This is a genomic window from Arthrobacter gyeryongensis (assembly GCF_039543785.1).
Classification (GTDB): domain Bacteria; phylum Actinomycetota; class Actinomycetes; order Actinomycetales; family Micrococcaceae; genus Arthrobacter; species Arthrobacter gyeryongensis.
Genome location: NZ_BAABKK010000010.1, coordinates 287,402 through 402,744 on the forward strand (window position 1 = coordinate 287,402; position 115,343 = coordinate 402,744).

Sequence of the window (115,343 nt, forward strand, 5' to 3'; positions counted from 1 at the left end):
GAGCCGCCGGCAGGACGATCTGCAAGGCCATCTGCAGTCGCGAGGCCCCAAGGACCTTGCCGACGCTCCGGTATTGCGGCGGAATCTGGTCGACGCCGGAAATCAGCCCGTTGATGATGGACGGGATGGCACCCATGAGGACGACGAAGTAAACAGTGCCGTCCGAGAGCCCGAACCAGATGATCGCCGCCGGAACCCAGGCCACCGACGGCAGCACCTGGAGCCCGGAGATGAGCGGGCCGAAGGCACGGCGCAGCGGCTGCACCTGTGCGAGGAGCAGGCCCACCGGAGTAGCGACGGCGACGCTGATGAGGAAGCCGATCACGCCGCGCTGAAGTGAGGTCCAGACGGCTTCCTGGGCCTTGCCCTCGGCCCAAAGGGCACCGAATTGGCCCAGGACGTCAAGCGGTCCGGGAACCTGGTCCCGACGCTTGAAACCGAGGGAGACGTAGAACTGCCACGCCAGGACGAGGACCAGGAGCGCCGCAATAGGGAGGATGACCCGGGTCCAGTCGATGCGCGCCTTGCGGTGGGCGTCGGACTGCAATTTGTCCAGGCCGGCCTCGAGGTCACGGAGTTCGTCCGGGTTTCCCTTCAGGGATGGCGAGGTGATGTGGCGGGACTGCGGAGCTTGCTCGGCAGTTTCCCCTTCGGTAAGCCGGGTCTCTTGTTCAATTGGCATGGCGGCGGATCTCCTCGCGCAGGCGGCGGGTTATGGTTCCGGTCAGCTCCCCGGCACGGCCGGCGTCGGTCCGGTGTTCCTCGGTGACGTTCCACTCGGCCACGACCCGTCCCGGACGGGAGGACAGCAGCAGGACCCGCTGGCCGAGCCTGACGGCTTCGCGCACGTTGTGCGTCACGAACACGATGGTGCGGCCCGTTTCCTTCCAGATCCGCTCGAGCTCGTCGTGCAGAAGGTCACGGGTGATGGCGTCGAGGGCAGCGAACGGTTCGTCCATGAGCAACAGCTGCCGGTCCTGGGCCAAAGCGCGGGCCAGGGCGACGCGTTGCCGCATGCCGCCGGAGAGCTCGTGCGGGCGCTTGTCCCCCGCGCCACCCAAATGGACGAGGTCCAACAGCTCGCCCGCACGCGCAGCACGCGACGCTTTGCTCTGGCTGCCGGACTTGTCGGCGAGTTTCAGCGCGAGTTCGATGTTGCCGCGGGCAGTTAGCCACGGGAACAGCGCTGAATCCTGGAACATGAAGGCTGCGCCGTCGCTGGGCACCTCCAGGGCGCCCGACGTCGGCTGGTCCAGCCCCGCGAGGATGTTCAGCAGGGTGGATTTGCCGCAGCCGGACGCACCGAGCAGGGCGACGAACTCGCCTTGCTGGATGGTGGCGTTGACGTCGTCCAGCACCGGGGCGCCGTCGCCGAAGCGTTTACCCAGGTGTTCCAGTACGACTGGCATGGTCCCGTCCTTCGTTTGTTGCTTCGTTGTTGAATTCCCAACTGACTCGCATTAGTTGTCGTTATGAGGCTTCAAAACGACAATTACTGCGAGTCAGTTGGGCCTTGGCGGTTCAGTCTTGGCCCAGTCCTGCGGCCGAGGTCTTCTGCCCGGTCACGCTATTGAGGGCGCGGAGGTCGAAGATGCCGTTGATGTCGGCCGGTTTGGTGATGCCGGCGTCGACGCCGTCCTGCAGCAGCTTCTTGTAGGTTCCCGCGAGCGGGTCCACGGTGAAGGTGATGTTCTTCAGGGAGCGGTCGATGACGTCGGCCGGGAGCGTGCTTCCCGCGGTCGCTTTCAGTGCGGCGTTGATGGCGGTGGCCTTGTCGGCGGCCGACGCCGTGTTGAGCCAGTTGACCGAGGCTTCGTGGCCCTGGAGCAGTGCCGTCACGGTCTGCGGGTGTTCGGCGGCGAACTTCTTGCTCACGATCAGGATCGTGGTGGGGAACGCACCCTTGTCCCACAGGTCCTTCTCATCCACGAGGACCTTGCCTCCGGCCTGGAGCACCAAACGCGAGGCCCAGGGCTCGGGCAGCCACGCGCCGTCGAGCTTTCCGTCCTGGAAGAGCTTGAGGGTCTGGGCGTTGTCGGTGGGGTTGATGGCGACGTCGCCTCCGCCGTTCGGGTTGGTCTTCAGGCCCTGCTTGCCCAGCCAGGCGCGCAGTGCCACGTCCTGGGTACCGCCGAGCTGCGGCGAGGCGAGGGTCTTGCCCTTGAGGTCCGCGGCGCTGTTGATGCCGGGCTTGACCACCAACTGGGCTCCACCGGAAGCCGCGCCGGCAATGATGCTGATCGAGGCGCCCTTGCTCTGGACGAAGGAGTTGATGGCCGGGTTGGGGCCAAGGTACGCGGCGTCGATCGCGCCGGCGTTCAGGGCCTCGACCGCGGCCGGTCCGGCGTTGAAGATCTGGGTGGTGAGCTTGGTGCTGCCCAGCTTGCTGGCGATGATGCCCTTGCTGACGCCTACCAGCGCGGGGGCGTGGGTGACGTTGCCGAAGTAGCCGAGCCGGAGTTCGGCGGCGGGCGTGGTTGCCGCCGAGGCTTGGGTTTCGTTGTTCTTCGCCACAACCGATGCGACGGCGGCGCCGGCGCCGATCAGCAGGACGAGTCCGACGGCGATGCCGATCTCGAGCGTGCGGCGGCGCTTGGGCTTGCTGGTTTCGCCGGCGACGATGCGCACGGTTCCCGGGTTCGAGGCGGGCGGCGTGGGTTCTGGGGTCTTTGACATGTTGATCCTTGGGGTGCGTGAAGGGGCAGGGCGTTTATCAGGCCCAGCGACATCGCCCCGGGAGGGCAGGCAAGGACCAATCCGATGAGGTCATGGATTCACCATAGGGACTGACATATTTGCCGTTCAATGACCCGGAAACCCGGGGTCACGCACGTTCATGCGGCGTCACAATTCGGCTAGCCCCAACGCAAAAAACCGCAGCTTGTTTCCCATCCCGGACCTTGAAGGCGGGGTTCGGGAAACAAGCTGCGGTTCCAGTCATCGAGAACGTCAGATGACGTAACGTTCGTCCTCGTGGTCGCCCGGGTGGTCCTTCACCAAGCCGGCGGCCAAGGTGTTGCCGTCCACGGGGTCGATCACCAGGAACGCGCCCGTGCGGCGGTGGTGCAGGTAGTTCTCCAACGGAAGCGGCGCGGCCAGTCGAAGCTGGGCGTTGCCGATGTCGTTCAGCTCAAGGCTGGAGGCGGCCTCGACGTTGAACGTGGCCAGGTCCAGCTTGCCCGTCACATTGCGGACCAGCGCCTGGACGGTACGGGTCCCGTGCTTCACGAGCACCTTGGCACCTTCGCGCAGCGGTTTCGGCGAAAGCCAGCACAGCGCCGCGTAAAGGTCAGCCGAGCTCTCGCGCACCGTCCCTGCCGCGGCAATGGTGTCACCGCGGGCGATGTCGATTTCATCGGCCAGGCGGATCGCCACGGATTGCGGAGCAGTAGCCTCGGCGAGCTCGCTGCCGGCGAAGTCGATCCCTGTCACGGTGGTGATCCGTGGCTCGTGGCCCGGGCTCAGGACGGTGACCTTGTCGCCGAGCTTCACGGTTCCTTCCGTGATCTGGCCGGCGTAGGCGCGGTAGTCGCGGTACGCTCCGACGTCGAGCCCTGCGGCGACGGCGTCGGGAGCAAGCGCGCCCTGCGGCCGGATGACCAGCTGGACCGGGAAGCGGAAGCTCTCCAGGTGGCTTTCGAGCTCGTCGGCGGCCGGAAGGGTTTCAAGGACCTCGAGAAGGGCCGGGCCGCTGTACCAGGGAGTGCGGTCCGAGCGGTCCACCACGTTGTCGCCGTCGAGCGCTGACACCGGGATAACCGCGACGTCGGCAATCCCATCGCTGCCCAAGCCAAGCTCGCGGGCAACCTTCTGAACGTCTGTCTCAATCTCGCGGAAGACGGACTCGCTGAAGTCCACGAGGTCGATCTTGTTCACGGCGACGATCACGTGCGCCACGCGGAGCAACTGCAGCACCGACAGGTGGCGGCGGGTCTGCTCCAGGACTCCCTTTCGGGCGTCAATGAGTACGACGACGGCATCCGCAGTGGACGCGCCCGTCACCGTGTTCTTGGTGTACTGCACGTGGCCGGGGCAGTCCGCAAGGATGAAGCTCCGGCGATCGGTGGCGAAGTAACGGTAGGCGACATCGATCGTGATGCCCTGTTCCCGCTCGGCACGAAGGCCGTCGGTCAGAAGGGCGAGGTCGATCGCCTGGCTGCCGGTGGCGCCGGCTCCGCCGAAGCCACGGTCCGCTGAGGTGCGGGCGACGGCGTCGAGCTGGTCCGCGAGGATCGCCTTGGAATCATGCAGCAGGCGGCCCACCAAGGTGGACTTGCCGTCGTCGACGGATCCAGCCGTGGCGAAGCGGAACAGCGTTGATTCGCGCAGGCCGGTCTCCAGGAGTGAAGTCTCAGTGCTCATTAGAAGTAGCCGTCCTTCTTGCGGTCTTCCATGGCTGCCTCGGAGATGCGGTCATCTGCACGGGTGGCGCCACGTTCGGTGAGTGTGGATGCGGCAACTTCGACGACGACGTCGGCAACCGTGCGGGCATCGGAAAGGACGGCCCCGGTGCAGGACATGTCGCCCACCGTGCGGTAGCGGACGAGCTTCGTAGTGACTTCCTCGTGGGGTTTCGGCATGGAAACCTCGCCGACCGCACGCCACATGCCATCGCGTTCGTAAACCTCGCGTTCGTGGGCGTAGTACAGGACTGGCAGCTCAATGCCTTCGCGTTCGATGTAACGCCAGACGTCCAGCTCGGTCCAGTTGCTGATGGGGAACGCGCGGACGTGCTGGCCCACGGTGTGGCGGCCGTTGTACAGGTTCCACAATTCGGGGCGCTGGTTGCGGGGATCCCACTGGCCGAATTCGTCGCGCAGGCTCAGGATGCGTTCCTTGGCACGGGCCTTGTCCTCGTCGCGGCGGCCGCCGCCGAAGACGGCGTCGAACTTGTTGCGCTGGATTGCATCGAGCAGCGGCACGGTCTGCAGCGGGTTGCGGGTACCGTCAGCACGCTCGGCAAGTTCGCCACGGTCGATGAACTCCTGGACGGAGCCAACCACGAGCTTGAGGCCCAGGCGTTCCACCGTGCGGTCACGGAAATCGATGACCTCGGGGAAGTTGTGGCCGGTGTCCACGTGCAGCACCGGGAACGGAACCTTGCCCGGCCAGAACGCCTTGGTGGCCAGGTGCAGCATCACCACGGAGTCCTTGCCACCGGAGAACAGCAGCGCAGGCTTCTCGAACTCGGCAACAACCTCACGGATGATATGGATGGCCTCGGATTCGAGGGTGTCGAGGCTGGACAGGCGTGCGCGGGGTTCGACGCCGACTGCCGCCCCCGCCCCTTCGCCGCGCGGCTGATCTTCGATCAGCCCAGCGCGCGGCTCCGACAGGCCCGATGCCACTCCCTGGGCGGCAGTCGGCGTCTCAGCAGCGTCGGTTTCCAGCACAGACAACTCCAGGTCCTCGTTGGTGATTTGGGTACTCATACGTGTAGTCCGCATTCTGTCTTGTCGGTTCCTGCCCAGCGGCCGGAGCGGGGGTCCGCTCCCGGGGCCACTTTGCGGGTGCAGGGCTGGCATCCGATGGACGGGTAGCCCTGGCTCAGGAGGGGGTTGACGGGAAGGATGTTGTCTTCGGAGTACTGGACCAGCTGGTCAAAGCTCCAGTCGGCCATCGGGTTGACCTTGACCAGGCCGTTGGTCTCGTCCCACGTGATCAGCGGGGTGTTGGTCCGGGTGGGGGCCTCGTCGCGGCGGACTCCGGTGAACCAGACTTCGTAGCCGGCGAGGGTCCGGCGCAGAGGCTGGACCTTGCGGAGCGCGCAGCACTGGGCAGCGTCGCGGGCAAACAGGTCCTTGCCGAGAAGCCGGTCCTGCTGCTCCACGGTATTTTCCGGGAGCACGTCCACGATATTCACCCGCAGGTTCGCGGCGACTTCGTCCCGCGTGGCGTGGGTTTCCGGGAAGTGGTAGCCGGTCTCCAGGAAGAGAACGTCGACGCCGGGGAACTGGTCCGCGACGAGCGCCGGGAGCACGGCGTCGGCCATGGAGCACGCCACTGCGACGGCGGGCAGGTCGAAGTTGCGGGCCACCCAGGCGATGACGTCGCGGGCGGGCGCGTTCCAGCCGAGCTCTGCGGCACCGGCTTCGGCGAGAGCCTTGAGTTCGTCGTGGGAACGGAGGGAGGTGCTGGTGGTCACTGGAGATCTCCTTCATCTGCGGAGTGTGCCCATTCGGCGAAGGTCTGGCCTTCGGCACGGTCGGCCACGAACTTCCGGACTACCCGCTCTACGTAATCGGGCAAGTCCTCGACGTAAACCTTGAGGCCGCGCACGGTGCGTCCGAGGCCTGCTTCTTCGCGGTTGGAGGAAGCCAGCCCGCCGCCCAGGTGAACCTGGAAACCCGGGGTGGGGTCGCCGTCGGGCGTTGGCAGCATCATGCCCTTGAGCCCGATGTCCGCGGTCTGGATACGGGCGCAGGAGTTGGGGCAGCCGTTGATGTGCAGGGACAGTGCCTGCGGCAATTGCCCGCTGTCCGCGAGGTCGGCCAGGCGGCGTTCCAGTTCAGCGACGGCGGTGGCTGCCGTGACCTTGGTTTCCACGATGGCGAGCTTGCAGAACTCGATGCCGGTGCAGGCGATGGTGCCGCGGCGGAAGACGGACGGGCGGGCGGAGAGGCCCAAGGTGTCCAGTTCGGCGACAAGCGGCTCCACCTGCTCCTTGGCGACGTCGAGCACAACGATCTTCTGGTGCGGCGTGGTTCGCAGGCGGAAGGAGCCGCGGGCCTCGAGGGTGTCCGCGAGCTTCACGAGCTGGCTGCCGGAGAGGCGTCCGGCCAGGGGTGTGGCGCCGATGAAGAACTTGCCGTCCTTCTGCTCGTGGATGCCCACGTGGTCGCCGGGTGTCGAGGGCTTGGGCGCTGCGGGGCCGTCGGCGAGCTTGAAGCCGAGGTATTCGTCTTCGAGGATCTGGCGGAACTTCTCGGGACCCCAGTCGGCCAGGAGGAACTTCAGGCGTGCCTTGGTGCGCATGCGGCGGTAGCCGTAGTCGCGGAAGATGCTGGTGACGCCGAGCCACACTTCGGCGGCTTCCTCGGGCTTTACGAACGCGCCGAGCCGCTTGGCGAGCATCGGGTTGGTGGAAAGCGCGCCGCCCACCCAGAGGTCATAGCCGACGCCGAGTTCGGGGTGGACCATGCCGACCAGGCCGAAGTCGTTGATCTCGTGGACAACGTCCTGCGAGGGGTGGCCCGTGATGGCGGTCTTGTATTTGCGCGGCAGGTTGGCGAGCTCGGGGTCGCCGATGAAGCGCTCCGCGAGTTCGTGGATCAGCGGCGTGGGGTCGATGATCTCGTCCTTGGCGATGCCGGCAACCGGGGAGCCCAGGATGACACGCGGGACGTCGCCGCAAGCCTCGGTGGTGGACAGGCCGACGGATTCGAGGCGGCGCCAGATTTCCGGCACGTCCTCCACACGGATCCAGTGCAGCTGGATGTTCTGGCGGTCGGTCAGGTCGGCGCTGCCGCGGGCGAAGTCCACGGAGATCTGGCCGATGACGCGCAACTGCTCGGTGGTGAGCGCACCGCCGTCGATCCTCACGCGGAGCATGAAGTACTTGTCCTCGAGCTCGTGCGGCTCAAGCGTGGCGGTCTTGCCGCCGTCGATCCCGGGCTTGCGCTGGGTGTAGAGCCCCCACCAGCGGAAACGGCCGTGCAGGTCCGTGCCGTCGATCGAGTCGAAGCCGTGCTTGGAGTAGACAGACTCGATACGCTCACGGACGTTCAGCCCGCTGTCTTCCTGCTTCCAGGTTTCATTGGCGTTGAGCGGCGCGGTGCCGTCAACCTTCCACTGGCCATGGGGTTTAGCGGCAGGACGGGCGGTGCGGGCCGGGCGCTTGGGGGCAGCCTCGTCCGCAAACGCTCCGGCTAGAGCTGTATCAGTCATGCATCGACTGTAGGGCTGGCCAGATTTCTCCAACAACGACGCAGAAACGAAGAGTCACCTAGGGAAACATTTCGTCACGAACCGCCGTCGGGCCTTGTTCACCTTGCCGCGCTGTGCATTCGAAAATCCCGCTCAGGAGCTAGCGGCAACCACCGCGTCGTAGCGTTCCAGGGCGATCTCCGCGAGCACCGGAGAGGGCAGCAGCGGTGCCGTCACGACGTCGGCCCCAGCCTTGGACAGCTGGTCGTGGAAGTAGCCTGTGGCCAGCAGATACGAGGACACAACGACCCGGCCGCCGTCTTCGGTGACTTCGGCGCGCAAGGCCGCGACGCCGTCGGGCACGTTGGGCTCGGCACTGGCGCCATAGGCGACGCGCACCTTGTTGGGCAGCAACTCGGCGAGCTGGCGCGCTTGCTCTTCCGAATCGACGGAACCGTCCGGCAGCGATGAGCCCGCGGCGGCCAGGAGGACGCCGTCGTCGTCGCCCAAGCCCGAATCGCGCAACCGCGCGGCGAGCAGCTCTGCGAGCCGCGGATCCGGCCCCAACGGCGGCGCCGCCGACACCTCCGGGCGGGACTTGATCGCCTTGGGGATGTCCACCTTGACGTGGTAGCCGGTACTGAGCAGCAGGGGAACGACGACGGCGTGCGTGCCTTCCGGGAGGCCGGCCACCACGCCGCTCAACTCGGGCTCCTGGACATCCACGTAGGCCTCGACAACGGTCAGGCCGGGCCGGAGCGCCTCGATTTCGGCCATGACCTGGCGGATCGCGGCCTGCCCTTCGACGTTCCGGGTTCCGTGGGCGCACGCGATCAAGACGGGGCTGTTCATGCGTGCAAGCGTAACGTTGGGCGAGCATGATCGCCCGTCTGTGAACGAAGAATGGAGCTGCATTTGTTCACTTTTGACCTTGCGCTGGTATGGCTGGATCTGGCCGGCGTCTTCTTTTTCGCCGTGTCCGGATCCTTGCTCGCGGCAAAGAAGCAGTTCGACATCATCGGCTCTCTTCTTTTGGCTTCGCTGGTTTCCCTGGGCGGCGGCGTCATCCGCGACATCGTCATCAACGCCGGCCCGCCCGCGGCCTTCACCAACCCGGTGTACCTGGTGCCGCCACTGTTGGCCGCGGTACTGGTGTACTTCCTGTTTTCGAGCATCCAGCGCTTCACGTCCCTCTTGACCCTGTTCGACGCCGGCGGGCTGGCTTTGTTCTGCATCACGGGGACGCTCAAGGCACTGGCCGCCGGGTTGAATCCGGTGGCTGCAATTTTGTTGGGCGTCACCACGGCCGTGGGCGGCGGTTTGCTCCGCGACATTACGGCCAACGAAATTCCCACCCTCTTCAATGCCCGGGACCTCTACGCCCTGCCGGCCTTCACGGGAGCCGCACTGACAGCCCTGCTCTGGAACATCGGAGTCTTCAACGGCGTGACGGCCGGGGTCATTGCCGCCTGGGTTTTCGCCTTCCGGGTGGTGGCTTGGCGTTGGGGTTGGCGGGTGCCTTTGGCGGTCCGGGGATGGCACCGCGCCGGGGTCTCCCCGGGCGCCGATTCACGTGGCCGCGATTAGCTAGGATGGGAGCATGACTGACATGTTCCTCGAGAAGTTCCGCGCGCTTGTACCGAAGTATCTCGAGGACGAATGGCAGGCAGAAGATGGGCTGTCCGCCGCAGAGCTGGACGAGGCCCTGTCCGCCCACACGTTCACCATTCCCATGGTGCTGCGCGAGTTCTACCTGGCTCTCGGTGGCTGCGAGGACCTCATGGAGGCCTACCACTACTTCTGGGACCCCGAAGAGCTCGAAGTGGACGACGAAGGCTTCCTCATGTTCCTCGAGGACGAAGAAGAGCAGTTCACCTGGGGCTTCCGGGTAGGCGACCTCGGTGTCCCGGATCCCATCGTGTGGCGCCGCAACAACGCCCGCGGCCAGTGGAAATCCGAAGAAGGCACGTTCTCCGAGTTCGTGTTCGACATGTTCGACTGGGCTTTCAGCGACGAAGAAGACTGAGTTGTTAGTGGAGGCCGCGCCTTCCTGACCCTGTTTGAATTTCGGACGGCCGCGACACGCCTTAAAAAGGGTGTGTTGCGGCTTTTTTCGTGCCAAAGAAGGTCAGGACGGCGCGCTGTTTGCTGGATTACGACGGCGGCACCCACCCGGGCGCGTATCTTGCGGGGGCGAAGTGGCCCACTTCCCGGTGCCGCAACACGGTCAAGACCTCGTTGACCATCTCTTCAGGACGGTAAACCACATCCTTGTAGAAGTAGTGCAACGACAAGAGCCCACCCTTCACACTGGCGTTGTCGCGGTACCGGTCCTTCTTGACCTGCCGCGGCTCCAGATGCGTATGGCCGTCGAGTTCCACTACAAGGCACTCGTTGATCAAGCAGTCCACCTCCCCCACCCCCGCCAGTTCCACATGCATCCGGACCCGGAGGCCCGCCCGGACAAAGTGCGTGTGTGCGAGCACCTCCAGCAAGGAATCAGCCCTGGGCAGCACAAGATCCAGCGCAGCCCTCGCTGCTCCGTTGCGGTTGCCTTGCAGTTTCGTCTTAAGGAAGTCTGTGGTGATCAACCCGCGGCTAACTGCGGACTGGACAATTACCAAGGATTCCAGTTCGGGTCGGCATCTCAGGGCGTGGATAAGGACATCAGCTAGGCCGGCCACAGGAAGGTACGGATGCCCCGGGTGGCTACATCGGGCATGGTCCACCACACCGTCCCGGACTAGGCCGCTACCGCAGCTGAGATGGATGGCCTCGGGTCTCCGGGAACTCCCCAGTCCTTGGAAGCCTCCTGGCTCCTGCAGCTGCCACAAATTGTAGAAACGAACAGCCGAAACGCAGGTCAAGACGCCATTCGCCGCTAACGCAGCAACGATGCCTGGATCGGCGCCCTCAATCGTGTAGATCCCGCGGCGCAACAGGTTGAGCGTTCCGTTGCGGAGCCCTTGGGCCAACGCCGACTTGGGAAAGCCCGCTCGAAGCAGTTGCGCAGTCCGGGCCGCACCGCCCCGCCTCTGGAGGAATTGCACTATATCCATGTGGCCACTCCAGCAGCATCGCTCAGGCGACAGTAGCTCCGGGTTCCCCTATGTGGACAACTTTGCTGGCCCTTCCTGACCTTCTTTGGGTCCATAAACTGCCGGACACACCCCTTCGCAGGCGCGTCGGGGCCATTCTGAATTTAAAGAAGGTCAGGAAGGAGCGCAGAATGGCCCCGAAACCACATAAAACCCTTTGACCGGGAAAGTTGCACCCGTGACAAAGTTGTCATATGCTGTAACCGGATTCACTAAATGCCTCCGGTGGGTCTGATGCGAACGGAGATTATGGTCCCGGTTCGTTGCAGCGCGTGACTCGTAGCGTTGCAAGGAACCGGGGCCATTGCATTTAAGCCCGACCCGCCCAACTAGTCCCCACCGCCACCCTCGCCTCGCGAGTCCCCGCCGGCTCCCAACCTTCGCAAGCTCAGGCCGGGACCCTCGCCGGCGGGGCCCCACGGCCAGGGAACCCTGGCGGCGTGGGCCCAGCAGTTGTTGTCGTTATGACGGGTCAAAACGACAACAACTGCGAGTCAGTTGGGTCTGCGGTGGGGACTAGCTGGCGCGCTCCACAACGGCGTGGGCGAAGTTCGTGAGCGACTCCTTGACCACGCCTTCGGGCAACGGCTTCAAGGCTTCAATGGCTTCAGCGGACCACTGGCGGGCAATCACCCAGGATTCGGCGGTGACGGGATGCTCGCGGAGCCCTGCGACGGCCAAGGCCAGCGCCTCATCGGAGGACAAATCGCCATCGACCAGCTTCAAGAGTTCGACGGCGGAGCGGTCACCATTGTTGGCAGCCTTGCGGAGCAGGAGGACGGGGAGCGTAGGAACGCCTTCGCGGAGGTCTGTCCCCGGGGACTTGCCGGACTTGACCTTGACGCCCGTGACGTCGATGACGTCGTCGGCCAGTTGGAAGGCCACGCCGACCTTCTCGCCGTACTCCACCAGCACGTCTTCGAAGGATTCGTCGGCACCGGCGAAGATGGCACCCAGCTGGCCCGAGGCCGCAACCAAGGAGCCGGTCTTGTCGGCGATGACGGAAAGGTAGTGCTCCACGGCGTCCTCGCCTTCACGCGGGCCCACGGTTTCGTGCAGCTGCCCGAGGCACAAACGTTCGAAGGTGCGGGCCTGGATTCCCAAGGCACGCGACCCGAGTTCGGACACCAGGATCGAGGCGCGGGCAAAGATCAGGTCGCCCGTGAGGATGGCCACCGAGTTGCCCCAGACTTCGTGGGCCGTGGGAGCGCCGCGGCGGTAGGGCGCCGAGTCCATCACGTCGTCGTGATAGAGGGTGGCCAAGTGGGTCAGTTCAACCACGACGGCGGCCTGGACCACTTCCGGACGGGACGCGTCGCCGAGGTGGGCGCACAGGAGGGTCAACAACGGGCGGATGCGCTTGCCGCCGGCTTCCACCAGGTGACGCGACGTTGCGTCAGCCAGGGGATCCGAGTTGGCAATTGCTTCGCGGAGCTTCTTTTCCACGCGGGCAAGGTTCGTAGTGATGGCAGGACCCAGCTCCACGTCCTTGGCGATAGCCGCAAAACCGGCAGGAAGCTGCAGGCCAGTGGCGATCGCGGTAGTGGTGGGAGCGGGTTCGACAGCGTCCGGCAAGCCGTGCCCGGCATGCGTCCAACTGTGTTCGGCAGAGTGAGTCACGGGTTAACCCTAACTTTTCGCGGAGGAAAGCGTTGATTCGGTGCCGACGCGGGTGGAAGCGGCGGTGGATGTGGTGTTGGACGTGGCCGGAACCAGCATCTCGAGGACGCGGATGGCGCGGTCCTCGAAACCCTTGGCAGACGGATCCGTGAGGTTGGCGAGCATCCGCACCACGAAGCGCATCAGCACCGGAATGGGCATGCCCGTCCGTAGCGCGAGTTTCATGACGGCCGGCTTGCCGATGAGGGCGGCAAAGACCCTGCCCAGGGTGAAGTGCGAACCCCACTGGTCCCGCACGTAGTCCGCGTACCGCGAAAGGTGCGCGTCGGCGGCTCTAGAAGCCCCCGTCCCGGATCCCCATCCGGCTGAACGCGAACGCGAGGACGCGTCGATGATGAACTCAGCCGCAAAGCGGGCGGACTCCATGGCGTAGGAAATGCCTTCGCCGTTGAACGGTGAAACCATGCCGCCGGCGTCGCCGAGGAGCATGAGTCCCGGCGAGTAGTGCGGGGTGCGGTTGAAGCCCATGGGCAGGGCGGCGCCGCGGATCTCCCCCACCTGGTTTTCGGGTGTGAAGCCCCACTCGGACGGCATGCCGGCGGTCCATTCGCGCAGGACCTGCTTGTAGTCGAGCTTGCCGAATTCCTTGGAGGAGTTCAGGATGCCGAGGCCAACGTTGGACGTGCCGTCCCCGACGCCGAAAACCCAACCGTAGCCGGGCAGCGGCTTGCCGGACTTGCCAAGAGAGCCGGCGCGGGTACCGCGCCGAGCTTGCGAGGCGTGGGAAGCCGGCGAATGGAGCTCCAGCCAGCCTTCCATCCAGTCGTCGTCGTGGCGCGGCGAGGTGAAGTAGGTGCGGACGGCGACGCCGAGCGGGCGGTCGTCGCGCTTGTGCATTCCGAGCGAAACGGCGGTGCGGGTGGAGTTGCCGTCTGCGGCGAGCACGACGTCGGCATGGAAGTCGCGCGTCTCGCCCGTCTTGCGTCCGGACTCGTCGAGTAGGGCGGCGCGGGCGCCGATCACGCGCCCTTCCGCGGACCGCAGGGCTTCGGTGACGCTGTGGCGTTCAAGGACGACGGCGCCTGCCGACTGGGCGTGCCGGGCCAGCTCCTCGTCGAATCCGAGGCGTGTGCGGATGAGTCCGTACGTGGGAAAATCGGCGACCTCGGGCCACGGCAATTCAATGGTGCGGCCTCCGGCGATGAGCCTGAGCCCCTTATTGCGGCGCCAACCCTCGTCCTCGGCATGCGGGAGGCTGAGCTTCTGGATTTCGCGGACCGCGCGGGGAGTGAGGCCGTCTCCGCAGACTTTTTCCCGCGGGAAGCTGGTCTTTTCCAGGACCGTCACGGAAATGCCCGCCTGGGCAAGGTAGTACGCGGCGGTGGACCCGGCTGGCCCTGCGCCGACTATCAGTACGTTCACAGCGTCCTTGTTAATAGGCCGGTTAGCGGGACTGATCGCCGGCTTGGCGGCGCGGCTTGATCTGGCGGCGCAGCTTGGCCGCGGGAACGCTTTCCCGGTGGTCGGCTCCGGGCTTCTGGGCGCGATGCACCGCGACGATGCCCCCGCTCAGGTTGCGGTAGTTGACGTCGGTCCAACCGGCTTCCTGCAGCCACGCGGCCAGGTGGTCCTGGTCCGGCCAGGCACGGATGGACTCGGCGAGGTACACGTAGGCGTCCGGGTTGGAGGAGACCTTGGTGGCGATGGCGGGCAGTGCACGCATGAGGTATTCGGTGTACATGGTCCGCCAGAGGGGGACCACGGGGGCCGAGAATTCGGCGATAACCAGGCGTCCGCCCGGCTTGGTGACGCGGAACATCTCCGCGAGGGCCTTGTGTGGTTCGTTGACGTTGCGCAGGCCGAAGGAAATGGTGCACGCGTCGAAGGAGTTGTCCGCGAAGGGCAGCTTGGTGGCGTCCCCGGCAACGAAGTTGATGTCCGGGCGGCGGCGTTTGCCGACCTTCAGCATCCCCAGGGAGAAGTCGCAGGCCACAACATCCACTCCGGCGTCGGCGTACGGTTCGCTGGACGTGCCGGTACCGGCAGCCAGATCCAGGACCTTTTGGCCCACCCGAACATCCATCGCGTCCACGACGACGCGGCGCCAACGCCGGGTCTGCCCCATGGACAGGACATCGTTGACGACGTCGTATTTGGGGGCGACATCGTCAAACATCGTCGCAACTTCGTCCGGACGCTTTTCCAAGGATGCTCGGTTCACCCTGCAATTGTCTCAGACAAATATGGGAAGAACTTTCGGGGCACTCCGGTCCCGGCCCGGTTCGCGCTCCGGGTTCCCGCTCCGGCCAGCACGGCTACCGTTGCCCGCGGGAGTAATGTTGTTCCATCATGACGAGTACGCTCCGCACCTTGACAGTCCCCCTCGATGTTGATTCATCCTCCGGGGGACTGCCGTCATTTCTGGTCCGGGACGACGTCCTGTGCTGGTCCCGCCGCGAGAACGGACTGGTGGGCTTTGGCGAACTCGCGCGCTTCACCGCTTCCGGGCCCGATCGCTTTCTCGAGGCCGACATCTGGTGGCGCCACCTCGTCATCGAGGCCGACGTCACGGATCCCCTTGAGCTCCCCGGCACCGGCCCTGTCGCCTTTGGCTCCTTTGCCTTCTCCAAGACGTCGGACTTTGAATCGCGCCTGATCCTTCCGGAAATCGTTGTCGGGATCCGGGATGGGCAGTCATGGCTCACCCAGTTGACGCTCGACGACGTCGTACTCACCGAGGCGGGGGCCCTCGCCGCCCTCGCAACCTGGCTGCGCGGCGAGTCAGAGGAACGCGAGTCAGCGGCCGGTGAGCTCGCGGCGGCGGGAGGCTCCGGCGTCGGGCACCCAACTAACTCGCAGTTGTTGTCGTTTAGAGGGCTCAAAACGACAACAAATGCGAGCCAGTTGGGTGACGGGAAGGTGACGCTGGAGAGCGGCTCGCTGAGCGAAACCGCCTGGAAGCAGGCCGTGGCCGACGGCGTCGCAGAAATCCGGACCGGAAAGCTGGAGAAGCTGGTCCTGGCGCGCGACGTCGTGGCCACACTGCCCGACGGCGTCAACGCCGCCAACGTCCTGCGGCAGCTGGCCAGCCGTTACCGCGAATGCTGGACATACGGCGTCGACGGCTTGGTGGGAGCGACGCCGGAAATGCTCATCCAGGTGGAGGGCCGCACGGCACAAGCGCGGGTCCTGGCCGGCACGCTGGACCGTCGCGACGCCGAGGGAATGGACGGCTCCCCCATGGAATACGCCGAACGCGTGCTGGCCGGTTCCGAAAAACAGAGGCACGAGCACGAGATCGCCATCCAATCGCTCACCACACAGCTCGCGCCATTTTCCGAGGCCATGAACGCCCATAGTGAACCGTTCATCCTGGAGCTGCCCAATGTGTGGCACCTGGCATCGGACGTGAAAGCCGAGCTCGCCGATATCGAGGGACATGTCCCTACGTGCCTGGCCCTGATCAACGCGCTCCACCCCACAGCCGCAGTGTGCGGCACACCTACCTTGATTGCCGGGGAACTGATCCGGAAGCTTGAGCACATGGATCGCGGGCCGTATGCCGGTCCGGTCGGGTGGCTCGACGCCGCGGGGAACGGCGAGTGGGGCATCGCACTGCGCGGCGCGATCATCGAAAGTCCCACCACCGTGCGCCTCTATGCGGGCTGCGGGATCGTTGAAGGCTCCGTTCCCGACGCCGAGCTGGCCGAGACCTGGGCCAAATTCCGGCCGATGCTCGAGTCGCTGGGAATTAGCAACTAAGCCCCCAAACCCAAAGATTCCGTTCGAAACCTACCCTCCCAACTGTCTGGGGTGCGAGACAATAGCCACGTTGGGGGGCTTGATTTTTTGCTTGGTAGGTTATCCAATAGTAAAACTTAGTTTTCTGTGACGCACATCTCATGTTCGGCGCTACACTATGAACCGATTAGTTTCGCATCCACTGCAACAAAAGGTAAGAAAATGCAGAAATTCCGTTCGCTTCCGGTCAGTTCGACGCTCAAGGCTGCAACCATCATCGCAATCGGCGCCCTGGCACTGACTGCCTGCACCAACGCCTCAGAGGCTGGCCCGTCGAGCGCCGCCTCGCCTTCCGGCAGTGCCAATGCAAGCTTTGACCCCAGCACCATCACCAAGGACGACACCTTGGCTGCACTGGTCCCCGCGGCCATCAAGTCCAAGGGCACGCTGACCGTCGGCTCGGACACGACCTACGCTCCTGCGGAATTCCTCGGAACCGACGGCCAGACTCCGGTCGGTTACGACGTCGACATCGCCAAGGCGATCGGTGCCACCCTCGGCCTGAAGGTCCAGGTGCAGACCGCCGAATTCACGGGCATCCTCCCCGCCCTCGGCCCCAAGTACGATCTGGGCATCTCGTCCTTCACGATCAACCCTGAGCGTCTCGGCGCCGTCAACATGGTCAGCTACTTCAACGCCGGCACCGCTTGGGCCGTGCAGAAGGGCAACCCGAAGAAGTTCTCCCTGGATGACGTCTGCGGCAAGTCCATCGGCGTACAGACCGGTACCGTTCAGGAAGACCCGGACCTCTCCGGCCGCAACAAGAAGTGCGCAGCTGACGGCAAGCAGCCGATCAACATCGTCACGCTCAAGAACCAGACCGACGTCACCACCCGGCTCGTCAACGGCAGCATCGACGCCATGGCAGCCGACTCCCCCATCATCGGCTACGCGCTGACGCAGACCAACGGACAGCTTGAGAAGCTCGGCGATGTGTACGACGCCGCTCCGCAGGGCATCGCCGTTGCCAAGTCGGACACCGCCCTCGCCGATGTCATCCAGAAGACGCTGACCAAGCTCATGTCTGACGGTTCGTACAAGAAGATCCTCACTGGTTGGGGCAACGCCGAAGGCGCCATCACCAAGTCCGAGGTCAACCCGGCGGTCAAGTCTTGAGTATTCCCGCCACCGATAACAAATCAGGTGCACAGATGGATCATCATCAACCAGGCCACGCCGCGCCCGTGCTGAACGATGCGGTGCCTGTCAGGCATCCTGGCCGTTGGATCAGCGCGATCATCATTGTTGGCCTACTGGCGCTGATGGTGCAGAGCGTGATCACGAATCATAACTTCCGTTGGGACGTTGTGGGCACCTACATCCTGGACGTGAAGGTCGTCCAGGGTGTCGGCTGGACGTTGCTCCTGACTGTAGCTTCGATGGCCATTGCGATTGTCTTGGCCATCCTGCTCGCCGTGATGCGCCAGTCCGACAACCCGGTTCTTCGTTACACCTCCTGGGTCTGGGTCTGGTTCTTCCGCGGCACCCCGGTCTACACCCAGTTGGTGTTCTGGGGCCTGATCGCTGTCCTCTACCCCAAAATCAGCGCAGGGGTGCCGTTCGGCCCCGAACTGTTCAGCGTGGACACGAGCACAGTCATTACGGCTCTTGTTGCAGCGATCCTGGGCCTAGGCCTCAACGAATCGGCCTACCTGGCCGAGATCTTCCGCGCCGGCCTGAAGTCAGTGGACAAGGGCCAGACCGAAGCCGCCGAAGCCCTAGGCATGGGCAAGGGCAAGATCATGTGGCGGATCATCCTGCCGCAGGCCATGCGCATCATCGTCCCGCCGACGGGCAATGAAACCATCGGCATGCTGAAGACCACCTCCCTGGTCCTGGCAGTCCCGTTCACCTTGGACTTGACGTTCGCGACCAACGCCCTGGCCAACCGGATCTACCTTCCGGTGCCGCTGTTGATCGTGGCAGCCATTTGGTACCTGGTCATCACCAGCCTTCTCATGGTCGGGCAGCACTACATCGAGGCCTACTACGGCAAGGGCGTGGACACCAACCTCGCGCCGGCGGTCATCAACCCCGCAGCTGCCAAGGCTGCCGCAGCCGTGGCACCTAGTGCCGAAGCAGAGCCGTCCTTGAAGATGGACTTCCCGGAGGATGAGGCAAAATGACGATCACCACCCAGAAACCGCTGGTGCGGATCGAAGGGCTCCACAAGTACTTCGGTCCCCACCACGTGCTCCGCGGCATCGACCTGACGGTCAACCAGGGCGAAGTGTCCGTTGTCATCGGCCCGTCCGGTTCGGGCAAGTCCACGATGCTCCGCTGCGTGAACCTGCTGGAAACCATCAGCGCCGGCCGTATCTCCGTGGGTGACCAGTTGATCGGCTACCGTGAAGTCAACGGTCGTCTCCATGACCTGAAGGTCAGGGAAATCGCCGCGCAACGCCGGGAAATCGGCATGGTCTTCCAGCGCTTCAACCTGTTCCCGCACAAGACTGCGTTGTACAACGTCATGGAAGCGCCCGTGCAGGTCAAGGGCAAATCCAAGGGCGATGCCAAGAAGGCAGCCCTCGAATTGTTGGACCGGGTGGGCCTGGCTGATCGAGCCAACCACTACCCGGCTCAGCTTTCCGGCGGCCAGCAGCAACGTGTCGCGATCGCCCGGGCACTGGCCATGGAACCGGAGCTGATGCTCTTCGACGAGCCGACGTCCGCCCTTGACCCTGAGCTCGTGGGCGATGTGCTCAACGTGATGAAGGACCTGGCCAAGTCCGGCATGACCATGATCGTGGTGACCCACGAGATCGGCTTTGCCCGCGAGGTCGGCGACCGCCTGACTTTCATGGACGGAGGTGTGGTGGTGGAATCCGGTGACCCCCGCGAAATCATCGCCAACCCCCAACACGCCCGCACCAAGGAATTCCTCAGCCGAGTGCTGTAGTTCCTGCTGCGACGCGCAAATGCCCTGATGCGGCTGGAAATCCAGCCTCGTCAGGGCATTTCCGTGTCGCGAGCCAGCTTGCGCGTCGCCAGCCAGATTCCGCGTCGCCAGCCAGCTTGCGCGTCGCCAGGCAACACCTACGCCCCGAGCAGCACCTGAGACACTGCCGCGGCCACTGCGGCCTTGATGCGCGCGTGCAAGGGACGCAGCTCCGAACGGTCCGTGCGTACTTCCACGATGGCGCGCCCCTTCAAAGGCGAGGCGAGCACGGCGGCGAGCTCCGCCGTCGTACTCACCGAAGTGTGCCCGACGCCGTATGCCGCCGCGAGCGCTGAAATGTCCACGCTGTGCGGGGTGCCGAAGAGGCGCTCGACGGCGGTGCCGTAGCCGCCGTCGTCCTCCACCTTGCCGTGCTCAAGGAGGCCGAAAATGCCCCCGCCGGCGTCGTTGAGGACCACGATGCGCAGGTCCGGTCCTGGTTCTCCGGCTCCGAGGAACAGGCCTCCGGCGTCGTGCAGGAAGGTGACGTCGCCCAGGAGGAGGGTGGTTTCGCGGCCCGCGCCGAGGGCGATTCCCGTGGCCGTCGAGATGGTTCCGTCGATGCCGGCGAGGCCGCGGTTCGCGAATACTGTGGCGAGGGGTTCGGGGCTGGGCTGTCCGGCAAGGTCGACGTCGCGGATGCCGTTGGAGGAGCCCAGGACCAGCTGCCCGCGCGCGTGCTTCCAGACGGCGGCTCCCACGGCGGGTCCGTTGGCTGCGCGCTCTGCCTCGAGGACGCCGTCGAGCGCGTGTTGGGCCGCGGCACCGGCCAGGAGCCAGGCGTCGAGCCAGTCATCCGAGCCACGGCCGGCGAACCCTGCCAGTTCAGTCAACGAATCGAAGCGTTCCTCGCGACGCCGGCCGTGCTCGTACCAGGCCACCGGAACGGGCTCATACATAGCGGCGGGGAGGTCGTTGCGGGCCAGGAGGGCGGCGACGGGCCGGGACAGCGTAGGCCGGCCGAAGACCACCACCCGCTCGATCGGCAGCGCAGACCCGGGCCCAAAGTTGTCCAGCATGAGGCGATACGGCCCGACGGCGTTGGGACCGAAGCGCGCGTTGGACGACGGTTCGGCGAGCAGGGGAAGGCCGTGGGCGCGGGCGAACGCCTCGGCGACCGGGCCGCCGTCGTGCCCCGCCAAAACCACCGTGCGCCGTTCCGCCAGTTCGGCGGAAGCGGGGGGCATGCTCAATGGTTGGGGACCGGAGTCGTAATGGAAAACTCCGTGGCCCTTGGTGGCGGGCAGCGCCTCGCCTGGTTCCGGAACCAGCGGCTCGCGGAACCCCAGGTTGAGCTGCACCGGGCCGGGTGGCGTGTCCTCGAGGGCGCCGGTGGCCGCGTAGATGGCGGTCTCGACGGCCCGCTGCGGGTTGCTGCCGGCGGCGATGTCGACGGCGAAACGAACGTGTTCGCCGAAGAGGTCCAGTTGGATGGTGGTTTGGTTGGCCCCGGTGCCGTGGAGCTCGGCGGGGCGGTCGGCCGAAAGGACCACGAGGGGCACGGCGGCGTGGTTTGCCTCCATGACCGCGGGCAAAAGATTCCCGACTGCGGTGCCCGACGTGGTCAGGACCGCCGCCGGAGCGCCCGTCGACAAGGCCAAGCCCAGTGCCGTGAATCCGGCCGATCGTTCGTCGATCCGGACAAGGAGGCGGACATTCCCGGCCGCTTCGGCCTCGGCGAGTGCGTACGCCATGGGTGCTGATCGCGAACCGGGAGAGACCACCACGTGCCGCACACCGCCGTCGAGCAACGCCTTGACGGCGATACGGGCAGCGGCGAGGGAGCTCAGGGAGCCTTGCGAAGTCACCGCACCAGTCTATTAGCGGTGCCTCCCTCCAAACGCTCGCTCACCTATGGGGCCAAAACCCCAAACGCTCGCTCACCCATGCAGACATAGGTGAGCGAGCGTCGGCCGAAAAACCCACATAGGTGAGCGAGCGTCGGCCGAAAAACCCACATAGGTGAGCGAGCGTCGGCCGGCGAGCGTCGGGCGAAAACCCCCTCGGGCGTCGGGCGGCAGGCGACAGGGCGGCGGGGAAGAGACCTAGCCGTCCTTGCGGAAGACCTGCACGATCGACGGACGCGGGGCGCGCACCTGGCCGGGGGCCGGGGCGGCTCCGGCGCCCACGTAATCCGGGAAGAAAGAGTGCGGGGCGTCGAATGTCCCTTCCTCACCCGGGTGCTGCACGGCGACGAACACTGTCCGCTCGTCGTCGTGCACGATCGGTCCACAGGTCTCGGCATCGCGCGGTACGGCGAGGAACTGCTCCACCTTGCCGCGTTCGCGGCCGGCCAGGGTGACTTTGAACAGCCCGTCCGCATACCCGATCGACGACGGCGCGCCGTCAGTGGCGATCCACATATAACCTGCCGAGTCGAAAGCGACGTTGTCCGGGCAGGAAATGGGCGAGACCTTGTCCGCCGGGAAGCCCGAGAAATACGTGGAGGAGTTCTTAGCCGGATCTCCACAAACCATCAGGAGGGTCCAGTTGAAGCGCGTGGAGGTCTGGTCCCCGGTTTCGGTGATTTCCACGATGTGGCCGTCCCGGTTGAGCGTGCGCGGGTTGGCCTCGGTGGCGCCTTCCTTGCCGGGCTTGCCCCGGTCCGAGTTATTGGTGCAGACCACGTAGACCTTGCCGGTGGCCAGGTTCGGCTCGACATCTTCGCAGCGGTCCATCTTCGTGGGACCGACCTTGTCCGCGGCGAGGCGGGTGTAGACCAGGACCTCGGGGACGGACATGCCCGGAACTGCGGAGGCGCCGTCGACCACCAAGGGAAGCCATTCACCGGAACCGTCGAACGCGCCGTCGGAGGGCAGCGCACCGTTCCCAGTGATTTCAGAAGCGGGAGAATCGCCGGTGAACTTGGCGACGTAGAGGTCGCCTTCGGAGAGGAGGTTCATGTTGTTCCGGCGGGCCGCGACCGAATCGCCGGGCATGTATTTGCCCTTGGAGACGAACTTGTAGAGGTAGTCGAAGCGCTCGTCGTCGCCCATGTAAGCCACCACGCGGCCGGAGGCGGCAACAATCACGTTGGCGCCTTCGTGCTTGAAGCGGCCCATCGCGGAGTGCTTCTTGGGTGTGGAGGAGGGGTCGAACGGGTCGACCTCGACGATCCATCCAAAGCGGTTGGCCTCGTTGGAGTAGCCGGCGTTGTTGGTGTTGAAACGCGGTTCATCCAGTTCCCACTTGCGGGCCGTTGGCTTGTTCGAGAGGCCGTAGCGCTTGTCGCCCGCAGAGGTGCCGGGAGCTACGAAGTAGCCGTTGAAGTTTTCCTCGCCGGAGAGGATGGTCCCCCAGGGAGTGGTGCCGCCGGAGCAGTTACCCAAGGTGCCCTTGATGGCCCGGCCGGACGGATCGTCGATGGTCTTGACCAAGTCCGTGCCCGCAGCGGGACCGGTGAGCTCATACGTGGTGTCGGTCAGGAAGCGGCGATTGAGCGGCGCACCCTTGACGTAGTTCCACGGCTTGTTCTTGTTCTTGCGCTCGAGTTCAACAACCGTGAGCCCGTGCGCGGCACGCCCGATCGCACGCGCCTCGGCAGCCGCCAAAGTGACCGGGAACATGATGTTCTCGTTGGTGTACTCGTGGTTGGTGAAGAGCACGGCACGGCGGTCCTTGGAATCCGGGATGGGCAGGATGTCCGTGTAGTCGTTGTTGTAGCCGAACTGGCGGGCCTGCGCCGCTGCGGTCTGGCCGTTCAGCTCGAAGGCCGGCGAGTCGGCAAAGAGCGGATCGCCCCAACGGATGATCGGCTGCCACGCGAAACCGTCCGGCACGGTGAACGCGTCCACGGTGTAGTCGACCGGCTTGATCGGCGCGAACTTGAGCTTGGCCTTGTCGAAACCCGCCTTTGCGGCTTCGGACAGGCCAACGCCGCCGGCTTCGGGAACGTTGGCAGGCAGGTTGCCGCCCAGCACGACGGCGAGCGCACCGACGGCGCCGAAGCCCAGGGCGGCGCGGCGGGACACGGCCGCGGACGCGATGTCGCGGAAGTAGGGGTTGGAGCTCGTGTTGCACACCTCGCCTGAGCAGGCGTTGTCGCACTTCAGGGCGCACGTCACGGGGCTGCGCTTGCCCTTGGTATGGCCGAGCATGGGGAGCAAGTCGAACTTGCGCTTTGTTGATTCAGACATGGGAAATACCTCCGGGGATTGAGTGATTTCCCCACCCTTACAGGGCCAGCGGAATCCGAGAGGACGCTCCGGTAAAGTTCCGGTGAATTCCCAGCCTTTTCACAGCAATCTATGCTTCAAGGAGTGCGTGCACGCGCCGGAGCCGGTCCAGCCACCAGTCGCGACGTTCAGCGGTGGCCGCATACTGCTCCAGCAGCCCCTCGTCGGCGACGGCTTCGCGAATGCGGATGGCGCCGTCGTCGGGCACTAACGGATCCTGCGTAATGTCCGAGCCGAACAGCCGCACGGTCCCCAGCCCGCATGCGAACGGCAGCTCCGGCAGCGCAGCGGCGAGCGCGAGCCCCGCACGGATGCCCACCGAGGTATCCAGCGCCGAGCTTACGACGGCGGGAAGCCCGGCTTGCGCCACGATGTCCAGCGCGCGCCGCACTCCCCCAAGCGGCGCCACCTTGACCACGATCAGGTCGGCCGCTCCCGCGCGGGCCACCTTGAGGGGATCGTCTTCCTTGCGCACGGATTCGTCGGCGGCGATGAGCACGGGCGTGCCCTGCTTCGCGAGCCGCCGGCGGACTTCGGCGAGGCCCTCGATGTGGGGCACGGGCTGCTCGGCGTATTCGAGCCCGACGGCGGAGAGCCGCCCGAGTGCCTCAACCGCCTGCGCCACGTCCCAGCCCGCGTTCGCGTCCACGCGGATCGCGGCGTCCGGCAGGGCGTCCCGGACTGCGGTGACGCGCGCGACGTCGTCGGCCAGTTCCTGCCCGTGCTCGGCAACCTTGACCTTGACGGCGTCCACGCGGCCGAAGCGCTCCAGGACCTCGGCCACCCGGGCGGCCGGTACGGCGGGGACGGTCGCGTTGACGGGAATGGTGTCCCTCAGCGGCGGCGGAAAACCCTGCCATGCGGCTTCGACGGCGGCGGCGAGCCAGCGGGAAGCCTCGGCGTCGCCGTACTCGGGAAACGGACAAAACTCGCCCCATCCGGCCGGGCCGCGGAACAGGAGGGTCTCGCGCTCGGTGATACCCCGGAACCTGACCCGCATCGGCAGGCTGACCACTTTGGCTGTGGCAAGGAGCTCGTCGAGGGTGGGGAATGGAGGCATGGTTTCACTGTAACGTGGGGCGCCGCTAGGCCGGGTGGGGCGCCGCTAGGCCGGGTTGCCTGTTTGTGGCGGGGTGGGCTGTTTCGTGGCAGGAATAGTGGGCAGTTGATCGCCTGCATGGTCGACGATCGCATTGACGTAGCTGCTGAGCTCCCGGATGACCGCATCCGCGGGCCGCGCATCCGGCAGCGGGTGCACTCCCGTGACGAATAGGTTTCCACTCATGGTGACCATGCGCAGAACATGGATCGGAGACCCGGAACCGGTGATAGTGGTGACGTAGGCGAACGACTTCGAGCCATGAAGATCCATGTTCAACCGCATCAGGGACGAGTGTACGGATTGATTCCCCGAGCTAATAGTCACCTCGGTGCAATATCCGAGAACTTTGCCGATGCTGTACATGCCCTGCCAGAAATAGCCGGAATCGTCGGAGGAGGCCATGATGACGGACATATTCGCCTGGGGGCCAAGCACCGCGGCCGCCGTCGGGATTCTGTAGTCGAGCAACTCTCCTGCTTTCAGGAGGTCCCGGCAATTGGCGGGATCTGTGGTCATGTCGGCGGGCCCGACTGCCATCGAATCCTGCATGTCCTGAATTGCCGCCTCATCAATGAGCCGGGACATCACGCCGTCGGGAGCGCGGAGGTTGCCGAGCAACGCCTGCAGCTCTCGCGACGATTGGACCCGCGTTTGGGTACCACTGCTTGTAGTTGGTGCCGCGGATGGCTTGGAGCTCGGAGGGGCGGAGGACGTCCCGGCTGGGGCCAGCGGCCTGGCGGCAGTTACATCGAACACGCAGGCGTTGAGACTCACTACCACCGCAGCTGTCAGGACGATCGTAGCCATTTGGCGCAAGGAAAAAATCGGACCCACCCCCATAGATCAGAACACCGGAACTGCCCGGCACGCCCAACGATACCGCTTTGCGTTCGGCTCGAAGGGCGTATATCTGAGCGAGGGTTCGGCTCGAACGGCCTATATCTGAGCGAGCGTTCTGCTGACACACAGGGCCCCCAAACGCTCGCTCACCTTTGGGGTGTTTTCGGCAAACGCTCGCTCACCTTTGGGGTGTTTTCCACAGACGCTCGCTCACATGATGTGAGCGAGCGATCCCGGTTTTGGCCATATATCTGAGCGAGCGTCGGCTTGGAACGTCGGGAACGCGGACCGGAACCACTCCTCACACGCGTTAGGTAGAATGCAGCAAGAAACGGAACCACCTCCGGAGGAGCACGCATGCAGCGCAAGGCCACAGCACTCGACGTCGCCAAACGGGCGGGCGTCTCACGGAGTGCGGTGTCGCTGGTGCTCAACGGCCGGGGGGACGGCAACGTGGCCAAGGAAAGCCAGGACCGCATCCGGCAGGCCGCAGCGGACCTGAACTACTCCCCCAACCCCATCGCGCTGAGCCTGCGGAACCAACGAACACGCGTGATCGGCATCGTGTCGGACGAGGTAGTGGTTAGCCCGTTCGACGGCAACATCATCGGTGGCGCCGACGACGTCGCCCGTGCCCACGGCTTTGTCACCGTGGTCATGGACACCGAGCGCGACGCCTCGCGTGACGAGAGCGCCGTCGAGACCCTGTTGGACCGGCAGGTTGACGGGCTGATGTACGTCACGGTCGGCTTGAAGCCGCTCGACGTGCCCCAGGGCATGCTGCGGGTCCCCTCGGTGCTGGCCAATTGCTACGACAGCAGCCCGGCCCCACGGCTGCACCACGTGATCCCGGACGAAGTTTCCGGCGGTCGGGAAGCCACCGAGCACCTCCTGCAGCTCGGGCATCGCGATATCGCATTCCTCGCCGGCGCCGCCACCTCCCCGGCTGTGCCGTTGCGCATCATGGGGCATCGGGAAGCGATGGCCAAGGCCGCCATCCCCGTCCGCGAAGACCGCGTGTTCATGGCCGGGTGGGACATCAACGACGGTTTCAATGGCGCTATGGGACTTCTCTCCGCCACCGGGCGCCCGACGGCGATTGTGTGCGCGAATGATCGCCTCGCCATCGGCGTCGCCCTGGCTGCCGCGCGGTTGGGCCTCGCCGTACCGCGCGACCTGTCGATCATGGGTTACGACGACGAATCCCGCATCGCTGCCACCATGGTCCCCGCACTGACCACCATGGCGCTTCCCTTGCGGGAAATGGGTGCCGCAGCCATGAGCATGTTGCTGGAGCAGATTGAGGATCCGGCCCACCGGCCGACGTCGGGCGGCGGCACCGGTTTCGAGGCCAACGGCGGCTTGGAAACCATGGTTCCCTGCCGTTTGGTGGTCCGTGAGTCGACCGGGCCTGTACCCGCTCTCTAGATCCGACCACTTTTGGCCGGGCCGCCATCGAGGAGTCCACGGAATTGCGGGGACCCCAGAGTGCGACACCGGCCAAAAGTGGTCAAAAGTTGAGTGCCCGACGGCGGCCTGCCGCCTATTCCGGCAGCTTCAGTTCCCAGACGTCCGCTTCCGCACCTTCGGGAAGCTCAAGGATCCATTCCTCGCCCAAGGCAGGATAGGCACGGAGTGTCGTGGCAACGGAACCTTTCCGATACACCTCCACCAACGAAGCATCCACGAAGATGCGGAGTTCCTCGCCCTCGGACAACGGCCCCGCAAACACGACTTGCTGTTCCGCGCCCGCAGCCAGGACCAGCCGAACCTCACCGGCTCCAGCAACAGTCCCAGCCGTCACAACTGCCTCGGCAAACGGCGGCAAGTCAACGGCCCCGGAAGCCCCGGCCGCAAGGACAGGACCCCGGTACGCGTCCACCTCAGGCGCAGGAGCAACCACCAATGCACCATCCTCAACCGAGAGGAAGCGGGGGTGGGTTAACACGCCTGCCCAGCCTGCGGCGTCGATCTCGTCTTGCGAACGGCCACGCCGGCCATCACGGCCCGGGCCTTCGTTGGCCCATCCCCACAACAGGGCGCGCGGCTCCGGCGTCGCCACAGACGTCGACCGCGAACCAGACGAAGACCCAGAACCCAGCTGAACGATCTGCGGGGCATAGAAGTCCCGGCCAAGATCGGACCTGCCGCCGGAACGAGGGACGAACACCGGCAGCCCAGTAGACGGGTCCTCAACAAGCGAGCCGATCAGGTGGCCCACCCCGTTGGCGTGCTCATGGTCGTCACCGGAGAGCCACAGGGAGAACATCATGACCCAGGTGTCGGCCCCGTCGGAAAGAACCCCGTCGGGACCCACCCCGTCGGAAGGAACCTGAACCAGTTGCGGGCACTCCCAGATCTCGGCCGGAGTGTACGTAGCCGCCACGGGGTTTTCGGTGGTCAGCCAAATGCCGTGGTACGTCCAGTCGGACATGTCCTCCACGGTGTACAGCAGCAAAGCAGCATGTCCATTGGCCAGCCCGGCGCCCTGCATGGCGTAGCGCTTGCCGTTGAAGTGGAAGATGAAAGGGTCGCGCACGGCTGTGACCAGGCCGTCGTCAGGCATGGAAGCGGCAATATGGCCGCCCTGTTCCCAGGTCACCAAGTCCGCCGAGCCCCGGGAAATCACCACCTGGGAGTGACCACCGTCGCCCCGCACGCCCGAGTACGCGGCGGTGGGGACACCGCCGTCGTCGGTTACCACACCGGTCCAGCAGCCGAACTCGTCCGGCCCGCCGTCCTGCGGGCGAAGCGCGACCGGGTGCTCATCCCAATGGACCAGGTCCGGGGAGCTGACGTGGCCCCACTGGATCCGATGGTGCCGTGCCGATTCCGGGTTGAACTGGAAGAACACGTGGTATCGGCCGTTGATGTAGCTGATGCCGTTGGGGTCGTTGATCCAGCCTTGCGCCGGCCGGGGGTGGAAGCGCGGGAAAGCCGGGTCCGGGTGGGTGGCCGCCGCGGCTAGAGCAGGGGCGGAGGATATGAGGTCCGTCATCGAAGTCCTTTCGGGGAAGTAGAAGTTATTTGCCGGTGCCGGCGGTGAGTCCATCACGCAAGGCGCGCTGGCCGAACATGAACACCACCAGGGCAGGAATCATGGAGAGGATCACGCCTGCGAGTACCACGGAGATGCTGCCCGTGCCGAGGTTGCCCTGCAGCGACACCAAGCCCAGCGGGAGCGTGAAGTTCTGCTCGGAGATGGTCAGGATGAGCGGGCGGAAGAACTCGTTCCAGTGGTAGTTGAAGGCCAGGATGCCCACGATCGCCATGCCCGGCATCGCCAAGGGCGCATACACGGAACGGAACGTGCGCCACGGCGAGGCACCGTCGATCGCGGCGGCCTCGCCCAAATCGGCCGGGAGCCCCAGGAAGTACTGGCGCATCAGGAAGGTGCCGAACGCCGTCGGGATCGCCGGAAGGATCAACGCGAGGAGCGTGTCGGACAAACCGATGCCGCGGATCAGCATGAAGACGGGAACGATCGTCACCTGCGCCGGCACCATCATGGTGGCCAGCACAATCGAGAACAGTGCCCCGCGGCCCCGGAACTTGAGGTTCGCGAACGCGTAGCCGGCGAGCGCCGCCGTGAACATCTGCCCGACGGCGATCAGTCCCGTCACGAGGGCGCTGTTGAGGACCAGCAGCATGATGTTGAGCTGCTTGAAGACCTGGTCGTACGACGAGAAATCGGGGTGGAGCGGAAGGAACGACGGCGGCAGCTGGAACGATTCCGCCGGTGGCCGCAGCGAGGTGGACAGGGTCCACAGCACCGGGCCGAGGATGAAAACGGACGCGATCAGGAGCAGCACGATTCGTCCCGCCATGCTCCAGTTCCGCTTCTTGCGGGGCGCGGGCCGCTGGGGAGCCAAGCGATCGACGTCGGCGCGCTGGGTTGAGGTTGTAGTCATGGCGGGCCTTACTGGTAGAAGACGAATCGTTTGCTGAGCCGGAACTGGGCGGCAGTGATGGCCATGATGATCAGCGTGAGGATGACGCCGATCGCCGAGGCCTGGCCGAACTCGAGGCGCTGGAACGCGGACTCGAAAATCACCATCACGGCGGTTCGCGTGGAGTCGCCGGGGCCGCCGCGGGTCAGGACGTAGGGCTGGTCGAACACCTGCAGGGCGTTGATGATCGCCATGACGGACGCCACCAAGGTGGTGGGGCTCAAGAGGGGCAGCGTCACGTGGAGGTGTTTACGCCAGCCCGTGGCGCCATCGATCGACGCCGCCTCGTACGTTTCGGTGGGGATGGACGCCAGGCCGCCGATGAACAACAGGAACGAGAACCCGAAGTTCTGCCACACGTACACGAGGATCACGACGGCGGCAGAACCGGCCGGCGTCGTCAGCCACGGGACGGCGGGGACGCCTACGAAGGACAAGAGCCAGTTGACCACGCCGAATTGTTCGTTGAACAGGTAGCGCATGAAGATGGACACCGACGCGGCGGACAGGATCAGCGGGAAGAAGAAAGCGCTGCGGAAGAAGACACGGAGCCAGGCCGGCAGCTTCTCCTGCACCATGATCGCCAGTGCTAGCGCGAGGCCGAGCTGAAGCGCGACGGCGACCACCACGAACAATATGGTGTTCAGGAACGAGACACGCACTGTGGGGTCCTGGACCACTTCGGCGAAGTTGTCGAACCCGACGAAGCTTGGCGCGGAAATAATGTCCCAGCGGAAGAACGCGAGGACCAGTGAAGCGACGATCGGCACGAGCGTGAACAGCCCCATGCCCAGGATGGTCGGAGCCAGGAACGCCCACGGCAGCCACCGCTGACGCTGTCTTCCGCTTGCCTCGCTCCCCGCTTCGACGCCGTTTCGGCGTTTGGGCCCCGCGCCGTTTCGGCGCGTTGCGGATGTGCGCGTGCTTGCCGTGCTCATGCCTGCCTCCTCAAGGCGATCTCAAGGTCGCGCTGCATGGAGGCGAGGGCCTGCTTGAGCTGGTTCTCATCACCGCTGACGGCCAGGGATACGTTTTTCATCAATGCGGTCTCGACGGCGGCCTGCTGGGGCGGTGCCGGAATGGGACCTGTGGTGGGGAATTTGTCGAGGGTGTCGTAGAAGACTTTCCAGTGTTTGGGTCCGCGGCCGGCGTACAACTGCTCGTTGACCATGGAACGGCGCGCCGGGGTGGTGTTCGGCGTCGGGAAGACCAAGCGCATGGCTTCCAGGCTCGAAGCGAACTTGAGCCACTCCCAAGCCGCGTCCTTGTCCTTGGCGGTCTTCATGATGGCGTAGCCGGCAGTGCCGAACTGGTGCCGCTGGGTGCGCCAGCGCGGGAAGAACTGGACGTCGAAGCCGTCTTCCTTCATTCCTGCTTCGTGGAGGCCTTCCACCCAGTAGCCGCCGGCCGGGGTCATGCCGATCCTGTTGGAGGCGAACAGCCCGACGAGTGAATTTCCGCCGCCTTCCTCGGGACGAACGCCCAAACCATCTTTGACGAGGCCACGGAGGTAGTCGAAGGACTCATACACGCGGGGGTCGTCGGCATTGGGTTCAAGCCACTGGTAGCCGCCGGAGCGCAGTCCGCGGGAAGGATCCTGGGCGTAGAAGCTGTCCCAGAGCCATTCGCCACCGGTGGACTTGGATTCCTTGAGGAAGCTGGTGTCGTTGGCATAGAGCCAGGGCACCACACCGCCGAAGAGCCTGTTGGTCCAGTAGTACGGAGTGAAGTCCTGCGGCCGCGCTTTCCGCATCGCTGCCAGGTTGTTCCGGAAGTCCACCTGGGTCCAGTTGTCCGCAGGACGTTCGAGTCCGGCTTGCTGCAATGCCGAGGTGTTGTAGTACATGTTGGCGGCGTTCCAGTCGATGGGAAGCTGGAACAGGCTGCCCTTGTACATGAACGCTTCCACGAGGCTCGGGTGGACGTCCGCGAAGTACTCCTTCATGTCCGCGGCGTCGCGGCGAAGGTACTCGTCCAAGGGGTGCGCGAGCTTCTCGGCGAAGAGCTGGGCACCTTCGGTGGCCACGTAGACCACATCCGGTGGCGTTCCTGCTGCCACCATGGTGAGGATCTTGGTGAAGAAGTCCTTCCAGTCCGCGGCCTGGATGGCCTGGACTTTCACCTTGATTTCCGGGTGCACCTTCGCGAACGCATCGATGACCCGCTGGCGGGCGGCTGCGTCCGCTGCGGTTCCCATGATGGCGATGCTGAGGCTGTTGTCGCCGCGGCCCGGGATGTCCATGCCGGTCAACCGCGGCCACGACGCCACCGTTGCTCCAACAATTCCCGCACCCAAGGCACCAAGGGCTGTCCTGCGTGAGATCTCACGCAGCTTCCCATTGCTTCCTGCCATGTCCAATTCCTTCCTAACACGTGTTAGGTAGCGTAAATCCATCACCTAACACGTGTCAAGCGTCACATTCGTGTTACGTGCCCCTCACCCTCCAAACCCTCGCTCACATAAGTGCCCCAAACGGCAAACCCTCGCTCACATAAGTGCCCCAAACGGCAAACCCTCGCTCACATAAGTGCCCCAAACGGCAAACCCTCGCTCACATAAGTGCCCCAAACGGCAAACCCTCGCTCAGATAAGTGCCCCAATCCCCGGGTCCCTACCCCCATACCCGAGCGAGCGTCCACCCAAAAACCCCCATACCCGAGCGAGCGTCCACCCAAACACCCCCATATCTGCAGGAGGGTTCACTTCCGAAGACGTGGCGAATACGCTGAAACAAGCTGCCCCATTCCCCCGTCCCTAGCTTTGGAGCCCATTGATGACAGGTTGGAATGCCGAGAACCTCGCAGGTTCGGCCGGCGCAGGTGCCGTGACACTGTTGGCAGGAACATCGTTTTGCGTGTCTGCGGCCAATGGAGACATGGACCAACTGCGACCGCACGGGATGTTCTTCCGTGACACGCGGTTCGTTTCGAACTGGGCATTGGAGGTGAACGGCCACCCCATCGAGGCCTTGGGTTCTCCTGTCCCGGAGCCCTATCGCGCCGATTTCGTCGGCCGAGCCTCTCGCACCGACGGCCTGACGGACAGCCATCTGCTGATTGAACGCCGGCGGAGCCTGTTCGGCGGAGTGCACGAAGAGATCACCGTCAGGAATTTTTCCAGCAAGCCCGCCCGCGCCACGGTTTCGCTCACGGTCAATGCGGACTTTGCCGACATCTTCGAAGTGAAGGAGGGCCGGGCACGCCACGAGAGTGTGCATTTGACCCGGGGCAGCGACGGTTCGTTGGTGCTTGAGTCCCAGCGGCAGGGCCGGCATGTCCTGGTCGCCGTTGACGCTCCGCATGGCGTGGTTGACGGGGATGTCATCAGCTACGACATCAGTCTTGAACCCCAAGGCCATTGGTCCACGGGTGTGACGGCCACGCCACGGATCGACGGGGTCGGACCCGAGGCGGATGCCCAGGTTTGGGGGAACCAACGCCCCTACGATGTCCCTGAAGAAAGGCTTCAGGAGTGGCATGGCAAGGTTCCTACAACGGAACTTGCCAACAAGGCCTTCGAGAAAGCGTTGGCCCAAAGCAGGGCAGACCTCGGCTCCCTCAGGATCTTCGACCCCGACCATCCCGGACGCACGGTGGTGGCTGCGGGATCGCCTTGGTTCATGGCCCTTTTCGGCCGGGACTCGCTCCTGACGTCCTTCATGACCCTTCCACTGGATCCTTCGCTCGCGCTGGGAACACTCAAAACCCTCGCCGACCACCAGGGCCGTACCGTCAATCCGCTCAGCGAAGAGGAGCCGGGCCGGATCCTGCACGAGGTGCGTCTCGGCGCCACCACAGGCCTCGCGCTTGGCGGCGGGAGTGCCTATTACGGTTCAGTGGACGCCACCCCGTTGTTCGTCACGCTCGCCGGGGAGCTCACCCGCTGGGGGTTCCATTCCGAGGTATCGGAATCCCTTCTGCCGGCGGTGGACCGCGCCCTGGACTGGATCCGCGACTACGGAGACGCCGACGGCGACGGCTTCGTTGAGTACTCGCGGGCCACGGACCTTGGCCTCCTCAATCAAGGCTGGAAGGACTCAGGGGACGGCATCAACTTCGCCGACGGCACATTGGCGGAGCCGCCGATCGCCTTGTGCGAAGTACAGGGCTATGTCTACACCGCCTATCTCAGCAGAGCCCTGATGGCCCAAGAAGACGGAGACCTGAAGCTGGCCGCTGTGTGGGGCGCGAGGGCAGCCGAGCTCAAGCGAAAATTCAACGAGCAATTCTGGCTTCCTGAACGCGGCTATTTCGCCATCGCCCTCGATCGCGACAAGCGGCCGGTAGACGCCTGCGCGTCCAATATGGGCCATTGCCTGTGGAGCGGAATCGTCGACGACGACAAGGCTCCGTTAGTCGCGGAGCGGCTGATGTCGGACACCATGTTCTCTGGCTGGGGCGTCCGGACGTTGGCCTCGGACATGGCGGCATACAACCCGGCGAGCTACCATAATGGCTCGGTGTGGCCGCATGACAATGCCCTCATTGCCGGCGGATTGATGCGCTACGGCTTCGTCGAGGAGTCCCAGCGCCTCGTCACGAGCCTCCTCGATGCGGCCGAGGCGTTCGGCGGACGGCTCCCCGAGTTGTTCTGCGGACTGGACAGGAAGACCTACGGGACGCCCGTCCCCTACCCTTCGTCGTGTTCGCCACAGGCATGGGCCGCTGCCACACCGGTTCACTTGCTGAGGGTATTGCTCCGCTTCGATCCGTGCCTCACCCATGGCGGCCTCTGGCTGGCGCCGGTGGTTCCCGAAGGTTTCGGCGACATCCGAATGCGGAACATCCCGCTCGCCGGCTCCCGGATCTCCGTGGAGGTGGTCAACGGAAAAACACGGGTCACGGACCTGCCCGAGAATGTCGCGCTCCACCTCGAAGCCCGCAAGCCGTTGTCCGATCTCCTTGATGTACACCACGTCACCGCCGGACCGCGGCGGGGGCACTAGGTGCGCATCGGACTGGTTGCCCCGCCTTGGATTCCAGTACCGCCGCCTGCATACGGCGGCACGGAGTCGATCATCGACATCCTGGCTCGCGGCCTGGTTGCCGCGGGCCACGATGTGCTTCTGGCGGCGGCGTCCGGAAGCACATGTCCAGTGGACAAAGTCCCCGGCCCGCCGCTTGCGGACGGCTCGAGGATAGGGAACGGGACGGACGAACTCCGCCACAGCGTGTACGCATTCGCGGCCATGAACGACGTCGACCTCATCCACGACAACACCCTGGCGGGGCCGCTGTACCGGCATCGGCCGAAGGGAACGCCCATCGTCGCAACGGCGCACCTCCCGTTTTCGGAAGAAAACCATGACATCTACCAGGCCATGGCCACGGACACCGCGATCATTGCCATCTCTCACCATCAAGCGGACACTGCCCCCGGCATCAAGATACGGAAGGTCATTCACCACGGGATAGACACCCAGTCCGTCCCGCTCGGAGCCGGCGACGGCGCCTACGTCAGCTTCCTCGGCCGGATGCACCCCGGCAAGGGCCTGCCGGAAGCAATTGAGACCGCCCGACTCGCCCAGGTTCCGCTGCGAATTGCGGCCAAGATGTACAGCGCGGAAGAACATGAGTACTACGCCGAGGTCATCGCACCGCTGCTCGGGCCCGACGTCGAATACCTCGGCGAGCTGAACGCTGCGGACAAGTTCGTCCTCCTGGGCGGGTCCGTGGCCCTGTTGAATCCGCTTCAGTGGGATGAACCCTTCGGGATGGCGATGATCGAGTCCCTCGCCACGGGGACACCGGTGGTGGCAACTTTCCGGGGATCAGCCCCGGAAATCGTGTCCGATGGCGTCACGGGCTATCTCCGTTCCAGTCCCCCGGAACTGGCCGAAGCCGTCATTGCCGCCGCGACGCTGGACCGCGGCGAGTGCCGCCGCGCCGCGGAAAACTACTTCAGCGCCGAGAGGATGGTTGCCGAACATCTGGCGCTCTATGAGGAACTCCTCGCCGAGCAAAAGTGATCCTCCCAGCCAAATATGACACCCTGAAAGTAATGAGTTTTCCTAAGACGAGCCGGATGCCGGCCACACGTGGTACCGCCAGCAGGCGCTGGGCCGGCGCTGGGATGGGCTTCCTTTTTGTGCTCTCCACCCTGGCATGCATGGCCGCATTCGTTGCCACCTACTATTTTTTCGTGCGCACCACCACGGGACAGTACATCGATGAATCCGCCCTGGTGGAAGCCGCGACCATCAACGGTCCCACCGAGCGGGCAACCACCCAGTTCCTCGATTGGTTGCCGGTCATCTCTGTGGCGATCGCCGCCGTCGTCGTTCTGTTCGTCACGATCATGCGCCGCCGCTGGAAGTCCGCCGGGATCGCGGTGGCCGCTTGTGTCGCTGCGAACCTGGCCACCCAGCTCCTCAAGGACTGGTTTCCGAACAGGCCGTTCCGCGGCGTCCAGACCATTGAACTGAACTCGCTGCCCTCCGGTCACACCACGCTCGCGGCGTCTGCGGCTGCCGCAGTGTTCTTGGTGGTATCGCCGCGGTGGCGGCCCCTGGCGGGGTTCCTCGGCGGCACTTTCGCAGTGGCGGCCGGGGTTTCCACGCTGATCAACCAGTGGCACCGGCCCGCCGACGTCGTCGCCGCGTTCCTCGTCGTGGGAGCGGTCATGCTGCCGGCTGGCTGGTTGGTCCTGCGAACCGGAAAGCGCTGGAATGTCGAGGACGGACGCGGTGAGCACTGGGCGTCGTCGCGTGTGTGGCTTTCGCTGTCGACTCTGGCGGGCGTCGTCGCCGCGGCCCTTGCGGTGTACTCGCTGATTGGAATCGCGAGCGATTTCGGGCAGGAAAGCACCACCAACTATTTCTGGGCCGGCGTCTCCCTGATTGTCATCACCGGTTATCTGGCAACGGTCGCTGCCACCTGGCTTTTCGGCCTGAATGCCCGACGGCGGCAGTCACCTTAGTGCCGCGCGGCGAGGCGTACCCTGATGCTATGGGCGCCGAAGTCCTGGACCTCAGGCTCACCACGGGCATACGGGTACCGTGCCTCGTCCACGGCGACGCCGATGCGAAGCCGTTGCTGCTGTTGCACGCCTGGGGTGAATCCCGTCGTAGCTTTGACCGCCTTGTACCTCTGCTGACGGACTTCAGGGTCTACGCACCCGACCTCCGCGGCCAGGGAGACGCGGAGAAGCCGGAGCTCGGCTATTCGTTGGCGGAACAGGCCGAGGACGCCGCAGCCATCCTGGATGCGCTCGGTGTCCAGAGGGCGTTCGTCGTTGGTTCCTCCAGCGGCGGCTACGTGGCCCAGCAGCTAGCCATCGGGTACCCCGATCGTGTCGCAGCGCTCGTGCTGGTGGGCTCGCCCCTAAGCCTGCGGGGTCGGACTGCTTTCGCCGACGAAGTCGCCAGTCTCCAGGACCCGGTCGACGAGGGCTGGGTACGGAATTCCCTTGCATGGTTCCCACTACTGCATGCGATACCTGCTTGGTATATCGAGGACCGGGTGCGCGATGGAGTCAGGATGCCCGCGCATGCGTGGAAGCTCATCCTCGATGGCTTGCGTACGGCAACTCCGCCCACGGAGTCCGGAACCATTCTCGCGCCCACCCTGATCTTGTGGGGCGCACATGATGGTGTGCTGCCTCGAAGGCACCAAGAAGCCTTGGCGGCTCGAATACCCGGCGCCGCGTTGAAGGTTTATCCCGGGGTAGGGCACCTGGTCTTGTGGGAGTGCCCGGACCAAGTGGCAGCGGATGCCACCGCGTTCCTCAATTCACTCGACTGAGGTTCTGGGACGGCATCACACACCCACCCTCGCGGGCCCCAACCTTAGGCACCAATGCGCGCAGCCGGAGCCGGGCCGGTTCCTCGACGTACTTGAACAACAGATGGGTGGCCAAGGCAATCCCGAGCAGGCACGCCGCCCCGAGCAAGTTCTCCGCGACCGGACTGGCCCCATGCGGCCAGTCCTTGATGAGCCAGTAGAAGAGGTAGATGAAGAACATGTGGACCAAGTACAGGCTGTAGGAGCTGTGGCCGCCATATTGCAGCCACCGCGCCGACAACGCCGAGCGGAGCCAGCCGCGGGTCAGGCTAAGCAGCGCAATGAGCAGCGGGAAGGCAAGCACGGCCAGCCGTCCCGGGCCAGGTTTTCCGGCCGCGGCCAGGAAGATCACGACGGCGGTTCCCGTCAGCAGGGCGCCGGGACCGGCAAGGGCAGGATTGAACTTCATACGGTCCGCGTTCCGAGCTGCGATGCAGGCGAAAGCCCCCGCAATGAAGCAGCACGCGATCCGCAGCAGCCATTGGTACGGCTGGTCCTCATCCGCGGCGATTGGCAAGTCCGGACCCCAGATGGCTGTCGGCAGGAGGACGAGCATGGAAGCGGCCAGCGCCGCGAGCGAATGCAGTCGGCGCAGCCGGAACAGGGCCAGCGCCAGCAGCGGAAACGCCAAGTAGGCCAGCCACTCGGCACTGACCGTCCATCCCGGGCCGAACCAGCTGGCGCCGTCGGTACCCGGTTGGAACCAGAGATGCATCATCAGCAGCTGCTTGGCCAGCCCCCACGGCGACAGGTCCGGAGCCTGGGTCTGGAGGGACCATTCCCGCACGGATTCCTGCGCGGTCCCATATACGAACCATAGGCCCAACACGCCCACCACCAGGGCGAACGCGGGCCACATGCGGGCGAACCGGGCCCAGACAAAGTCCGCTGCAGCCCGCCAGCGGAAACGTGGGCCAAGCCGGTCCAGGTACGTGTAGGTGATGATGAAGCCGCTGAGCACAAAGAACACGTCCACGCCCAGGTCGCCGTTGGCAATGATGGGCCGGAACAGCTCATAGACGGGGGCGAGGAAGGTGTGCTGCATGGCCTGAAGATGGAAGAACACCACCCACAGAGCGGCAACAAAACGCAGCGCGGTCAGCGTCGCGAGATCAGGCCGGGACTGCTTTGCCTCGCTCTTCGGCAGGCGATTCTCCGCCCCGGAACCAAGCGGCGGTGCGTTGTCCGTGACGGGTTCCCCAGCGGTCGGATTCGCAGTGGGGGCACGATGCGGAGGCGCGATGACTGAGAACATCCAATTCACCATACCGGATGCACCTGACCGGAGTCTGGGAGCTACATACCCAACTAACTCGCAGCTAATGTCGTTCTGAGCCCTCAAAACGACATCTATTGCGAGCCAGTTGGGCCCCGAAGGCTGGGAGCCGGTGGTTGGGCCCCCACCGGCGAGGGTCCCTGCCTGAGCTTGCGAAGGCTGGGAGCCGGTGGGGACTAGTAGTTCCTGCGGTGCTTAAGTTTCGGGAGCGCGACGGCGAACACCGCCGCGGCGGCCACGCCCAGGAAGCCGGTGACCCAGACGCCCGCCGCGAGCGATATTGCAGCGGTCAGGGCCGAGAGCAGAACGGGCCCGCCTGTGGCACCGGCGTCGGAAATGAACCTCCACAAGCCGAGGAATTGCCCGCGACCCTTCTCCGGGGAAAAGTCGGCGCCGAGAGTCATGATGAGTCCTGAGCTGATGCCGTTGCCGAAGCCGATCAGGAGCGAGGCCAGCAACAGCCCCACAAACTCGGCGGACGACGGCATCAGGAACAACGCCGCGCCCATGATGAGGGTGGACGGTACAGCGACCCACATGCGCCCCTTGCGGTCCATGAGCTTGCCGGCCGGATAGAACACCAGCATGTCGATCGCGCCGGACAAGCCGTAAATCAGTGACGCGTGTGTGGCGTCCAATCCCAAGTGGTCCGCCCACAAAGGGATGACTACTTGGCGTGAGGCTCGCAGCGCGCTGAGCAGCAGTATCCCGGTCCCGATGGTCAGGAACACGCCCGCGTGGGAAACCGCGACGCCACGGAGGGTGGGCTCGGGACCCTTGCGTCCGCCGTCGACGTCGTCCGGCAACACAAGGTCCGGGATGGTGAGGGACAGCACCGCGGCGGCAGCCATGCCCACCACGCCAACCCAATACGCGCCGCTGATGCCGGCGAACTGCATCACGGCCGCGCCGACGAACGGACCGATGAACACGCCGATCCGGGTGACGCCGCCCAACGTCGACAGGGCGCGTGCCCGGTAGATGACCGGGACGGCTTCCGTGAGGTACTTCTGGCGCGCGAGGTTGAAGACGCTCGTGCACATCCCAACGACGGTCATCGCCGCGGCGAGCAGCCAGATGCCGTTGTGCGCAAGGAGCGGCGCGAATCCGGCGGCCAACAAGGCCAATGCTCCGGCGGCGCCTGCGGCTACGATGGCCCATCGTTCGCCGAACTTGATGGTGATGAGCGAAGCGGGCAGGTTGAAGAACCACGACCCCAGCCCGATCAGGGTAACCACCAACGCGGAAACGGCCACGGAAGCACCAAGGTCGCGGGCGGACAACGCCACCACCGGAAGCACCGCGCCTTCGCCGATACAGAACAGCAAGGCGGGCCCAAAAGCGGGCAACGCGATACTGCGGAGATTGAAGGGTTGAACGGTGCTGGTTGTCGTCATCCCTTTCATCCTAGGACGCCACCTCCTTTGCGACGCGCCAAATACCTGCCGCTCAGGGAATTCCGGCAGCGTCAGGCATTCGGCGCAGCGCCAGGCACTCCGCGCCTCATCGGGATCCAAGCGGACGACGCCGGGGCACCCCTGCTGCTGCCAGCTTCTGTTCGAACACCCCGGCAGCCATGAGTTCCTGCCACACCCAACGGACGACGCCGCACCCCGTGGCACGGATCCGGTCCTCGCGCAGCTTCTCCTCGGCGACGGCTTGAGCGGGGGTGCGTCCCTTGAGGAATTCCGGTTTCAGGTACTTATCGATGCCGTCGAACTCCCCGGCCAGCCGCACGCCCTTCCAATAGAAGTCCGAATAGCCCACCAGGCCCGCTTCGTCGCGGAATTCACGTTGAAGAACCGGGGCCTCGAATCCGGCGACATGCATCAAAGCGCGGCTGTAGGATTCCCCCGCAGATCCAGACAGGGGATCTGCGAAATCGATCGCCGCTTGGATTCTCCGGGTGGCCGCCGCCGTGTAAATTCCATCCGCTCCCGCCAGAAGTGCCTCTTTCGTGATGGCGGGCAATCTCCTTTTCCGGTCGGCTTTGAGGACGTGATCCAAAGGAGCGATGGATTCGACGAACGGGGTGAAAGCGGCCAGATCCAGCACCGTGCGCACCCTGTCAGTCACCAGAAGTCCCTCTCGGCGATACACCTTGAGGCTAGCGGGGTCCGCGTAGTGGCGGGATATTCCGGCCCGAGAGCGGCCGCCGTCGTTCCTCAGGGTCACGGCCTGCACCGGATGACGCAGTCCGATGGTGGGGATACCCCATACAGACGCAGCCGAGTGTCTGGCGAAAATGGTCCGCGAGCTGGAGGTTTCGGCCGCAGCGTTGACCCGGACACGATATTGTTCCCACGGTTTCAGTGCGTCCCACGCAGCGCCGTCAACGTACACTCCTTGGCGGACGCGATGCAAGGCGCCCGTCTTGGCACTCTGAGCGAGTTCCTTAAGAGTCGTTCCGTGAAAAAGGTGATCTCGGCTGAGGATCAGGCGGGGCAACTGGGTCATGCCTACGAAGCTGCCACGTTGATCGAGGCCCACGACAGCACCGAATTCCCCCATGTGGACAACTCCAAGGAAACAATCCCGACGCGTCCCGTGCCCTCCGACGCGTCCCGTGCCCTCCGACGCGTCCCGTGCCCTCCGACCTCGTGTTTTCCTGACGTCCCCCGGAATTCCTGACGCCCCCGGAACTCCCGTTGCGTCAGGAATTCAGCGCAGCGCAGGGCAAGAAGCGCAGCGACTACTTCAGGAAACTCGCGTTGAACGAGTTCAGGTCAACGTTGATCCCGTTCAGGGTGTGCTCGAACTTCTGCTGGATCCCCACGCGCATGGTGCTTGCCGTGTTCCAGCCGCCGTACTGCACAGGTGCCGGCGCCAGATAGTTCGCGGTCCAGCTGGAGTAGTTGAGGCCGCTCGTGTCGGTATCCCAGAGGGGCACGTCCGAGAATGCGGTGCTGTTGCCCATCAACCCTGGCCACATGCCGCTGCCGCTGTAGATCACGGGCCGCACGCCCAGGCTCCGCACGCCATCCACCATGGCCCGCGTCACCAAGGATCCACCGGGCTCGATGTCCAGGGCGAAGAACTGCAGTTGGGACATGTACGGGCCTGCGGCTTTGATCCCGTTCTCCCAGCACGACGCGTCACGCGTGTAGACCGCGATCTTGAGGCCTGCGTCGAGCGCCATCTTCAATTGGGCTTGGGTCTGTTGCCACGGAGTGCACGTGCCCCACGCGGTGGAGTGCATCACGTAGAGACGGAAGCCCTCGGCGTAGGCCTGGCGGAACCAGTTGGGGTCCGTGATGGCCGCGGTGGTGTCGAGCACCTTCACCGAGCCGCCCTGAGCATCTTGGGGCACGGCGGCATCTTGGGGCACGGCGGCATCTTGGGGCACGGCGGCATCTTGGGGCACGGCTGCAGCTTGGGGCACGGCTGCAGCTTTGGGTACGACGACGGCGGGCGCGGGTGCGGCGGCAGGTTGCGGAACGGCGGGTGGTGCTGGAGTCGGCGTCGCGAGCGGGGCCACCTCAGCGGCGGGTGCGGCGTTCGCGATGGGTGCCGGGGCGGCGTCGGGCGCTGTGTTTGCGGAGGGGCGGGCGCCAGTGGCACCCGTCAGTCCGAGGAGAAGCACGGCAGCGAACATCAAGGCAAGTTTTTTGGGAATCAAGGAGGCTCCTGGGTGCTGGCCTCGGGTTCAGAAACGGGCGCAGCGGGGTGTCAAAAGGCACAGAATGGGGTGCACCATGCCCGGGCCCAGTTCCCGGTCATGGCGAGGTCGCCCCGCAAAGCGAATGACGTCCAGGCGCAACTCTAGGGAAATCCCGGCGGAAGCGACAATTTGCAATCCGCGTAGTAGTCGAGTAATAACCCGCTCATACTCGAGAAATCCAAGTAGTAAATAGAGTGTCGCCAGCGTCACTTGGCGCAATAACTAAGTAGCCCTACACGTACCCGTCCACGATCGCGGCCGCGATCTCCTTGTACGCACGGCGGGTGTCGGGGCGCAGGACGTCCAGGGTGACCAGGTCGCCGTCGGCCACTCCCCTGTCGTGCGGTACGGCAATCAGCTGGCGGCAGATCCCCGAGAGGTGTTCCTCGATGGCATCCTTGTCCACGCGGGACGACACCTCGTCCTTGTCCGTGATGACCACGATCGCGTTGCGGGCGAGTTCCTCGTAGCCATGGCTCGCGAGCCATTGAAGGGTGCTGCGGGCTCGCTTGGCACCGCTCACGGCATAGCCGGCGGCGATGATGAGGTTGTCGGCCGATTGCAGGATGCCGCTCATCGCATTGTGCGTGACGCCGGTCCCGCAGTCGGTCAGCGCGATGGAATAGTAGCCCGAGATCAACTGGCGGATCCGCAGGTATTCCTCGGCGGTCAGTGAATCCGAAACTTCCGGGTCCTGCTCGCCGGCGATCAGGTGCAGTCGGCCGGCATGATGCATGTACCGGGCCAGCGCCGTGAGCGAATCGACGTTGTCGACGTTCTTGAGCAGGTCCGTGATGGTGCGCGGCGTGGCCTTCTGGTAGATGCCCTCACCCAGCGCGCGCTCCACGAGGTCGCCGGAATCAGGGTTGGCATCGATGGCGCAGGGCGGGTCGCCGCGGAATTCCGCCAGGGTAAGGCCGACGCCCACCGTGGTGGAGGTCTTGCCGATCCCGCCCTTGAGGCTCAGGACGGCCGTGTTGTAGCTGCCTTGAAGCTGCCGGGAAATGCGCCGCGCCAGCTCGTCCTCTTCACGCTGCTTGGCGCTGGGCCCGAGGTTCCAGGCGCCGCCGGTCAGCCGGTAGAGCATGCCGCGGAAGCCACCGATGGGCCGCGGCTTTTGTTCCCGCACAAAGGAACCCGGGGACGAGATGAAGTCGGAAATCGGTGCGTTGGCGGCTGCGGCGCGCCCGGCTCGTGCGGCAGCCGGGGGAACAGCTCCCGACGCCGGTGCTGCCGCCGCCGGGATCTCGCGGCGTGGTTCCTCACGGCTCGCGTCACCGCTGCTCGGGTCTTCGCGGCCTGTTTCCGCGCGGTCCGTTGCCGTTCCGGCGGAGGCGTCGGCGGCGGCTGCCGCTTCAGCCCAGGATCTGCTTTGGAGCGGGGCAGAAGCGGTTTCGGGTGCGTCGGAATCGTTCGGGGTAATGATCGGCATAGTTCCTGTCCAGGGGTCACCCTCGGCGCGACGGCGATCGCGGCGTCGACGAAGGTCGGGCTGCCCTTCGTTCGATGCAGCGGCGCTGGCTTCGTTGTCCAAAGAATCCGGCATGGTCTTGTCCCCTAAGACTCGCAGCGTTTTGCGCCGCGGCTCTCGTTTAGATTGCTTCAACCAGCAAGTCTAGGTGGCGAGGGCCTCAAACCTGACATGCGGGCCGTGCCGGGCAGTTTGGACACGGGTTTTGGGCCATCCAGCAGAATGTGCCGCTCCCCGGACATCAGGACGACTCAGGCAAGGAATCCGGTGGCCGGAGGCTCAGCTGCTTCGCATGGAAGTCGAAATGCAGTGTCGCGTAGGAGTAGACGTCCGCGAGTGTCATATCGGCCGTGAAGAAAGGATCCCAGCGGGTCGGGAAAGGCATCGATCTTGCCAGGGTGACTGGACTTTCGCGTTCGAGGCGGCGCGCCAGGGCCGTGATCGTCTTTTCGAGTTTCCGGCTCATCCGGCGCCGGTTGTAGACAGCCGCGGCCATCCTGGAACCCCAATAGTTCACGACGTCGAACGGGCCGGCAGCCGCATTTAATCCGGCGGCAAATCGCCTGCCCCAGGATCGGGGCAAGCGGCTCATGATGCGGACCAAGGGCAAAAGGGACCGGACGATCATGTATCCGAAGACCATGTGGAAGAGCAGTTCCTCGTTGGTCCAGCGGGTCCCGTTGCTCTTGCGTTGCAGCTCCGAGCTCGTCGCGTTCTCCAGCCAGCTGATCAACTCCCGAAGGGCGCGGCTGTATCCTGCGAGGCATGCTTCCCGGACCGGATCCATCGGCTTTCTACTTCTCGGCGAGTTCGGCGTAGAGCGTTTGGACGCGGGCCTTGATGTCGTCGCGGACCAGGCGCATGCGGTCCATGCCTTCGATGCCACGAGCGGAGGGTTCGTCGGTGTCCCAGAACTCAACGCGCTTGCCGGCGGGGGCAACCAGCTTGGCCTCGGTGCCGAGGACAACGACGACGTCGGCGGCATCGAACACCTCGTCCGTGACGGGCTTGGGGTGCTCACCGGTGATGTCGATGCCGAGTTCGTTCAGGGATTCAACGGACTCGGGGTTCAGTTCCGAGCATGGTTTGGTGCCCGCGGAATGGACTGCGACTGCGTCTCCGGCGAGGTCGCGCATGAGCCCGGCAGCGAGCTGGGACTTTCCGCCGTTCCTGCTGCAGGCGAACAGGACGCTCGGGGTTGTGGGTTTTTCGCTCATGCCTGTGATTCTTGCATCGGAGATCGCCGATTCTTGCATCATCCGTCGGCTTGCGGGTTAAGGGAGGATGCCTGCCGGGCGTCTTGGGTCCGGCAGGCGTTAGGGCGAACGGCTTTAGCAGCAGTCCAGGTCGTCGTCGCAGCAACCCGCATCGGTGCAGCATCCGGTATCCATCCAGTTCACCCCCTCTCCACTTTCGGTTCAGCCAGCCTGTGACACGGCTACGTGGCGGCGGGCGCGAGGGACTCGATCAGGCCCTCGATGCGGCTCTTGATCTCGTCCCGGATGGGGCGGACGGCGTCCAGGCCCTGGCCGGCCGGATCTTCGAGGACCCAATCCTCGTAGCGCTTGCCCGGGAAGTACGGGCATTCGTCGCCGCATCCCATGGTGATGACGACATCCGATTCCTTCACGGCCTCTGTGGTGAGGACCTTGGGGATTTCGGCGGACATATCGATGCCAAGTTCGGCCATGGCTTCGACCGCGGCCGGGTTGACCTTGTCCGCGGGCTGGGAGCCCGCGGACCGGACCTCAATCCGGCCCTCGGCCAGGGTCGTGAGGAAGGCGGCCGCCATCTGGGAACGGCCGGCGTTGTGTACGCAGACGAAGAGGACGGAGGGTTTCTTGTCGGTTTCAGTGCTCATGAGAGAACCTTTCGATCGGATTCGGGGCCGGGCGCGGGAACCGGCAAAGGCAACGTGGCAACGCGCGGGTACAGGGCACGGATCAGGAAGAACCCGACGGCGCCGCCCAGCAACTGGGCAAGGATGAACCCCGGGGCGGAGGCCGGGGCTATGCCGGCGAAGGTGTCGGTAATGGTCCGGGCCACAGTCACGGCGGGGTTCGCAAAACTCGTGGAGCTGGTGAACCAGTAGGCGGCAGTGATGTAGCCGCCGACGGCGAAGGCCACGCGCTCAGGGCGCCCGGAGCGGATGGTGCCGAAGATGACCAGGAGCAGCCCGATGGTCGCGATGACTTCGCCGAGCCACAGCCCTCCTCCGGCACGTTCATGCGTGGAGAGCGTCACGGCGTCGAGGCCGAACATCAAGTTGGCGAGCACGGTCCCGGCGAGGCCTCCGACGAACTGGGCGGCGATCAGTGCCAACGCGGTGGGCGTATCCAGGATCCCCAATGCCCGTTCCACCAAAGTGACCACGGGGTTGAACGATGCCGAGACCGGCTGCAGCGCCAGAATCAACGCCACTAACGCGGCGCCGGTGGCGACGCTGTTCTGCAGAAGCTGCAGTCCGACGTCGTTCGGGGACAGTCGCGAGGCCATGACCCCTGAGCCCACCACGGCCATGACCAGGAAGGCGGTGCCGGCGAACTCCGCCACGGCCTGCCGCTTGAGCACGCTCATTGGCCCTGTCCACCGATCAAGGCCGCCAGGCCGGACAGGGCGTCGGTGCGGGCGCGGTAATACACCCAGACGCCGCGCTTTTCGCGTTCGAGGAGGCCCGCTTCGTGCAGGACCTTCAGGTGGTGGCTGATGGTCGGCTGCGACAGCTCGAAGGCGTCATTGAGGTCGCACACGCAGGCTTCGCCGCCCTCGTGGGACGCCACGAGCGACATCAGCCGCAGCCGTACCGGATCGGCCAGCGCTTTCAGCAGCGGCACGATCCCTTCCGCTTCGGATTCCGACAACGGTTCCCTGGACAGCGGCGAACAACACGCCACCGTCTGGACGGGCGTTAACTCCAGCGACATAGACACACGTAAATATTCACACTTGTCGATGTTTAAGGCAAGGCCGCTAAGGCAAGGCCGCCGGATCGTCGTCGTTCGCCATCGACGCCGCTTCGGCAGTGATCCGGTTGGCCATTCCTTTGAAGATGACGCCGTGGAAAGGCAGCACAGCCAGCCAGTACAACCGTCCGCCCAAGCCTTTGGGGAAGAAGATCGCCCTTTGTTGGTAGAGCGCCCCGCCTTCGGCTTCCTCCGCCCGCATTTCCAGCCACGCGCGCCCGGGTACCTTCATTTCCGCGCGGAGGCGCAACAGGGAGCCGCGGTCAATCTGCTCCACACGCCAGAAGTCCAGCGCGTCCCCCGTATTCAGCCGGGTCGGATTGAGCCGGCCGCGGCGGAGCCCGACTCCACCCACGATCTTGTCCATCCAGCCGCGCACGGACCAAGCCAAGGGAAACGAGTACCAGCCGTTGTCGCCGCCGATGCCTTCTATGACTTGCCACAGTTGTTGCCGGGTGGCTGTGGTGAGCTGCTCCTGGTTGTCCTGGTACACCAGGTGTCCGGCCCATTGCGGGTCACTGGGCAGCGGATCACTCGGGGCACCGCGAACGGAGGAATTCTGCCAACTGGTTTCCACTTCTCCGGCGGCCTCGCGCGCCAGCGCCAGTCGAAGGGATTCCCGGTATCCAAGCAGTCCGGCTTCGGGCGGATCGATATATCCGTCGATGTCCCGCTCCCCGACCACGCAGTTTTGCTGAAGGGATCCGATCAGCGGCACGGCCAAGGAACGCGGTATGGGGGTGACGAGGTTGACCCACTGGGATGCCAACCATGGAGTCAGGACGGGCAATGAAATCACCGGCCGGCGCCGAAGGCCCGCTTCCGCGGCGTAGCCGTTCATCATCTCGTCGTACCGGAGGACATCCGGGCCGCCGACGTCGAAGGTGCGGTTGAGCGAGGCGGGGAGTCCAGCCGCTGCGACCAGGTAGTACAGTACGTCGCGGATCGCGATCGGCTGGACTTTGTTCCGCACCCATCGCGGAGCCACCATGAGGGGCAGCACTTCGGTCAGTTGCCGGATCGTTTCGAAGGACGCCGAACCGGAACCGATCACGACGCCGGCCTGAAGCACGATCGCGGGCACCTGCGGTTCCGCTAGGAAAAGGTCGCCCACTTCCTTGCGGGACCGGAGGTGCCGGCTGAGCTCAGTTCCTTCCGGGTGCAGTCCACCCAGGTAAATGATCCGCCCAGCGCCAGCATCGGCAGCCGCACGCGCAACGTTGCGGGCGCAGAGCCTTTCCGTCTCTTCAAAAGACCGCTGGCCCGAATGACCCATCGAGTGCACCAGGTAGTAAATGACGTCGGCCCCGGCAAACGCCTGCCGTAAGGAGTCGACATCCTCGAGGTCGCCAATCATTACGTCCACGCGGTCCGCCCAGGGGACGTCGCTGAGCTTGTTAATGTGGCGTACCAGGACACGGACGTCGTAGCCGGCGTCGAGCAAGCGTGGAACCAGCCGTCCCCCGATATAGCCGGTGGATCCCAATACCACAGCGAGTGGATTCATCGTGGCCCCTTCCGATGCCCTTGCGGAGCCGAATGCCCTTACGGAGCCGGAACGCCGACGCCCTATGCCAGCGTAGCCCTACACCGATCCGGCCCGTTTCCGGCGGTCGTTCTTGCCGCGGAGGTCGCGGTTCAGGCGGCGGTCCCCGTGGTAGAGCAGCGACTCCCAGTCGACCTGTTCCGGGGTTTTGGGAATGATGGCCGGCGGCAGTGCTTTCGGCTTCTTGGGTTCGACGTACAGCCAGTTCAGCACGCCAAGGTACATGTCCACTCCGGAGTTGGCCAGTCCGATGTAGGCCCGGATAGCACCGGCGGCCATCACGGCGTTGAAGGCGGCGAATGCGGCGTTGCCCCAGTTTCCCAGTTCCCAGTTGCGCCAGACGGTCAACAAGGAGAACGCGACGATCAAGTACGGAGCGAGGACGTAGAGGGCCGGTGCGGCGGTACGGTCTTTGACCTTCGGGGTTCGGACGAACGGGATCTTGTCTCCCGTGAGGGCTTGCTGGAGGGATTTCAGGACGCCTGCGAGATTGACCGGAAGGAGAACGAGGTTGAATCCGTAGATCCTGAAGATGTCGCTGAACCGGTGGCCGCAGTCCCGCAGGTCGCTTCCCATGGCCAGGAAGTAGGGCAGGGCCGCAAGGAAGACCAAGGGGCTGAGGAGACGGCTGTCGTAGGGGTATGCGAGGAGGAACAGCAGCCCGAAGCTCGCCCAGGTGATGGAGGCCATGTAGTTGACGCGCAACAGGATCTCGCGGAAGAGGACCGGCCGGGCCTGCCCACGGCGGTTGCGGATCTGTTCCCAGAGTTTGGGCAGGATCAGCAGGCCGCCGTTGGCCCAGCGACGTCTCTGCACCACGAGCGATCCGAAGTCCGGCGGGGTGGCGCTGTAGCTGAGCCGCTCCGGGTAGTTGGCCAAGGTCCAGCCGTGCTTGCCAAGGTCCACGCTGGACTCGGTGTCTTCGATGACAGTGCGGTCCTGGATGTAGGTTCTGACCTCGAAGCCGCCCACGGTGGAGATCTCTACGATGTCCTCCAGGGCGCGTTTGCGGATCACGGCGTTCGCGCCCACCCAGAACGTGGCGCCGTATTGGGTCATGCCCTGGTGCTGGATGTGCTGGATGTCTGTGGTGGCGCCGGCGATGCGTTCGATCCGGGTCGGGGCGCCGCGGAAGGAGGAATACGGGGTCTGGGTGACCGCTACCTGCTCATTGCCCGGGGATTCGAGGAGATGAACCAGCCGGAGGCAGTAGTCGCGCAGCAGCATCGAGTCCGCGTCCAGGGTCAGGACGTAGGTGGTGTCCGGGACGGACAGCACATTGCCGTCGTCGACCCCTGCGGGCCGCAAGACGGTGCCGTCCGCGGTCTGTTCCGGGTGCCAGGTCCCGCCCATGAGCGAGAGGTAGGCGTTCAGGTTCATGGCCTTGTTGGCCTCATGGGAGAGGCTCGCGAACCGCTTCCGCTCGAATGTGGACACCCGTGCGTTGAAGATCCAGGTCAACCGCGCATACAGTTCAGCGATGCGTTCCGGGCCGGGCGACTTCCGCTGTGCGTTGGCGGCCGTAAGGGCCAGGATCACGAGCCGTAGTTCCCGGGCCAGGCCCATGAGGACCAGATCGACGAAGAACTCATCCACGTGGTCCTCGACGGACTCGGTCTCGGCCATAGCTTCGAGCCATTCGGCAGCGTATTGGTATTCGGCGATGAGCCGCTCAACCTCGGTGCCGGGGTCTAGTTCAGGTCCTTGATCACGACGACGGCGGTACCTCGCGTAGGCGGCGTTGACCCTCGCCGCTGGTTCCTTGAGGGTTTCCGTGATCTGGCCGGCAAGGGCACGGGTGGCTTCCAGGCGCCGAAGCACGTCGGGGTCTGCAGGGAAGGGTGGGTCATCGAGGAGCAGCACGACGCTGAGGTCCGGGAATTCCTGCAGGACCGCGGACCACATGGTGCCGCGGACTACTTCCGGTTCCTCCGCGTAGGAGGGAATCAGCACGGTGATGCCCTCGGAGTAGTCGAAGAAGTGCCGGTCCAGCTCCCCTCGGGGAACCCGTCGGTGGGCCCGAAAACGGGTCAGGGCGCCCTGGCGGGCGGTGAGGTACATCAGTGCCGAGAACGTCAGGAAGGACACCACCACCAAGTAGGAGAGGGTTTCGGCGCCGAATCGGAATCCGGCGCCGGGGTTGTCCACCAGCTGCTTGAGCACGGTCGTGATCACATAGCCGAGCCAGGCGAGGACAGTGGTGAGGACCCCGATGCGGCCGAGGACTATCTTGCGCCGCGATGGTGCCGGATGGACGATCGAGAGCGGTTCAGAGCGTTTCTCCGCGCCCCACTGACGCTTTCGGGCTTTTGAAGACTGCCCGTCCGCCGTTCCCTGGTCATCGGGGCGTAGCAGCACGATCTGGTCCGACATGAATCCCCATTCGCCGTCCGTGCGCCCCCAGCGGACGCGCGGCACAATGCAGGCGTAATGTGACGGCCCGCACTACAGTGCGCCCCTATGATAGGCGAACGACGCGTAGTTGGGATAAGACTCGTGGAAATGCTACGCCAAGCTGCGCAGCCACCACCGGAGTGAGTCCTTTCCCGGACATCCGCGAAGTCCTATTCGATTGCTCTGGGGGTATCTCTGTGTCGAAACGCTTTCCCGGCCGCCGGCTGTCCGTCCTGCGTTTGGGCATCCTTTGCGTCATCGTGGTTGCGGCGGTCACGGCGGGCTACCTCGGCCTCCGCAACGTCCAGGACGTCAGCGCCGCGGCCTCCATGCCCTCGGTGTTTTCCGGCTATGTGGACGTGACGGCGACGCCGCGGTTCGCGTTTGAAGATCCAGCCGTGCCCAGCGCGAAAGCCGTGGTGCTGTCCTTCGTCGTCGCCGATCCGAAGCAGGGCTGCGCCCCGTCCTGGGGAGCAGCGTACAGCCCCGACCAGGCAGCTTCCGACCTCGATCTGGACCGGAGGATCGCCCGGCTCCGCCAGCTTGGAGGGGCCACGGCGGTTTCCTTCGGCGGGATGAACAACAATGAACTCGCGGTTTCCTGCAAAGACACGAAGGCCCTGACCGACGCCTACCGGCAGATCGTGGATCGCTACGACGTCGCGACGGTAGATCTCGACGTCGAAGGCGTCGCCCTGGGCGACCTGGCCGCTGCCGACCGACGTGCCCAAGCCATTGCCGCCCTCCAAAAGGAACGCAAAGCCAGCGGCAAGCCCCTCGCCGTCTGGCTGACCCTTGCGGCCGACCCGGACGGCCTCACGAGCCAAGGCCAGGGCATCGTGGCGCATACCCTGTCCGGCGGAGTCGATCTGGAGGGTGTAAACATCATGACGATGGATTTCGGCGCCAGTAAGCCTGCAGCTTGGAGCATGTCCCGGGCCTCGGAGTCAGCTGCGGATGCCGCCCACGATCAGCTGGCCGCCCTCTACCGCAACGCCGGAACTGACTTTGGCAGCGAAACCCTCTGGCGCAAACTTGGCCTGACCGTCATGGTGGGCCAGAACGATATCGCCGGCGAAATATTCACCCTCGATGACGCTGCCACCATGAACAGCTTCGTCAAGGACAAGGGCCTCGGCAGGTTGTCGATGTGGTCCATGAACAGGGACAGGACGTGCAGCCCCAACTACCCGGATTTGAGCAAGGTCTCGGACAGCTGCAGCGGGGTTGTCCAGGGTTCCCAACTGTTCTCGACCACGCTCGCCCATGACGTGGCACTGCCCACGCCGGCTACTACTCCATCGCCAACAATCACTGCCTCAAGTAGTGCAACCGCCACCACCACCGATGACCCGGCAACGAGCCCCTATCCGATATGGAGCACCTATGCCGCTTATACGGCTGCGGACAGGGTGGTCTGGCACGGCAGCGTGTACGAGGCGAAGTGGTGGACCCGCGCCGACGTCCCGGACAACCCCGTTCTGCAGGGCGGCGCCACTCCGTGGAAACTCGTGGGTCCGGTGCTGCCCGGAGACAGGCCAAGCCCCAAGGTGACGGTGCCTGCGGGGACCTTCCCGGCGTGGGTTCCGGAGACCATCTATCACAAGGGCGACCGCATTCTCTTCGAAGGATCCGCGTTCGAGGCCAAGTGGTGGACCCAAGGCGACAGCCCGGAAGCCGCCGTCCAAGGCGCCCCTGACTCCCCCTGGGCAAGATTGACCCCGGCCCAGATCTTGACCCCATCCCCCACCGAGCCGGCTTCCTGAAGCGCGAACTGGCAGCAGATACCCGCAAAATCGCTCCCTGAGGGCATTTGCTGCCTGTTCGAGGGTTTACTAACTGGTAGGTTGTCGGCATTGGGGGCGCAGTGGGTGCTCCCGCGCGCTGAAACGGACTTCCTGATGAGTGGTTACTACCCGCAGCACAATGACCAGCCGGAATCCTACGGACCGATGGTGTCGCTCTCTTCTCTGGAGATGAAACGCTCACGGTCGCTGCGGACCACGGTCGGGGTCTCGTGCCTCATCCTCACGGCGGGGGCATGATCATCCGTGCCATCATGGCGCTGCGTATCCGGCCGGTCCCCGCCGTCGCTCCCGCCGCGCGCAGTTAAGCGCGAATTGGCAGCAGATGCCCTTTCCGTTGCTTTTTGCGGGCATCTGCTGCCTGTTCGCGATGGGGGGAGGCCCTCCGCCGTCGTTTTCAGGGGGGCTCGACGGCGGAGGGCTGGCTGGGGTTGGGGTGTTACTGGGCGGCGGCGGTGCGCTGGGTTCCGGTGAAGGTGAAGGCGATGGTGCTGCTCTGGTTCTGGAGGGAGTTGTCCGCGGTGGCGGGCAGGGTCAGGGTGACGCGGAGGTCGTCGGTGTGTCCGGGTGCGAGCGAGGTCAGGTTTGCCAGGGGGACGTTGGCGCCGATGACGGAGCGGGAGGCCAGGACGGAGGTGATGGTGCCGCCGGTGCAGGCGTAGGTGTAGGCGGTGCCGGTGAGTGTTTCGGTCCACGGGACGGAGCATTCGTCGACGGTCATCTGCAGTCCCATGGTCGGGTCGGTGTCCAGCTTGGAGCCGGGAGCGGTCGCTGCGGTGGTCAGGGTGATCGCGGAGAGGTTCTGGTTTCCGGTGGCGTTGCTCAGGGTGGCGACGCGTTGGACGGTGTCGCCGGGGACCAGGCCGGAGGCGGCGACGCTGAGCCGGTTCGTGGTGCCGGTTGCGCCGAGGGCGATGTTCACGATGCCGGAGGCGACGGTGTTGCTGGCGGAGGTGCTGGAGGTGAAGGCGCCGTAGGTTCCCAGTCCTGCCACGCCGGCAGCAGTGCCGACCAGGGCCAGGGATGCAATGACTTTGCCGGTGGTGGTTTTCAGGTTGAGACCCATGATGTTTTCCGTTTCTTGAAGCCCGTGAGACCGGGACTTTGCTGTCCGATGACCTCTACTTTCCGGCAGGTTTTTTAGGAAGCCGCAAGGTTCCCGCAAGCTTTTCCCGAAGATTAGTTAAATATTCAATCAAGTAATTTTCGAGTGTTGAGCAGGCGGGTGCTTCAGCATCCAAGTAGTGGAAACGAGTAACGACGCGAACAGGCAGTAGATGCCCTTAAAATCGTTTCCAGAGGGCATTTACTGCCTGTTCGCGTTAAGGCCGCTGACGCAGCCCGATCCCCTAGCGTCGGAGCGCGATGACGACGACGGCGACGGTCGCCACAGCGAGGATCGCCAACCCTACTAAGAATCGCGTCCCCTATACTGACATCTGAATACTTGTTCAGATGTTGGAGGTTCCGTGGCTGCTAGAGAAGCCGTCGATGAATGCGGCGTGAAACTTGTCGACCCGGACAAGGTCGAACTTGTCCGTGCCGCCCTGCCCTCGGATCATGACATTGCCGAACTGGCGGACGTGTTCTCGCTGCTCGGCGATCCTGGGCGCTTGCGGCTGTTGACGTCGCTGCTGGAAGGCGGGGAACTATGCGTGTGCGACCTTGCCGCGACGACGGCGATGAGCGAGAGTGCGGTCAGCCATGCGTTGCGGCTCCTGCGCGCCCACCGGGTGGTTTCCGTTTCGAGGCGCGGCCGGATGGCGTACTACCGGCTCGATGACGCGCACGTGCGGATGCTGCTTGACCTGGGGCTGACCCACACCGGCCACACCGTCGCCGTTCATCCCGAGCGCACGGCCAAGAAAGCCAAAGGCCAATGAGCACCCACGAGCATGACGCGCCAGGCAACCCAGCCAAGCACCACGTCCACGCCCACGCCCACGCCCACGCCCACGGCCACGCGATAGCAGCGAACGCGGACCGGCGCTATCTGGTTATCGCGTTGGCCCTGATTGTCGGATTCATGATCGTCGAAGTGATTGTCGCCGTCGTTTCCGGCTCGCTGGCGCTGCTCTCCGACGCCGGGCACATGCTGACCGACGCCGGTGCGATCGCCGCGTCGTTGTGGGCGATCAACCTCGCGGCCCGTCCGGCGAGGGGAATCTGGACATTCGGATTCAAGCGCGCGGAAATCCTCTCCGCGGCCGCCAACGGAATCACCTTGCTGGTCATCAGCGCGCTGGTGGCTGTGGAGGCCGTCCACCGCCTCCTTGATCCGCCGCCGGTTGAGGGCGGCCCTGTCCTCATCGTCGCGATCTTCGGCATCATCGTGAACCTCGTGGCGGTGTGGGTGCTGGCCAAAGCCAACCGGTCCAGCCTGAACGTTGAAGGATCCTTCCAGCACATCCTGACCGACCTCTACGGATTCATTGCGACGGCGGTCGCCGGGCTCGTCGTCCTGACCACCGGTTTCACCCGTGCGGACGCGATTGCTTCCCTTATCGTCGTCGCCCTGATGCTTCACGCCGCGTGGGGGCTGCTGCGGGACTCCGGGAGGATCCTCTTGGAAGGCGCACCGGAAGGTGTCGACCTGGACAAGGTCAGGGAACACCTCCTCGAAACCGGGCACGTGCACGACGTCCATGACTTGCACGTCTGGACAGTCACCTCGGACCTTCCCGCGCTGTCCGCGCACGTCGTCCTGGATGAGAGCTGCTTCCACGACGGACATGCCCCGCTCATCCTTGACCAACTTCAGAGTTGCCTGACCGGGCATTTCGACGTCGAACACTCCACCTTCCAGCTCGAACCCGCCGGCCACGCCGTCCACGAAACCGGAACCCATTGATGACAACAGTCCCGGAAGCCGCCTGGATCAAGGACGCCCGTACCGTCCGGCTGCTGTCTTGGTTCAGCCTGGTCTGGATGATCCTGGAGGGAGCCCTCGGACTGCTTGCCGGCGGGACGGCCGGCTCCGTGTCGCTGATCGGTTGGGCCCTCAGCTCCGCCGTCGAGGGCCTGGCGAGCATCATCGTGATCTGGCGGTTCACCGGCTCCCGCACCCTCTCCGAAACTGCCGAAGGCCCCGCGCAAAAGGCGGTCGCGATCAGTTTCTGGCTCCTGGCCCCCTACATCGGAATCCAGTCGATCGTCGACCTGGCCACTGGACACCGGGCCGAGAACAGCGTCCTGGGCATCGTGCTCACGGCGGCGAGCCTGGTCATCATGCCTGTCCTCGGTATCGCCAAGCAGCGCCTCGGCGCCAGGCTGGATTCCGGGGCAACTGCCGGTGAAGGAACCCAGAACCTGCTCTGTGCCGCCACGGCCGCCGCTGTCCTGATCGGCCTTGCCGGCAATGCGCTCTTCGGCGCGTGGTGGCTTGACCCCGTCATTGGCCTCATCGTCGCCGCTGTCGCCGTCAAAGAAGGCCGCGAAGCGTGGAAGGGTGAAGACTGCTGCTAGCGCACTCAAAAACGCACTCAAAGAAACGGACACCCCATGGCCAGCATTAACGACACAAGCGAAGACCGCAAACTCTTGCTGCGCCGCGGGCTGTGGCTTGAATACGCGACGCTGGGCTGGAACGTGGTGGGCCTCGGTGTCCTTGCAGCCGCCGCCATCCAGGCCGGTTCCCCGGCACTGGCCGGTTTCGGCCTGGATTCCCTGATCGAGATCTTCGCTTCGATCGTGGTGGTGTGGCAGCTCAAGGGTGCCCACAAAGAGCGCGAAGCCCCCGCGATGCGCCTGATAGGGATCGCCTTCGCCGTTCTGGGCGCTTACCTGCTCATCCAGGTGGCCGTTGTGTTTGCCGCCGGCGTCCGCCCCGCAAGCTCAGGTCTGGGCATCGTCTGGACGGCCCTGACCTTCGTGGTGATGCTTGCCCTGGCGTGGGGCAAGATCCGCACCGGGCAGCGCTTGGGCAATCCGGTACTCCGCGCGGAAGGAAAAGTGACCCTCGTGGACGCCTATCTGGCCGGCGCGGTGCTGGCGGGCCTCGCACTCAACGCCCTGTTCGGCTGGTGGTGGGCCGATCCCCTGGCAGGGGTCGTGATCATCTACTACGCCGCGATAGAGGCCCGGCACGCCCTCAAACACACCATCGACCAGAGCATCCCATGAATGGCCTTCTCTACCGGGAGGTGCACCAATGAGCCGCACCAACCCGGCCGGGACAATCCACGGGCCCACCATTCCTCTCTATGGAGCGGGATTCGTGACCGCTTTCGGAGCACACAGCATTGCCGCAGGAATGGGAGCCCAGAGCGGGAACATCGGCCTGAGTCTGCTGAACCTGGGCATCCTGCTGGCCGTCTACGACCTGGCCGAAGTGTTTCTCAAACCCGTCTTCGGTGTCCTTAGTGACCGGATTGGGCCCAAACCGGTCATCGTCGGAGGCTTGCTGGCGTTCGCCGCTTTCTCGCTGGTGGGGTTGTGGGGCGCGGACCCGCTTCTGCTGGGCCTGGCCCGCTTGGGCCAGGGCGCATCCGCGGCGGCATTCTCACCCGCCTCATCGGCCACCGTGGCACGGCTGGCCGGCGGCAAGAACGCCGGGAAATTCTTTGGCCGCTACGGATCCTGGAAAAGCCTTGGCTATATCTTCGGCCCGCTCCTGGGAGCCGGCTTGATTCAGGTCGGGGGTTTTGCATTGCTCTTTGCTGCCCTGTCAGCCCTGGCAGCAGCCACCGCCATGTGGGTGGCTGTGAGCCTGCCACGGTTCGAACCGGTTCCCCGCATCAGGTACACCGTCCTGGACCTCGCGAGGCAAATCACCGAACGGCGCTTCCTCGTACCCACCGCAGTGCTGGCGGCATCCACCGGCGCCCTGGGTGCTGCCATCGGCTTCCTACCCGCTTTGGCCACCCGGCACGGACTCGATCCCGTCGCCGGGACGGCCGCTGTGAGCGTGCTGGCCATCGCTTCGGCCATCATCTCGCCATGGGTCGGAACGCGCCGCGACGTGCAAGGGATCAGCGACGCAGCAGGTATGAGGGCCGGGCTGCTGCTCACCGCCGCGGGCATCGGAATCGTGGCCGCCACACCGGGACCCATCACCTTGTTCATCGCCGCCCTGCTGATCGGGGCCGGGATCGGAACGGCCACCCCGCTCGCGTTCGCCCATCTGGCCGACACCACACCCCACGAACGGATGGGGAGGACCATGGGCTCAGCTGAACTCGGCAGGGAACTCGGCGACGCGGGCGGACCACTGATAGTCGGAAGCCTTGCCACCTTGGGCGGACTGCCGCTGGGTCTGGGCGCACTCGCGCTGCTCATAGGCGCAGCAAGCGCGCCGAGGCTCAATCGAACCTGACCTTCAAGCAACCCCTTTAGTGGTGTGCTTGCGTCTCCTGGAGCCGCTTGATGAACCAGCGTGATTGTTCGGGTCCGTAGGGAAGCACCGGGATTGCCTTGGTAGCGTCCGACGGCGTGTCCCTGATCGACTGCCTCGCTTGCCTTACCGCTGTGGACATGGTGTCGGCCATGGTCTTCACGAATTGGTCGCTGCAGGGCTTGCCGTGGCCGGGGATGAGGAACTCGTAGCGGTGGCGCAGGGCCGAGATGTGGCGCAGGACGTCTGCCCAATCTTCCGGGTAGGAGTCCTCGAACGAGGGATGCGCGCCTTGTTCCACGAGGTCACCGGCGAAAAGGGTGCTGGGCGTGCCTACCAGGAGGTCGCCGTCGGTGTGGCCGCGGCCCAGGTAGAACAGGGTGGCGGTGAGGCCGCCGAGGTCGACCAGGACGGGCTGATCCTTGACGATCGCGTTGGGAATGACGAGTTCGACGGCGTCACCCTTGCCCGCGGCCATCTCCGGTTCGGTGGCGGAGACGAAGCGGCGCTGGTGGTCGCCGTCGTCGTCGATTGTCGCCGCACAGTTAACGTGCCCCCAAAACTCGGTGACGCCGTCGTCGGCAAAAACGGCGTTACCGAAGTAGTGGTCGTAGTGGGCGTGGGTATTTACGACAACGAGAGGCAGCTGGGTCTTTTCGCGGACTGCGGCGAGGATTTGCCGGCCTTGGCGGGGGCCGCAACCGGTGTCGATCACCATGGCTCGTTCCGTGCCTACAACGAGGCCCGTATTGAGCAGGCACCCTTCGGTCTCCAACACGTAGTTGTTAGGGCCGACTTCGAGCCATGCTGACATTGTTTCTCCGTCTGATGCGTTCCGGCAGTGTTCAGGCCTCGATTCTACCCACGTAGAGCCGGGAGGACCGGGAGGAAAGGCGCAGTTGAGACCGGGCCGTTCGAAAATGGTCAACAGCGCAGGAAGAGGGCTTGAGGAGCAATGCGCAGGAAGCTACGCTATCGGGGTTGGCGTTGCTACTTGTTAACTAGCTGCAGCTAGGTTCGGCGGCCTGCCTGGGGAGGACGTGCTCGTGTTACCGGAAACGGACGGTGAAAAGGCCAGTGTCGACTTGGGCGTTGACGGGCTCCTCCATTTGCGCTGGCGGCCCGGAGTCGACATTCAGGTTGAGGATGCCCGGGCGGCCATGGCGAAAGTCAACGAGCTATGCCAGCAGGCTCAGCATCCAATGCTGGTAGACATGGCCGACGTCTCTTCTGTTAGCCGGGAGGCCGGGTGTGTGGTCCATTCCCTGCGGCGCTTCGCGCATCGCTTTGTTAGGTACGTCGCCTGTGGACCGGGTCCTGGCGAACTTCTTCCTCGGAGTGCATATCCCGCCTTGCCCGACTCGCTTTTTTACCTCGCGCAGCGAGGCCTTGGACTGGCTAAATGCGGGTGCGTGAGCCCCGGATGTACTTGCTGCTGCCCGCAGGGATTAAGTGACCTCGAGGGAGAGCGTCGAGGACCCGCGCCTGCAGCTGTTGGTTGACGGGGTTGTCCGATTGGCTGCCGGCGATCTGGACGCACGCATTCAACCTTCGAAGCATCGGGATGACATTGATGCTGTCATCACGGGAGTCAACCTGCTCGCTGAAGAACTGGGCCACATTCATGCGGATCTGGAACAGCGTGTGGCCGCCCGCACGGCCATGTTGCGGCGAACACAGGTTGAGCTGGAACAGATGGCCAAGACAGATGCCCTAACCGGCCTCGCAAACAGGACGCTGCTTACCGAGCGGATCCACGGAGCAATCTTGTCCAGCACCGACGGCGGAAAAGCCCCGGCCGTGTTGCTCCTGGACCTGGACTCATTCAAGGCCATAAATGACATCCTGGGCCACAGCGCCGGTGACGCCGTGCTGGTTGAAGTTGCCAAACGTCTCCGCTCGGCCGTCAGGGAACAGGATACTGTGGCCCGGCTGGGCGGGGATGAGTTTGCCATCCTCATTACCGAGGCCTCGGAAGAGGAGGTCCTTCGAATTGCGCACCGCGCATCGGAGTATCTCCAGGACAGCATGTGTATCGGAATAGAAACGGTCTGGGCGATGGCGAGCATCGGCGTTTGCATCGGCAAGCGGGGGGACCGTGCAGAGGCGCTGATGCGCGACGCCGACATTGCCATGTATCAGGCAAAGGCGCGGGGCCGTAACAATGTCCAACTCTTCCAACCGGAGATGCTCGACGCCGTTCAGGAGCGGTCCCGAATAACCGCCGAACTCCGCACCGCTGTTACCGGAGGGGAACTGGCGCTGGTGTATCAGCCGGTGGTCGAGTTGGCTTCCGGCCGCGTCATCGGCGTCGAAGCCCTTATCCGATGGCATCACCCTGTCCGCGGAACCATCATGCCGGGCAGCTTCATTGGCATCGCAGAAGAAACCGGCTTGATCTTTGAGCTGGGACGATGGGTGCTCCATGAAGGTCTCGCCCAAATGAGGCGCTGGAGCCAAACAGACCCGGACCTGACAGACTTTTGCCTGCACATCAATCTTTCGGCCGCCGAACTGCTTCGAACCGACTTGCTGGAGGACATCAGGGACACACTGGCCAACTATGGCTTGGATCCGCGGCGTTTGATCTTGGAGATCACCGAGACCGTATTGATGTCACGTGAAACCGTACAGGAACAGGTCCTTAGCGGGCTCCGGGAGCTTGGTGTGGGGCTGCAAATTGACGATTTCGGTACCGGCTATTCGTCCATCAGCTACCTCAGGTCGCTTCCGGCAGACACTGTGAAGGTCGATCAGTCCCTCATCAAGGACATGGAGTCGGACCCCCGGCAGCAAAAGTTCGTTTCTGCCATCCTGCAGTTGATTTTCGCTGCGGGGCTCAACGCGACCGTGGAAGGCATCGAAACCGCCGAGCAGGCGGCCCAGCTGGAGGCCATGGGTTGCCTGTACGGGCAAGGCTACTTCTACGGATATCCGGGACCGGCCACGGAAATACCGGATCAACTGCGCCGGCCCGCACGGCGTCTGTAGAGTTAGCGCATGTCGAAGCTTTGGGACCAGATGTTGCTTGTCCCCACAGTAGTGCGCCTCGCATCCCGGGCACCGAGAAATCCGGACACCGCGTGGGAAGGATACTGGCGCGGAATCCGCACTACTGGCCGTTCCGGAGACGTGCTTTGGGACTCGGACTCGGCGGCCGAGCGTGCGCAGTACTCGGACGCGATTGCGGCCCACTTTGATCCAGCTCTTCCGGTAGTCGACGTCGGGTGCGGCAACGGTACCCACACCCGCTGGCTTGCAGGCCTATTTCCACGAGTTCTCGGAATCGACGTCTCCAAGGGAGCGATCGAGATGGCGAGCAAAGAAGCAGAAGGCGTCCAAAATGCCGACTTCATGGTTCTGGATGCTTCGGGTGCACGTGCTGGAGAGCTCCTGTTGGAGCGCCTTGGGCCTGCCAATGTCTTTGTCCGCGGAGTCTTCCACGTCCTGAAACCCGGCAAGCAGGCCGCCATGGCTGCCAACCTCCGAACCGTCATCGGGGACAGGGGCCGGATGTTACTGGCCGAAACCAACTTCCGCGGAAATAGCCTCGGTTACCTGACCGAGCTCGGCGCCACCCGGCAAAGCATGCCCCTGCAGCTCCGGCGCGCTTTGGAGAACCTTCCCCGGCCCGGGCATTTCGGTGCCAGGGAACGGCACGGCGTATTTTCGGATTCGGACTGGCAGTTAATTGCAGACGGCCCGGTTAACATCGAAGTGGTCCCGATGAACGCCAGCGGTCTTCCGCAGTGGGTTCCCGGATATTACGCACTCCTGTCCGGCGCGAAAGATTCCGGAACAGAAAAGGAACGGGTGTAATTGCACCCCGTGCGCAAAGCGCGTTACATCCCGATGAAGATTTCTTTCCAATGCACCACCGCCGGATTGTTCGGCTGTAGTATTCCCTTAGTTTGCAGGTCCTGGGCTCAGCCGGAGCTAAAAGCAAAGGAATAATTTCATGTCGACGAAGAAACCGTCTTTGACCGACGCGGGGATGCGGGCCAGTCCGGAGACTGTGGAGCCGCCCCTCGAGCAGCTGTGTGGGCTACGCCTGCAGGTCCTGGAAATCATCGAGGAAGTCTTGTCGGACTCATCGCAGGCAACGGATGCCGTGCGCGAAGAACTTCGCCAGCACATCGCCGCCCACCCCGGGCGTCCGGAAGAGGCGCTGCTGGAACACCTGTCTTCGCTCAGGTCGGAACAGCCGGCCCCGCAGGACGCGCCGGACGAGCCCGAGCCCGAGCCGGAGCAACGCGAGCCGGAGTCGCAGCACCCGAGCAGCGCGCGTCTCGAGGCCGTTCTCAGGGACCGGATGCTGATGACCGCCTTCCAGCCCGTTTTCGACCTCACCACAGCCACCGTCGTCGGCGCCGAGGCTTTGACCCGCTTCGTCAGCGATAGCGGGGACCCTGCCGATTACTGGTTCGCGGAAGCCGGGGATTCGGGGCTCCGAACGGATCTTGAATTCGCGGCGTTGGAGTCCGGGCTCGAGGCCGCGCTTAAGCTGCCGCCCCACCTATTCGTGGCGTTGAAGCTTTCCGACGAAGTCTGCTTGGATCCGCGCCTTCCTGGGCTTTTCGATCAGAGTCCGCTGGCACCCGCCCGGGTCATCCTTGAAATCTCCGGGAGGTTCCCTCAGGAACAAGCCGCTTCGCTTGATGCGGCGCTGGCTCCGCTGCGCAGTGCCGGCGTGCGCTTGTCCATTGAAAACACCGGTTCCTTCTTCGCCGGGGCCAGCCATATTCTTCGACTCAAGCCGGAGATGATCAAGCTGGAGCGGAATCTGACTGCAGGCCTCGAGCTGGATTCCCTCCGGCAGGAACTCGTCGAGGCGGAGGTAGCGTTCGCGCGGGAGATCGGGGCGGCCTTGACTGCGCAACGCATCGAAACCAAGGACGAACTCGCCGCTCTTGCTGGCCTGGGCGTAACCCTCGGACAGGGTTATCACCTTGGGCGGCCCTCGGTCCAGCCCAGCGAATGGGCCAAGTGGGGCGGGCGTGCCCGGCATCTTGCCTCCCCGGGCGGTCGCGGCCGGACCACGCGGGGCTGACGAACGGGCGCCTCAGGCAGTTACCGGGCGAACCGGGCGCTTCCGGGCCCTGCTTGCGTGGACTCGGCACTGAGCAAACCGCGACGTCGGGGCTCCCCTATTGATTCTCTGGTGGCCTTCTGCTTCTCTGGCACTACCGGGCCGCCGCCGCGCTACTTCCGGTGTGGACCGCACCCGGCTGAAGGGACGTGGGACCGCTATGACTTCTTTGTGGCTAGACACGCGCGAGGCTTCCGCAGCCGCGAGCCCTGATGAATTCACGCCTGGGAACAGTTACGACGTCGTCGTGGTCGGCGCGGGAATTACGGGCCTGGCCACGGCGCTCATGCTGGCACGGACCGGGAGCAGCGTGCTGGTCCTCGAGGCCCGGCATATCGGGGCGGTCAACACCGGAAACACCACGGCCAAGTTGAGCCTGTTGCAGGGCACAGCCTTGTCCGCGCTGCGAAACCAGTATCCCGTGGACGTGGTCCGTGCCTACGTTGATGCGAACAGGGCAGGCCAGAAGTGGTTGCTCACCTATCTCGAGGAGCGGAGTGTGCCTTTCCAGTATCGGGATGCCTACACCTTCGCCACCACCCCGGCCGGCGCGGATCGGCTCCGCGCCGAAGCCTTTGTGGCCCGGGCTGCGGGACTCAACGTCAAGTCCACCCGGGAGACGGGGCTGCCGTTCGACGTCGACGACGCCTTGCGGCTCGCGAAGCAGGCGCAGTTCAACCCGATGGACGTCTTGGATGCGCTCGCTGCCGATGTTCGGGCTGCCGGCGGCAGCATCGTGGAAGGTATCCGCGTCATGAACGTCAGCAACGGCGATCCCCTGACCGTGGTCACCAGGAAGGGTGAGGTCCGCGCCCGTTACGTGGTGCTCGCCACCGGGACACCCATCCTGAACCGCGGGCTCTACTTCGCGAAGCTGCGGCCGAACCGCTCGTACGCCGCCGCGCTGCGGCTGCCGGACGGAGTGAGCCCGCCTCCGGGAATGTACCTTTCCGCCGAGCCGCCAACCCGCTCCTTGAGGGACTATCCAATGCCCGACGGCGGGGCGCTGCTTCTGGTGGGCGGGTTCGGGCACGCTGGCGGCCGGGCGCCGTCGACGCAGGTCCATGTGAATGAGCTGCTCGGCTGGGCGCAACGGTATTATCCCGACGCTGAGGTGACGCACACGTGGTCCGCACAGGACTACCAGGCCGGCAATCTCATGCCGTTCTTCGGCAAGCTCCCCCGGGGCCACGGGAAGATCTTCTTCGGCACCGGCTACAACAAGTGGGGCATGACAAATGGTGTTGCGGCGGCGCTGGATATCACCGCCGATATCCGTGGCGAAAAGCTGGAGTGGGCCCACACCATCCACCGCCGGGTCACGGGTCCCCGCGGGGCAGCGTCGATGATTTCGTTCAACGTAGAGACACAGCAGCAGAATTTCCGGGACAAGGCAGCCCTGAAGCAGAAGCCGGCCATCACGGAGGAAACCAACCCCGAGGAGGGCACGGGCGTCACAGGGCTATTCCACGGGAAGCCTGCGGCTATCTGCAAGGTGGACGGCGTGGTGTGCAGGGTGTCCGCGGAATGCGCGCACCTGGGTGGGATCCTGCACTGGAACGACGCCGAGAAGTCCTGGGACTGCCCGCTGCACGGTTCGCGCTACACGGCCGCGGGAAAGCTGCTGGAGGGTCCGGCGACACACAATTTGTTCAAGCTGCAGTAGGGCGTTCAGCGTTCGATATTTCCCCCTCGTTCAATGCGATTGAACGGGGAGGACTACTGAGTGTGCGGGTAGAGACTCACAAGATTTGCCGTTCGAATACTCAATTTTCCGATTCAGTCACTCATTTCTTGTCCATCGGATAGTCAGTGGCAGATGCCGGCACTTATTCTGAAGCTAAGGACCGGCGCCGATCAGCGGCGTTTTTCGTTGGCGGCGCGATTATCGACTTCAATAGAGGCTCCTGACTTGGCGGACAAGAGACTAATGACCGCGCGATCTAGATACTGGTTGACTTTGAGTGGGTTGCTGGGCGCCACTGTGATTGTCGTCGGGTTGGCTCCTGTTCCGCTCGTTCTCGTTCTGGGCGGTTTCCTCATGGCGGGGTTTCTTGCGACCGCCGCCCTGTACGGTCAATGGCGACGGGACGTGATGAGGTCTGGGGCGACGGGCGCACCGGTCCCAGTGTTCAGCGGCATCATCACCTTCAACGTTGCACTTTTGCTCCGGGGAAGCGAACTCGGCTGGTACCTCATTCCGGTCCTTGCAGCGGCCCTTTTCATCGGCTGTTTCGCATGGGCACGCAAGCACGGACCCTACGTGAAGCCGGAGGATGTCCGTGGAGGTCAATCGTGATCGCCGCACCGCTCAGCGTGGGTTAAGGCCTAACTGCGCCGCCAGCTCGCCGGGGCGGTTGAAGCGGTAGAAGAACGGACCGAGTTCTCCCCTGTCGAGCGTTGAGGTCAAAGTGATGAGACTTTCCAGGAGCGGAGCCTTTGCCAGGTCGCCAAGATGTATCGGCTCGAATCCTGCGTCCCGGATGAGTTGCTCGGTTGCCTCGCGGGCGTCGGCGTCGGTCGCGAAAAGGGTTCCCGGTGGCATTGGCTCCGCGTCGACGGTGTCATAGATCGAAGCGAAGTTGGTGTTGAAGGCCTTTGCAGTGGGTCCGCCGATGATCGCCTTGACCTGTTGGGCGATCGAGTCGTAGCCGGGCGGCCGGTCGCCGAAGGTATTGCTGGCGTCGATTGTCACCTGACCGTCAAGTCCGGCAATATTGGCGAGCCCGACGGCGATCGAGTCTCCCGGAATGGCAACCACCACGACGTCGGCGCCGGCGGCATCACCGCCGTCCCGGCCGAGCGTAGTCACGTCGTGGCCTGCAGCCGTCCAGCGTCGCGCCAAGGCGCCGCCGACGTGACCCCGTCCAATCACGGTAATCCGCATGGATTCCACCTATTCACTTCGAGGCAACACCGACGAAGGACAACGCTCGGAGGCCCCACGCCGGCTATTCGCTGGGGCCTACTGGCCCGTGCCCACCGGATTCACCGCTCGAATTTTGTTCGGCGTCGCGGCAATCATCGCAGCGACCAACGAATTGATGCGGGCAATCAGGGCCGCCCTCGGCCTCCCCACGGAGCAAGGTAACTTTCATTCCGGCATCCTAGTCCCCAGCGCGGGCCCCGGGAAGGCTTCGCAGCCCATGTCCCTCCGGGGAAATGCGAGAGACCAACGAGTCGTAGAACGGGAAACCCTAACCACAGCCAACTACGCTAATCCTTCCTTTGAAATGCCAAATTAGGAACTCAAGTAAAACGAGTTTTGCTCGAAATTCCCTTCCAACAAAGGCAAAAAGGCCGTATGATTTCGTGCAAGCTGTGGGTCTCAGGGGGCGCCTATATGAATAGGAGCTTTCCTTGCAGCGTCTAAATATTATTGCCTCAGCTACCGCATGTCTTTCTTTGATTGCGACCATCCTTATTGCCGCACCGGCACAGGCAGGTACTGCTCAAAGGAACACGGCACCCCAGGAACAGGAACATCAGCGGATACGAGCTGACACCGGTCGCGGAGTCCAGCCTGTCGCCTGGGATCAGGGGTTGTCGCCCGGGCCAAGTGCCAGTCCGCCGCATGAAATCGCCAAGAAGCACGACGGCGTGAATGTGATGGACGGGAACGCACCCGGAACCGCGGCAGTCCAAACGCAATCCCCCTCGGGTGCGGTACGGATTACCGTTCCCGGCAAAAAGTCAGAGACGAGACCTGCCCAGCTTAAGGGCGTCCCGATCGGGCACTTTATTGGCGAAGGCGCACCACTTTTGACAACCGCCCTGTCCGGCGCGACAACGACTACGTACAGCACTCCACACGGCTCGCAGACGCTGATAACCGTCGAATCGGATAAGTCACCTCGCGATTACCGATTCCCGCTGGCTCTCTCGGCTGGATCCACGGCGAAGGTGGAAGCTGACGGTTCCGTCCTCATTCGAGACATCGAGGGAAGAGTTACAAGCGCCATTGTCGCCCCATGGGCATTCGATGCCGCGGGGAAGCCGGTGCCGACGACATTCAGGTTTGAGGATGGCGCCTTAGTTCAGCGCATCGACTTCAATTCCTCGAACGCATTTCCCCTAACGGCCGATCCGAGCATTCAGTGGGTACCGTGGCCAGTCCTCGCTCTCACCGGCGCCGAGTTGCAGGTGCTAGCAGGCCTCTCGGCCGCGGTGTTCGTGGGCGGAACATGGGCAGGCTGCACGTTTAGCAAGCTCACCGGATGGATCGGACAAGTCGTGAGCCAGATTTGTGTGGTGATCGGCGTCGGCCGTGCTGTGTCTGCCATCGGTATCATCAGTGGCGCGTTCAAGGGTGCCAGCCTGGTTGCGACAAAGTGCTACGGCATCAATCTCGCTAAACCGTCCGCTCCGCTCCGGGATATGCCTGGGCGCGATTGTGGCTTCTGAGAGAAGGCAATCGTGAAATGGTACAACTACGTGCATCCGCCGATGTTTATGGTGTCCCTAGCGATCCTTTTTATGACCGAATGGGACCTGTGGCTTCGAATCCTCTTGCCATCGGCGGTCCTGGTTTCCTACGTGATCAATGAAGTAGTTCTTTATCGGAGGGAGAAGGCCGCGCGTGCACGCGCAGCCGAGCTCGATCGCCACCCGTTGGGGCACGCTTACCGGGAGCCGCCTTCCTAGTTTCTCGATCGACGCCGCGCAATCATTGCGCGGAGGGGAGCGTCTCACCCGTGGGGCGGGGCGCTCCCTACGCCCGTCGGAGGCTCAATATGAATAGGACCTTCAAATGCAAACCCCTCATGTTTTTGCCCAAGTAAGAAACCGACTACTCATTATTGGCGTGATTGTCTGCGCGGGCGGGGTCATCTTCGAAACGTTGGCCACGAACTTACTTTCGCTGCTTTTCTCGCTCCAAGGAGGTGCTGGCGGGCGTGTTGGCCTCTGGCTGACAGGCTTCATCGGTTCGGTCGTACGCTTCGGGCTTGCCCCGCTCGGTGCATCACTCGTTGCACTCGGCATCGCAGCACACATCCTCCGAAACCAGATCCCGGACCTTCTCTACAACCATGCGAAGGACCAGTAGGCAGCGAACCCGGTCGCAATACCCGAACCCCGGGACACAACCGGACATTCAGCCGGGCTATCCTCGCGGCATGGGGAACTTCAGCACGGGATATTTGGCCAGGGATGCACGGCGAGAGCGCCGGAGAAGGTTTCAGCGGAAGCTGTCCTACGTTGGATTGGCGATTTTGGCTGCCGCAACAATTTTCGTGGTCACGATCGCACTGCGCCACTGAGGCAAGCACTCCGGCAGACAACGTCGCGAAACGTACCGCGAGCGCGCCGCCGTCGTAATCCGTCCTGAGCCGTAACCAAGCGGCACTGCTGGTGAATCAATGGGCGTGCTCGGATAGCCTTCAACCATGGGGGCTATGGGGTGGGTTCGGCGGGTGCTGGTTGTCGAAGATCAGCCATTCATGCGGGGGCTGGTCGCTGATGCCTTGAGGGGCGCGGACTTCGAAGTGCATGACTGCGCGTCGGCGTCCGAGGCAATATCCATGTTCGCCGCCGTCGATCCCGATGTTCTTGTGACTGACATCGATCTGGGAACCCGGCCCAACGGCGTCGAACTGGCGCACGTCGCGAAATCGCTCTCGCCGGGGTGCGCCATTGTTTTCCTCACCAACTATCCGTCGGAAGCTCCCTTTTCCGAGTTGCCGGCGGGATCAACCTTCGTCAACAAGTCGTCCCTCGACTCGGTGGACGGCCTCATCAGTGCAGTCAACTCGACCCTCGTGGAGCTCCCCGTCACCGTGACTCCCCCTGTGGCGTCGGACGCAGCGAAGATCGGCGCCCTGACCCGCGTACAGCTGGATATCCTGCGCATGATCGCGGAGGGATGGTCGAACGCCGAAATCGCCAAACAACGGGGAAGCAGCATGCGCTCCGTGGAGAAGGCCGTTTCGCGCACGTTCGAAGCCCTTGGCCTGAACCGCAATCCGGACGTCAATCCGCGGGTTGCCGCGGCAACGCTGTACTCGCGCACGTTTGGATTGCCGGCCCCTGCCGATAGCGATCAATGAGCGGCCGCTCCCCCGCGCTCTGGGCCCGGGGTATCGGCGGTAGGAATGCGCTGAGCCTCTGGTCGTGGCTTCTGACCTTGCCCTTGGCGCTGACGGTCATGAACATGTTCGCCGGATCGATCACGCTCGCTGGGACGGGATCGGTCACGCCGGCTGTGGGAGGTTCCGGCACGGCGATCGTGTTTATCGTGCACGTCCTGCTTGGCCTTCTGGGGATACTCCTTCGCCCCTTGATCACGGCACGGCCGAGCCTCAAAGGCAGAATCACGACGGCGTTCGGCACCTTCGCGTTCCTGGGCGCCTGCCGCCCGCTCCTCGTAATCTGGTCCGCGCGGGCCCTGAATATTGCGGACCTGAGTGAGGATCTCTGGGCCCGCGTCCTCATCAACAGCGGCGCGGCCCTCGTCTTCCTCTCGGCGATCGCGATGCTGACGGACTCCATCCGCGGGCATGCCGTGCTTGAACGCCGGCTCCGCGCTGCTCGGGCTGCGATTGAGGCGCAGCTCGGATTCGATGAGCAGCGCTTGAGCTCGATCCGTTCCGACTATGTCACCCAACTCTCCAAGCGTCTTGACACGGTCCTCTCTGCGCGGATGACGACAACCCTCGACAGGTCCGAGGCCTCACGCCTGCTGCGGACGATCTCCGATGACGTCGTCCGCCCGATGAGCCACCAGCTCTTCCACGACCACACACCTTTGCCGCCTGAGACACCCCCTCCGCAGCCGCCTTCCAGTGCAGAACGCACCGAGGGACTCACGGACTTGATCCGCGCTGCACCGCTCGCATTGCCTGTGCTGCTCTTCGAATCGCTCATCTCAGTGCGCCTGCTGGCGGAATACGACCTCCTCTTCCTGCTTGTGCAATGGGTTGTGGGCGGGGCCATCCTGCTTGCCGGGAACGCTGTGACGGCCCGGACGGTACGGAGGATCACCAGTCCCCTGCGGCGAATTTCCGCCTTGACCCTCTGCTACGCAGGCACGGCCGCAATTGGCGCGTCGGTGACCTGCCTACTGCAGGACGCGTTCGGCTATGCTCCGTTCTTCTACTGGTCCGCCATCTGGGCCTATCCGCTGACTGCACTCACCGTGGCGGTTCTTCGAGCTGCCGAACGCCAACGACGGCGGCATGAAGTCAGGCTGGCCGGCTCGCTCAACGAGCAACTCAAGCTTGCCGACCGCGTGCACCAGAAGCTGCTTCACACCCGCCGGAGGATCGCCAGGATCCTGCACACCAAGCTCCAGGGGAACCTGGTTTCGAGCGCCCTCGCCCTGGCTGCCTCCGGTGGGAACGACCCAGAGGATCTGGCCCCGCAACATGTCAGGGATATCCTCACGCGTGCCGTAGCTGCTGCGCAGAGTGAGATCTTGGAGGATTCCTCCGGACAGGCCGGGCGCGGGGCACCGAGTATCCAAGACCTGCTGAGTACCTGGGGCCGCGTGCTGAAGCTGGCGTGCGACATTGACCGTGAAGTGTGGGCCTTATGTGACGAGGACCCCGCCAGAACTGAGGCAGTCATCGAGGTTCTCTCAGAAGGCTTCACCAACGCCATCCGCCACGGTGAACGAAACCATGTCCGAGTCACGATGTCGGTCCACGAGCTGCGGCCAACGCGAGCGGCCGCGGAAACCGGAGCTATTCACATATCAATCAGTTCCCCTGGCCGGCTCCGAGGCCCGGTCCGCCCCAGCCTCGGGATGACAACGCTACAGGCCCTGTCCAAGGAAGTCACACTCAGCGAAGACGGCAAAAACGTCGTCCTTCGGGTGAGCCTTGCGTGAGCCAGCGGTGGGTCTCTGTGTGAGCAGATAGTAGTCTTAGATCCAGTGCAGCGCTGCCGCCCACATCCCCGCATTGGTAAGAGGACGGTATGACTCTTCTCCGCGATCACGAAATACAGGCAAACCCGCCTGCTCGAAAGAAGCGTCTGTTCTTTCGCTCGTTTGCTGTCATTGCAGCCTTGGCGATCTTCTGGGCCGTCGCCGGCATCTTTCTGTACGTGGCTCCGCCCTCTGATGAACCGAAACATGCCGATGTGTTGTTCGTCCTGGGGCCCCCGGACCAACGCATCGTCTACGCCGAACAGCTGATGCAGCATGGGTACGCACCCACGCTTGCGGTCTCAAGCCCCATTGGGAAAGACGGAAGATTCACCGCGAGCATTTGTCGTGCCCAGCGCCCTTACCGGATCATTTGCTTCGACCCCGATCCTGTCACAACTCAAGGCGAAGCACGGGCTCTGAAAAAGCTGTCGGACCAGTATGGCTGGAAAAGCGCGAATGTCTTGACAGCCCAGTTCCATGTGACCCGGGCTCGGGTGATCGTCCGCCGCTGCTACGGAGGAGACCTGCAAATGGTCGCCGACCGGACGGACTTGCCGCTTACCTCCTTGACCAACCCAACCTACTCTTGGGCGTACCAGTACATCTACCAAACGGCGGCCTTCGTCAAGGTCGCGATCCACCCTGAGTGCTAAGGGTCAATGAGTGAGTGCGACCGTCGACACCGCAATGGCAAGCGCGAATAGCATTGCGAGCCTCAGACCGACAAACAGATCCTGACGTGTCCCCGCTGGCGCTTGCGATGCGAGCCCAAACGGTATCCCCCATTGTTCATGAAGTCAGGCTAGGGGCATCCCCCAGGATGAGTTAAGGGTGCCAAGTACCTGTTCGTGTGGTCGACTCGAATTCGAGTCTGAAGTTGTCCAGGGGAAATCGACTACAAATCCGCCAGCACCATCCCGGGATTCTCGATAGCGTCCGCAACATACCCCAGGAACCCTGCAGCCGTTTCCTCATCCGCCAACCCCGGCTTGTCGATGATGCCTGTCCACGCCAAGCATCGCTACCTCGGTACGGTCGACGATCACGGCAAGACCATCGACACCGATTCACCATAGTACGCTGCCGACAGGCCCGACGGCGGTCAGGCGGCGCCAACGAGAGAGAGTCCTCGTACCTAGCCGGTTCGCCGCCCGACCGAACCACCTTTGTCGGCGATAATCCGACGCTGGTTGTGACCTGCAACGGCGATGGAACGGCGGCCACGACGACCGAGAACGGTGTGCTGACCACGTTCACCTACAACACCGACGGCACCGTGAAAACCCAAACTCGTGCCGGGATCACGAAGACAATCAGCTACGACGCCAGCGGTCACACCGACCGCTGTGGGTCAGGTACAGGGCATCCAATCGGACACCGCAACACAGCTCAAGCTCGGCGGATCATGGACCACCATCCGGTCAGGGACAGCCACATACCAGGTGTTCAACCCGATGGTCATCGACGGCACGCACGGAATATCACGCATTCAGATGCTCAAAAGCCAACTGATCGATAAGACGAAGTTCTAGCCGTGCTTCACGCCGGGGACCGCCGCCACTCCCTGCTTCACCGCAGCGTAGATGGCGGCGTGCCCGGCGTCGTCCGGGTGGATACCGTCAGCAGCGAGGAACTCCGGGTGACCCCATAAGGGCTGCCCAATGTCAAGGTACGTTGCACCGTTCGCAGCGGCAGCAGCTTTCACCGAGGCTGTCAGGTCTGCCAGCCGAGGATCGCTCTAGTCTCTGAAGTAAGGGCTGACGGCGACGATCTTGGCATCCGGCAGAGCCTTCCGTAGGGCGGCGTAAAAAGCATCAACGGAAGGGCCGAACCGCTGAACCCCGAAGCCCAGGTCATTGCCACCGCCAGCAACCAGGACGATGGCAGGTTTCGAGCTCACGGCGTCGGGGATGACTCCTCTGTAGTTCACACTGCTGCCTGCGTTGAAGTACCCAGTCCCACCCTTGCCAAGGTTTACTTCCGACCAGCTCATGTCAACCGAGAGTTTCGTCGTCCAGCGGTTGGCGGGGTTTCCCGCTCCTGTCCCCGGGGTGTACGAGTCGCCAATGAATGCCACCGTCGTTCCGTTGACCGCGGCAGGCAGCGTTGCCTTGCCAATGTTGTCGCATGCCTGCTGGACCTTTCCAGAAACGGGTGGCGGCGCCTGAGTGCAACCAGCCAGTACGACAGAACTCATAGCAAAAACAAGCAAGGCGCAGCGTTTCTGACCCAATCATAAAGGGTCCAGAAGACCGGCTTAGATCCAGTGGGGCTTGCTTGCCTCAGCTTCAGCCAAGGGATGAATGCGACCGATCTCCCGCGCAATTGGCCTCACGAAGAATTCCTCGCCCCAGAACATAATTCGGTGGGTGCTCGGGTCATAGACTCTGAACGGTCCCGGTCATGCCCGGTTGCCGCCTCCGGCGCACTGATCATCTTGTCGAGGATGTTGTGTGATGCCGAGTTGGCCCACCATCGATCGATTCTCTCGTCGTAGTGCTCGAAACGGTTCCGGAAGGCCACGTTCTTCAACGCGCCGTAGTTGTAATCGAGCATCACGAACATCGGCAGCGGCTCCTTGGGCCTTGTCGCGCTATCCACGGTCTCAGGATCCACCGCCGGCACCCACGGGCATGGGTCTATGCGCGTGCGGCGGACGAACGGCTTCGCCATCCAAGGGGTTGTCGCCCGGCAGCGGCTACGCCAGCCAATCGTGCTGGGTCCGGCGGTGCTTCACGATGGTTCGGGTTAGTTGGCCTCCGGTAACTCTGTTTAAGTAAAAACGGCTCAAGACGTCAGACTGCTCTGGGGAATCTCGGCACCCAGCGCAGCCCGCCGACCAGACCTTCGGCTAAGTGAAAGCGCTCGCTCCATTGACGGCAGTGCCAACGCAAGCGCCACCGGGAATGACAGGAAGATCACCCGTTCGTAATCCGTAGTCAGGATGATCGGGGCAGCAAAACAGGCGGCGATGAACAGCGCGTAGCGGCGCGGCACCAGGCCCCCGCGCCGGATACCGAGGGCTACGAAGACCCAGAGGAAGCCAAACGACAGGACGATGCCAGGCCAAGAACCGAGGCCAACGGGCATGATTAGGCTCCCGATATTCGTGATCCAAGCTGTGGCCGAATACTCGAAGCCAAAGTTCACCGGGTCAATAACCAGGCGAACAATGGCGTATGCGGCGATGCCAGGGAGAGCAAGCGCGCTGAGGGTCAGTCGATCCCTTAGCGGCTTGGACATTAAGAGCGGGTAGAGCAGTACGATCGACGTTGTTTCCTTGACGAACATTCCGAGAATGACGAGAGTCGCGAAAGCGAACCGCTGCCGCTTTTCCGCTGCCAGCATCGCCAGGATGAGGATCGCCTGCGCTGCTGATTCCACCAGGGGGATACCCCCGAAGCGAAGTACGGTGTGGCTCAGGAAGTACAGCGCAACACCGATCAGAGACAGGTTCTGCGAAGCGCGCCAGTGCCGCAACAGGTAATAGAGGCCCACGCCGGCCACCGTTAGCGCGAGGATATTCACGATGCCGAAGGACACCTCAAACCCACCGGGAAGCATGCGGGCGAGGGCCGGAATGACAACGCGCCAATGGAATGGCTTCTTGACATCAGCACCGTGCCCCTCATAGAGGGCGGCATATTCGCGGTTGTCATGAATTCCAGGATCGTCAGGATTGAAGCCAGCCAACCCAACATAGGTCACCGAGCCGGCAGTTGCCAGGATCAAGCCCGCGACGGTTACGAACTCAACTAGGCGCGGCTGAGCGAGTGCATGTTTGATGTCCAAGAGTCCCCCAAAAGCAGATGCGAATGATCCCATAATAGGAGTACCTAGGAGAGGCGTCGAACTACTGACGCTATACGCTCCGCGATGACGGCGTGACCCAGCTTCGCCGGGCGGGCTCCATCAGGCCCGATTAACTTCGGCAAGGTCGCTCAAAGAATCGTTGCCTGAGGCTGGATGATGACAGTCTGAGCGCCCCGGTGTAAGCGGCAACTTTAAACTGACCGGAGACGGCAAAACTGGTTGACCGTTCGCGGTAGTGGTTTTGACCAGCGGCGGCAAGCATTTTTGGACAGCAGTAGGCCATTGTGTGTGGCTTGGCGTGCCGGGATTCCCCCTTGTCCATTCCTCGTGTCGTTACGAGGAGAGCCCCTTCCTTCCGCGGTGAAATGGCGATGCCAATCGTTGTATTTCACCCGTAACGGGAAGGAGGGGGCTCGTTATGAAGTCTCCAGGAGAGTTCATGGAAATTTTAGCTGCTTACGATCTGACCCGGTCCTACCGGGATGCCGCGAAGATCTGCGGCGTTTCACACAACACCGTCCGCTCGTATGTGAAGGCCCGCCAGGAAGGCGCCCAGGCACCTGTGGCCCGGCAACGCGGCCGGATGACCGACCCGTTCCTGCCCCAGATGATCTCCTGGGTCGAGCAGTCCCGCGGGAAGATCCGCGGCGATGTCGTGCACGAGAAACTCATCGCCCTGGGGTTCACCGGGTGTGAGCGGACAACCCGGACAACGCTGGCTGAACTGAAGGCCAAATACCGGGCCCGGAACGTGCGCGTGCACCGGCCCTGGACGCCGGAGCCAGGGCTCTGGCTATTATGAAGAATTCTTCATAACAGCCACTATGCAGAACCCGGAATTATGCAGAAGGCACCCCGACAGCGGCTGTGAACCGGCACCATCACGCCGGTCTGGCCGGGGTGGCTTTCTGCCTAATTACAGGCCTTCCAGGAAGGCCAGCAGTTCGTCGGGTGGGTGGTAGCGGCCGGTGCGGGTTCCTGGTGGGGCCGTCCTGTCGAGCGCGCGTTGTTTGAGCGCTAGGTCTGCGTGGAGATATATCTGGGTGGTGCGGATGTTTTCATGGCCAAGCCAGAGGGCAATGGTGGCAATATCGATCCCGGACTGCAGGAGCCGCATGGCGCAGGTGTGGCGGAGTGTGTGCGGGGAAACCGTCTTCAAAGCCAGGGATGGGCAGTCTTTCGTTGCCGTCTTGACGTGCCGGGCAACGATTTTTGCCACAGCATCCCGCGTCAGTTTCTGGCCCGAGGGGCCGGGAAAGAGCGGGGCCAGTCGTTGTGGTTGTTGCTCTGCGAGCCACGCCTTGAGGCGTGCACCGGCGTCCTTGCCCAGCGGGGTGATCCGTTCCTTGCGGCCCTTGCCCCGGCAGGAAAGATAGGCGCCGGGATCCAGGTGCACATCGGCTGCGGTCATGTTGACAAGTTCGCTGACCCGCATGCCGGTGACGATGGCTACGAGCAAAAGCGTCCGGTCCCGTCGCCCCCGCCATGTTGAGGCATCCGGTGCGTTGATCAAGGCGGTGGCTTCCTCCTCGGTTAGGTAGGTCACGATGGCCGTGTCGGAGCGTTTTGCCGGGATCGCCAGCACACGTTGGATGAGTTCGGCATGTTCTGGAAAGTCGTAGGAGGCGTACCGAAACAGCGCCCGGATAGCCGCCAGCCGGGCGTTTCTGGTGTGGATGCTGGCCCCTCTGCTTCTTTCCAGCCAGGCAAGGTAGCTGCCAATGAAAGTGGCATCGAGGTCTTCAAGCTTCAGGCCTTGAGGTGCCTTGCCGGTTTCCTCCGTGGCGTAGTGCAGGAGCAGCCGGAACGCGTCGCGGTATGCGGCCACCGTGTTCTGGCTTGCCCGGCGCTGCCCCATGAGCCGGCGGAGGAAGAAGGACTCCAGGATCGGTGCCAGGGCTGTCATGATTCCTCCGCCAGATAGGAGCCGAGCCGTTCCGATACCAGGGACATCAATTCCGGTGTCCCGCTGAGATACCAGTACGTCGCTTCCGGGTTCTTGTGCCCGAGGTAGGTCGAGAGCACCGGCAGCAGTGGTCCGACGTCCACGCCCGTGCGGTACCAGGCCTGAAGTGTTTTCACGGCAAAGCCATGTCTCAGGTCATGTAGATGGGGCTGGTGATGAAAACCGGGCCGGCTCACTCCTGCTTCCCGGGCCAGCCGGGCAAAGACCTGGCTGGCGTTGTCGGCGAGCAGGCGCGTGCCTCGGGTGGAAAGGAACACGGCGGGATCCTTGGCATGCGGATAGGCGGGGTCCCGGATGCCCGAGTATTCCTTCAGGGCGGTCACCGTGCTCGGATGTAACGGCAGCTGCCGTGCTTTCCGGTATTTTGCTTCCCGGATCGTTAAAAGCCCTTGGTCCCAGTCGACGTCGGAACAGTCCAGGCTGGTGGCTTCGCTGCGCCGCATGCCTGTCACGGCCACCAATGAAATATAGGTTCGGTAGGTTCGGGCACGGAATCTGGGGGTGAGGCGGTCTGCGGCCGCCAGCACCCGGTCCAGCTCGTCATCGGAAAAGATGTAAGGCGCGGGCCGGTGGTACCCATCGTGCAGCAGCGACTGTTCAGGGACCTGCGTGAGGGGGTCGAAAGCCTGCAGGTATTGGGCGAAGGGACGCACAGCGCCCAGGCGCGCGTAGCACCAGACCGGTTCGGCACCTGCTGGCAGTGTTGCCCATTCCAGCACCCGCGAGCTGGTGAGATGGGCGTCGCCGGAGCGCTGAAAGTACTTGATGAAATCCAGCAGCAGTTGCCCCTGCTGCTTCAGCTTGTAGCCCATGCTCCGGCGCATGTGCAGGTACTGCTCGGCCATCAACGAGACATCGTTCTGGGGCATGGTCATGGCTGGCTCCCAGGCCAGGGCAGCGCCAGCGCACGCAGCGATCTGTCGTCGACTTTTGCGTACTGGGCCGTGGTGGCAGGGCTGCGGTGGCGCAGGACTTGGCCGACCTCGGCCAAGGAAGCCCCGGCACGCAGCAGTTGAGTTGCCGCCGTGTGCCTGAGCCGGTGGGCATGGATTCCTTCAAGCCCGGCACGCCTGCCCGCGGCCAGGATCACTTCGGAAACCCCGGAAGATGCCAGCGCTCCTACTGGTGCGTGAACCCTGAGAAACAGCGCATCGCCGGCACCCTCAGGCCGGCCCTGTCGTAGGTATTCCGCCAAGGCCGATCCAACATCCTGAGGCAGCGGGAGCTTCTCTTCGCGGCGCCCCTTGCCCCGAAGGACGATGTCCCCGGTGCGCCAATTGACATCCGTGAGCGTCAGGGACGCGACTTCATTGGCACGGAGCCCGAGCCGGGCCACGAGGACCAGAATCGCGTAGTCACGCCGCCCCGTCGCAGTGTCCCGGCCGCACGAGGCCAGCAGCGCATCCACGTCCGGCATGCTCAGGCCTTTCGGAATGTTGCTGTCGTGGCTGGCCACGGACGGCACCGCCCCAGCCAGCGCCCGGTCAGACAGACCTTCCATGAACGCCCAGCCTAGAAAGGACCGCAACCCGGTGATCGTATATTTGACGCTTCCGACCGATTGCGCCCCGTAAAGACCGGTGGTGAACAGAATGACTTCCGCCCCGCCCATGGTTTCCAGGGAACGGGAGCGTGCCGCCAGCCAGTCCATCAATGCAGTGGCTGTCCGAAGATAGTGCGGCACTGTTTTGGGGGCGAGTCCCCGCTCATTCAGGAGGTAGCGCTCAAACCGCCCCAGAATGATCTGTTCCGGACTCGTCCGGGCCGGTGGCGGCTCAGGAACCGGGATCACGCCCAAGCGGCGCAAGTACTGCATCAACCAAACAAACGACGCCGGTGTCGGACGCATCCAGTTTGCTTCCGCCGCCAGCTCGTCAAGGAACCGTTGCAGCACCTCATTCGTCAGCGCCCCGGTATCCAGTCCGCGCGCATCCATCCAACGGCTCAACCGCCCCACCAGCGAACCCAGCTGCTGCGCGGTTGACTTCGCATACCCACGCCCAGCCAACAACTCCCGGTAGCCGGCCACATACGGCGCCAAGGGGCCCGTCATCGGCCCCGGAAAATACTTCGTCATCGTGCTCACCTTCCCGTATCGAGAAAACAAGCATGGGCCGATCGCGATTATGCAGAAAGCCACCCCGCCCAGACCGGCGTGATGGTGCCGGTTCACAGCCGCTGTCGGGGTGCTTTCTGCATAATTCCGGGTTCTGCATAGTGGCTCCAGTTCGACTACGGGGATGGCCCCGTCGTTGACGGTGTGAAGACCGTGTTGTTCGTGGCCTGGCTGGCCTTCTCGCGGTTCCGGATCGTGATCGCCTTGCGGGATAAGACCATGCCGAGCGTGTTCGCCGCCCTGGACCGGACGTTCAGGCTGATCGGCGGGATCCCGACCTACATTTTGACCGATAACGAGAAGACCGTCACGATCGAGCACGTCGCCGGAATCCCCGTTCGGAACGCGCAGATTGTGGCGTTTTCCAGGCACTATTCGACGTCCATGCAGACGTGCATCCCGGCCGACCCGGCCTCCAAGGGCGGGGTCGAGAACGCGGTCAAGATCGCCAAAGCCGACCTCGTCCCCAAAGAGACGAACCTGCTGCCGGAGTACGGGTCTTTCGCCGAGCTGGAGGCTGCGTGTGAGGCGTTCATGGAGGAGGTGAACTCGCGGGTGCACCGGGCCACTTTGGAGATCCCCAAAGACATGCTCCGCGTTCTCGAACGCCCCCGCCTGCACACGGTCCCGGAAACCCCGGTCACCGCGAGTTTCGGCCACACCCGCCAGGTCCCGCCGAACACGCCCATGATCACCTTTCAGCAATCCCGGTACTCCGTCCCGCACACCCTGATGGGTGAGATGGTCTGGGTCCGCGGCACCGACACCGAGGTCGTCATCGTCCATGTCGACGGCACCGGCCCGATCGAGGTCGCACGCCACCAGCTCACCCGGCCCGGGACCCCGGCGATCATCGACGCCCACTTCCCGCCGGCCCCGGCCGGTGCCCTGGAACGGGTCATCCGCCCCACCAACAAGGCCGAGGAAGAGTTCCTGGCCATCGGCGCCGGTGCCGCGCTCTGGCTCAAGGAAGCCGCCGCTGCCGGAACCCAGAAGATCCGGCACAAAATGGAACGCGCCGTGACCCTGGCCAAGGTCCTGGGCACCGACGAAGTCGACAAGGGCCTGGGAGCGGCGGCGGTGCACCAGCGCTTCACCCACGAGGACCTGCTCTCCATCGTCAACACCGCCGGCGGCACAAGCCACACAATCAGCACCCGCACCGTCACCGACCAAGGCCAATGGCTCAGCCAGGGCACCAGGGGCTGGGCTAACTTCGGCACCACCACCCCTGGGACTACCCATGATGACTTTGAAGGAGCCACCGAATGAGCGCGACAGTCCTTGCCCCCAGCCCGCTATCGGACCCGGCGGTGGAGAACGTGATCGCGTTGATGCGCACGACCCGGATGCCGCACGCCCGCGCCGTCGTCGCCGACGTCCTGGCCACCGCGAAAGCCCAACGCTGGGACCCCACCGAAGTCGTCCGTGTCCTGCTCGAAGCCGAAGCCACCGGCCGGAACGCCTCGATGCTGGCCACCCGGCGCAAACGCGCAGGCTTCCCCACCGGGAAAACCTTCGACGTCTGGGACGAGGCTCTGTCCACCCTCCCGGCCGCAACGACCTCGTTCCTGCGCACCCTGGAATGGGTGCGGCGGCGTGAGAACCTGATCGCGTGCGGGCCCTCCGGCACCGGCAAAACCCTGCTCCTGGAAGCGCTCGGCCAGCAGGCCATCGACCAGGGCATGTCCGTGTCCTGGCTGAGCATGGAAGACCTCGGCGCCCTCGTGCGCCGGCACCGCATCGATGACAGCGTCAACAAAGCCATCACCCGGGCCACCAACGTCGACTTGATTTGTATCGATGACATCGGGCTTTTGCCGGTATCCGCGGACGCCGCGGAGGGCTTCTACCGCGTTGTGGAGGCCTCCTATGAGAAACGCGCCCTGGCGATCAGCTCAAACATCCACCCCTCCGGCTTCGATGAGCTCATGCCCAAAACCATCGCCACCGCGACCGTGGACCGGCTCCTCCACCACGCCCACCTCTGCCAGACCAGCGGCGAGTCCGTCAGGCTCATGCAAGCCCAAAACGGAAAAGGAACCCGCCCCATGAACTAACCCAAAAACTGGTCAGGCGCCCTGAAACCCGGCACGCCCGGGGCGCCTGACCCTGTCCAAAAATACTTGCCGCGACTGGTCAATCACATGCCGCCAGCGGGCAAACCAACATGCCACCACCGGTCACTTCTAAGCTGCCGTTGACACCCCGGGCCAGAAGTGCCGTGAGCCTTCCGCCATACGCGGGGAGGCGCCGTCGGTCTTCACGAAGCCCGTTGCGCCGAGACCCACATACTCCCGCCCTGAAGCAGTAAGTACCGCACGAGTCGTGCATACCCTAGCCCTAGACACTCATTGGCAGCAGCAGCAGCAACCTATGAATCACCAAAGACGAGAATCCCGGTGGATCCCAATGCGTTCCTTCGGCAGCTGATCCCGTCAGACCTGGCGGATTCGGGTAGGTTTTAGGCCCGGGCTAGGCGGGAGAGGCGTCCATAGGCCGGAGAAAATTCCAACCCCTTTTTAATGATCAGTAGTCTCTCCGGCCTCGGCGTTTCCCTAAATGCGATCGCCCATGCGAGCATCGGGACCTGGTACCAGGACAGCGAGTAGGTCCACATATAGGCGCAGATGACGATCACCACGATAGTGGGCACCAACCCATCTTGCCGACGAAGGAGTGGAACCAGTGCAATAAGCAACATAAGTAGAAAGGCGAGGAGCCCTACCAGCCCCAGCCTTAGGAATACGCTGACGTACCAGTTGTGTGGTGCGAAGGTGACGACTTGGGTGCCCGAAATCCGGGCCGACCCAAACCCGAATGGCTCTCCGAAGAGCACCGACCATGGCCCTCGGTCAAAGGAATCCTGAACAAGAATGTCCCACGAGTCCACGCGGGCGTTGAAGGTTCCCATGCTCTCGAAACTGTGCGTGAGGGAATCGGCCATACCGTTGAGGGCACCTGAGAGGACCAGTATCACAAGAAATGACCCACCGTAAAAGGCAACAGCGACAACCCGGGCCAGCGCGACACCTCTGAGCCGCAGAAGTATGAGACCCACCCCGATGCCCACCGCCGCCCACACGGATCGGTGTTGGCAAAGGACGGCGACTATAAGGAAGATGATGCCAAGAAAGATGGTTCTTCCCCGAACCTTCGGAGCGGCACCTTGAAACATGAAGAATCCAAAACAAGCTAACACAGCCGCCTGCCCGGAGACGAGTGGGCGGCCAGTCTGCTCAACCCCGTCGGTTGATGTCACGAACGAGTCAGCGGAACCGAACCCGTAGGTTCGGACGTGGTAAATGAAGAGCACCACCAAGCCCAGCCCCAGCAGAACAGCCCATCGCTTGAAAGTGCGTTGAAAAGGCTCGGCAGCCCAGTCCTGGTTCAGGAGCCACGCCGTAAGGATCGCCCCCCAGAACAACGTGCGGGCCTCATTCACGGCCGTAGGGATGCCAAATGTGAAGATGCCGCCGATAAGCGCTGACAACATGCATAAGAGCGTGATGCCGACCAACCAGTTATAGCTTCGGGTGCGGGCGAAAAACCTTTGCGGACGAAGGATCAGGTCGGAAACCAGAGCGAGCGAAACGACATCTTCAGGCTTCAACTGGAAGCCTGCAACCGATACGAGTGTTGGAAGCGTAGGGAACTCCCATGCGAGCATCGTTATGATGCCTACAGCGTAGAGGCCAAAGCCTGGCCAACGCTTGAGCGCGACCACTGCAATGCCCAATCCGAATACTGCGGCCGCTATCAGCACGAAGTCCATCAATGCCAGCCCGACCGCGTTCAATGTGCCCCCACTTTTTGATGACTAAGCCTAGGCAAACTTTACCAGCGACCCTTGGCAACCTAAGGCCGACCAGCGTCATCAAGAACTTCCTTGATGCGAACCGAGGAGTAAAGCCCTAACCCCTTAGTGCCAATGCAAGTCGAGTGGCAATGACGGGCGACCCCTGGCATGTCGTTGCGCTCCGTCCGGCCCGATCAGGCGGCCCGAGAGCCGCCCGAGCGCTGAATGGGGCGAAGCGTGCGCACCCTGGGCGGTAACGAGCCTCTGCCCAACCGCATAGCTCAGCGGGCGACGAGAAGGCTACGCGTGTCTTCCGGGTTCCGGCGCTTCCCAAGGCGCCGGGCCACCCGGTTGATGACGACGCGGCGAATCTCATGGTTCCAGTAGTTGCGGTAGCCGTTGTAGGCGTGGCGGTTCCGGACCCAGCGGACATGCCCAAGCGTCTGAGCGAGGCGCAGCGCCTTCACTGCGCCTCGCTCGGTCCCGCCCACTTCCTGTATGTGGCGGTCACCTTCAAGATTAGACTCCACGCGCTCGTCTACATAGGCGAGTTGCGGGTACACAGCATGGAACGCAACTTTGTGGGCCACGCGGGCAGGCCAGTCGGCCACGGATGAAATACGCGCCCCATCCTCAATCATCAGCACGGCAGCGGCTCGGTTCAGCGCGTAAGCCCACGCGCCGGGTGGCGGCACCAGCGCGCGCAGGACCCTCCCAGACTGCCCGCGGGCAACAATCGTGTAGTTCACGTATGAGTCGAGCACAATGAGCGTCGGCTCGTCAGTGTCGAGTGCGGCCATTATCTCGGCTGTGATCGGTCTTCCTGTCAGCCGGGCATCATCCTCGAAAACCAGCGTGAACCGCTCTTCGGATTCGACGAGTGTCCGCCATGCGTTGCGGTGCGCCAGTGCGCAGCCAACCTCACCCTTGGTCAGTTCGCGCCGTTGCAGTACCATCGCCGCCCACTGGTCCACGTAGTGGTCAAGCATGCCCGGTAGTGCGTCAACCAGGACGCCGGGACTGCGTTTGAACGGCACCCCGTAGCCGCTTAGCTGTTCTTCCAGTTCGGCGCCACGATAGTTGTGGTCAAGACCAATGATGAGGGCTTCCATGGCGTCATCCTATCGGCAGAGATTCACGGTCCTTCGACCGGTCCGAAAACATGTCAGGCGGCACGAAGGCGGTGTGATCATGGATATGGCCGAGCGCGTCCGAGGCCGGAGTCGTGATGATCGTGCCAGGCATTGTTGCGAGCACACCCGATACCAAGGGTGCTGGGTGACATGCTTGTCCGGAAGAACCGCACCGTATGCGCTGCATTGGCCGCGCCTGAGCTTGCTCATGGCGCGGTGCTTCCGGAACGCTTCAAGTAACTTCCCCATGCGCTCCGGTGTAAGAGGCCAACAAGACCGGTTAAGCCGCCCTACTCGGCGTGCCCACGGATGTCTCGACATGAGCCCCCATTTGGCAAGCAAACCCACCGACCGGCTTCTGGCCGTGTCTGTGGAAATCCACTTCTGAATTAGCTCTTTTGCCGGAGGAATCTGAGAGGACCCGGTCCTTGCCCCGACAGTTGTTTACGGCCGATTGAGCGAAGCCAGGTAGAGCGCGAGCCACCGCAAGGCCCACGGACACGCTACCCCCACTGCCCCTACAAATCCGCCAGTACCGCCCCCGGGTTCTCGATCGCATCCGCAACATACCGCAGGAACCCTGCAGCCGTTTCTCCATCGCACACCCGGTGATCGAACGCCAACGTAAGCTCGGTAACTTTGCGGACAGCAAGCTGTCCATTCACCACCCAAGGCTTGTCGATGATGCGGCCAACGCCCAGCATCGCGACCTCGGGGTAGTTGATGATCGCGGCGGAACCGTCCACGCCGAAGACACCGTAGTTGTTCAGCGTGAAAGTACCGCTTGCCAACTCAGTCGGGGTTGCCTTGCCGTCGCGTGCAACAGCGGTCAGCCGGCGGATTTCGGTATCGAGTTCGCGGGCGTTCAACAGGTGAGCGTTCCGGACAGAGGGAACAACGAGTCCGCGGTCCGTCTGTGCGGCGAAGCCAAGGTTGATGCCGTCGAATGCGACGATCTCCTGCATTTCACCGCCGGCCGTATCCTCGGCCGTGACGAACCGGGTGTTCAGCTCGGGGAATTTTTTTAGCCCAGCTGTGACAAAACGAGCGATGAACGCGAGCAGCCCGGGAGCGCCGTGCGGATCGCGCTTCTTGAGTTCTGCGCGCATCTCAAGGAGCGCGGTGGCGTCAACGTCTACCCAGACTGTTGCCTCTGGGATCTCAGACCGGCTGCGGGTCATGTTGGCCGCAACAGCCTTTCGTATCCCGCGAACCGGAGTGCGCGAAGCCACGGTCAAGCCGGTACGGGCATCCTGAAGCCCGGCGGAAGGCTGGACAACGGCGGGCACCTCAACGGGCGCGGTCTCGCGCGTGGCCCCTCCGATGGCGGCCTCAATGTCGCGACGCAGGATGAGCCCGCTCTCCCCCGAACCAGGCACTGCATCAAGCGAGACCCCATGGTCCCGGGCCATCTTCCGAACCAAGGGGGAGATCACGGCAGAGAGCTTCCCTGGAATCCGCGTGCGGGACAACGAGAGTTCGGAGAAGTCGGGGGCCGGGGTAACAGCAACAGCAGACCCAGCCGAATCCTTCCGCGGCCGGGTGCGGCGAGCCTCGCCGCCGCCCGATGTTCCGTAGCCAATGAGGACGTTCCCGGATCCGGCCTTCTCTTCCGTCCGGTAGGTCTCGGCAGAAGCGGCGGCCGCGGGCGCCTCAGAGACCTTTGCTTCCACAGCCTCGGGCTCAGCAGCAAGCGAAGCGCCAACAGGAGCCACCGAGATCAGCGGCTTCCCGACGTCGAGCGTCTGGCCGGCTTCGCCGTGCAGCACTGCGACGATGCCGGCGTACGGCGACGGCACCTCCACCATGGACTTGGCGGTCTCAACCTCGGCGATCGGCTGGTCGACGCGAATCTCGTCGCCCACGGCCACAAGCCAGTTGACGAGTTCAGCCTCGGTGAGGCCTTCCCCCAGGTCCGGAAGCAGGAACACCTGCATTTCTGCGCTCATGGTCAGTTCTCCCATTGAAGGTCGTCAACGGCGTCGAGGATACGGTCGACGCTTGGCAAGTAGTAGTGCTCCAGCTTCGGAGCCGGGTACGGGACGTCGAAGCCGGTCACGCGGCGGATGGGCGCGGCCAGGTAGTGGAAGCAACGTTCCTGCACCCGGGCCACGATTTCGGAGGATACGGAGGCGAATCCGTGGGCTTCGGCGATGACAACCGCTCGGCCGGTCTTGCGCACCGACGCGCAGACTGTTTCGTCGTCGAAGGGCACGATCGACCGGACATCGATCACCTCGAGGCTGCGGCCCTCTTCAGCGGCCGCAGCCGCCGCGGCCAGCGCGGTCGGGACCGACGGGCCATAGGCGATGAGCGTCGCGTCAGTGCCCGGACGCGCGACGGCGGCGCGCCCCTCGCTGCTGGATCCCGTCGCGGCGTTTGTGGCGTGCTCGGCGCGCAGGGCGCCCAAATCCACCTGGTCCTTTGACCAGTAGAGCTTCTTTGGTTCCATGAACATGACGGGATCGTCGGAATCGATGGCCTCGCGGAGCATGCGGTAGCCATCCGCTACGGTCGCCGGCGTGTAGACCTTCAGACCTGCGGTGTGGGCGTAGTAGGACTCGGACGAGTCGCAGTGGTGCTCTACGCCGCCGATCCCGCCGGCATAAGGAACGCGGATGACCATGGGAAGCTTGACGGCGCCCTTGGTTCGGTTGTGCATCTTGGCGACGTGGCTGACGATCTGTTCGAAGGCCGGGTAGGCGAAGGCGTCGAACTGCATCTCAATCACGGGGCGCATTCCGTTCATCGCCATGCCGACGGCCATGCCCACGATGCCGGACTCGGCCAGCGGGGTGTCGAAGCACCGCTGCTCTCCGAACCTGGCCATGAGGCCATCGGTGATCCGGAAAACTCCACCCAGGCGGCCAACGTCTTCACCGAACACCAGAACGGACGTGTCGGCCTCCATGGCGTCCGCCATCGCGGTATTGAGGGCCTTGGCCATGGTGACGGTCTGCGGACCTGAGGCTTCCGCGACTGCCGCTGCGCTGGCTGCCGCACTCGCGGTGGCGGAGCTGACATCGCCGGTTGCGGCGTGCTCGGTGGCCTCAGAGGACGTGGTGACGGCGGGGCTCATTTGCCTGCCTCCTTCTGGCTGGATGCCTCACGGGCGAGTTCGTCGGCGAGCAGGGCAGACTGCTCCTTCAGTTGGGGAGTGGGTGTGGAGAAGACGTAGCGGAAGAGGTTCTGCGGATCCACCGGGACGTCCTCACCCAAGCCTTCGCGTAGCTGCGAGGCAACGGATTCGGCTTTCGCTGCGATTCGTGTCGAGCCGTCGTCGTCGAGGAGTCCACGGCCGGTGAGATAAGACGTCATGCGGCTAATGGGGTCCTTGGCAGTCCACTCAGCCACTTCACTGTCCTGCCGGTAGCGGGTGGCGTCGTCGGCGTTTGTGTGGGCCTGCATGCGGTAGGTGTGGGCCTCGATCAGGAGCGGGCCGGAGCCTTCGCGGGCCAGTTTCACTGCTCGGTCCAGCACCGCAAGCAGCGCGACCAGATCATTGCCGTCAACGCGCTCACCGGCCATGCCGTAACCGACGGCCTTGTGCGCCAGCGACGGCGCCACGGACTGTTGGCTCAGCGGCACCGAGATCGCGTACTTGTTGTTCTGCACAAAGAAGATGACAGGCAGGTGGAAGACCGCGGCGAAGTTAAGGGCTTCGTGGAAGTCCCCTTCGCTGGTGGCACCGTCGCCGCACATTGCCAGCACCACGGTGTCCTCGCCACGCAGTTTGGCGGCATGAGCAACTCCGACAGCGTGCAGCAGCTGGGTGGTCAGCGGCGTGCACTGGATACCCACCTTGTGCTTCGTGGGATCGTAGCCGCCGTGCCAGTCGCCGCGGAAGATAGTCATGGTCTCGACCGGGTCGACGCCTCGGGACATGACCGCGACAGCGTCGCGGTAGGTGGGGAACAGCCAGTCGCCTTCGCGCAGGCACAGCGCGGCGGCCACCTGGCACGCCTCCTGTCCGTGGCTGGACGGGTAAACGGCCATCCGGCCCTGCCGGACGAGGGCGGAGTTCTGGTCATTGACGCGACGCCCGACGACAAGTTGTTCGTAAGCAGCCATGAGTTCGGCATCGCCAGGGATGGGATATTCGTGGCCGGGCTCCGTACCCTGCTCAGCTTCGGGCTTGAGCACGCCAGAAGGATCGACCATCTGGATCTGATGTCGGGCAGGCAGCATGTAGTCTTCCACGCTGATTCCGAACTTGCGCCGCACCTCGGAAGCTTGATCGTTGGCATCGGTGTCGTCCGGCCGAGCGTCAGCCAGACCCTGGGCCTCATGGTCCGCGGAGATCGTCATTGGTCCGTCCTTCTGTATCCACTATTTGTCACCAGTATGTTCCCTGGAGAAGTTTCGTATCCAGCGCTGGGCAAAATCGTGGAAAAGCTTGCCGGAAACCACTAGTCTGAAAGACAAATCGCAAATGTGAGCTGGCTAACGGGCCCACACTGTGGACGAATTGGAGATGCGATGGCCGAGGTCGAACCGGACCAAGCAGAAGTTCCTCTAGACCAAGTGGACAGGGACATCATTGCCGAGCTGACGCGGGACGGCCGGATGTCGGTTACTCAGGTGGCGGAGAATGTACACATCAGTCGCGCGCATGCGTACTCGAGAATTTCCCGACTGACGGGCGAAGGCGTGCTCACTAAGTTCACGGCACTGGTGGACCCGATCAAGGCCGGCTTGAAGTCATCGGCCTACGTCACACTCAAGGTGCAGCAGCACTCTTGGCGCGAACTACGCGAAGAGCTACGGCTCATTCCGGAGGTGCAGCACATTGCGCTGGTGGGCGGGGATTTCGACGTCATCCTGTTGGTCCGCGCCACCGACAACATTCACCTCCGCAGGGTCATTTTTGATCAACTGCAGTCGATGCCAGGGGTGCAGGATACGCAGACGTTCCTGGTGTTTGAGGATCTGGATACGCGCTAGGACGCCAGTGTTGGCACGGTTACTGAGATATTACGTTCGCCCTTTCGGCCTCCCACCTAACTCGTCGGACAGGCGCATGCCATCGAGGGAGTGCAACAAGCAGGACGACTCCGCCTGGTCTTTCCACGCATTTGAAGGGCGAGGATCAGCACGCCAACTGCGCCGACGATTCCAAGAACGGCCAGCATAATCGTCAGGCCTTGGACGTAACGCTCAAGGGACATCTAAGACCTACCGAGTTAGGGCCAGGTAGACGACCCCGGCTGTGACCAATAACAAGACGATCAAGCCACCGAACTTGAACCGTCTCCGTTTGGCCTTTCGGTACGGGTTGATGTCCACGTAGGGCAAAGCGTCCTCCATTTTGATATTCCTGAACCTTCCCAAAAGAAGTATCGGCTATACCGATGCAGATGTAAGAACGGCTCGCGACGTGCTCGTCCAGAGTCACTAAGACCTGCCGCAGCCTTCGCGGCTGGGCGCTCTTCGCGGGAGCCCAGAGCGACAGGACACTGACAAAATTGTCCCAGGGCCGGCTTGGGCACGCTGCACAGCGGCCCGCAGAGAAGAACACCAACGTATTTGGAACGTCGCAAGAGGCAATAATCCGACCCGAGCTTGCTGAGCTCGAGCGGTGCTTTCAAAGGTATGTCTTTCGTACAAACGCGTTGATCTACAGAGACTCCATGTCGGCAGACGGAAAATATTACAATCGAGTGCCGGTAGACTGCCTTCAGTGCACGACTAACGCCAGTTTGGGGGCAATCAACGGTTCCCCTTCCAACATTTCGACACAGGGGGACAAAGTTGGACCTACGCGACTACTTGCGGATCCTGAGACGCAACTGGATTCTGGTCCTAGCCGCAATGCTGGGCGGACTTCTCCTCGGTGGGGCTGTGACGATATTAACGACGCCAACCTACACCGCTGACACTGAGTTATTCGTGGCCATCCAAAGCTCCGGTTCCGTCCAGGAGCTCCAGCAAGGAAATACCTTCACGCAGTCGCGGGTGCAGTCGTATGTAAAAACCGTCGAATCGCCGGTAGTACTTCAGCCCGTGATCGACTCACTCGGCCTAAATCTAAGCGCCGACCAACTTGCCGGTCAGGTCTCGGCAAAGTCGGATCCCAATACGGTAATCATCAGCATCTCAGCATCAGACCATTCACCGGCTCAGGCCGCGGCTTTGGCCCAAGGGGTCGCCACCAGCCTAATAAAAGCGGTTGATACTTTGGAAAAACCGCGGTCCGGTGGCTCCTCACCAGTGAATCTGTCAATTATTAAGCCAGCGGAAGCGCCAACTACGCCATCGGCCCCTAACACACGGTTGACCCTCCTCATTGGACTTATTGCGGGGCTTGCCGCCGGCGTTGGAATGACTATCCTTCGAGCTACGATGGACAGCAGGATTCGTGGCGAGGCCGAACTACGTCACATCACCGACGCGCCGCTGCTTGGCGGCATAGCATTCGATCAGGACGCTGTCAGAAAGCCCTTACTCACACAAACAGGACCGCAAAGCCCAAGGGCTGAGTCTTTTCGACAGCTTCGGACGAATCTACAGTTCGCCAACGTGTCAGGCCATGCGAAAACCGTTCTCGTGACTTCGTCCCTCCCGGGCGAAGGTAAAAGTACGACAGCCACGAATCTTGCAATCGCTTTGGCTCAAGCCGGGCAATCTGTCTGCCTCATAGACGCAGACCTTCGCCGGCCAATGATCGACGAATATCTTGGTTTGGAGCGTGGTGCAGGTCTAACAACGGCCTTGGTCGGAAGCGCAGATGTCACGGATCTCCTTCAACCCTGGGGCGACGACAACCTCTATGTACTGACATCAGGGCAGATCCCACCGAATCCGAGCGAGCTTTTGGGTTCAAGTGAAATGAAGCATCTCATTCTGCGGCTTGAAGAAGCCTTCGACACTATTGTCGTTGACGCTCCTCCGCTTCTCCCCGTGACCGACGCGGCGGTCCTGTCTCAGCATGTTGGCGGAGTCGTACTAGTCGTCGGATCCCAGAAGCTACGCTCTCAAGATCTTGCAAAATCCCTTGCTGCCCTCAAAATGGTGGATTCAAGCGTTCTCGGAATCATTCTGAATCGTCTCCCCGCCAAGGGTCCAGACGCCTACGCCTACACCTATTACAGCAGCGACGAACCGCATTCGAAGCTTTTAAGTGGTTCGAAACGAAGAAGTGTTGAGCAAACGCACAGCGCCCAAGCACCTCCTTCTGAAGTTTCATTCGACACGATGCACCCATCGCAGCTTGAGGCCGAACAGCGACCCGCTAGCACCTTTCCGTCCTCCAGAATCTATCGGTCATAGGAATCGACCTGCGGACAGTGGGAGCGCCCTAACTGACTGATGCCCATTACAGCGATGTACTCTCGCCGTTCGAGTTGGATGCAGCGAATTTTCTTCTAGGTCCACCGCGAAGATCTCAATACACGAGACGCCAGCCCTCTTGCACGGCACTCAAGAATTGTGCCCGCGCCTAGTGCGTAAGCAAGACAGACCGAAGATCGGAGAACCAGAGTCAGTGGATGCCACCTCAGGTAATGAGAGTCAGCAGGGACACTCGATTTTCGAGAACGTGCCGCTGGGCGGCCTAGAAATAGCGGTTAGCCATCCCCAAGCCGCTGCCGTTAAACTTTGCACTCTCGCGGCGAACATAAGCAACAAAAGTGGCGTTAGTATACATTTGGTCAATGCCTACACAATTTCACTGGCAGCGCGGGACCGTAATTATGCAGACGTCCTGGCGCGGAGTTCCGGGAACCTACCGGATGGAAAGCCACTTGTCTGGATAAGCAACCTGAAGGGAAGACCTTTATGGCAAGTCCGCGGGCCATCCTTGTTCGGAAATGTCATGGATATCGGCCGGAATTCAAACGTCAAGCATTTCCTTTTGGGTTCTACTAACGACACCCTTCGGAAGCTAAACGAAGAGTTGACGTCTCGATACCCAGGCATCGAAATTGTCGGACAACTCAGCCCACCATTTCGCGACCAGAGTCCATCGGAGCTTGCGGCCCAGGACAAGTTTATCTCCGACTCCGAAGCTCAAATCGTCTGGGTCGGACTTGGCACTCCGAAACAAGATTTTGAAGTTCTACGGCTTGCCAACCGTCTGCCGGTTGTCGCTGTGGCCGTCGGAGCGGCATTCGACTTTGTAGCCGGAACAAAAAAGGAAGCGCCCGTTTGGATTCGCAAGATCGGCTTTGAATGGCTCTTTAGGCTGCTGTCTGAGCCTAGGAGGCTATGGCGCCGTTACCTTTTTGGAAACTTCGAATTTCTTCGGGCAACCCTAAGAAATGGTCGATCATCATGAGGATCGCAGTGGTCCACAGCTTCTATTCAAACAAGTCTCCCAGCGGAGAGAATATTGTGGTAGCGGCCCAGGTCGCCGCCTTGGCCGCCGCTGGTTTTGAGGTCAGACTGATCGGGGTCCGGACCGACGAACTCGCCCAGTCTCCGCTCTACCCGATCCTAACGGCGAAAAATGTAATATCCGGCGGCGGCGCCTCGCCGCTGAAAGAGCTTTCGGACTTCAGGCCGGATATCGTACATGTTCACAATCTATTTCCAAACTACTCCACTCAATGGCTGACCCAGTGGAATGGTCCAATTGTGGCGACCCTTCATAACTTTCGGCCGGTGTGCGCATCAGGAATTCTTTTTCGCGGTTCGGACACCTGCACCTTGTGCCCTGATCTGGGGTCGCATCACGCAGTATTAAACGGATGCTATAGGGGCTCCCGAATAGCCTCGATTCCACTTGCAATACGCAACCGAAACGGTGTCAACGGAGACAAGCTCCTTGCCCGTGCGGATAAGTTGATTCTACTGTCAGAACGATCGAAGCGAATGTATAGCGATGCTGGCCTTAGTCTTGAAAAGGTGCGCATTATTCCTAATTTTGTCGACGGCGATGAATTTATGCCAGACTCTCGACCGGGTAAGGACTGGATCTACTTGGGTCGCCTCACAAAAGAAAAAGGAATCGAAGCCCTAATTCAGCATTGGCCAGATGACAAGACGCTGCGCGTGTTTGGTGATGGCCCTTTGATATCCATTGCGGCCGACCAGGCCAAACCCAATATTATTTTCGAAGGTAGAGTCTCGCGAGGGGAGATTCCGGCGATTCTAGCCGATTCGCAGGGCCTTGTATTTCCGAGTCTTTGCGCGGAGGGAGCGGTCCCACTCACATACGTCGAAGCCTTAGCCGCCGGCCGCCCAGTTGTAGCCTTCTCTGGAAACGGTGCTGCGGACGACATTGACCAAAGCGGTTCAGGTGAAACCTTCTCTCAATGGCCGGACTTAGCGGTCGCGTTAAACAAAGTCGAATCTCGACACCAAGTATACACGAATCGGGCATATGATCATTATCGCGAAACGTTTACAAATGAGCGTTGGGTGGGCGGCATTTCGAGTTTGTATTCCGACGTTCTTGACAGGCGGTAGTAGTGAAGCGTGTTGTTATTTTACAAGAGTATGTACCAACTTACCGCGAACCACTTTTTAGACAACTGATTCGCCTAGGTGAGGAAAACGGCATATCCATTTGCGTGGCGGCCGGAAGCCCCAAGGGAAGTCAAGCCCTTAGGGGTGATACATCACCTGCCGACTTTGTTCGCCCCATTAGACAACGGGAACTTCGTTTTGCGGGCAGAAGAATGGTTTTTCGTCAAATAGGCCATTATTTGGAAGATGCCGATTTGGTGATTCTCGAACAAGCGCGCAGAAATCTCGATGCCTATCGAATGCTTTTGCCGAACCGACGCTCATCAATGGTTGCTCTTTGGGGCCACGGCAAAGACTATGTGAAAAGCACGTCCCGAATCGAAGCTTATCTTAACAGCCTGCTAACTAGGCGTTGCGACTGGTTTTTTGCGTATACCGAATCCGGCGGACATTCTGTTCAAAATTTGGGCGTACCGTCCACCAGGGTAACCGTTCTGCGAAACTCGGTTGATACGAAGATGATAGTTCAAAAATCCGCAACGATATCCTCTACGGAATTGGCTCATTTCAGGGATACTCGCGGACTTACAGACAATGTGGCCGTCTTCGTGGGAGGTCTAGACGAATCTAAGCGCATTCCGTTTCTGCTTGAGGCTGCTGAGGTGGCTCATTCCCTCGATCCCAGCTTTCGGCTGCTCGTCGTCGGCGACGGAGTCCAACGTCCGCTGATCGAAAAGGCGGCTGAAACCTCCGATGCAGTTGTCTATGCAGGAGCGCTTTTCGGTGCCGAAAAAACAAGAGCACTGCTGTCAGCAAAGGTTATCGCTATGCCGGGTCGTGTGGGGTTGATTGCCGTAGACAGCTTCGCGGCCGGTCGCCCCATTGTCACTACCGATTGGCCGTGGCATGCACCGGAGTTTGAGTACCTTTTGCCGGGGATTGATAGCCTAACGACAGAAGACGACTCTCGGATATATGGAGAAAGTTTGCTGGGGTTGATGAATGACACAGCCAGACTCGGGTTTCTGCAAAACAATTGCCAGGCGAAAGAAGCCGACTACTCGATCGAAGCAATGTCTCAGAGATACTTTGAGGGCATATCCAGAGCCCTTGAGGTCGGAGGTCGAAATTGAAATTACACGTAATCGTTGCCAGTCACAATCGGCGGCGGCTCACACTGCAGTGCCTTCAAAGTCTCGCCGTCGCCGGCGCCGAGAGTTCATTCGATACAGACATTGTACTCTTTGACGATGGTTCTACCGATGGAACGGCTGAGGAGGTACGACTCAACTTCAAAAATGCAACGACAATTCAAGGGTCTGGTTCAGCGTTCTGGGCTGCAGGGATGGCAAGCGCTGAGAGCGCCGTATTAAGTCGACCCGATGTAGAGGACTCGGACTACATACTTTGGCTGAACGACGATGTTGAACTCGATGTGGATGCTCTCCAGCGCTTCGAGTCTATTCTTATCGACAATGAGTCGAGTATCATTGTCGGCGCCGTTAGAGATCCAAACTCAGGGGTGGTAACGTATTCAGGACTTCGCAGGGCAGGCTGGCACCCTCTGAGTTTCGGGAGGGTGGCTCCCGACGCCATGCAGTTGGTTGGCGTTGAATCCTTCAATGGGAATGTGGTTATTGTTCCAGTGAAGCAGGCTCGACAATTAGCCGGAATTGACGGCGGATTTTCGCATGCGTTTGCCGATATCGACTACGGGTTGAGAGCCAACCGGATAGGCGTCTCGGTATGGTTGGCCCCGGGCACATTCGGAACCTGTCCGATAAATACTCCCCCTTCGCGCGAATCGATACTAACCGATTGGAGGAAGTTTACCGGCATAAAAGGCGGCGGAAATTTTAGATCGTTAACTCGTATTCTAAAACGTATAAGCCCTCGCGCTTGGCCAGCCTACATTGCAACCACCTATTCGCTGTGGTGGCTTCGTCAGATACTCGCCAGGGTGCTGGGCTCGCGTTTCAATTAATTCCACCCCTATTAATAGTTTCCGGTGTAGCCCGGCGCGTTCCTTAAAGAATTCTACTCAGCGCCAAGGAACGGAAAATCAACTGGATATTGGTGCCGAAGGCGTTCCAATCTTTCAAGACGCGGAATCCGTTCAAACCTACCGACGGAGAGCCTGGGAAGTCCGCCAGCCGGCTGGTAGTAATGCCGGACAGTGGCGGCTGGTCCCGAGGAAACGCAGCGGGATTTTCGTCACTAATGTGAACGACCCACTGCCGCAGACGCTCCTTTCCAGATAGGCCAGCTGCCGCATCCGCACCACGCCTCAAAGTTTCTCCACTGCATTGGGTGTCCCGCACTCCGTGGACCGGGCATCCGCCCGAACGACAGTACCCGGCAGTCAGGAAGGTGCCTTCCGCTCGACGAAAAAAACGACGCGGCAATGCACTTTCTGAGCAATCTCCATCAGGCTCGAATTCCTCAGCAATGGATGTCTCGAATACGCTCACGAGTCTCATTTGAAGGGCCCATGCAAAGGCATGTCAGGAACTAGACTTGAATCAAGTTATGCGGAGGGCCCTGAAAGAGGTTTGCTTGAAAGATCATGAAGAATGGACAAGTAATTTTTCGCCACGGCGGTTCGATCATACTGCTTAGCGACCGCGGAACCAAGTGACGAAAGGCGACTTCTCTCATCGGTGCTTTCAAGCAACTGCACGAGATGTGAGGCTATTTCCTTGGGATTATCTATGTCGATCAATCGGGCGGCGCCTAGCGTGATTTCTGGCACAGCTCCAGACGACTTTCCTGCGATCACAGGAGTCATTGCAGCCATTGCTTCGATTAGAACTAGACCGAATGACTCTTCACGGCTTGTGTGGAGAAATATCTCCTTGTCTCGATACCACGCTGAACGCTCTCTAGGATCGATTGGTCCTTCGAAAACGACACCCTCCTCGCAACCATGTTTTATAGCCCATGCGTGGGCGGGGCCGCCGACTGCGTAGTCTGGTCCGGCGAGATGGAGGGTAGTCGTCGGATGAGTCTTCTGCACGAGACGCCACGCCATTAAAGCCGACCGGACGTTTTTCCCGGCGGTGAAACCAACATTTAGCATTCCGACAGATCCTGCTGTCCTACCCAAGTCTGGCTCGATGCGCCCGCTTAAATCAACCCCATTCGGGATCACACTACATTTACGTCTATAAATTTTTGTTACTCTTTTGGCTAAATAAGATGTTGGCGCCGACAATTCTCCAGGTATCAATAGGCACCACACCTGCATTGCGGCGCGTATGTACCAGTATAAATGCCTATTATGGCGCGCAATTGCAGGCCCCCAATCATGTACGGTAACTAGGGTTGGAATCTTGGAAGCACGGCTAGCGATCCCAAATTCATAAGTCCAGTGCGCGTGAACAACATCGGCATTTGAATTGAGTATTGCCTTTTTTACACCCGCGCGTTCCGCGGCGAACAAATCTAGGGCGCGCGAGCGAGCACGGATACGTGAGGGAACGATCATAATTTCAAGCATGGGCCCTTTGAGTGAAATAGACTCAGTAACATCGGTGGCGGTTGTTATGAGGACTACATAATGACCATTATTTATGTACTCGATAATGAGCTCAGAAGTCCCAGGGAAAGGATATCCGCGAGTGCTAATAGAACCGTCAACGAATTCCTCAAGCATTGAAAGCGTGGCCGGCCCGCAAACAGCAATCCGCACAGCGGTTACACCTCCAAAGCTCTAAGAGGGCGGCACGGGTTCCCAGCGGCAATCACGCCTTCTGGGATGCTCCGGCTCACGACGGAGCCGGCCCCAATCACCGACCCTCTGCCTATAGTGACACCTTTGAGCACCATAGATCTGGCACCGATAAAGACATCGTCCTCGATGCTCACAGCGTGCTCGGGTCGCGGTTCCGGGAACGCAGCATGCCTCCGGAGACTTGGGTCCCTCGGAGATACAACATGGTGGTCCGAGTCCGTAATTAGGGTTCCCGCTCCGATAAGCACTCGCTGCCCCACCCGGATACTGCACGCCGCGCTGATTGTCGCACTTGTCAGTCCAGAATCTGTGCCCACTTCGATTCGGGCCGCTGACATTAGAGTCTTCAGGATGTTAGGGCCTCTTGCCTCCAATGTGTTGCGCGCTACGGAGGAATTGAAGATCACACGGTCTGCGATCAAGATTCTGCTGCCCCGTGCCCGACTGATGACGACTTTACCGTAGACGTTAACGTCGTCTTGGATCTCCACGCCTCTGGCGCGGAGATCGAGGACCCTAATTTCGCGTTTGAGCTCGCGGATGCGCCGAACGGATGGACCCAAAATCACCTTTATAGCATCCTGCATGGACAACAACCCCCGAATATGCACCGTTAACGCGGCAAGTATACTTTGTCCAGACGAGCTGCTCGCGCCCGTGGCATCCTAGGGCGGCTAGCAACTTGGTCTATGCATCAAAGCCGGCTCATGCGCTGGATCTACTAGGGGAGGCAGATACTTTGCGGTGGTCAGTTGGCAGGCAGATCTCACCTCGAGGCGCAGGGCTTGGAAACGAGATTTTTCCGTGGGCCAAGGCGTACTTGGGCGCCCGAGCACTTAACCTTGTTTGCGTCGAGCCAGCGTGGCGCCTGAACCCGAGACGTTACGATCGATATTTGGGCGGCAACTTTGGGGGGTCGGTTCGATACTTGGCAGCACAAGCCCTGCCGGGGTTCGAAATTACGTCCGATCTGTACCACTCGGCAGCGATAACAGATTACTTTGACGCGATCCAAAGTCTTCAGGCTAGGTATATCGACCGTCGGCGCCCCGTGCTCGTCCATTCTTCTGGGATGTCGGGTGGTTACCTAGCAATACGACGGGCCAGGTCGTTCCTTCGAAACTCCATTTTGGGTTCCAATGAAGGAATCCAAGCGCTCGATGGACTTGACCTCACAGAAAATCCCGCAGTCAGAGTCGCCGTTCATGTTCGGGGGGGAGATTTCCAACAGGGAGATTCTGTCGAACAGAGTGTATTCAACCAAGTACTGCCTATTGAGTGGTATAGAAAACAATTGGAGACGCTTACGAGTTCACTCGACCTGCCTATCGAAGTGTTCCTCGCAACCGACGGAAACCAGGCCGCAATCGCCGATTCGATATCACTGGGACGCACTGAACCTCACGTCATAGGAACATCTTCGATTTCCGACCTAGCGATACTAGCGAATTGTGACGTTCTGATCTCCAGCGTGAGTAGCTTCTCGATGCTCGCTGCGTTCCTAAGTGACGCTCCATACATCTGGCACAGAGATCAGCTGGGGGAGAGCGGTGGGTGGCTAAGCATATGGGGCCATGAAGCCTTGAATGAAGGAGGAGGTCCGACGCAAAACTCGCTACGACGATCAATCCATAACCCTTCTTCGTTCCATCGAGGCCACGCTCACTCTATGAAGCCAGTTTGGTCGTCCGCATTGCTTGAATATCTCAGACACCGGGCAATGCTCAGAGTGATGACCACGGATCTGATCCACTACGGCGTTGTTGCCAGCGACGAGACGCAATCTTGAGCACCTTTGCGCTTGCGGCCCGTGGTGTTCAATGGATGCTCGTTGCACAGGTGCTCACAAGTCTGGGCCAGTTTCTCTATGCAGCCTTAACCGCGCGTGCCTTCCCTCCCGAGGTTTTCGGTACCTTTGCCGCGGCTTTGAGCCTTCAAGGACTAATCACTTTAATGACGACAACTGGATTACCTTCGTTCGCGCTGAAACAGCAATCCTTGTCCAAGAGTTTTGCGCGACAGATTCGCTGGTGGGCGCTGGCTGGAGGTGCGGTGTCCTCGTTGGTGTTCTTGGCGGTCAGCGCTCCTTGGCTGCATCTCCTTCGCGCCTCTGGTGGTTCAGTATTTGTTCCCATCTTGGCTGTGGCGCAAGGGCTGGCTCCAATAGCGGCTGTTGAATCTGCCATCATGCGACGAGAAGGCCGCTCCCGTCTCGATGCCACGAGTCTTTTAGGTGCCTTTATCACGGCGAATGGAACTGCAGCTGTCGTAATTGGTCTACGTGGCGAGGCGTGGTCTTTAGGATTGGCCACCGCCATCTATCCTGTCGCGCTTTTCGTCCTGTGTCGTCTTCTAAACAAGGCCCAACTTCCTGTCGAGAAGAAGGTGTCAATCCGAGAATTATTGTCCTTCTCCAGAAAAATAACGCTCCAGAACGTTGTCTTCCTTGTACTTCAGCAGCTACCCAGTTGGCTCATTAGCTCCCGCGCGGGAACCGAGAGTCTTGGCCATTTTTCGAGGGCCTCGACTTTGGCTGGAATGCCTGCAACAGCTATGTCAACTTCCATCAACAGGGCACTTCAACCCCATTGGCGGAAATTGAACGAAGGTTCGAGTGGCGACAGAGCAATGGTTGACTCTGCAATACTTGCCTCAGCATTGGCATTTCCTCTATTCGGTCTCCTTGTTGCGCATGCGCCTGCAATCATACTTCTTTGGCTGGGACCAAACTGGTCCAAGAGCGCAAACCTGGTACCTTTGCTTGCGGTCTCCTACGGGCTTTCGATTCCGTTTACAGTCGTAGCCAACAGCGCTGAGATGAGGGGATTATTCAAACCGGTTCGATTTGCGCAGATTGCCATGGCCGTGGGGCTAGCTCCCGGACTGGTCGTTCTCTATTTTTCAGGCGAGCCCATATGGGCCTGCGCTGCCATGGCTCTCTCCCAGTTTTGCGGAATAGCGACGCTAATCATTAGGTTGCCTTGGTACTCCAGACGTGCGATGAAATCGACAATACTGGGGATCAGTGAGCAGATCGGTTGGGCGCTGATCATCTGTGGTCTCGGATGGGCAGCCGCAGAGATTGCTAGGAGCAACCACCTCACCCTATTTGCCAACTCGGCAGCGACTCACCTCACTCTGGGTTTTCTTATATCTGCTGGGGTATGGCTTGTGACTTTCCGATTCAATAGAGCACGGCGCATACTGAAAAACCGCCTCCCAAGCAGATCTCCTATCAAGGCAATGACCTAGACCGAGTCGATCTTAGAGTCAATCTAGGCCCAGATACTCGTATCAAGATTTCGAATCGACCCATTTCGGAAATAGCCTAGAACAAGTAGCCAGCGTACTAGTTAGCGCCCAGTCGGAGTCCGAGAAAAATGAACAACACGTCTATTTTTGCAAAAACTATCAGCCGAATCCGGTGGCTCCGGCACCGAAAGGCGTACGGCCGGTTTATGCTCACTTAGTCACGAACTGGTGCGCTTGCCCATCTGCGCGATCGCTCGAAAGTGAGTCGGCAGCTACATCCGGAAGATAGATCCTCTCCGCGCGTACTGGGGGACGGACCATTACTTGTCCGTAATGAGGACTGAAGTCGCGGTTGGATCCGATAGGATCGCATCGCGAGTTGATCATAAAGGTGCAGGGGTTTGGGGCCTGTACCAAGAACGAGGGGGACAAATGTCGAAACGCGCCTTGATTACAGGGATTACAGGACAAGATGGGTCCTACTTGGCGGAATTACTGCTGAGCAAAGGCTACGAGGTCCACGGACTGATCCGCAGGGCATCAACCTTCAATACTGCACGGATCGACCATTTGTATGTGGACCCGCACGACGCGAAGGCAAAGCTGTTCCTCCACTATGGGGATCTCAGCGACGGAGCACGTCTCGTGACTCTCCTGGCTCAAATCCGGCCCGATGAAGTCTACAACCTTGCTGCGCAGTCCCACGTGCGTGTATCTTTCGACGAGCCGGAACACACTGGAGACACGACGGGTATTGGCACCATTCGCCTGCTGGAGGCCGTCCGAATGTCTGGTATTGAAACCAAGTTCTACCAGGCGTCTTCCTCAGAGATGTTTGGTGCCACGCCGCCTCCACAGAACGAAGAGACTCCGTTTTACCCTCGCTCTCCTTACGGCGCAGCCAAGGTGTACAGCTACTGGGTAACAAAGAACTACCGTGAGGCCTATGGAATTTTTGCCGTCAACGGCATTCTTTTCAACCACGAATCGCCCCGCCGCGGCGAAACCTTCGTAACCCGGAAGATCACCAGGGCGGTCGCCGCCATCAAGGCGGGCAAACAGGATGTCCTCTTCATGGGCAACCTTGACGCTGTACGCGACTGGGGATACGCAGCCGAGTATGTGGAGGGCATGTGGCGCATGCTCCAAGTTGACGAACCGGACGACTTTGTTCTCGCAACCGGCGGTAACTACACCGTCCGTGACTTCCTCCAAATCTCCTTTGAGCACGCTGGCCTGAATTGGGAAGACCACGTGCGCTTTGACGAGCGCTATTTGCGCCCAACCGAAGTAGACGCCCTGGTGGGTGATGCGTCGAAGGCACAAGAGAAACTTGGTTGGAAGGCAACGGTCCACACCCCGGAGCTGGCTCGAATTATGGTGGACGCCGATATCGAGGCTTTGAAGCACGCGGGCAATGATTGGATCGATGGAGTCGATCTCGACAGTTGGAAGAACTGATGTCAGAGCCAATCTCATTCACGCCGGGCAGCCTCGACCGTGACTCCACCTTCTATGTAGCCGGGCACCGCGGCCTTGTGGGATCCGCTATTTGGCGCAAGCTGGAAACCGAAGGGTTCAAACAGCTTGTGGGCAAGTCGTCGGCCGAGCTCGACCTCAAGGACCGGAATGCTGTCTTCGAGTTCTTTGCGCGGAGCAATCCTCGCTATGTGGTGCTGGCAGCCGCGAAAGTGGGCGGTATTCTAGCCAACAACACCTATCCTGTGGACTTCCTCAGCGACAATTTGCGTATCCAAGTGAATGTTCTGGACGCGGCCCGAGAGCATGGTGTCGAACGGCTTCTCTTCCTTGGGTCATCCTGTATCTATCCGAAGTTCGCAGAGCAACCAATCCGCGAGGACTCGTTACTCACAGGTCACCTTGAACCGACCAATGACGCCTATGCGATCGCGAAAATCGCAGGCATCATGCAGGTGCAGGCAGTTCGCCGGCAGTACGGGCTCCCGTGGATATCAGCCATGCCCACAAACCTCTACGGGCCTGGCGATAATTTCTCGCCGGAAGGTTCACACGTTTTGCCCGCGCTGATTCGTCGTTACGACGAAGCGGCCAAGTCCAGTACCCCAGTGGTCACCAACTGGGGCAGCGGGTCGCCACGCCGTGAATTCCTGCACGTGGACGACATGGCCGCCGCTTGCCTTCATCTCCTGGAGAACTACGACGGCCCCGAACAAGTAAATGTAGGCACTGGGACGGATGTAACCATCAAGGAACTGGCAGAGATCGTTGCGGACTCTGTCGGATTTTCCGGGGCCATCGAATGGGACACGTCCAAGCCCGACGGCACGCCACGAAAACTGCTCGACGTTTCCAAACTCTCGAAAGCCGGGTGGTCTGCTTCCATTGGTCTGGAAGAAGGAATCAGGGCCACCGTGGACTGGTACAGGTCAAATTTGGCCGAAATCCGTAGCTGAGAAGTCCGAGCAGCGCTCAAGTTGAAATGGGGGGACTCTTTGAGTCAGGAGGCAAATTGGAGGGTGCGCACATCGCGCACTCTTCGAATAGTTGACGCCTTTGTCATTCTCTGGGCTGTGGCTGGTGCCTACAGCATAAGATTCGGGTTGGACTCCACTTTTACCATTTCCGGGCAAGATTCCAGTTATGTCTGGCTGTCAATTATTTTGGCCATTACCTGGTGGCTCATGCTTGGGGCTTGGAGCACGAGGCAAAGCCGAATCCTCGGCTCCGGACCTGATGAGTACAAGCGCGTAGCCGCCGCGTCCCTTTGGCTGTTCGGTTTTGTCGCCATTTTCTCTTACGTCTTCCGGGTGGATACCGCCCGCGGATACGTCGGTATTGCTCTGCCGGCCGGGCTAGCTGGACTGCTGCTGGCGCGTTGGCTCCTCCGCCAACATCTAAGCGTCCACAGGCAGAAAGGCCGACGCATGTCGCGGCTCATGTTGATTGGCGGTTCCGGTGGAATTGTCCACCTAGCGGCGACTCTCGTGCGCGAAAAGCACGCTGGTTACGTCCCGGTTGCTGCATATACGCCGGGCGACCAGTCGTCCTCGAATGAACTGACCAACGCTGGCCTGCCCTTGCTCGGCCATGAGCCGCAAACACAGGCAATTCTTGAGGCTATCGATCAGTGCAAAGCTGACGCGGTAGCCATCACCGCGGGCGTTCAGCTGAATCCTCGAACTCTCCGCCAGCTTGGCTGGGAATTGGCTGACCGCAATGTAGGGCTGATTTTGGCCCCGGCCCTCACAGACATCGCGGGACCTCGTATTCACACTCAGCAAGTTGCAGGGCTTCCCCTAATTCACGTCACGACTCCCACGCTCGAAGCGGGTCAACGCGTCGCGAAACGGCTCCTCGACATCGCAGTCTCGGCTAGCCTGATTGTTTTGTTTTCACCATTGTTCGCCGTCCTGGCCTTGATGGTGAAGCTCGACAGCCGCGGCCCCATACTATTCCGCCAAGATCGTGTTGGGTTTGAAGGTGCTCACTTCAGGATGCTCAAGTTCCGCTCCATGGTGATAGACGCGGAGGCGAGACTCACCGAACTTGCCCACCGGAATGAAGGGAACGGTTTGCTCTTCAAGATCCGGAACGATCCGCGCATCACCCGCACAGGGGCCTTCCTTCGCAGATACAGCCTGGATGAACTACCGCAGCTGTTCAATGTTCTGTCCGGTTCCATGAGCTTGGTGGGCCCACGCCCCCCACTTCCCAGCGAAGTAGCAGTCTACGAACAAGATGTGCGACGACGCCTTCTGGTCAAACCGGGAGTTACCGGGCTATGGCAAGTCAGCGGAAGATCCAATCTTTCCTGGCAAGACTCCGTCCGTTTGGATCTCTACTACGTGGAAAACTGGTCGCTAGCCGGGGACCTCATCATCTTGCTCCGAACGGCCAGGGCTGTCCTTACCGGACATGGCGCTTTCTAATACCTTTTACGCAGAAACGACCCCCTGGGAAGGCAACACAATGCGCATTTCAGTCATCGGCTGCGGCTACTTGGGCGCTGTGCATGCCGCCTGCATGGCGAAGCTTGGCCACGAGGTGGTTGGCATCGACGTGGACGAGCAGAAGATCAGCAGTCTCTCCGCTGCTCGCGCCCCGTTCTTCGAACCTGGTTTGGATGAACTCCTTCGAGACGTGCAGGAAACTGGCCAGCTGTCATTCACCTCAGACATGTCCGCGGCCGCAGGGAGCGACGTCCACTTCATCTGCGTGGGGACACCCCAGAAGAAGGGAGAAAACGGCGCGGACCTCCGCTATGTGGACGCCGCAATGGCAGAGTTGCTTCCCTACGTCCGGTCTGGCGACATTGTGGTTGGCAAGTCCACCGTTCCGGTGGGGACCGCCTCCCGCCTGGCCAACATCCTGGTTGAAAGAGAACCCGGCGCGCACCTTGTCTGGAATCCCGAGTTCTTGCGTGAAGGCCACGCCGTCAAAGACACGCTTTCCCCGGACCGCTTGGTCTATGGCGTCGCCGACGGCTCCGAAGATCACGCTGCCGTTTTTGTTCTGGACGAGGTCTATGCCGTTCCGCTCTCCACAGGAACCCCGCGTCTGGTGACCGACCACCCGACTGCCGAACTCGTCAAGGCAGCAGCAAACTCATTCCTGGCCACTAAAATCTCCTTCATCAACGCCATGGCCGAGGTTTGCGAGGCGGCGGGCGCGGACGTGACGCGGCTTGCGGACGCCATCGGAATGGACGACAGGATCGGCCGGAAATTCCTGAACGCCGGGATCGGTTTTGGCGGGGGATGCCTCCCTAAGGATATCCGGGCCTTCATGGCCAGGGCGGGCGAACTCGGAGCCGACCAAGCGCTGACCTTCCTGCGAGAGGTGGATTCGATCAACATGCGCCGCCGAACGCGGGTTGTTGAGCTCACCCGCGAACTTTGCGGTGGGAGCCTCCTGGGACAGCGCATCACAGTACTGGGTGCCGCCTTCAAGCCGGAAAGCGACGACGTCCGGGACTCCCCTGCTCTCAGCATCGCCGCACAGCTCCAACTCCAGGGCGCCGTCGTGACGGTCTCCGACCCGAAGGCCTTGGAAAACGCCGCCAAGCGATTTCCTGAACTGCAGTACGAGGCCGACCTGGATACAGCCATGGCGGGAGCCGATACACTGCTCCTGCTCACCGAATGGCAGCAATACAAAGAGCTCGACCCATTTGAGGTCAGCAACAGCGTCGCGGGACTCCGGATCCTGGACGGACGAAATGTACTGGACCCCGCAAAATGGCGTGCTGCCGGATGGCAGTACCGCGGACTCGGAAGGCCATAGGCGTGACGGAAAACGAACTGTCCAAAACCTACCCGGACAAACCCGAGCTTCGCAGGGCCAACGGGAAATCGCAACAAAGCAATCGCCGTCGTCGCCTGTTGACCGCCGGAATTTGCCTTGGAGCCTGCCTGGTGGTCGCCGGCGCCTGCGCCCTGTGGCTCGGAGTTAAGGCTTCCACCATCAAGACCGAGCTTGAAGCATCCACGCAGTTGGTGCCCAAACTCAAAGAAGACATCCTCCAGGACCTCCCCGCAGATGCCGCTGCTGTTGCCGACGAGCTTCGACACCACACCGCGACCGCCCGCGACGCCGCGTCCGATCCGCTCTGGTCCTTGGCCGCGGCCACCCCGTGGCTCGGCGCGAATTTCTCCGCCACTGCCGAAATAGCCCGCTCAGCTGACGACGTAGCCACGCTGGGCGTCACTCCCCTTGTGAAGGTCTACGCTTCCCTGAAATGGGACAAGCTGATGCCGAGCGCCGGCGGCACTGACCTGGAACCAATCCGCAAGGCCGCCCCCGCAGTGTCCTCCGCCGCTCAAGCCGTGCGCGCCTCTGCCCAGCGCCTGAATGGTATCGATGCCAGCGGACTGCTCCCCCAGATCGCAGGGCCGCTGACAGAGGCCAGACAACAACTTAGCTCTGTTGTGAATGAGCTGGACACGGCGTCCGACGCGGCAGGCCTAACTCCGGCCATGCTGGGCTCTGACAAGCCGCGGCACTACCTGCTGCTCGTCCAGAACAACGCCGAGGCCCGAGCTACGGGCGGTATCCCAGGTGCCCTGGTGGTCCTTACCGCGGACAAAGGAAAAATCAGCCTTTCCGCCGAAACCAGTGCTACGGAACTTGGCCGTTTCAATCCCCCGGTATCGGTGGATGACGAGCAGCAACGCATTTACACCGACCGTATGGGCACTTTCATGCAGGACGTCAACTTCACCCCAGATTTCCCTACGGCAGCCGCCACGGCGTTGAAGATGTGGGCACAGAAGAAGGGTGAACAGTTGGATGGAGCAATTTCGATCGATCCTGTGGCTCTGGGCTACATCTTGGACGCCACGGGGCCTGTCAGCCTCCAAGACCCTCAGATGCTTGCCCTGACCGAAGGGAGACTTCCGAGCCAGCTTTCCGGCAAGAACGTGGTAAAGACCCTACTCTCCGACGTCTACGCACAAATAAAAGATCCAAAGGCACAAGACGCCTACTTTGCGATGGTGGCCAAGGGAGTCTTCGGTGCCCTGTCTTCCGGCAAAGGCGAGGCAAAAAGCCTCCTTGCCGGCGTAGGGAAAGGCGTAGAAGAGCACCGGGTCCTGCTCTGGTCCGCAGACACCGACGAACAATCGGTTCTCGGCAAGTATTCGCTCAGCGGATCCATTTCCGGTCCGAGTGTGCCCGCTGCCCAATTCGGCGCCTACTTCAATGACGGCACCGGGGCAAAAATGGATTACTACGTCAAACGCACCGTCCAGCTAGTTACGCAGTGTCCCGTAGATGGCTATGGAACAGTCAAGGTGCGGATCACCAGCACGAACACCGCGCCTGCTGACGCAGCAACTTCCTTGCCAAAATACGTCACTGCTGGAGGAACCTACGGGGTCCCCGCCGGGTCAGTCCAGACCAACATCATCGCCTATGGTCCTGCCCAAGCCTACGTGGAGACCGCCATGCAGGACGGGAAAATGGTCCCCTTTGGTGCGCAACGCCACGACGACCGGCCCGTTGGCATCCTCTCGGAACAATTGGCTCCAGGACAGAGCAGCACGATCGAATTCACTTTTATCAAAATCGTCCAGCACAGCCAGCCCGAAGTAGTGGTAACACCAACCATCCAATCCGTGGACAAGGTGGTACTCCCACCTCAATCGGCAAGCTGTGGAGCCACGGGATAGACGGGGTGTTAACCCTTTGTAACGAGTTTGGATTTACTTTGCTCTAAGTACCCTTAGGATGGTAGCTTCTCTCTTGGGTAGGTCTCAGATTTCAGTTCACGTGTTCGTGGTGGATGAAATCACATCATCACAATGAATTTCGTATCAGGTCTCAAGTACGTACCAAAGGTCTCAGGGGGACAAAAATTGAAGAAAACACTTGCAGTGCTCGCGCTTGCGGGCAGCATCGCGCTCGTCGGTTCGGCGCCGGCAATGGCCGTTGAATACCCCGCACCGGTCGACCATGGGGCCGTCTCAGGTTCCATCGTCACACCCGGTGCAACCATTACCTTCTCAGGCACCGGCTTCAAGCCCGGCGAAATCATCCACATCAGCATCGTTATCATCGCACCCGGCGGGCCGCAGGGCGCAGCAGCGCCCGGTGCAGGTGCTGCAGTCATGGCAGTTGGCAGCTCGCTTTCGCTCGCTCCGACCGAAGTGAATACGACTGCCGACGCCAACGGCGCTTTCGCTGTGCCGGTCACGCTCACCGAAGCGGGTACCTACCAGCTGACCGCAGTGGGCGCACAATCCCAGCACACCGTCACGGCAACCGTCGTTGCGGCGGCGCCGGCCGCGGGCCTCGCTAACACCGGCGGCGCAGCACTGGCCAACACCGGTGGTACCGGCTTGGCTAACACCGGCGTGGACTCCAGCCTGATTCTCTGGGGCTTGGTTGGCGCTGGCGCCCTCGTAGCCGGTACGACTTCTGTAGTGGTGGCCCGCCGCCGCGCAAAGAACGAAACCGCAGCAACAGCCTAAACGCTAAACAAAAGGAGGGGTTGTTTCCGGTGATCCGGAAACAACCCCTCCTTGTTTGCGCATACGGTAATTTATGAACATGGGGAGACATTGGCGACGCCGCAAGCGGCTGAGCTTCAGAGTGGGGTTGCCAACGATTCCACGAATTCCGGCGATTCCGAGTGCGGCCTGGCCGATCATATTTCTGATCCTGCTGGCCGCGGTTTCCTTCGGCGTGGCTGCTTTCGCACTCATGCGGCACACGTGATTATGACTCTCGTGTTAACTTGAAAAACACAGGTGTCACGCGCGCCTGCCAGCTAGTGAAAGAGCTATACCTTTGGAATCGCCCCAACCCATCCGGATACTGACCGTTTGCACCGGCAACATCTGCCGCTCCCCCGTAGCCGAACGCCTGCTTCAGGCAGGCCTGGACCAGGTCCTCCCCGGCAGCTTCGAAGTCCGCAGCGCCGGCACCCGCGCCATGGTGGGCAGCCCCATCCAGCCGCTGTCAGCGGACATCATCCGCACATACGGCGGCACCCCCGAAGACTTTGCCGCGCGCCAGCTCACTCAGAAGATCCTGAGGGAATCGGACCTGGTACTCACCATGGCGTCCCACCATCGCGGGGAAGTTCTGCAGTTGGACGCCTCCTTGCTCAAACGGACGTTCACCATCCGCGAGTTCGCACGGATGGTGACCGCCCTTGAAGAACGAGGCGACGCATCGCCGTCGGGCTCTGACTACACCCAACTATGGCGAGAACTGCCGGCACGGGCATCCTCCGTGCGCCACCTCGTCCTTGCGGCGAAATCCTCGGACAACGACGTCGCCGACCCCTACAAACAGGGCGCCGAGGCGTACCTGCGGATGGAAGACGAGCTGGCTCCGGCCATCCTCAGGATTCTCCGCTATGCCCGGCTAAGCATGCAGCCGTCCTAATGCGAGTATTGAGGTACTGCGCCGGCGATGTAGCTCATATCACTTCGTCTGGTTGGACTCGAGTATGGCCTGCAACCATGCCGTCAGTAACCCAACCCATCCCGGTTTCGACGTCACTAACATCGCTCTTAGCAGCAAGAGAGCGCTGCGCATACACTGCATGGAAGCGCTCATACGCCTCAGTCGTTGGATCCTGAGCCACCCGCGCGAGAAGTGAGAGCGACGCCGCAAGAGGCAAAGACATCCTTTGGCGGAGCTTTGGAATGAGCATTGCCTCAGGTTGCGAAGGGTCCCAAGAAGAGGGATCTCCAACCAATTCGGCGAGCACGCGGTCTTTTACGAACCGCTTGTCCTTTCTCGGAATGGGGCGCTGATCCAAGGTGTCAGAATCAATCGAAAGGAACGTGAGGGTGTACAGCTCAGGCCTGCCTGCCTTCTGCAGCCATCTGCCGAACCCGAGAAAGTAGCTATCTACAACCTCTTCGTCCTGAACATTACTTTCTTCCCCAAGTTCCCGGTTACCGCCATTCGCTGCCAAGTCTCGCAGCGGAATTTCCGTCTGCCCGCGAAAGTCCTTCGGTTCAAGACCCCCTGAGCCACTTGGCGCGGAGAATCCCGGGTTGTTTGCGTTTGCCTCGGACTGCTTAATAACCACCAATTTGCCGTCCGACGTGAAGGCTAGAGTTGAGGTTCCGACCCCATTGAACAGCCATGACTTTCCCAGATCGCGGAGTTGTCCATTTTTGGATACGAAGAGCTGTCGCCCAGTGCCCGGCACATCCTCGCCATTTTTCGTAGGCTCCTTCTCTGCAAACTCATCCGATGCCAGATGGGGAAAATATCGTCCCCGTTGCATCTCGACTCGCACAAGGGTGTGGTCACTCGTGGTTCCGACATCAGTGTTCCAGCCGACCATCTTGTCGTTGTAGAGAACCCGGTTTTTCTTCTTCAGCTCCTTGAAGACATACAGGTTGCCAATGTTTCGAATCTTCGGCGGGAGAACATAGCTTTGCTTCGAAAGGGTCGCCTTAAGGTCACCCGTGCGGATCAGCTGGCTGATCCGCAGGTCATAAACAAATATTTCTTTCGAGTACTCCTCGACACGGAATCGCGAATTGGGAGCAAGCAATCGCTTGTCTTCGCTCGACCAAAATGTTTGGTCCGGGAAATCTGCCGCAGCAAGCTCTTTCCGATGTTTGTACATTGCAATGAACAGGAGAACCGCTGAAGCAACTGACAAGGTGCTCCAGGGATCCAAAGACCGCGTAATTAGTAGCCTGACGAGAGTAATAGAGAGACCAAAGGCGAAGAGTAGGATGCTGGCGAAGGTCAGACCTCGGCGCCGCATATCGACTCTGAATTGGAAAAAAATCCTATGCGCCCACCGTTTCAATTCTGCCCCCTGTTGACGCTGCAAAGCTGGGTAGAGCGTACATTGCCTAGAGCGTTTCCGGAACAGATAGTTTCAATATTTCATCATGCACGTGCCCGAGGGTTTAAGCTGAGCTCAAGGAGTTCAAGGGCGAGCCGTGTTTCCGCCACTTTCGCGGAAACACGGCCCCCGATTTAGCCGAGGAAACCTTTCATCCAGGTTTTCAGGTCTTCACCGAACTCGGCCCGCTCGGAGGCCAGGGTGATGACGGCCTTCAAGTAGCTGAGCTTGTCCCCGGTGTCGTAGCGACGTCCGCGGAAGACGACCCCGTAAACACCAGCGCCTTCGCCTTCGCCCTTTGCGAGCGTCTGAAGAGCGTCCGTCAGCTGGATCTCGCCACCGCGCCCGGGGCCGGTCTCTTCGAGCACATCGAAAACAGCCGGGTGCAGGACATATCGTCCAATCACAGCCAAGTTTGATGGCGCTTCTTCAACGGAAGGCTTCTCCACAAGGCTGTTGACCCGGACGTAATCCTCCCCCACGATGGGCGTGATATCGGCGCAGCCGTACGCGCTGATCTGCGACGGTTCCACTTCGATGAGAGCAATTACCGAGCCGCCGGTCTTCGCTTGAACGTCGATCATGGTTGACAGAAGCTGATCCCGCTCGTCAATCAGGTCGTCCCCCAAAAGCACGGCAAACGGTTCGTCACCTACGTGCTGCTTGGCGCACAGCACGGCATGGCCCAAGCCCTTCGGTTCGCCCTGCCGCACATAGTGGATAGGCCCAAGCGCAGACGCATGCTGAACTGCGTCCAAGCGGGATTCGTCGCCCTTCAGCTCCAAGGTGCGTTCAAGATCAGGTGCCCGGTCGAAGTGGTCTTCAAGAGCGCGCTTGTTGCGACCTGTAATCATCAGCACGTCGCTGAGGCCCGCCTTCACGGCTTCCTCAACCACGTATTGGATGGCCGGCTCATCTACCACCGGCAACATTTCCTTCGGCATCGCCTTGGTGGCAGGCAAGAAGCGCGTGCCCAATCCGGCGGCCGGAATAACTGCTTTACGAACTGATCTCCCCATAGACATAGGGCAAATCCTACGAATGGATTTTCAAAAACGCTAATCCCTGATGCAAGATTTCGGCTTGCCCGGCCAAGAAGTCGTTAGCTCCGGGCCTTGCGCACGGGGTCATGCTCAGGATGGACGGGTTGAAGGCGTTGATGCCGATGCGCGCCATGCACAGAGAGCAGTCGGCGCACCACTCAATTTGCTCCGCTTTGGTACTCAATTATTCAGATTTGGCACTCAATTCTGCGGAATCCGGACCAAAAGGTGAAAACGGCTGGTTAGGATCAGCACAGGACCGGCGCCGATCCTAATTCAAAGAGGAACAGTGCAACTCATCGCGTCGTCGCAGATATTCCAGAATATTCGGATCCTACGGCAGGCAAAGCATCGATGGCCCACGGCGGGTCGTGTTCGCGCGCCTTGGTCAATCGCCGAGTGAAAGTAGGGGTCAATTCATGGCGGCAAACAGAACCTTCATGTTACCGATGTTGGCGGCTCCTGCGTGCTTCGCATTCGCAGCAGTCGGAGGAAGCTTCGCGATAGTCGGCTGGATCGGCGGACTACTGATGCTGGTGGCGGCTATGTTCCTACGAACCCGTGAGTGGAAATCGGAAGAACAGGATGACTCAAATGAAGATCGCGCGTAGCTCTCAAGTTTTTAGTGGCCGCCCCCACCGAGAAGCGTGGCAAGCCCTCCGCGCCCTGAAAAACATCAAAAAGATTGCACTAATCCTGGCAGTCAGCGCAGGTTTGGTGTTCGCCGGGCTAGCCCCTGCCAGCGCCGCGGAACCCCCGGTCACATCACCATCTATCTCAGAGTCACCAGCAGGAGCCGCCAGACCGGAGCTGCGAGAACCGGCAGGAAAGTACTACTCCTTCTGCATCAGTATGGGGGTATCCCACAACTGGACCAACAACCGCCCGAGCACCTGTCCCGGGTACCTTCATGTCTACATCGGAGGCAAGCAGGTTGCACACCTGAACATCGGCGCAAGCACTGCGAGCTTCACCTGGACCTGCGCTGCGGGTGTGGGCCTGAACATGGTCCTTGTATTTGCCCCAGGTGGGGCGGTGGTTGGCTGGGCCTTGGCCGGTACGCTGTCGAGCATCGGGCTCACCCTCGCCGGTTGTGCCGGCTGGTAGTGTGCTTCCTTCCAAGAACTCACATCCGAAAGGTGGCCCGATGGCCAACAAGATTCCGAATCCTTGGATAAGCGCTTCGTTCTTTGCCTATTCAATCCTTTTCGCCTCTTGGCAACCCTTTGTCTGGTGGCGAGGAGTTGCGTCAGTAATCGTATTGTGCCTCGGATGCTGGGGCCTTTACCTGTGGTGGCGCACTAGGCGGAAGAATTCAGGCACCGAGCCTCCACGAGGCTGAGGGGAATCCTGCGACCCTCTTCACGACGACGAACGGGCCTTGCGCACCGGGTGCTCGCTCAGGATGGACAGGCGGTTGAAGGCGTTGATGCCGATGCATGCCATGCAGAGTACGCTGATCTGCTCGTCGGTGTAGACCTTCCGCGCCCGGGAAAACAGCTCGGGGGTCGGACGGGCGGTGCTCATCCGCGTGATCTGTTCGGCCAGTTCAAGCGCCACCTGTTCGGCCTCGTCGAAGAGCCCCACCTCGCCATGCACGGACACCAGGGAAAGCCGCTGCTCAGTCTCTCCGTAGCCGATGGCCCTACGGTGATGCAGATCCAAGCAGAAGGCGCAGCCATTGATCTGAGAAGCCCTGTAGTTCAACAACTCTAGGGTGCGACGCGGGATCCCGGTCCTGTCCGCTTCCGCAGTGACCTGACCAGCATAGTCGGACAGGGCCTGATAAAGCCCAGGCTGTTGCTTGTCCAGGTAGCCGGCGAGTTTCGGTGTATTTTCGCTCATTCGCCGAGCCTATCGGAGGAACCTTCCTGCTCCCTGGAGACCGCTGGGCCATTTCGCGCCGCTATTTCACGCAGGCGATTGCACCGCCTTGGAGAGCCCCGGTGGAATCCGCGTAGACGTTGCTTGCAGGTGCTGACGGGGTGGCTGACGCTGGGGCTGCGGCTTCCGAGGCGGGTGGCGCTTCCGGTGCGGGTGCCGCAGGCGAGGCGGCCGCCGTCGTCGGGGTCGCCGTCGTCGTCGGTGCGGGAGCCGGCGGGACCGGGGTGAGGAGTTCCTTCACGGTTGCCTGCACCTGGTTGATGTCCACGGTGTTGATGGACGCGCCATCCGGGGACCAGCCGAAGCCCGTGATGGGCAGAGTGGAGAAGGAGATGTTGCCCCCGGTCAGGGACGTGGCCTGCTGGGCAAGCTGGATCAGGTTCAATTCCGAATCCACCACGATGTTCTTGCTCACTGCATCCAGGACACCCTGCATTTTCCCGATATCGGTGAAAGTCCCGGCGTCCTTGAGCTGGTGGGAGACCGAGGCGATGAAGGCCTGCTGGCGACGTTCGCGGTCCAGGTCCGAGAAGAGGTACGTCGGATCGGTGGTGTCCCGGCGCTGCCGCACGAAGGCCATTGCTTGCTTGGCATCGATCTGCTGCATGCCCGCTTTGAAGTCGGCCCCGGAGAAGGTGTCCTGGGTTGCCCGGTTGATGCACACCGTGATGGGTGCGATGGCCTGGGCCGTCTGGTAGAACGCAGCCATGGTGACTTCGAGGAAATGGTCAATGTGGACGCTGCCCAGGAACTTGGTCACGGTAGCTATTTCGGCTTCGCGCCCGGCGTCGCGCGCCGCCTGGTAGGTGGTGTCGTCGTCGGGCTTTCCCGCATTGATCAGGGAGGTCTTCTCCGCCGCGAAACCGTAGCCGTACGCTTCCTTGATTTTCGCTTTGAAAGGGCCGCTCCCGGGAATGCCGTCCACCTGGACGTAGTCATCCCTGGGAATCGAGATCCCCGCGGCTTTGGAACCGTCCGCCGGGATATGGATGAGCATCAGGACATTTGAGTTGTAGCCGCCGATATTCTCATCCCCCGCGTGCAAGGCGTCGTACATCTCCGGAGGAAGAGGCTTACCCTTCTCATCAACTCTTGTGTCCAGTCCCATGACCAGGATGTTCGTGTCCTGGCTCAGCTTCGGCACCGCCGCAGGCAACGTTTTCAGGTCCTTGAGGACATCCGAGCGGTGGACGTTGTTGTTCACCGCAACCGCCGTCGCGCCCACATAGGTGAGCGCGACGGCGACCGCCAGGGCCACGGTTGCGGCGACCGCCGTCGCCGAGATCAGGATGACGGACTTGCGCCGGGACTTGGGGCGCATATGGCGGGGACCTTGAGAGCATGTGCGGTGCCCATCATTCATCAAATTCTCCTGTCCCCGCCGCGGTTGGCGTGGTGGCTGGGTCCGCGGCGGGACCAGCGGGTAAGCAGATTGTAATCGGACATCCAAGGAATGGCCTCGATGACGCGGGCACGGCACCGCGGGGTGTTGCTTCCGCCTCTAGCGGCGCTTGAGCATCACCGCGATCGCGGTCCCGATGCACACTGCGACGGCGAGGACCCCAGGTCCGGTCACGGCCTGGCCACGCCACCCCTCCCATGGTGCGGCAGTCGGCAGAAGCAGCACCGCGGCGATCGCGGCCAGCACGAGCACCGCAATGTTGACCGCAAGGCGCATCCGGCGTCCCAACGGCTCCGGTTTCCCGCGCTCCTGCGGGTCGGTGCGGCGCCGCCAGTCCTCGGCTATTAGCGGCGGTACCCGCCTCACGTACGCGAAGACGTGGACTGCGAGGGTGGCGAGCCAGAACAAGAAGCTGACAACGTGCACCCGGACCAGGAACTCCGGGGCCGGGCCGGTTATGGCCAGAGCGATGCCGCTGCCGATGAGCGCGAGCGTCGAGGCGACAAGTATCGGTGCTATCACCCGCAGAAGCAGCCGGGGCGGACCCTTGCGGCGGTAGGCGGGATCCCGCGTGTAGAAGCGGATGAATCGCCAGCCGGTGCTGGCCGTCTTGGCCACAACAGGGCCGGCCAGGAGCACACCAACGAAGAAGTGCGCCACGATCAGGCTGCCCAGGGTCGGAACGGTGGCGATCTCGGCCACCGATAGCACCAGCACGACGGCCCCTGTCAATGCGGTCAGGCGCTCGTTGCCGACGACGCCGGAGCGTGCTCCTTCTGTCACGCGTTGATGTCCTGACGGGGGAACACGACGGCGGCCACAACAACGAAGCCGACAATCCACAAGAGCGCTGCTCCTAGGGCCGCCGGATAACCTTGGAGAGGCGTCGGACCCACCAGGGGCACCGCG

The 115,343-nt window shown here is 62.3% G+C and carries 104 protein-coding genes and 2 pseudogenes (2 of these 106 running past the window's edge); 50 read left to right on the top strand and 56 right to left on the bottom strand.

Features of this window, described 5'->3' with window-relative positions; genetic code table 11:
• The 8 genes from ABEA18_RS08080 to ABEA18_RS08115 form a co-directional block, all read right to left on the bottom strand.
• Positions 1-682, bottom strand: the 5' portion of a protein-coding gene (locus ABEA18_RS08080; protein ID WP_345448726.1) for an ABC transporter permease. 269 nt of this gene lie to the left of the window's left edge; the window shows 682 of its 951 coding nt (coding positions 1-682); it begins with the start codon at positions 680-682; its stop codon lies beyond the left edge, outside the window.
• Positions 672-1,409: an ABC transporter ATP-binding protein gene (locus ABEA18_RS08085; RefSeq protein ID WP_307053605.1), complete on the bottom strand. Its 738-nt coding sequence runs from the start codon at positions 1,407-1,409 to the stop codon at positions 672-674. The genes ABEA18_RS08080 and ABEA18_RS08085 overlap by 11 nt, the downstream gene beginning before the upstream one ends.
• A 112-nt stretch (positions 1,410-1,521) precedes the next feature.
• Positions 1,522-2,676: an ABC transporter substrate-binding protein gene (locus ABEA18_RS08090; RefSeq protein WP_345448727.1), complete on the bottom strand. Its 1,155-nt coding sequence runs from the start codon at positions 2,674-2,676 to the stop codon at positions 1,522-1,524.
• Positions 2,677-2,949: 273 nt separating this feature from the next.
• The gene (locus ABEA18_RS08095; protein WP_345448728.1) at positions 2,950-4,362 is read right to left on the bottom strand and encodes a sulfate adenylyltransferase subunit 1; all 1,413 of its coding nucleotides are present in this window, start codon (positions 4,360-4,362) and stop codon (positions 2,950-2,952) included.
• The gene (gene cysD, locus ABEA18_RS08100; RefSeq protein ID WP_345448729.1) at positions 4,362-5,432 is read right to left on the bottom strand and encodes a sulfate adenylyltransferase subunit CysD; all 1,071 of its coding nucleotides are present in this window, start codon (positions 5,430-5,432) and stop codon (positions 4,362-4,364) included. Before cysD ends, ABEA18_RS08095 begins: the two co-directional genes overlap by 1 nt.
• Positions 5,429-6,145, bottom strand: coding sequence for a phosphoadenylyl-sulfate reductase (locus ABEA18_RS08105; RefSeq protein WP_345448730.1), 717 nt, complete (start codon positions 6,143-6,145; stop codon positions 5,429-5,431). The genes cysD and ABEA18_RS08105 overlap by 4 nt, the downstream gene beginning before the upstream one ends.
• Positions 6,142-7,887 carry a nitrite/sulfite reductase gene (locus ABEA18_RS08110; protein WP_345448731.1) on the bottom strand — a complete coding sequence of 582 codons (1,746 nt, stop codon included), beginning with the start codon at positions 7,885-7,887 and terminating at the stop codon, positions 6,142-6,144. The genes ABEA18_RS08105 and ABEA18_RS08110 overlap by 4 nt, the downstream gene beginning before the upstream one ends.
• Before the next feature lie 132 nt (positions 7,888-8,019).
• On the bottom strand, positions 8,020-8,718 hold the full coding sequence (locus tag ABEA18_RS08115) for a sirohydrochlorin chelatase (RefSeq protein ID WP_345448733.1): 699 nt from the start codon (positions 8,716-8,718) through the stop codon (positions 8,020-8,022).
• 63 nt (positions 8,719-8,781) lie between these two features.
• Between ABEA18_RS08115 and ABEA18_RS08120 the strand changes: the two genes are divergently transcribed.
• Positions 8,782-9,453 carry a trimeric intracellular cation channel family protein gene (locus tag ABEA18_RS08120; RefSeq protein WP_345448734.1) on the top strand — a complete coding sequence of 224 codons (672 nt, stop codon included), beginning with the start codon at positions 8,782-8,784 and terminating at the stop codon, positions 9,451-9,453.
• A gap of 13 nt (positions 9,454-9,466) precedes the next feature.
• Entirely contained in the window at positions 9,467-9,892 is a 426-nt protein-coding gene (locus tag ABEA18_RS08125; protein ID WP_345448735.1) for a hypothetical protein, read from the top strand.
• A gap of 127 nt (positions 9,893-10,019) precedes the next feature.
• Here the strand turns inward: ABEA18_RS08125 and ABEA18_RS08130 are convergent, their stop codons facing one another.
• The 4 genes from ABEA18_RS08130 to ABEA18_RS08145 form a co-directional block, all read right to left on the bottom strand.
• Positions 10,020-10,925, bottom strand: coding sequence for a hypothetical protein (locus ABEA18_RS08130; RefSeq protein ID WP_345448736.1), 906 nt, complete (start codon positions 10,923-10,925; stop codon positions 10,020-10,022).
• Positions 10,926-11,480: 555 nt separating this feature from the next.
• On the bottom strand, positions 11,481-12,584 hold the full coding sequence (locus tag ABEA18_RS08135; protein WP_345448737.1) for a polyprenyl synthetase family protein: 1,104 nt from the start codon (positions 12,582-12,584) through the stop codon (positions 11,481-11,483).
• Positions 12,585-12,593: 9 nt separating this feature from the next.
• Positions 12,594-14,006, bottom strand: a complete 1,413-nt coding sequence (locus ABEA18_RS08140; protein WP_345448738.1) for a geranylgeranyl reductase family protein — start codon at positions 14,004-14,006, stop codon at positions 12,594-12,596.
• Between the two features lie 22 nt (positions 14,007-14,028).
• A complete protein-coding gene (locus ABEA18_RS08145; protein ID WP_345448739.1) occupies positions 14,029-14,805 on the bottom strand; it encodes a demethylmenaquinone methyltransferase in 777 nt (258 codons plus the stop codon).
• 128 nt (positions 14,806-14,933) lie between these two features.
• On the opposite strand from ABEA18_RS08145, the gene ABEA18_RS08150 reads away from it, so the two are divergent.
• The 4 genes from ABEA18_RS08150 to ABEA18_RS08165 all read left to right on the top strand — a co-directional run bounded on the left by ABEA18_RS08150 (position 14,934) and on the right by ABEA18_RS08165 (position 19,284).
• Entirely contained in the window at positions 14,934-16,346 is a 1,413-nt protein-coding gene (locus ABEA18_RS08150; protein WP_345448740.1) for an isochorismate synthase, read from the top strand.
• Positions 16,347-16,547: 201 nt separating this feature from the next.
• Positions 16,548-17,501, top strand: coding sequence for an ABC transporter substrate-binding protein (locus ABEA18_RS08155; protein ID WP_059387235.1), 954 nt, complete (start codon positions 16,548-16,550; stop codon positions 17,499-17,501).
• A 35-nt stretch (positions 17,502-17,536) separates the two neighbouring features.
• Positions 17,537-18,511, top strand: coding sequence for an amino acid ABC transporter permease (locus ABEA18_RS08160; protein WP_345448741.1), 975 nt, complete (start codon positions 17,537-17,539; stop codon positions 18,509-18,511).
• On the top strand, positions 18,508-19,284 hold the full coding sequence (locus ABEA18_RS08165; RefSeq protein WP_345448742.1) for an amino acid ABC transporter ATP-binding protein: 777 nt from the start codon (positions 18,508-18,510) through the stop codon (positions 19,282-19,284). Before ABEA18_RS08160 ends, ABEA18_RS08165 begins: the two co-directional genes overlap by 4 nt.
• A gap of 137 nt (positions 19,285-19,421) precedes the next feature.
• Here the strand turns inward: ABEA18_RS08165 and menD are convergent, their stop codons facing one another.
• The 4 genes from menD to ABEA18_RS08185 form a co-directional block, all read right to left on the bottom strand.
• Entirely contained in the window at positions 19,422-21,131 is a 1,710-nt protein-coding gene (menD, locus tag ABEA18_RS08170) for a 2-succinyl-5-enolpyruvyl-6-hydroxy-3-cyclohexene-1-carboxylic-acid synthase (protein ID WP_345448744.1), read from the bottom strand.
• Between the two features lie 237 nt (positions 21,132-21,368).
• Positions 21,369-23,459 carry a PhoX family protein gene (locus ABEA18_RS08175; RefSeq protein ID WP_345448745.1) on the bottom strand — a complete coding sequence of 697 codons (2,091 nt, stop codon included), beginning with the start codon at positions 23,457-23,459 and terminating at the stop codon, positions 21,369-21,371.
• 109 nt (positions 23,460-23,568) lie between these two features.
• Positions 23,569-24,558, bottom strand: coding sequence for an o-succinylbenzoate synthase (locus ABEA18_RS08180; RefSeq protein ID WP_345448746.1), 990 nt, complete (start codon positions 24,556-24,558; stop codon positions 23,569-23,571).
• 45 nt (positions 24,559-24,603) lie between these two features.
• Entirely contained in the window at positions 24,604-25,407 is an 804-nt protein-coding gene (locus ABEA18_RS08185; RefSeq protein WP_345448747.1) for a hypothetical protein, read from the bottom strand.
• Between the two features lie 390 nt (positions 25,408-25,797).
• Between ABEA18_RS08185 and ABEA18_RS08190 the strand changes: the two genes are divergently transcribed.
• A complete protein-coding gene (locus ABEA18_RS08190; protein WP_345448748.1) occupies positions 25,798-26,868 on the top strand; it encodes a LacI family DNA-binding transcriptional regulator in 1,071 nt (356 codons plus the stop codon).
• Positions 26,869-26,983: 115 nt separating this feature from the next.
• Here ABEA18_RS08190 and ABEA18_RS08195 read toward each other — a convergent pair whose 3' ends face one another.
• From ABEA18_RS08195 to ABEA18_RS08210, 4 genes are all read right to left on the bottom strand, one after another.
• A complete protein-coding gene (locus ABEA18_RS08195; RefSeq protein WP_345448749.1) occupies positions 26,984-28,438 on the bottom strand; it encodes a glycoside hydrolase family 32 protein in 1,455 nt (484 codons plus the stop codon).
• 25 nt (positions 28,439-28,463) lie between these two features.
• Positions 28,464-29,267: a carbohydrate ABC transporter permease gene (locus ABEA18_RS08200; protein ID WP_345449079.1), complete on the bottom strand. Its 804-nt coding sequence runs from the start codon at positions 29,265-29,267 to the stop codon at positions 28,464-28,466.
• Positions 29,268-29,359: 92 nt separating this feature from the next.
• On the bottom strand, positions 29,360-30,328 hold the full coding sequence (locus tag ABEA18_RS08205) for a carbohydrate ABC transporter permease (RefSeq protein ID WP_345448750.1): 969 nt from the start codon (positions 30,326-30,328) through the stop codon (positions 29,360-29,362).
• Positions 30,325-31,743, bottom strand: coding sequence for an extracellular solute-binding protein (locus ABEA18_RS08210; RefSeq protein ID WP_345448751.1), 1,419 nt, complete (start codon positions 31,741-31,743; stop codon positions 30,325-30,327). Before ABEA18_RS08210 ends, ABEA18_RS08205 begins: the two co-directional genes overlap by 4 nt.
• 421 nt (positions 31,744-32,164) lie before the next feature.
• Between ABEA18_RS08210 and ABEA18_RS08215 the strand changes: the two genes are divergently transcribed.
• From ABEA18_RS08215 to ABEA18_RS08230, 4 genes are read left to right on the top strand one after another with little or no spacing between them, the layout of a single operon-like run.
• The gene (locus ABEA18_RS08215; protein ID WP_345448752.1) at positions 32,165-34,336 is read left to right on the top strand and encodes an amylo-alpha-1,6-glucosidase; all 2,172 of its coding nucleotides are present in this window, start codon (positions 32,165-32,167) and stop codon (positions 34,334-34,336) included.
• Positions 34,337-35,359 (top strand): glycosyltransferase family 4 protein, encoded by a 1,023-nt coding sequence (locus tag ABEA18_RS08220; RefSeq protein WP_345448753.1) that lies wholly within the window; start codon positions 34,337-34,339, stop codon positions 35,357-35,359.
• 32 nt (positions 35,360-35,391) lie between these two features.
• Entirely contained in the window at positions 35,392-36,309 is a 918-nt protein-coding gene (locus tag ABEA18_RS08225) for a phosphatase PAP2 family protein (protein ID WP_425550496.1), read from the top strand.
• A gap of 29 nt (positions 36,310-36,338) precedes the next feature.
• On the top strand, positions 36,339-37,133 hold the full coding sequence (locus tag ABEA18_RS08230; RefSeq protein WP_345448754.1) for an alpha/beta fold hydrolase: 795 nt from the start codon (positions 36,339-36,341) through the stop codon (positions 37,131-37,133).
• On the opposite strand, the gene ABEA18_RS08235 is transcribed toward ABEA18_RS08230, so the two are convergent.
• The 12 genes from ABEA18_RS08235 to ABEA18_RS08290 all read right to left on the bottom strand — a co-directional run bounded on the left by ABEA18_RS08235 (position 37,117) and on the right by ABEA18_RS08290 (position 50,462).
• Positions 37,117-38,427, bottom strand: coding sequence for an acyltransferase family protein (locus ABEA18_RS08235; protein WP_345448755.1), 1,311 nt, complete (start codon positions 38,425-38,427; stop codon positions 37,117-37,119). The two genes, ABEA18_RS08230 and ABEA18_RS08235, sit on opposite strands and share 17 nt — an antisense overlap.
• Positions 38,428-38,624: 197 nt before the next feature.
• The gene (locus ABEA18_RS08240) at positions 38,625-39,845 is read right to left on the bottom strand and encodes an MFS transporter (RefSeq protein ID WP_345448756.1); all 1,221 of its coding nucleotides are present in this window, start codon (positions 39,843-39,845) and stop codon (positions 38,625-38,627) included.
• Positions 39,846-39,951: 106 nt separating this feature from the next.
• The gene (locus tag ABEA18_RS08245) at positions 39,952-40,959 is read right to left on the bottom strand and encodes a hypothetical protein (protein WP_345448757.1); all 1,008 of its coding nucleotides are present in this window, start codon (positions 40,957-40,959) and stop codon (positions 39,952-39,954) included.
• A 181-nt stretch (positions 40,960-41,140) separates the two neighbouring features.
• A complete protein-coding gene (locus ABEA18_RS08250) occupies positions 41,141-42,067 on the bottom strand; it encodes a glycoside hydrolase family 25 domain-containing protein (protein WP_345448758.1) in 927 nt (308 codons plus the stop codon).
• A gap of 274 nt (positions 42,068-42,341) precedes the next feature.
• Positions 42,342-43,655 (bottom strand): MinD/ParA family ATP-binding protein, encoded by a 1,314-nt coding sequence (locus ABEA18_RS08255; RefSeq protein ID WP_345448759.1) that lies wholly within the window; start codon positions 43,653-43,655, stop codon positions 42,342-42,344.
• 166 nt (positions 43,656-43,821) lie between these two features.
• Complete coding sequence (locus ABEA18_RS08260; RefSeq protein ID WP_345448761.1) at positions 43,822-44,367, bottom strand: DinB family protein; 546 nt, start codon at positions 44,365-44,367, stop codon at positions 43,822-43,824.
• A gap of 7 nt (positions 44,368-44,374) precedes the next feature.
• On the bottom strand, positions 44,375-44,797 hold the full coding sequence (locus tag ABEA18_RS08265) for an arsenate-mycothiol transferase ArsC (RefSeq protein ID WP_345448762.1): 423 nt from the start codon (positions 44,795-44,797) through the stop codon (positions 44,375-44,377).
• A gap of 221 nt (positions 44,798-45,018) precedes the next feature.
• Complete coding sequence (locus tag ABEA18_RS08270; RefSeq protein ID WP_345448763.1) at positions 45,019-45,441, bottom strand: arsenate reductase ArsC; 423 nt, start codon at positions 45,439-45,441, stop codon at positions 45,019-45,021.
• The gene (locus tag ABEA18_RS08275; protein ID WP_345448764.1) at positions 45,438-46,157 is read right to left on the bottom strand and encodes an aquaporin; all 720 of its coding nucleotides are present in this window, start codon (positions 46,155-46,157) and stop codon (positions 45,438-45,440) included. The genes ABEA18_RS08270 and ABEA18_RS08275 overlap by 4 nt, the downstream gene beginning before the upstream one ends.
• Positions 46,154-46,504, bottom strand: coding sequence for a metalloregulator ArsR/SmtB family transcription factor (locus tag ABEA18_RS08280; RefSeq protein ID WP_345448765.1), 351 nt, complete (start codon positions 46,502-46,504; stop codon positions 46,154-46,156). The genes ABEA18_RS08275 and ABEA18_RS08280 overlap by 4 nt, the downstream gene beginning before the upstream one ends.
• Positions 46,505-46,550: 46 nt before the next feature.
• On the bottom strand, positions 46,551-48,050 hold the full coding sequence (locus ABEA18_RS08285; protein WP_345448766.1) for an SDR family oxidoreductase: 1,500 nt from the start codon (positions 48,048-48,050) through the stop codon (positions 46,551-46,553).
• A 78-nt stretch (positions 48,051-48,128) separates the two neighbouring features.
• The gene (locus tag ABEA18_RS08290) at positions 48,129-50,462 is read right to left on the bottom strand and encodes a glycosyltransferase family 2 protein (RefSeq protein ID WP_345448767.1); all 2,334 of its coding nucleotides are present in this window, start codon (positions 50,460-50,462) and stop codon (positions 48,129-48,131) included.
• A 218-nt stretch (positions 50,463-50,680) separates the two neighbouring features.
• On the opposite strand from ABEA18_RS08290, the gene ABEA18_RS08295 reads away from it, so the two are divergent.
• On the top strand, positions 50,681-52,249 hold the full coding sequence (locus ABEA18_RS08295) for a chitinase (protein WP_345448768.1): 1,569 nt from the start codon (positions 50,681-50,683) through the stop codon (positions 52,247-52,249).
• Positions 52,250-52,727: 478 nt separating this feature from the next.
• Here ABEA18_RS08295 and ABEA18_RS08300 read toward each other — a convergent pair whose 3' ends face one another.
• A complete protein-coding gene (locus ABEA18_RS08300; protein ID WP_345448769.1) occupies positions 52,728-53,354 on the bottom strand; it encodes a TasA family protein in 627 nt (208 codons plus the stop codon).
• Between the two features lie 403 nt (positions 53,355-53,757).
• Between ABEA18_RS08300 and ABEA18_RS08305 the strand changes: the two genes are divergently transcribed.
• From ABEA18_RS08305 to ABEA18_RS08325, 5 genes are read left to right on the top strand one after another with little or no spacing between them, the layout of a single operon-like run.
• Complete coding sequence (locus ABEA18_RS08305) at positions 53,758-54,171, top strand: ArsR/SmtB family transcription factor (RefSeq protein ID WP_345448770.1); 414 nt, start codon at positions 53,758-53,760, stop codon at positions 54,169-54,171.
• Positions 54,168-55,139: a cation diffusion facilitator family transporter gene (locus tag ABEA18_RS08310; protein ID WP_345448771.1), complete on the top strand. Its 972-nt coding sequence runs from the start codon at positions 54,168-54,170 to the stop codon at positions 55,137-55,139. Before ABEA18_RS08305 ends, ABEA18_RS08310 begins: the two co-directional genes overlap by 4 nt.
• On the top strand, positions 55,139-55,753 hold the full coding sequence (locus tag ABEA18_RS08315) for a cation diffusion facilitator family transporter (RefSeq protein ID WP_345448772.1): 615 nt from the start codon (positions 55,139-55,141) through the stop codon (positions 55,751-55,753). The genes ABEA18_RS08310 and ABEA18_RS08315 overlap by 1 nt, the downstream gene beginning before the upstream one ends.
• A 36-nt stretch (positions 55,754-55,789) precedes the next feature.
• Complete coding sequence (locus ABEA18_RS08320) at positions 55,790-56,410, top strand: cation efflux transmembrane domain-containing protein (protein WP_345448775.1); 621 nt, start codon at positions 55,790-55,792, stop codon at positions 56,408-56,410.
• A gap of 28 nt (positions 56,411-56,438) precedes the next feature.
• The gene (locus ABEA18_RS08325) at positions 56,439-57,602 is read left to right on the top strand and encodes an MFS transporter (RefSeq protein ID WP_345448776.1); all 1,164 of its coding nucleotides are present in this window, start codon (positions 56,439-56,441) and stop codon (positions 57,600-57,602) included.
• Positions 57,603-57,618: 16 nt separating this feature from the next.
• Here ABEA18_RS08325 and ABEA18_RS08330 read toward each other — a convergent pair whose 3' ends face one another.
• A complete protein-coding gene (locus ABEA18_RS08330) occupies positions 57,619-58,434 on the bottom strand; it encodes an MBL fold metallo-hydrolase (RefSeq protein WP_345448777.1) in 816 nt (271 codons plus the stop codon).
• 232 nt (positions 58,435-58,666) lie between these two features.
• Between ABEA18_RS08330 and ABEA18_RS24780 the strand changes: the two are divergent.
• The 7 genes and pseudogenes from ABEA18_RS24780 to ABEA18_RS08355 form a co-directional block, all read left to right on the top strand.
• Positions 58,667-58,807: pseudogene (locus ABEA18_RS24780) on the top strand (STAS/SEC14 domain-containing protein); the annotation flags it as partial.
• Positions 58,808-58,925: 118 nt separating this feature from the next.
• Positions 58,926-59,036, top strand: a complete 111-nt coding sequence (locus tag ABEA18_RS24785; RefSeq protein WP_486303808.1) for a DUF7793 family protein — start codon at positions 58,926-58,928, stop codon at positions 59,034-59,036.
• A 36-nt stretch (positions 59,037-59,072) separates the two neighbouring features.
• Complete coding sequence (locus ABEA18_RS08335) at positions 59,073-60,611, top strand: putative bifunctional diguanylate cyclase/phosphodiesterase (RefSeq protein WP_345448778.1); 1,539 nt, start codon at positions 59,073-59,075, stop codon at positions 60,609-60,611.
• Between the two features lie 9 nt (positions 60,612-60,620).
• Positions 60,621-61,439 carry a class I SAM-dependent methyltransferase gene (locus ABEA18_RS08340; protein ID WP_345448780.1) on the top strand — a complete coding sequence of 273 codons (819 nt, stop codon included), beginning with the start codon at positions 60,621-60,623 and terminating at the stop codon, positions 61,437-61,439.
• 139 nt (positions 61,440-61,578) lie between these two features.
• Positions 61,579-62,670 carry an EAL domain-containing protein gene (locus tag ABEA18_RS08345; protein WP_345448782.1) on the top strand — a complete coding sequence of 364 codons (1,092 nt, stop codon included), beginning with the start codon at positions 61,579-61,581 and terminating at the stop codon, positions 62,668-62,670.
• Positions 62,671-62,869: 199 nt separating this feature from the next.
• Complete coding sequence (locus ABEA18_RS08350) at positions 62,870-64,375, top strand: FAD-dependent oxidoreductase (RefSeq protein WP_345448784.1); 1,506 nt, start codon at positions 62,870-62,872, stop codon at positions 64,373-64,375.
• A 264-nt stretch (positions 64,376-64,639) separates the two neighbouring features.
• Complete coding sequence (locus ABEA18_RS08355; RefSeq protein WP_345448786.1) at positions 64,640-65,008, top strand: hypothetical protein; 369 nt, start codon at positions 64,640-64,642, stop codon at positions 65,006-65,008.
• A gap of 12 nt (positions 65,009-65,020) precedes the next feature.
• On the opposite strand, the gene ABEA18_RS08360 is transcribed toward ABEA18_RS08355, so the two are convergent.
• Entirely contained in the window at positions 65,021-65,596 is a 576-nt protein-coding gene (locus ABEA18_RS08360) for an NAD(P)-binding domain-containing protein (RefSeq protein WP_345448788.1), read from the bottom strand.
• A 473-nt stretch (positions 65,597-66,069) separates the two neighbouring features.
• Here ABEA18_RS08360 and ABEA18_RS08365 point away from each other — a divergent pair, with 473 nt between their 5' ends.
• The 7 genes from ABEA18_RS08365 (at position 66,070) to ABEA18_RS08395 (ending at position 72,111) form a co-directional block, all read left to right on the top strand.
• Positions 66,070-67,113 (top strand): hypothetical protein, encoded by a 1,044-nt coding sequence (locus tag ABEA18_RS08365; protein WP_345448790.1) that lies wholly within the window; start codon positions 66,070-66,072, stop codon positions 67,111-67,113.
• A gap of 72 nt (positions 67,114-67,185) precedes the next feature.
• Complete coding sequence (locus ABEA18_RS08370) at positions 67,186-67,353, top strand: hypothetical protein (protein WP_345448792.1); 168 nt, start codon at positions 67,186-67,188, stop codon at positions 67,351-67,353.
• Between the two features lie 106 nt (positions 67,354-67,459).
• Entirely contained in the window at positions 67,460-67,756 is a 297-nt protein-coding gene (locus ABEA18_RS08375) for a hypothetical protein (protein WP_345448795.1), read from the top strand.
• Between the two features lie 340 nt (positions 67,757-68,096).
• Entirely contained in the window at positions 68,097-68,756 is a 660-nt protein-coding gene (locus ABEA18_RS08380) for a response regulator (RefSeq protein ID WP_345448797.1), read from the top strand.
• Entirely contained in the window at positions 68,753-70,537 is a 1,785-nt protein-coding gene (locus tag ABEA18_RS08385) for a sensor histidine kinase (protein ID WP_345448800.1), read from the top strand. Before ABEA18_RS08380 ends, ABEA18_RS08385 begins: the two co-directional genes overlap by 4 nt.
• A gap of 89 nt (positions 70,538-70,626) precedes the next feature.
• On the top strand, positions 70,627-71,232 hold the full coding sequence (locus ABEA18_RS08390) for a YdcF family protein (RefSeq protein WP_345448802.1): 606 nt from the start codon (positions 70,627-70,629) through the stop codon (positions 71,230-71,232).
• A 693-nt stretch (positions 71,233-71,925) separates the two neighbouring features.
• Positions 71,926-72,111 (top strand): hypothetical protein, encoded by a 186-nt coding sequence (locus ABEA18_RS08395; RefSeq protein ID WP_345448804.1) that lies wholly within the window; start codon positions 71,926-71,928, stop codon positions 72,109-72,111.
• On the opposite strand, the gene ABEA18_RS08400 is transcribed toward ABEA18_RS08395, so the two are convergent.
• The 4 genes from ABEA18_RS08400 to ABEA18_RS08415 form a co-directional block, all read right to left on the bottom strand.
• A complete protein-coding gene (locus ABEA18_RS08400; RefSeq protein WP_345448806.1) occupies positions 72,108-72,284 on the bottom strand; it encodes an SGNH/GDSL hydrolase family protein in 177 nt (58 codons plus the stop codon). The two genes, ABEA18_RS08395 and ABEA18_RS08400, sit on opposite strands and share 4 nt — an antisense overlap.
• A gap of 33 nt (positions 72,285-72,317) precedes the next feature.
• Positions 72,318-72,776 carry an SGNH/GDSL hydrolase family protein gene (locus ABEA18_RS08405; RefSeq protein ID WP_345448808.1) on the bottom strand — a complete coding sequence of 153 codons (459 nt, stop codon included), beginning with the start codon at positions 72,774-72,776 and terminating at the stop codon, positions 72,318-72,320.
• 134 nt (positions 72,777-72,910) lie between these two features.
• Positions 72,911-73,180 carry a hypothetical protein gene (locus ABEA18_RS08410; protein WP_345448810.1) on the bottom strand — a complete coding sequence of 90 codons (270 nt, stop codon included), beginning with the start codon at positions 73,178-73,180 and terminating at the stop codon, positions 72,911-72,913.
• A gap of 186 nt (positions 73,181-73,366) precedes the next feature.
• Positions 73,367-74,404: a hypothetical protein gene (locus tag ABEA18_RS08415; protein ID WP_345448812.1), complete on the bottom strand. Its 1,038-nt coding sequence runs from the start codon at positions 74,402-74,404 to the stop codon at positions 73,367-73,369.
• A gap of 427 nt (positions 74,405-74,831) precedes the next feature.
• Here ABEA18_RS08415 and ABEA18_RS08420 point away from each other — a divergent pair, with 427 nt between their 5' ends.
• Complete coding sequence (locus tag ABEA18_RS08420; RefSeq protein WP_345448814.1) at positions 74,832-75,194, top strand: hypothetical protein; 363 nt, start codon at positions 74,832-74,834, stop codon at positions 75,192-75,194.
• A 114-nt stretch (positions 75,195-75,308) separates the two neighbouring features.
• Here ABEA18_RS08420 and ABEA18_RS08425 read toward each other — a convergent pair whose 3' ends face one another.
• Genes ABEA18_RS08425 through ABEA18_RS08435 form a run of 3 tightly spaced genes read right to left on the bottom strand, consistent with a single transcriptional unit; the run spans position 75,309 to position 78,435 of the window.
• Positions 75,309-76,298 (bottom strand): tyrosine-type recombinase/integrase, encoded by a 990-nt coding sequence (locus ABEA18_RS08425; protein WP_345448817.1) that lies wholly within the window; start codon positions 76,296-76,298, stop codon positions 75,309-75,311.
• The gene (locus ABEA18_RS08430; RefSeq protein WP_345448819.1) at positions 76,295-77,233 is read right to left on the bottom strand and encodes a tyrosine-type recombinase/integrase; all 939 of its coding nucleotides are present in this window, start codon (positions 77,231-77,233) and stop codon (positions 76,295-76,297) included. The genes ABEA18_RS08425 and ABEA18_RS08430 overlap by 4 nt, the downstream gene beginning before the upstream one ends.
• A complete protein-coding gene (locus ABEA18_RS08435) occupies positions 77,230-78,435 on the bottom strand; it encodes a site-specific integrase (RefSeq protein ID WP_345448821.1) in 1,206 nt (401 codons plus the stop codon). The genes ABEA18_RS08430 and ABEA18_RS08435 overlap by 4 nt, the downstream gene beginning before the upstream one ends.
• A 141-nt stretch (positions 78,436-78,576) precedes the next feature.
• Between ABEA18_RS08435 and ABEA18_RS08440 the strand changes: the two are divergent.
• Together ABEA18_RS08440 and ABEA18_RS08445 are read left to right on the top strand one after the other, a co-directional pair.
• Positions 78,577-79,746: pseudogene (locus tag ABEA18_RS08440) on the top strand (Mu transposase domain-containing protein); the annotation flags it as partial.
• Positions 79,743-80,534 carry an ATP-binding protein gene (locus ABEA18_RS08445; protein ID WP_345448823.1) on the top strand — a complete coding sequence of 264 codons (792 nt, stop codon included), beginning with the start codon at positions 79,743-79,745 and terminating at the stop codon, positions 80,532-80,534. The pseudogene ABEA18_RS08440 and the gene ABEA18_RS08445, both read left to right, overlap by 4 nt.
• Positions 80,535-80,938: 404 nt before the next feature.
• On the opposite strand, the gene ABEA18_RS08450 is transcribed toward ABEA18_RS08445, so the two are convergent.
• The 5 genes from ABEA18_RS08450 to pdhA all read right to left on the bottom strand — a co-directional run bounded on the left by ABEA18_RS08450 (position 80,939) and on the right by pdhA (position 87,714).
• Positions 80,939-82,273: a hypothetical protein gene (locus tag ABEA18_RS08450; RefSeq protein ID WP_345448825.1), complete on the bottom strand. Its 1,335-nt coding sequence runs from the start codon at positions 82,271-82,273 to the stop codon at positions 80,939-80,941.
• Between the two features lie 281 nt (positions 82,274-82,554).
• Positions 82,555-83,385 (bottom strand): glycosyltransferase family 25 protein, encoded by an 831-nt coding sequence (locus ABEA18_RS08455; RefSeq protein ID WP_345448827.1) that lies wholly within the window; start codon positions 83,383-83,385, stop codon positions 82,555-82,557.
• A 539-nt stretch (positions 83,386-83,924) separates the two neighbouring features.
• A complete protein-coding gene (locus ABEA18_RS08460; RefSeq protein ID WP_345448829.1) occupies positions 83,925-85,355 on the bottom strand; it encodes a dihydrolipoamide acetyltransferase family protein in 1,431 nt (476 codons plus the stop codon).
• Positions 85,356-85,357: 2 nt separating this feature from the next.
• Positions 85,358-86,485, bottom strand: a complete 1,128-nt coding sequence (locus ABEA18_RS08465) for an alpha-ketoacid dehydrogenase subunit beta (RefSeq protein ID WP_345448831.1) — start codon at positions 86,483-86,485, stop codon at positions 85,358-85,360.
• The gene (gene pdhA / locus ABEA18_RS08470; protein ID WP_345448833.1) at positions 86,482-87,714 is read right to left on the bottom strand and encodes a pyruvate dehydrogenase (acetyl-transferring) E1 component subunit alpha; all 1,233 of its coding nucleotides are present in this window, start codon (positions 87,712-87,714) and stop codon (positions 86,482-86,484) included. The genes ABEA18_RS08465 and pdhA overlap by 4 nt, the downstream gene beginning before the upstream one ends.
• 171 nt (positions 87,715-87,885) lie before the next feature.
• Here pdhA and ABEA18_RS08475 point away from each other — a divergent pair, with 171 nt between their 5' ends.
• Positions 87,886-88,350 carry an Lrp/AsnC family transcriptional regulator gene (locus ABEA18_RS08475; RefSeq protein WP_345448835.1) on the top strand — a complete coding sequence of 155 codons (465 nt, stop codon included), beginning with the start codon at positions 87,886-87,888 and terminating at the stop codon, positions 88,348-88,350.
• Positions 88,351-88,581: 231 nt separating this feature from the next.
• Here ABEA18_RS08475 and ABEA18_RS08480 read toward each other — a convergent pair whose 3' ends face one another.
• Positions 88,582-88,713: a hypothetical protein gene (locus tag ABEA18_RS08480; protein WP_345448837.1), complete on the bottom strand. Its 132-nt coding sequence runs from the start codon at positions 88,711-88,713 to the stop codon at positions 88,582-88,584.
• 444 nt (positions 88,714-89,157) lie between these two features.
• On the opposite strand from ABEA18_RS08480, the gene ABEA18_RS08485 reads away from it, so the two are divergent.
• From ABEA18_RS08485 to ABEA18_RS08505, 5 genes are all read left to right on the top strand, one after another.
• Positions 89,158-90,675, top strand: coding sequence for a tyrosine-protein kinase domain-containing protein (locus tag ABEA18_RS08485; RefSeq protein WP_345448839.1), 1,518 nt, complete (start codon positions 89,158-89,160; stop codon positions 90,673-90,675).
• A gap of 214 nt (positions 90,676-90,889) precedes the next feature.
• Positions 90,890-91,681, top strand: a complete 792-nt coding sequence (locus ABEA18_RS08490; protein WP_345448841.1) for a WecB/TagA/CpsF family glycosyltransferase — start codon at positions 90,890-90,892, stop codon at positions 91,679-91,681.
• Positions 91,678-92,814: a glycosyltransferase family 4 protein gene (locus ABEA18_RS08495; RefSeq protein ID WP_345448843.1), complete on the top strand. Its 1,137-nt coding sequence runs from the start codon at positions 91,678-91,680 to the stop codon at positions 92,812-92,814. The genes ABEA18_RS08490 and ABEA18_RS08495 overlap by 4 nt, the downstream gene beginning before the upstream one ends.
• A gap of 2 nt (positions 92,815-92,816) precedes the next feature.
• Entirely contained in the window at positions 92,817-93,947 is a 1,131-nt protein-coding gene (locus tag ABEA18_RS08500; RefSeq protein WP_345448845.1) for a glycosyltransferase family 4 protein, read from the top strand.
• Positions 93,944-94,798 (top strand): glycosyltransferase family 2 protein, encoded by an 855-nt coding sequence (locus tag ABEA18_RS08505; protein WP_345448847.1) that lies wholly within the window; start codon positions 93,944-93,946, stop codon positions 94,796-94,798. Before ABEA18_RS08500 ends, ABEA18_RS08505 begins: the two co-directional genes overlap by 4 nt.
• 543 nt (positions 94,799-95,341) lie before the next feature.
• Here ABEA18_RS08505 and ABEA18_RS08510 read toward each other — a convergent pair.
• Positions 95,342-96,469 (bottom strand): glycosyltransferase family 4 protein, encoded by a 1,128-nt coding sequence (locus ABEA18_RS08510; RefSeq protein WP_345448849.1) that lies wholly within the window; start codon positions 96,467-96,469, stop codon positions 95,342-95,344.
• A gap of 41 nt (positions 96,470-96,510) precedes the next feature.
• On the bottom strand, positions 96,511-97,134 hold the full coding sequence (locus tag ABEA18_RS08515; protein WP_345448851.1) for an acyltransferase: 624 nt from the start codon (positions 97,132-97,134) through the stop codon (positions 96,511-96,513).
• A gap of 485 nt (positions 97,135-97,619) precedes the next feature.
• Between ABEA18_RS08515 and ABEA18_RS24625 the strand changes: the two genes are divergently transcribed.
• The 9 genes from ABEA18_RS24625 to ABEA18_RS08555 all read left to right on the top strand — a co-directional run bounded on the left by ABEA18_RS24625 (position 97,620) and on the right by ABEA18_RS08555 (position 108,673).
• The gene (locus ABEA18_RS24625; RefSeq protein ID WP_425550504.1) at positions 97,620-98,336 is read left to right on the top strand and encodes an alpha-1,2-fucosyltransferase; all 717 of its coding nucleotides are present in this window, start codon (positions 97,620-97,622) and stop codon (positions 98,334-98,336) included.
• The gene (locus ABEA18_RS08520) at positions 98,333-99,799 is read left to right on the top strand and encodes an oligosaccharide flippase family protein (RefSeq protein WP_345448853.1); all 1,467 of its coding nucleotides are present in this window, start codon (positions 98,333-98,335) and stop codon (positions 99,797-99,799) included. The genes ABEA18_RS24625 and ABEA18_RS08520 overlap by 4 nt, the downstream gene beginning before the upstream one ends.
• A 432-nt stretch (positions 99,800-100,231) precedes the next feature.
• Positions 100,232-101,260, top strand: coding sequence for a GDP-mannose 4,6-dehydratase (gene gmd / locus ABEA18_RS08525; protein ID WP_345448855.1), 1,029 nt, complete (start codon positions 100,232-100,234; stop codon positions 101,258-101,260).
• Positions 101,260-102,234 carry a GDP-L-fucose synthase family protein gene (locus ABEA18_RS08530; RefSeq protein WP_345448857.1) on the top strand — a complete coding sequence of 325 codons (975 nt, stop codon included), beginning with the start codon at positions 101,260-101,262 and terminating at the stop codon, positions 102,232-102,234. Before gmd ends, ABEA18_RS08530 begins: the two co-directional genes overlap by 1 nt.
• A 39-nt stretch (positions 102,235-102,273) precedes the next feature.
• Complete coding sequence (locus ABEA18_RS08535) at positions 102,274-103,710, top strand: sugar transferase (RefSeq protein WP_345448859.1); 1,437 nt, start codon at positions 102,274-102,276, stop codon at positions 103,708-103,710.
• Positions 103,711-103,750: 40 nt separating this feature from the next.
• Positions 103,751-105,064, top strand: a complete 1,314-nt coding sequence (locus tag ABEA18_RS08540) for a UDP-glucose dehydrogenase family protein (protein WP_345448861.1) — start codon at positions 103,751-103,753, stop codon at positions 105,062-105,064.
• 2 nt (positions 105,065-105,066) lie between these two features.
• Positions 105,067-106,950 (top strand): DUF4012 domain-containing protein, encoded by a 1,884-nt coding sequence (locus tag ABEA18_RS08545; RefSeq protein ID WP_345448863.1) that lies wholly within the window; start codon positions 105,067-105,069, stop codon positions 106,948-106,950.
• A gap of 186 nt (positions 106,951-107,136) precedes the next feature.
• Positions 107,137-107,751 carry an LPXTG cell wall anchor domain-containing protein gene (locus tag ABEA18_RS08550; protein ID WP_345448865.1) on the top strand — a complete coding sequence of 205 codons (615 nt, stop codon included), beginning with the start codon at positions 107,137-107,139 and terminating at the stop codon, positions 107,749-107,751.
• Between the two features lie 319 nt (positions 107,752-108,070).
• Positions 108,071-108,673, top strand: coding sequence for an arsenate reductase/protein-tyrosine-phosphatase family protein (locus tag ABEA18_RS08555; protein ID WP_345448867.1), 603 nt, complete (start codon positions 108,071-108,073; stop codon positions 108,671-108,673).
• A 34-nt stretch (positions 108,674-108,707) separates the two neighbouring features.
• Here ABEA18_RS08555 and ABEA18_RS08560 read toward each other — a convergent pair whose 3' ends face one another.
• A complete protein-coding gene (locus tag ABEA18_RS08560) occupies positions 108,708-109,913 on the bottom strand; it encodes a hypothetical protein (protein WP_345448869.1) in 1,206 nt (401 codons plus the stop codon).
• Positions 109,914-110,239: 326 nt separating this feature from the next.
• Positions 110,240-111,130: a UTP--glucose-1-phosphate uridylyltransferase GalU gene (gene galU, locus ABEA18_RS08565; protein ID WP_345448871.1), complete on the bottom strand. Its 891-nt coding sequence runs from the start codon at positions 111,128-111,130 to the stop codon at positions 110,240-110,242.
• Positions 111,131-112,000: 870 nt separating this feature from the next.
• Between galU and ABEA18_RS08570 the strand changes: the two genes are divergently transcribed.
• Positions 112,001-112,255: a hypothetical protein gene (locus ABEA18_RS08570; protein ID WP_345448873.1), complete on the top strand. Its 255-nt coding sequence runs from the start codon at positions 112,001-112,003 to the stop codon at positions 112,253-112,255.
• Positions 112,256-112,510: 255 nt separating this feature from the next.
• Here ABEA18_RS08570 and ABEA18_RS08575 read toward each other — a convergent pair whose 3' ends face one another.
• The 4 genes from ABEA18_RS08575 to ABEA18_RS08590 form a co-directional block, all read right to left on the bottom strand.
• Entirely contained in the window at positions 112,511-112,993 is a 483-nt protein-coding gene (locus tag ABEA18_RS08575) for a carboxymuconolactone decarboxylase family protein (protein WP_345448875.1), read from the bottom strand.
• A 61-nt stretch (positions 112,994-113,054) separates the two neighbouring features.
• Entirely contained in the window at positions 113,055-114,395 is a 1,341-nt protein-coding gene (locus ABEA18_RS08580) for an LCP family protein (RefSeq protein ID WP_345448877.1), read from the bottom strand.
• 138 nt (positions 114,396-114,533) lie between these two features.
• Positions 114,534-115,217, bottom strand: coding sequence for a hypothetical protein (locus tag ABEA18_RS08585; protein WP_345448879.1), 684 nt, complete (start codon positions 115,215-115,217; stop codon positions 114,534-114,536).
• A protein-coding gene (locus ABEA18_RS08590) for an ABC transporter permease (protein WP_345448881.1) crosses the window boundary here: on the bottom strand, positions 115,214-115,343 show its 3' end. Its footprint extends 680 nt past the window's final position; 130 of the gene's 810 nt are visible here — the last part of the coding sequence; the start codon falls outside the window, past its right edge; its stop codon occupies positions 115,214-115,216. The genes ABEA18_RS08585 and ABEA18_RS08590 overlap by 4 nt, the downstream gene beginning before the upstream one ends.

Coding starts and splice junctions, on each gene's coding strand:
- ABEA18_RS08160 (WP_345448741.1), top strand. CDS start 17,537: ATGGATCATCATCAACCAGGCCACGCCGCGCCCGTGCTGAACGATGCG.
- ABEA18_RS08230 (WP_345448754.1), top strand. CDS start 36,339: ATGGGCGCCGAAGTCCTGGACCTCAGGCTCACCACGGGCATACGGGTA.
- ABEA18_RS08245 (WP_345448757.1), bottom strand. CDS start 40,959: ATGGGGGAATTCGGTGCTGTCGTGGGCCTCGATCAACGTGGCAGCTTC.
- ABEA18_RS08540 (WP_345448861.1), top strand. CDS start 103,751: ATGCGCATTTCAGTCATCGGCTGCGGCTACTTGGGCGCTGTGCATGCC.
- ABEA18_RS08225 (WP_425550496.1), top strand. CDS start 35,392: ATGAGTTTTCCTAAGACGAGCCGGATGCCGGCCACACGTGGTACCGCC.
- galU (WP_345448871.1), bottom strand. CDS start 111,130: ATGTCTATGGGGAGATCAGTTCGTAAAGCAGTTATTCCGGCCGCCGGA.
- ABEA18_RS08350 (WP_345448784.1), top strand. CDS start 62,870: ATGACTTCTTTGTGGCTAGACACGCGCGAGGCTTCCGCAGCCGCGAGC.
- ABEA18_RS08340 (WP_345448780.1), top strand. CDS start 60,621: ATGTCGAAGCTTTGGGACCAGATGTTGCTTGTCCCCACAGTAGTGCGC.
- ABEA18_RS08530 (WP_345448857.1), top strand. CDS start 101,260: ATGTCAGAGCCAATCTCATTCACGCCGGGCAGCCTCGACCGTGACTCC.
- ABEA18_RS08155 (WP_059387235.1), top strand. CDS start 16,548: ATGCAGAAATTCCGTTCGCTTCCGGTCAGTTCGACGCTCAAGGCTGCA.
- ABEA18_RS08150 (WP_345448740.1), top strand. CDS start 14,934: ATGACGAGTACGCTCCGCACCTTGACAGTCCCCCTCGATGTTGATTCA.
- ABEA18_RS08280 (WP_345448765.1), bottom strand. CDS start 46,504: ATGTCGCTGGAGTTAACGCCCGTCCAGACGGTGGCGTGTTGTTCGCCG.
- ABEA18_RS08360 (WP_345448788.1), bottom strand. CDS start 65,596: ATGCGGATTACCGTGATTGGACGGGGTCACGTCGGCGGCGCCTTGGCG.
- ABEA18_RS08425 (WP_345448817.1), bottom strand. CDS start 76,298: ATGACAGCCCTGGCACCGATCCTGGAGTCCTTCTTCCTCCGCCGGCTC.
- ABEA18_RS08205 (WP_345448750.1), bottom strand. CDS start 30,328: ATGAGCACGGCAAGCACGCGCACATCCGCAACGCGCCGAAACGGCGCG.
- ABEA18_RS08235 (WP_345448755.1), bottom strand. CDS start 38,427: ATGTTCTCAGTCATCGCGCCTCCGCATCGTGCCCCCACTGCGAATCCG.
- ABEA18_RS08460 (WP_345448829.1), bottom strand. CDS start 85,355: ATGAGCGCAGAAATGCAGGTGTTCCTGCTTCCGGACCTGGGGGAAGGC.
- ABEA18_RS08455 (WP_345448827.1), bottom strand. CDS start 83,385: ATGGAAGCCCTCATCATTGGTCTTGACCACAACTATCGTGGCGCCGAA.
- ABEA18_RS08215 (WP_345448752.1), top strand. CDS start 32,165: ATGACAGGTTGGAATGCCGAGAACCTCGCAGGTTCGGCCGGCGCAGGT.
- ABEA18_RS08260 (WP_345448761.1), bottom strand. CDS start 44,367: ATGGATCCGGTCCGGGAAGCATGCCTCGCAGGATACAGCCGCGCCCTT.
- ABEA18_RS08465 (WP_345448831.1), bottom strand. CDS start 86,485: ATGAGCCCCGCCGTCACCACGTCCTCTGAGGCCACCGAGCACGCCGCA.
- ABEA18_RS08355 (WP_345448786.1), top strand. CDS start 64,640: ATGACCGCGCGATCTAGATACTGGTTGACTTTGAGTGGGTTGCTGGGC.
- ABEA18_RS08445 (WP_345448823.1), top strand. CDS start 79,743: ATGAGCGCGACAGTCCTTGCCCCCAGCCCGCTATCGGACCCGGCGGTG.
- ABEA18_RS08380 (WP_345448797.1), top strand. CDS start 68,097: ATGGGGGCTATGGGGTGGGTTCGGCGGGTGCTGGTTGTCGAAGATCAG.
- ABEA18_RS08345 (WP_345448782.1), top strand. CDS start 61,579: ATGTCGACGAAGAAACCGTCTTTGACCGACGCGGGGATGCGGGCCAGT.
- pdhA (WP_345448833.1), bottom strand. CDS start 87,714: ATGACGATCTCCGCGGACCATGAGGCCCAGGGTCTGGCTGACGCTCGG.
- ABEA18_RS08210 (WP_345448751.1), bottom strand. CDS start 31,743: ATGGCAGGAAGCAATGGGAAGCTGCGTGAGATCTCACGCAGGACAGCC.
- ABEA18_RS08165 (WP_345448742.1), top strand. CDS start 18,508: ATGACGATCACCACCCAGAAACCGCTGGTGCGGATCGAAGGGCTCCAC.
- ABEA18_RS08090 (WP_345448727.1), bottom strand. CDS start 2,676: ATGTCAAAGACCCCAGAACCCACGCCGCCCGCCTCGAACCCGGGAACC.
- ABEA18_RS08480 (WP_345448837.1), bottom strand. CDS start 88,713: ATGGAGGACGCTTTGCCCTACGTGGACATCAACCCGTACCGAAAGGCC.
- ABEA18_RS08275 (WP_345448764.1), bottom strand. CDS start 46,157: ATGAGCGTGCTCAAGCGGCAGGCCGTGGCGGAGTTCGCCGGCACCGCC.
- ABEA18_RS08200 (WP_345449079.1), bottom strand. CDS start 29,267: ATGGCGGGACGAATCGTGCTGCTCCTGATCGCGTCCGTTTTCATCCTC.
- ABEA18_RS08095 (WP_345448728.1), bottom strand. CDS start 4,362: ATGAGCACTGAGACTTCACTCCTGGAGACCGGCCTGCGCGAATCAACG.
- ABEA18_RS08330 (WP_345448777.1), bottom strand. CDS start 58,434: ATGTCAGCATGGCTCGAAGTCGGCCCTAACAACTACGTGTTGGAGACC.
- ABEA18_RS08475 (WP_345448835.1), top strand. CDS start 87,886: ATGGCCGAGGTCGAACCGGACCAAGCAGAAGTTCCTCTAGACCAAGTG.
- ABEA18_RS08385 (WP_345448800.1), top strand. CDS start 68,753: ATGAGCGGCCGCTCCCCCGCGCTCTGGGCCCGGGGTATCGGCGGTAGG.
- ABEA18_RS08240 (WP_345448756.1), bottom strand. CDS start 39,845: ATGACGACAACCAGCACCGTTCAACCCTTCAATCTCCGCAGTATCGCG.
- ABEA18_RS08270 (WP_345448763.1), bottom strand. CDS start 45,441: ATGAGCACTGAAACCGACAAGAAACCCTCCGTCCTCTTCGTCTGCGTA.
- ABEA18_RS08175 (WP_345448745.1), bottom strand. CDS start 23,459: ATGTCTGAATCAACAAAGCGCAAGTTCGACTTGCTCCCCATGCTCGGC.
- cysD (WP_345448729.1), bottom strand. CDS start 5,432: ATGAGTACCCAAATCACCAACGAGGACCTGGAGTTGTCTGTGCTGGAA.
- ABEA18_RS08580 (WP_345448877.1), bottom strand. CDS start 114,395: ATGAATGATGGGCACCGCACATGCTCTCAAGGTCCCCGCCATATGCGC.
- ABEA18_RS08375 (WP_345448795.1), top strand. CDS start 67,460: ATGCAAACCCCTCATGTTTTTGCCCAAGTAAGAAACCGACTACTCATT.
- ABEA18_RS08515 (WP_345448851.1), bottom strand. CDS start 97,134: ATGCAGGATGCTATAAAGGTGATTTTGGGTCCATCCGTTCGGCGCATC.
- ABEA18_RS08405 (WP_345448808.1), bottom strand. CDS start 72,776: ATGAGTTCTGTCGTACTGGCTGGTTGCACTCAGGCGCCGCCACCCGTT.
- ABEA18_RS08255 (WP_345448759.1), bottom strand. CDS start 43,655: ATGCCGGATTCTTTGGACAACGAAGCCAGCGCCGCTGCATCGAACGAA.
- ABEA18_RS08190 (WP_345448748.1), top strand. CDS start 25,798: ATGCAGCGCAAGGCCACAGCACTCGACGTCGCCAAACGGGCGGGCGTC.
- ABEA18_RS08370 (WP_345448792.1), top strand. CDS start 67,186: ATGACCGAATGGGACCTGTGGCTTCGAATCCTCTTGCCATCGGCGGTC.
- ABEA18_RS08495 (WP_345448843.1), top strand. CDS start 91,678: ATGAGGATCGCAGTGGTCCACAGCTTCTATTCAAACAAGTCTCCCAGC.
- ABEA18_RS08310 (WP_345448771.1), top strand. CDS start 54,168: ATGAGCACCCACGAGCATGACGCGCCAGGCAACCCAGCCAAGCACCAC.
- ABEA18_RS08415 (WP_345448812.1), bottom strand. CDS start 74,404: ATGGGATCATTCGCATCTGCTTTTGGGGGACTCTTGGACATCAAACAT.
- ABEA18_RS08420 (WP_345448814.1), top strand. CDS start 74,832: ATGGAAATTTTAGCTGCTTACGATCTGACCCGGTCCTACCGGGATGCC.
- ABEA18_RS08390 (WP_345448802.1), top strand. CDS start 70,627: ATGACTCTTCTCCGCGATCACGAAATACAGGCAAACCCGCCTGCTCGA.
- ABEA18_RS08510 (WP_345448849.1), bottom strand. CDS start 96,469: ATGCTTGAGGAATTCGTTGACGGTTCTATTAGCACTCGCGGATATCCT.
- ABEA18_RS08300 (WP_345448769.1), bottom strand. CDS start 53,354: ATGGGTCTCAACCTGAAAACCACCACCGGCAAAGTCATTGCATCCCTG.
- ABEA18_RS08185 (WP_345448747.1), bottom strand. CDS start 25,407: ATGGCTACGATCGTCCTGACAGCTGCGGTGGTAGTGAGTCTCAACGCC.
- ABEA18_RS08125 (WP_345448735.1), top strand. CDS start 9,467: ATGACTGACATGTTCCTCGAGAAGTTCCGCGCGCTTGTACCGAAGTAT.
- ABEA18_RS24625 (WP_425550504.1), top strand. CDS start 97,620: ATGTCGGGTGGTTACCTAGCAATACGACGGGCCAGGTCGTTCCTTCGA.
- ABEA18_RS08430 (WP_345448819.1), bottom strand. CDS start 77,233: ATGACCATGCCCCAGAACGATGTCTCGTTGATGGCCGAGCAGTACCTG.
- ABEA18_RS08285 (WP_345448766.1), bottom strand. CDS start 48,050: ATGAATCCACTCGCTGTGGTATTGGGATCCACCGGCTATATCGGGGGA.
- ABEA18_RS08195 (WP_345448749.1), bottom strand. CDS start 28,438: ATGACGGACCTCATATCCTCCGCCCCTGCTCTAGCCGCGGCGGCCACC.
- ABEA18_RS08575 (WP_345448875.1), bottom strand. CDS start 112,993: ATGAGCGAAAATACACCGAAACTCGCCGGCTACCTGGACAAGCAACAG.
- ABEA18_RS08320 (WP_345448775.1), top strand. CDS start 55,790: ATGGCCAGCATTAACGACACAAGCGAAGACCGCAAACTCTTGCTGCGC.
- ABEA18_RS08180 (WP_345448746.1), bottom strand. CDS start 24,558: ATGCCTCCATTCCCCACCCTCGACGAGCTCCTTGCCACAGCCAAAGTG.
- ABEA18_RS08570 (WP_345448873.1), top strand. CDS start 112,001: ATGGGGGTATCCCACAACTGGACCAACAACCGCCCGAGCACCTGTCCC.
- ABEA18_RS08130 (WP_345448736.1), bottom strand. CDS start 10,925: ATGGATATAGTGCAATTCCTCCAGAGGCGGGGCGGTGCGGCCCGGACT.
- ABEA18_RS08325 (WP_345448776.1), top strand. CDS start 56,439: ATGAGCCGCACCAACCCGGCCGGGACAATCCACGGGCCCACCATTCCT.
- ABEA18_RS08115 (WP_345448733.1), bottom strand. CDS start 8,718: ATGAACAGCCCCGTCTTGATCGCGTGCGCCCACGGAACCCGGAACGTC.
- ABEA18_RS08265 (WP_345448762.1), bottom strand. CDS start 44,797: ATGAGCGAAAAACCCACAACCCCGAGCGTCCTGTTCGCCTGCAGCAGG.
- ABEA18_RS08435 (WP_345448821.1), bottom strand. CDS start 78,435: ATGACGAAGTATTTTCCGGGGCCGATGACGGGCCCCTTGGCGCCGTAT.
- ABEA18_RS08110 (WP_345448731.1), bottom strand. CDS start 7,887: ATGACTGATACAGCTCTAGCCGGAGCGTTTGCGGACGAGGCTGCCCCC.
- ABEA18_RS08315 (WP_345448772.1), top strand. CDS start 55,139: ATGACAACAGTCCCGGAAGCCGCCTGGATCAAGGACGCCCGTACCGTC.
- ABEA18_RS08290 (WP_345448767.1), bottom strand. CDS start 50,462: ATGTCGGACCAGATCGTGCTGCTACGCCCCGATGACCAGGGAACGGCG.
- gmd (WP_345448855.1), top strand. CDS start 100,232: ATGTCGAAACGCGCCTTGATTACAGGGATTACAGGACAAGATGGGTCC.
- ABEA18_RS08085 (WP_307053605.1), bottom strand. CDS start 1,409: ATGCCAGTCGTACTGGAACACCTGGGTAAACGCTTCGGCGACGGCGCC.